The following is a 113,285-nucleotide window of genomic DNA, read 5'->3' on the forward strand; positions in this document are numbered from 1 at the left end:
GTTAAAGAGCGACGCAACAGTGTGTTGCTGCGGGAGTGGAATTCTACTCAACCGCCTTCTCGAGTCAAGCCTTATTTTCAAAGGCTTTTCGAGGTCATCGACAAGGTTGTTTGCGTTGCCGCTTGCCCTGTCGATGGAGGCGCATTATAGGGAACAGATTCTTTCTGGCAAGGCTAAACTGCATGTTTTTTTGATAAAACCGCACAACCGTTCAAACAACAAACAAAAAGAAGAAAGTTCGAGCTAAATCACACATTCTGGAGGCAGATGACAGGCAAGCCCCCTCTCAACTCATATAAGCCATTTCGGATTGTTGACGCGCCAGCCAAAGCTCCTCCATCTCCAACAAGGTTTGATAGATTTTCTCCGCCTGCTCTGGTCGGCTGAACAGATAGCCCTGCCCATACAAGTGGATATCGGTCAGAGATCGCAATACATCCAACTGGGCCTGTGTCTCAATCCCTTCACACACCAGACTCTTGCCCAGCATCGACCCCATCCGACAAATATTGGCGACCAGTTCGGATGCCTCCATTGAGGTGTCAATGCCCTGTATAAAGGAGCGGTCGATCTTCACCTTGCTGACCGGTAACTTTTGCAGATAACTCAAAGATGAATAACCGGTACCAAAATCATCTAGTGCCAGCAGTACCCCCTGCTGATTGAGATCCTGCATCAGTTGCAGCGAGTTCTTCACTTCGCGCATGGTGGTATCTTCCGTGACTTCCAAGACCAGGCTACGAGCAGGCAGGTGGTGCTCCATCAATGCCTTGGCTACCAGTTTGAGCAAATTGCGCTGGTACATGCCTGGCGAGATATTCACACACATTTGCAGATCAACCATACCAAGCTGGTGCCACTGATAGAGCTGCTCGCAAGCGGTGTTCAGCACCCAGCTGCCAACCCGTTCGGCAAGCTGGAACTCCTCGGCCACCATAATCACTTCGTTTGGCGGAATGAAACCGAGTTCCGGATGCCGCCAGCGCAACAGAGCCTCGACAGCTTCGCAGCGGCCACTCTCGAGATTGACGATGGGTTGGTAATAGAGTTCCAGCGCATTGTGTTCCAGCGCCATGATCATGTCCGACGCCAGATGTTTGCGCCGCGCCGTCTCGTTGAGCAGGGAGTTATCGTAAATTACATAGGGGACATGGGTCTTGCGACTATGGAACAGGGCCTGCTCCGCACGACTCAGCAACTCCTGAGTCTTGTCGCTGTCCATCGGATAGAAGGCAATCCCGATCCCGACTTCAAGCCGGAAGGGATAGTTGTCATAGACGATGTCTTGCTTCAGCGCATGCAGCAATCGCGCTACCAGCTCCCTGACCTGACGCAGATCGCTGCTGCCACGTTGAATAATGGCAAATTGATCTCCCCCCAGACGTCCACTCCACTCCCCCTCTTCACAGAGCACTCTGATCCGGGTGGCAAACTCACAAAGCAGATAATCACCGGTGTCATAGCCAAACTTGCTGTTGATATCCCTGAAGTCGTTGATATCGACCAGCACCAGCCCAAACGGCACTTCCTGTGTGGCGTACAGCTCCATCCGCTCCAGCAGAGCAACCCGATTGGACAACCCGGTCAGCGGATCCCGTCTGGCCGCTCTGAAATGACGACGCCCTTCATATATAAGCAACATGCTGAGCAGCAGCACTGACATGACCAGACCGGATACCATCAACAACAAGGCATTGCGCAATTGGCCAAAATGGCGATCGTTCTCGGAATAGACGTTGATGTTCTTCTGCATCACAGAAGCGAGGGAGTAGGAGAGAGGCTCTTGCAGCGGGGCAAGGCGCATCATGATCTGCTGATAGTCAGATGCCCAGCTTTGCAACTTGGTGATATCGGGCTCTATTTGGCGAATATTGGTTTCAATCAGCTGCACCAGACGCAAGGTTTTCTGTTTGTCCTGCATGCTCTTGCGCAGCTGGCCGCTCAACAGGATGGGCGTTCTGCTCCAGAGAATGTCATAACGCAACATCAAGGTGTCATGATCAATCCCGCCATAGTGATAGACCTCTACCGCATTGAGGAAACGACCGAGCTCCAGCTGCAACTGCATCAGCGCCCAGGAGACATCATAGGTGTATTTCTCCATCGCTCTGGTCGCATTCTGAATCTGCATCAGGCAATAGAGGGTGCTCCCGGTAAAGGACAGGATGGATACATACAGAATGACGAGCAGTGGCCACGCCCTGGTCTTTCCTTTCACCCCATGCTCCCGTGCTGTTTTTATCAGTGCTGAATATCTATCAAATCCAGCTGCCAGATCATCATGTCGGTATATTCGGATCGCTTCAATTCCGGATACTGATCAAGAGGCAGCATAAACCAGACCGGCCCCTTGTCACGCACCCGCATGACAGCACCATTGTCTTCCCATGCGAGGATGGGCTCGTATTTGGCAACCTTGTCCCATTCAATGCGGATCTGGAAACTGTTCAGTGCCGTCAACGTAATGGTCTTGCCATCCGCACCGACTGCAGCCAATACATCGGCCAGTTTTGGGCCTCTGTAGGTGTGCGGCTTATCCACCCACGGGTTGCCGGTCACTATCTCATGTTGCGGCAGAGCCTGTAGTTTTGCCAGATCAAACAACACCTTGCCATCAACTTCGTCTGCCGACCTGATGTTGCCACCGACTTTCAGGATCACCGGCCCAGTCAGCGCCTCAGCAGCCATCACCGGCATGATGACCAATGAACACAGTAGTGTCAGCCAACCAAACATTTTCATATCGCCCCCAGATTTGCTGTCTCAACAGACTCAGTTTAGCCAGATATAAAAAAACGGCTCGCCTTGAGCGAGCCGTTTGTCAAACAGAACAAGGGGGATGATTACATCATGCCCATGCCACCCATGCCGCCCATGTCAGGCATAGCAGGGGTATCTTTCTTCGGCAGTTCGGTGACCATGCACTCGGTGGTGATCATCAGACCGGCGATGGAAGAGGCAAACTGCAGGGCGGAACGGGTTACCTTGGTCGGATCCAGGATACCCATGGCCAGCATGTCGCCATACTGTTCGCTGTAAGCGTTGTAACCGAAGTTGCCTTCGCCGTTCTTCACTGCATTGGCAATGACGGAGGCTTCTTCACCGGCGTTGATGACGATTTGACGCAGCGGGGCTTCCATGGCGCGCAGGGCAACCTTGATACCGACGTTCTGGTCTTCGTTGTCACCGCGCAGACCCGCCAGTTTGGCTGCAACGCGAACCAGCGCGACACCACCACCGGCAACCACACCTTCTTCAACCGCGGCGCGGGTAGCGTGCAGGGCATCTTCAACGCGGGCTTTCTTCTCTTTCATCTCGACTTCGGTGGCTGCGCCAACCTTGATCACGGCAACACCACCAGCCAGCTTGGCTACGCGCTCTTGCAGCTTCTCACGATCGTAGTCGGAAGAGGTCTCTTCGATCTGCTGACGGATCTGGGCAACACGGCCTTCGATCACACCGGCATCACCCACGCCATCGATGATGGTGGTGTTCTCTTTAGTGATGACGATACGCTTGGCACGACCCAGATCTTCCAGAGTCGCTTTTTCCAGCTCCATGCCAACTTCTTCGGAGATGACAGTACCGCCAGTCAGTACGGCGATATCCTGCAGCATGGCCTTGCGACGGTCACCGAAGCCAGGCGCCTTGACGGCAGCCACTTTCACGATACCGCGCATGGTGTTGACCACCAGAGTGGCCAGCGCTTCGCCTTCTACGTCTTCAGCAACGATCAGCAGCGGCTTGCCAGCTTTAGCAACGCCTTCCAGTACCGGCAGCATTTCGCGGATGTTGGAGACTTTCTTGTCAACCAGCAGGATGAACGGGTCGTCCAGTTCAACAGAACCGGTCTCTTGCTTGTTGATGAAGTAGGGGGACAGGTAGCCGCGGTCGAACTGCATACCTTCAACAACTGCCAGCTCATCTTCCAGACCCTGACCATCTTCAACGGTGATGACGCCATCGCGACCCACTTTGTCCATGGCTTCGGCAATCAGCTTGCCCACTTTCTCGTCGGAGTTGGCGGAGATGGTGCCCACCTGAGCGATGGCATTGCTGTCGGCACACGGCTGAGACAGCGCTTGCAGCTCGGCAACAGCAGCCACAACGGCCTTGTCGATACCGCGCTTCAGATCCATCGGGTTCATACCGGCGGCAACGGCTTTCAGACCTTCGTTGACGATAGCCTGAGCCAGAACGGTTGCAGTAGTGGTACCGTCACCGGCGGCATCGTTCGCCTTGGAAGCCACTTCCTTGACCATCTGAGCGCCCATGTTCTGGAACTTGTCTTCCAGCTCGATTTCGCGCGCAACAGACACACCATCTTTAGTGATGGTCGGGGCGCCGAAGGACTTGTCCAGCACCACATTGCGGCCTTTCGGGCCCAGAGTCACCTTGACGGCATCAGCCAGGATGTTTACGCCTTCCAGCATCTTGATGCGGGCTTCGTTACCAAACTTAACGTCTTTAGCTGCCATTTTCTTCAATCCTTAAATCAATTCGGGGAAAAGGAGGATGGATTACTCTTCGACAATCGCCAGGATGTCGGTTTCGGAGAGGATCAGGACGTCCTGACCATCCAGCTTCTCGGTCTTAACACCGTAGCCTTCGTTGAAGATAACCTTGTCACCAACCTTCACGGCCAGCGCTTTGACTTCGCCATTATCCAGGATGCGACCAGTCCCCACGGCAAGCACTTCACCACGGGTGGACTTCTGGGCCGCAGTACCAGTCAAGACGATACCGCCGGCAGATTTGGCTTCAGCTTCGATGCGCTTGATGATGACGCGGTCGTGCAGTGGACGAATTTTCATCGATAACTCTCCCAAAATGAGTCTCATTGTTGCTTTGAGGAATGGCCGTTCCAGGCCAAATTAGATATGTCCCTGATGTGGGGCAGAGTTGCTAACCCTTCAAGGGCAAATACAAAAAAAATTTTTTCACGTACTATAAACATCTTCGATGGTTCAGCCATGTCCGCACTCTGGTGCAAGGTCGGTTCAAGCCGCCCGGTTTCCATGCCAGAACCTTCAAAGCCAGCTGTAGAGACGAGCCCTTGACCCGCACCAACCCCATGTTGACAGCCCCTATTCCGGTCGTACTGCGCCAGATGACGGGCCCCATGATCTTCGGCATCATCGCCATTCTGGCCTTCAATCTGGTCGATACCTTTTTTATCGGTATGCTGGGCACCGAAGCTCTGGCCGCCATCAGTTTTACCTTTCCTGTCACTTTTGTGGTTACCTCGCTGGCGATGGGATTGGGCGCCGGATTGTCTGCGGTGATCGGTCATACCCTGGGGCAGGGCAAACACGATGAGGCGGCCCATCTCGCCACCGACAGTCTGTTTCTGGCGGTGATCATGGTGGCCCTGCTTTCCGCGGGGGGGGCTCTCACCATCAAGCCTCTGTTTACTCTGCTGGGGGCCAGTGCCGAGCTTATCTCCCTCATCCATGACTACATGCTGATCTGGTATCTCACCGTCCCCATGCTGGTGCTGCCCATGGTGGGCAATGCCGCCATCCGGGCGACCGGCGATACCAAAACCCCCAGTCTGGTGATGGCAGTAGCCGGGCTGGTCAACGGGGTACTGGATCCTCTGTTGATCTTCGGTATCGGCCCCTTTCCCGAATGGGGGATCCGCGGGGCCGCCATCGCGACTTCTATCTCCTGGTTGATGGCGATGCTTGTCAGCCTCTATATCCTGCGTCATCGGGAGGGCTTGCTGCTGTGGCGCCTCTCGCCGCGGGCTCGGTTGCTATCCCACTGGCGGGCGTTACTCCATGTCGCCGTCCCCGCCTCTTTTACCAATATGCTCAACCCCCTGGCCAATGCGGTGCTGATGATGATTTTCGCCGGTCTGGGTACCGAGGTGGTGGCCGCTTACGGCGCTGCGTCGCGGGTCGAGGCACTGCTGCTGATTGTGATGATGGCCCTCGCCTCCGTACTGGCCCCTTTCATCTCGCAAAACTGCGGTGCCGGTAATCCGGCCCGGGCCAAAGCTGCACTGCAGAGCTGCATGAGGTTTGCGTTGCTGTTCCAGCTCGCCATCTATGGCCTGACCTGGCTACTGGCGCCACTCATCGCCAATCTGTTCAGCGATCATCCGCAGGTCATTCGCCTCATCATTCTCTATCTGCATCTGGTGCCGATCGGTTACGGCTTTCAGGGCATGGTGATGCTGCTGGCCTCGGCGCTAAATGGCGTGCGAGCATCCAGTATCTCGTTTTTGTTCAACGGATTGCGGCTGTTTGGTTTTCTGTTGCCAGGAGCCTGGCTGGGGGCAAAGCTGGGGGGAGAACAGGGGATATATCTGGGGATCTTGCTGGCCAATCTGGCGGCGGGCACCCTCGCATGGTGGTATGCCCGACACCGCTTCGAGGCCTTGTGCCATCAGGGCAAACCCTGATTCAGTCACTCTCCTCGGGTTTTCGTCTCGTCGATTACTCTTTGCGCTCAAATTCGCCTTCGATGGTGGTGCCGCCCTGCTTGGCGTTTCCCAGATGATCATCGGACGGTGCGTTGCCAAACGGCGATTGAGTAGGCTGGAAACCACCCATCTGCATCCGGAACTGGTTGCTGCCGATCAGCTTGTCAGCCAGTTTGTTGCGCAGCCAGGGCTGCAGCAGCAGGATCCCGAAAAAGTCGGTGACAAAACCCGGAATGATCAGCAGCAAGCCGGCCAATGCCAGCATCATGCCCCCCATCACCTCACGGCCCGGCATCTCGCCCATCTGCATCTTTTGCTGGGCGCTGAACAGGGTCTTGATCCCTTCACTGCGCACCAGCGAGGAGCCCAATACCGCGGTCAGTATGAGCAAGCCGACAGTCGGCAGCGCCCCGATTACCGAGCCGACCTCGATCATCACGGTGAGCTCCAGCACAACCAGACCCACCAACAACAAAAACAACTTGCCCATATCCACTCCAGCACCGGTAAATTGAGAAAAAGTGGCACCCATGCAACGATGGTCAGAGACGATTTTGCCCCCCATCATCACCACTTTCTGCCCTGAATAAATGGGGGCTGCCCCCCTCTTTTCAAGTTGGTCAACTGACTCCTACGTCATCAGCAATCTAAAAAACCAGCAAAAAGTCACAAAAATTTATAAAAATCATCATGATAAAAACTTCATAACATATGTGTACTTTCCTCAAAGTAATTTGAAAATGTCGCAAATTTAGTGATCCACCTCTAATAACCGATACCTCAATTGGAGTAGTATATTGATTAGTTTTTCGGGAGGTCATTCTCCCAACCGCCCCACTCGATGTGTGGTGCTTCAGGATGAGCTGTGCGCAAGGAACTCGCGACCACTCGGTGAGGATTTTTCCATTTATCTGATTTCTGAGGCATTACAATGAGCGACATCAAGAACGTCCGCATTGAAGAAGACCTGCTGGGCACCAAAGAAGTTTCCAATGATCTCTACTACGGTGTGCACACCCTGCGCGCTGTCGAGAACTTCAAGATCAGCTCTCAGAAGATTTCTGACGTTCCGGAATTCGTCCGCGGTATGGTGCTGACCAAGAAGGCCGCTGCGCTGGCAAACGGTGAACTGGGTACCATCCGTCCTGAAATTGCTGACAAGATCGTAGAAGCCTGCGACCTGATGCTGAACACCGGCAAATGCTTCGACCAGTTCCCGGTCGACGTTTACCAGGGTGGTGCCGGTACCTCCGTCAACATGAACACCAACGAAGTACTGGCCAACATCGCCCTGGAAATCATGGGTCTGGAGAAAGGCCGTTACGACGTCATCAACCCGAACGACCACGTCAACAAGTGCCAGTCCACCAACGATGCCTACCCGACCGGTTTCCGCGTTGCTGTGGTCAACAGCACTGACGTGACTCTGCACGCGCTGGAGCACCTGATCGCGGCATTCGATGTCAAAGCGAAAGAGTTCAAAAACATCCTGAAGATGGGTCGTACCCAGCTGCAAGATGCGGTTCCGATGACTCTGGGTCAGGAGTTCCACGCATTCGCCGTGACCCTGCGTGAAGAGATCAAATCCATCAAGCGTTGCCAGGAGCTGCTGCTGGAAGTGAACCTGGGCGCGACCGCCATCGGTACCGGTCTGAACACTCCGCCCGAGTACTCTGCACTGGCTATCAAGCGTCTGGCCGAGATCACCGGTCGTGCCTATGTGCCGGCAGAAGACCTGATCGAAGCGACCTCCGACTGTGGCGCCTACGTCATGCTGCACGGCGCCATCAAGCGTCTGGCCATGAAGCTGTCCAAGATCTGTAATGACCTGCGTCTGCTCTCCTCCGGCCCGCGCACTGCACTGAAAGAGATCAACCTGCCGGAAATGCAGGCGGGTTCCTCCATCATGCCGGCCAAGGTCAACCCGGTTATCCCGGAAGTGGTCAACCAATCCTGCTTCAAGGTATTCGGTAACGACATCACCATCACCTTCGCCGCCGAAGCCGGTCAGCTGCAGCTGAACGTCATGGAGCCGGTGATTGGTCAGGCGATGTTCGAATCCCTGAGCCTGATGGAAAAAGCCTGTATTTCTCTGCGCGAGAAGTGCGTGGAAGGTATCACCGCCAACCCGGAAATCTGCATGAATCACGTGCTGAACTCCATCGGTATCGTGACCTACCTGAACCCCTTCATCGGCCACCACGAAGGGGATATCGTCGGCAAGATCTGTGCCCAGACCGGCAAGAACGTCCGCGAAGTCGTTCTTGAGCGTGGCCTGCTGAGCGCCGAGCAGCTGGACGAAATTCTCTCCATCGAGAACCTGATGAACCCGCAATACAAAGCCAAGCGTTTCACCCGCGAAGCTGCCGTATAAGCGAGTGTGGGCCGGGATCTTCCCGGCCCATAAAGTCAGTTCCCGATTGGTCTTTATCCCCAGCCCGATCGGGAATTGGCTTTTTGCCAAATAAAAACCAAAAACTAAAAAATGGAGTTATCGCTATGATTGGAATCGAGTTACTTGTCGTGCTCGCCGCTATCTATCTGGGGGCCCGGATAGGCAGCATCGGCATCGGCTTTGCCGGTGGTCTGGGGGTACTGGTATTGACGTGGGGTCTGGGCATGCCCATCCCGAGCGATCAACTGGTCAGCTACATCCCTTGGGATGTGATCATGATCATCGCGTCCGTCATTTGCGCCATCGCCTGTATGCAACTGGCTGGCGGGATGGACTACCTGGTCTTCCTGGCAGAAAAAGCGCTGCGCAAGAACCCCAAATACATCACCTTCGCCGCCCCGGTGGTCACCTACCTGATGACCATGCTGGCCGGTACCGGTCATACCGCCTTCTCCACCCTGCCGGTGATCGCGGAAGTGGCCAAAGAGCAAGGGATCCGCCCATCCCGTCCGCTCTCCATCGCGGTTGTCGCCTCCCAGATCGCCATCACAGCCTCCCCGATCTCTGCCGCTGTGGTTGCCTTCTCCGGCATGCTCGAGCCATTTGGTGTTGACTACCTGACCCTGCTGGCCATCTGCATCCCCTCCACCTTCCTGGCCTGTATCCTGGGCGCCTTCATTGCCAACATGATGGGCAAGCCGCTGGAGCAGGACGAAGTCTATCTGGAGCGTAAAGCCAAGGGCCTGATCAAACTGCGTGGTACTACCAAGCTCGAGATCAAACCGTACGCCAAACTGTCTGTCTGGATCTTCATCGCCGCCATCGTTGCTGTCATGGCTTATGCCACTGCCATCTCCGGTAAAGTGGGTCTGATCACCAACCCGCCGATCCCCCGTGACGGCGCCATCATGGGCATCATGCTGGCCGCGGCCACCATCATGACTCTGGTGTGCAAACTGGACGCCACTCAAGTGACCAACATGCCGACCTTCAAGTCCGGTATGTCTGCCTGTATCTGCGTACTGGGTGTGGCCTGGCTGGGTAACGTCTTCGTAAAAGGCAACATGGACACCATCCAGCTGATCGCTGGCGACCTGCTGAACCAGTACTCCTGGCTGCTGGCCGTGGTGCTGTTCTTCGCCGCCATGCTGCTCTATTCACAAGGTGCCACCACCAAAGCGTTGATGCCGGCCGCACTGGCACTGGGTGTCAGCCCGCTGACTGCGATTGCCTCTTTCGCAGCCGTGAGCGCCCTGTTCGTACTGCCGACCTACCCAACCCTGCTTGCCGCGGTAGAGATGGACGACACCGGCTCCACCCGCATCGGCAAAGCCGTGTTCAACCACCCCTTCTTTATCCCCGGCACCGCAACCATCGCGATTGCCGTGGCACTGGGCTTCTTCTTCGGCGGTATCCTGCTGTAATTCATCGCATGCCGATCGCCAAATAAAAATCCCCGCCAGTTGGCGGGGATTTTTTTATCTCTTAACTCTGTACTTTGCAGTCTGCCAGCACGAGAGCTGACCTCTTATCCGGATGGCTCAACCACGGCGACAGCAGACACCACAACAGCCTACCAGCGGCGCTATAACCACCGCTGCCGGATTGCAGGAGCAGTAGGCCACCATGGTACTCACCACCACGCCAGAAGGCGGGATCCGTCGGATCAGACCGGATCCAGAGTATCCAGCGGCCAGCGCGGCACGGCTTTGACCGCCAGCGGCTCAAACACGCCCGCTTTCAGGCGCTGCATACCGGCATAGGCAATCATGGCGCCGTTATCGGTGCAATATTCAGTGCGCGGATAGAACACCTCGCCCTTGAGGCTCTCCATCAATTCTGCCAGCTGGGCACGCAGATGACGGTTGGCACTGACACCACCGGCGACCACCAGACGCTTAAGACCGGTCTCTTTCAAAGCACGACGGCACTTGATGGCCAGGGTATCGACCACCGCATCTTCAAACGCCCGAGCGATATCGGCACGGGTCTGCTCATCATCACCATTGGCGGCGATGGTGTTGGCGGTGAAGGTCTTGAGGCCGGAGAAGCTCATGTCGAGCCCTGGGCGATCAGTCATGGGACGGGGGAAGTGGAAACGTCCGGTGGTGCCCTTCTCGGCCAGACGGGAGAGCAGCGGACCACCCGGATAGTCCAGCCCCATCAGCTTGGCGGTCTTGTCGAACGCTTCGCCAGCGGCATCGTCGATGGATTCGCCCAACAGCTGATAACTGCCGATGCCATCAACCCGTACCAGCATGGAGTGACCACCGGAGACCAGCAGCGCCACGAAGGGGAACTCGGGAGCTTTCTCTTCCAGCATGGGGGCCAGCAGGTGCCCTTCCATATGATGGACGGCAATGGCCGGCTTGTTCCACGCCATCGCCAGCGAGCGGCCAATGGTCGCCCCCACCAGAATGGCGCCAACCAGACCCGGACCCGCGGTATACGCGATGCCGTCGATGTCATCTTTGCCCAGTCCCGCCTCTTGCAATGCGGCCTGGATCAACGGGATCGTCTTGCGAACATGATCCCGGCTGGCGAGTTCGGGGACGACGCCACCGTAGTCCGCATGCAGCTTGACCTGGCTGTATAACTGATGGGAAAGGATCCCTTTTTGATCGTCGAAGATCGCGATCCCGGTTTCGTCACAGGATGTCTCTATGCCCAATACACGCATTGCTAAAAAATTTCACTGCTAAAATGAGACGGCTATGGTAACCTTCGCGGGTTTTTTAAACCAGAGCGATCTCTGCGGGTTTACTTTCATTCCCTGTCCAGAGTATAATTTCGCACCATTTTAAGACATGCTGATCGATTGAAGGTCAGCTAACAATTTATCACTGAGGTGAAAGGCACATGCCAGTAATCAAAGTCCGTGAAAATGAGCCGTTTGACGTTGCTCTGCGTCGTTTCAAGCGTTCTTGCGAAAAAGCCGGTATCCTGTCCGAAGTTCGTAGCCGTGAGTTCTACGAGAAGCCGACTACCATTCGTAAGCGCGCCAAAGCGTCTGCTGTCAAGCGTCACGCCAAGAAGCTGTCTCGCGAAAACGCACGTCGTATCCGCCTGTACTAATCGGGAGATATTGCCGTGTCTCTGAAGGATCAACTCAAGGATCAGCAAAAACTCGCCATGCTTGCCAAAGATAAGGCACGTCTGGGAGCGATCCGCTTGTTGATGGCAGAAATCAAGCAACGTGAAGTCGATACCCGTATCGAGCTGAATGATGAGGATATCCTCGCTGTCGTGACCAAAATGGTCAAACAGCGCCGCGATTCCATCAGCCAATTTGAAGCTGCCGGTCGCCAGGATCTCGCCGACAAAGAGTCCGCCGAGATCGTTGTGTTGCAGGAATTCCTGCCACAACAGCTGACCGCAGATGAAATTGCTGCCCTGATCGAGCAAGCCATCACTGAAAGTGGTGCTGCCATCATGGCTGATATGGGCAAGGTCATGGCTGTCTTGAAGCCGAAAATTCAGGGGCGTGCCGATGTCGGCGCCGTCAGTGTTCAGGTGAAAACCCGCTTGGCGTAACAGGCAACTCTCTTGTTTGGTCGAAGAAGCCGTGCTTCCCTTGGAATGCGCGGCTTTTTTATTTTCTCCGCAATGAAACAGGACGGTTATGGCAGGCAGGATCCCCCAATCCTTTATCGACGATCTGCTCGTACGCACAGACATAGTCGAGCTGATCGACTCGCGAGTGCGGCTGAAAAAAGCCGGTAAGAATTACCAGGCTTGCTGCCCTTTTCATAACGAAAAAAGCCCCTCTTTTACGGTCAGCCAGGAGAAGCAGTTCTACCACTGTTTCGGTTGTGGCGCCCACGGCAATGCCATCGGCTTTGTCATGGAGTACGACGGTCTCGAATTTCCCGATGCCATCGAAGAGCTCGCCAGCATGCAAGGCATGCAGGTACCTCGCGAGCAGAGCATCGGCGGCTCGGCCAATAGCCAGCCCGCCGTCAGCAAGGATCTGTTCGAGCTGATGAACCAGATCGCCCGCTTCTACGAGAGCAATCTCAAGAGCGCTCCCCATGCGGTGGAGTACCTCAAAGGCCGCGGTCTGACCGGTGAAGTGGTCAAGCGATTCAACATTGGCTATGCACCCAGCGATTGGGATCAGGTGCGCCGCCGCTTTGGTGCCAGCCGGGATCACGAGCAGTTGCTTATCTCGGGCGGCATGCTGATCACCCGTGACAATGGCCCGGGCAGTTATGACCGTTTCCGCGATCGCATCATGTTCCCGATCCGTGACAAGCGTGGCCGGGTCATCGGTTTCGGTGGCCGGGTGCTGGGTGATGGCACCCCCAAGTACCTGAACTCGCCGGAGACCCCCATCTTCCATAAAGGACGGGAGCTGTTCGGTCTCTACGAGGTGAAGCAGGCACACAAGGATCCACGTCGGATCCTGGTGGTTGAGGGCTACATGGATGTGGTGGCACTCGGCCAGTACGACATCGACTATGCGGTGGCGGCGCTGGGTACTGCAACGACCAGCGACCATATCCACACCCTGTTTCGCACCACCGCCGAGGTAGTCTGCTGCTACGACGGTGACAACGCCGGTCGTGAAGCCGCCTGGCGCGCGCTGGATAATGCCCTCCCTCATCTGCAGGATGGCCGCGAGCTGAAGTTCGTGTTCCTGCCCGATGGCGAGGATCCCGACTCGCTGGTACGCAAGATTGGCAAGGAGGGCTTCGAAGCTCTGCTCGATGAAGCCCAGCCGTTCGCCGACTTCATGTTCCAGCGCCTAAGGCGGGACGCAATACTACTAGGTGAAGCAGGCAAGCATGAGATAGCTCATGAGGCTGCTGAACTCATCCGCCGCGTACCGGAAGGGTTTACCCGCGAAGGGTTGATCACCCGCCTCTCCAGCATGATGCGCTGGGGCGAGAACAAGCAGCGCATCGCCGAACTGTTTGCCCGCAACACTCAGCCCAAGGCCGAGGTCAACAAACCAAAAGCGATCAAGTTGACTCCACTGCGGCGGGCGCTGGCGCTGATGGTGCAATATCCGGCGGTAGCAGCCAAACTGCCCTCCATGCCGGAATTGGCCGGACTGCGCGTACAGGGCATCAAGTTCCTGCTGCAACTGCACCAGCAGATCCTGGCACAGCCCGGTATTACCACAGGTATCCTGCTGGAACATTGGCGCGGTACCAAGGAGGGAGAGATCCTCGCACAACTGGCAATGTATTACCCGTTTGAAGAGATCAATCCGGATCAAGCTCCGGACATTCAGAGGGAACTGGAAGACACTTTCTTTGGCTTTACCAGTCAGGTTTTGAATCAGCGTATAGAAGAGTTACAAAACAAGGAAAGACCAAGCCAAGCGGAGATGCAGGAGTTAATGATGCTACTCAGGGAGATGAAGACTGAGAAAAGAAATGAATGTGGGGCTTGATATTTGAGTGAATAGTCCCAATATGAATAACGTTGCCCGAATCGACGGGATGAAAAGCAAAAATTTTATAACCGCCTGGCCCCGACAATACTGCGGGCAGGGGTTTCTCATGACCGACGCCGCAACCAGACATAGCATGTCTGGCGGTTTTCTATTAGAATTGGCTATTTGCGCAGCAGCGCACTGTACGCGCAACCTAGCAACACCAACCGGATGAGTTCTATGGAGCAAACCCCGCAGTCTCAGCTTAAACTCCTCGTTGCCAAAGGTAAAGAACAGGGCTACCTGACCTATGCCGAGGTGAACGATCACCTCCCGCAAGACATTGTCGATTCAGACCAGATCGAAGACATCATTCAGATGATCAACGATATGGGCATTCAAGTGGTTGAAAACGCTCCGGATGCCGATGACCTTATCATGGCTGAAGGTGGTACCGCCGATGAGGACGCTGCCGAAGCAGCGGCCCAGGCTCTGGCATCTGTTGAATCTGAGATTGGTCGCACGACCGATCCCGTCCGCATGTACATGCGGGAAATGGGTACCGTCGAACTGCTGACCCGTGAAGGCGAAATCGACATCGCCAAGCGGATCGAAGACGGTATCAACCAGGTACAAAGCTCCGTAGCCGAGTACCCTGAAGCAATTACTTACCTGCTCGAACAGTACGACAAGTACGAAGCCGAGCAGCTGCGTCTCTCTGACATCATCTCTGGCTTTATTGACCCGAACGAAACTGAAGATATGGCGCCTACCGCCACGCATATCGGTTCCGAGCTCGGCGAAGACGATCTGGCCGACGAAGATGAAGAAGACGAAGAAGACGAAGACGAAGATGGCGACAGCTCTGACGACGACGGTGACGGTGGTCCGGATCCGGAAGTCGCTCGCGAGAAGTTTGGTGAACTGCGTGCCCAGTATGAAGTGACCCGCCTCTCCATTCAGAAGAATGGTCGCGCGCACGAAGATACCCAGGCCGCCATCGCCCAGCTGGCCGATGTATTCCGTCAATTCCGCCTGATGCCCAAGCAGTTCGATCGCCTGGTCAACAACATGCGTGAAATGATGGAGCGTGTCCGCGTGCAGGAACGCATCATCATGAAGCTCTGCGTTGAGCAGGCCAAGATGCCGAAGAAAACCTTCGTCGCGGCCTTCACCAACAACGAGTGTGAAACTGCCTGGTTTGAATACCAGAAGCAGGCTGGCAAAGCCTGGTCTCCCCGTCTGGTTGAAATGGACGAGGATATCCAGCGCGCCATCGGCAAGCTGCAGCAGATTGAAGAAGAGACCGGTCTGTCGATTGCCCAGATCAAGGATATCAACCGTCGTATGAGCATCGGTGAGGCCAAAGCCCGCCGTGCGAAGAAAGAGATGGTTGAGGCCAACTTGCGTCTGGTTATCTCTATCGCCAAGAAGTACACCAACCGCGGTCTGCAGTTCCTGGATCTGATCCAGGAGGGCAACATCGGTCTGATGAAGGCAGTAGACAAGTTTGAATACCGTCGTGGCTACAAGTTCTCGACCTATGCAACTTGGTGGATCCGTCAGGCCATTACCCGCTCCATCGCGGATCAGGCCCGTACCATCCGTATCCCGGTACACATGATCGAGACCATCAACAAGCTCAACCGAATCTCCCGTCAGATGCTGCAGGAGATGGGGCGTGAACCGAACCCGGAAGAGCTGGCCATGCGCATGGGCATGCCGGAAGACAAGATCCGCAAGGTACTGAAAATCGCCAAAGAGCCTATCTCCATGGAGACGCCCATCGGTGATGATGAAGATTCCCACTTGGGCGACTTTATCGAAGATACCACCCTGGCTCTGCCAGCGGATGCGGCGACCAGCGAAAGCCTGCGCAACGCCACCCGCGAAGTGCTTGCTGGCCTGACCGCCCGCGAAGCCAAGGTACTGCGGATGCGTTTCGGTATCGACATGAACACTGACCACACCCTAGAGGAAGTGGGCAAACAGTTCGACGTTACCCGTGAGCGTATTCGTCAGATCGAAGCCAAGGCACTGCGTAAACTGCGCCACCCGAGCCGCTCGGAAGTGCTGCGCAGCTTCCTGGACGAATAGTCCTGACCCTGTGTCAAACTGCTCTGCCAAAGCCCCGCCATGCGGGGCTTTGTTTTGTCTGGCATTTACCCTTGCAACCCTCTTTGCGCCCTCAATCAAGCTGGACAATTAGTCGCCAAGTGGTTGATATGCCTATAGACTGCCCTTTCCTCTTCCCCTATAATCCACGCCGCTAAACGCACAATTTGGCCCCTTAGCTCAGTTGGTCAGAGCAGTCGACTCATAATCGATTGGTCGTGGGTTCAAGTCCCCCAGGGGCCACCAATTCCAGAGGGTTAGCGAGATAGTACTCGCTAACCCTCTTTTCAATAGGATACCTATAGGATATCTCAACCTGTAGAGTAACCACTCTAAAATCGCTCCCCACCCCCTCAAAAAATTTTTTCTCCACCAGGACGAAAAATTATCAGCCTCTTAGAAATGTTCTCTTTTGAGAACCGTCGCTAAAATTTTTTCTCCTCCCCAGATTTCCCTTTTCTATCTCTATATGTTGAAAAAAACGGGGTTACACGGGTTACGAGGTTACAACTCGGCTCTAGCCCAGTATTGGCGCGGCTTTGAGCTGTAACCCCACTCAGGGCACAAAAAGCGAATAGAGGTTACACGCACAGAAAGAGGCATGAGGTTACAAGCCTGTAGCCCTTGTCTGGTACGGGCTGTAGCCATTTTTCTTGACGCTGTAACCTGTAACCCCGTGAGGTTACAAATCTCAGCGTCCCACGACTTGCCATGTAACCCCTGGAGAAACCCGCCGGTTCCTCCCCATCAAATAGCCCCCTCCGGTCAGCGCCTCTATCACTCCATGCGCCCATTCCCAGCATGAGGGCATGTCTTGCCCCCAGTGAAGGCCAGGACGCGTTTAGCGGCCGTATACGGCCTTCTGGTGGGTTAAGTGGAAAACTGCAATTTTTCAGATCTTATAAATCTGAGAAATACACATAGGTCATTGTTTTTAAATGAAAAGAGGTGATCCCAGTCGGCAAACTGAAAAATCTGGGCAATGGTGAAACGGCCACGGAAAGTACGATTTTTATATATAAATCAGATGGTTATATTTTACGTCTAGCCAGCGAATGCGGCGCATTTTTGCAAAAAACTGAAATTCCTTTCACTTCGTGCAGTTCCTCCCAAGCACCCACCCCCCAAGAGCGGCGCGGCCTAGAGCTAGGAAACTGCGGTAATCCATTTCTGCAAAAAATTTTCTTAACGCGACCCGCAGGCGGGAGCGGATGAGCGCGGATTTCGCTATAGTTACGGCACTTTGACCTTACTTTCTGTTTAAAGTGCTTTCGATCACAATGATGCAACAAGCACAGAAAAATTTTTGTCTAGTAGTGGAATCCATTTGATGATTTCATTAGAATCCCTCGCCACTTTAAGTGAAAACAGGGATCGTTATGGAACCAACAGGAGCAGCGGATTGTCCAACCTCTTACATTAAGGATGTCGGTGACTTTTTGTTGGCCATGCACGACAAGTCACCAGCCCTAACACTGGTGGTGATCGTAGGGATTATTGCGTATTTTTTTTATAATCGAACCTTGACGTACTTTGAGAAGAAAATTGTTCCACTGACACCTGAACAGTTCAGTGATCGAGTTGCCAGAGGACAGGAAATGCGGCAGGGTAGTAGTAGTGCTGATGCTGAACCAACAGGAGTGAGTGATGAGTGATCTCGAGATCCTTGTGTGGGCCGTATCGATTACCGTTTACTTACTTGTTTGTAAGTACGCCGCACGCAAGCAAAAGCTGTTTCTTAGCGTGATAATAGATGATGCCATATCAGATCCGCAGGCTACCTCTGACAGCCTTGAACGAGCATCTTTTGCATACCGATATTTCGACAAGTCATGGTTTTGGCTGGTATGTGCTGTAGCAGTTCCCTTTGTTATGTTGAGTAAAGGGACTCCAAAAATTTGCGGTTCAAAAACAATGCAAGATTTAGAGAGTGAATGCTTCAAACTTGCGATTGTAGCAAATCCATTAACAGTGATACTTTTCATTGTTTGGGTGGGGCTGTTTTTTATCTTGTCATCTTTGATGAGAATACTATTGGTTGTTCTAGCTCTTTTGTGTGCAACTTCACCAGCATATGCAGCAACTGCTGACATTACCGGAGTTGCAACACGAGCATCAAGCACCCCACAATATGTTCTTGGACGCTTGATTGCACATCATCAAAGATAGAAAAACATATATAAAATAAGGCCCGCACCATGCGGGCCTTATTTTATATAGAGGCCAATATCAGCCAACATATTACTATAAGTAGGCAACGACTGTATCTATTGCATCAAGGCATTGGACTACACTTGCCCTTGCTATTGACACTTCATCCCCATGAACAACATATCTACCTTCATGCATGGATGACAACCTAGCACCTAAATGTGCTGATACGATGCCAGCCGTATTAAAATCCCTTAGAGGAACGGAATAATTATTTTGAAAGTCATTTATATCTAGAATTTGATTTTGTCTTCTAGTGAAATATTCAGGTCTACGGATGTACCCGTTATATAACTCCAGAGATGTTGCTTGGGATAATGCCTGGAAAGCTGCGGCAGGACCTCGATGTTGTGTCAATCGGTTACCAATAATTAAATGAATTTGTGGGATAGGTAACTGATGCATCGCAGCGTGAGCAGCGAATGTCCATTGCCCATAGATAGGATGAGGAGGTTCCTGACCATGCAGAAGAATAAACATTGCTTGGGCTGCAGTTCTTGATGAATCATCCGCGTTGACTGGAGTTAACAAACGGTCTGCCGCTGAAATTGCTAGCTCTGTATATATACTAAAACTTGGATTGGTATCAATGAAAACGACCAAATCGCTTTGATCAAGTTGAGCTAAACTCTCAATTAACTGTCTGAATACGCGGTGAACCCAGAGCCAAGGACTAACACCAGGCATTAGTGATGGTGCATTTGCTGCTTGGCTTATTGCTGGAGCCATAGGTTCCAAGTTCCCATCACCACACATGAGTAATAAATTTCGTGGTATAGTATCGTTGACTGAATTAGGTAGAATTAAAAATTCATATGGATTTGGAAGTGGTGCTGCTGAGCCTCGTGATATAACGGTACTTAGATAGCCTACAACCGTACGAGGCACCGGCTGTCTAACACATTCATTAAATACAAACTGCTCTCCTCTATGCCCCCCACCAAGTAACATCATACTCGAGTTTGATTGTGGACATAAATCTATTACTAGTACTCGCTTGTGTGGATTCTGTTCCGCATAGCGAGTGGCAAGATGAAATGTAATTGTACTCTTACCAACACCGCCTTTGTTATTCCATATGGCATACGAAATTAGTGACCCCATCATTGGCTCCATCTGAGAAAAAGTGGGTCATTTTAGACCCACATAATGATATCAAGTCAAGTAGTGCTTGATTTTTCAGTGATGACACAGTGATTTATTTTGTAGACTCTACTCGGGTTTTTACCGCTACCAGGCAACCTGACAAGAGATTGATGCTTTTTTTGATGATGAATAATAAGCCAACCTTGTTCATGTATAAGTTTGATAGCTCGTTTGTAGTCCCTTCCTTTTGTAATTTCTCGCCAACCTTCAGGTAGGACATAGAAGATCACACTGTCCTCACTTCCGGTTTTGGGATTTTGGCGGTACCCAACCATCTGTGCTGGCCTGTGATTTGGATCATCCCAATCCGCAAACCGGCTGTACTGGTAAGCAGTGAAGAACTGGCGGATCTGGCGCAGGGTTGCCGCGTCTTCCTGATTGCCCAGGTGTCCTCGGTCGGCCAACCACGCATCAAGGCAAGTTCGTGCGGCTTTGGTGGCCTCTCCTGCTTGCCATCCAGTGATACCCAAGCGGGTGGCCAGCTCACCAGCTGCCGCTACCAGGGCAAAACGGTTAATAGCTCGCCCGACCTGATTACCGGCACCCTCTGGGGTCATGGCCGTGGCCAATCGGCGGATCTCCCCCTTCATCCATGCGCTATGCCCATTCAGGTCATTGGCCAATGCCTCGACATAGGCACGAAAAGCTGTGCCGTATTGGCTTTGCAGGCGCTCACGAAGAGTATCAGCGAACTGGCGGCCATCGGCCATGCCGTGCAGCTCCTCAAACGCACCGTGCTTGCCGGTATCACTCGGGATCTGGATAGTGCGGATCTCCATACCGGCAAAGGTACGCTGGCCTGCTTGCTCGGCGTGGTCTTCCAGGGAAAGCTCACCGGTTGAGAGGAACAGCAGACGCCACTGCTTACGCTCACGCAGTTCCCCATCCTGGCGGCTTCGCCCCTTGCCCTGTCCGTTGGCCAGCATATAGGCCACCAGACCAGCCTCTCGCCCATCCACCTCCTTGATTTCATCCAGGCACAGCAAGGCATCATTACGGCGACTGGCGATCCCTTCTATCGCGTTACCGGTTGCTCGCCAGGTATGGGCGAACGCCTCTGGACCGTATACGCTGGCAGCAGCCATCATCACGGTGGTCTTGCCATCGGTACTCTCGCCTTTCAGGTGGAATCCGCCCCCTTCTACTCCAATCAGCGATAGCAGGGGCGCAGCAAAGGCACACGACATGGCAAAGGCTAACCGACTATTACCGACCGCTAGGGCGGCAACCTGGGATTGCCACTCGGCCAAGGTGCCGGACGTGATGAAGTCGTTATTCACATAACCGGTGGTTTGCAGGATCACCTCGTTGGCATCCGGCCCCAAGTTGCCATTTGGCAGCACATAGGCCCGCTTGTGCCAACCAGTGCGCTCGACACAGGTGATCCTGGCTTGCGGCTGGCAGCTCATCAGGTAATCGCGCAGCAGGTTCTTTTTGCTCATGTTGATGTAACTGAGCCCGCTTTCCGCCAGCTGGCCGAATACCTCCTCGCCACCTTTGTGAACCAACATGCGCATGGGCATTGCCCAACGGCGGGTCTTGCCATTGGTATCCCGCCACTCCAGCAACCGGCCAAAGCCTTGGCCCTGCTCAGTGTGGGTGATCGCCCTGACATGTAGCGGGGAACTGATAGGCACCGGCACCCGTTCGGCCTCCTCCCCCTTGCCGCGCCACTCCATGGCAAAGAGGCGATCTTTCCCCATGCTGTAGTTGTCGGGGAGTTCTGGTGTCTCTGGTGCTTGTTCTGCTGGGGTTTTGGTATCTGCGAAAGAGGTCATGATCGCCTTCTTGGTATCGAGCAGCCCATGGGCCTGGTGGTAATCGTTCCAGTCACCAGCTTCACCAGGAAGGCAGATCAGCCCCCCTATCGCGGTTGCTGCTTCTTGGGCTTTGGCTTGGCCAGGGTTGCCATCAATATGGGCGTCATTGTCACCGGCAATCAGGATCGGCTCTGCCCCTTCTCGGCGCTTGGCTATCTCCGCCACGGCTAGCAGATTGCTTGCATCCATGGCGCAATAGACAGTTGCCCCTGTCGCCAAATGGACAGAGACACCCGTTGCGTAACCTTCACAGATTGCCACCCGTAGCCCGCCGGTTAACCGGTGAAATGCCCCTGCTTTCTGGCCGCCGGCCAAATAGCGCTTTTCGCCCTGGGGGTCGATGAGCTGGACGTTGACCAGCTGATCATGTTCATCAGTAAGCGGGATAACCAGGGAGCCCTGAGGGAAGTTGTGCCGCGCTTCTCGGATCAGGGTCTGATTGGTATCTGCCAGCCAGTCGGGCAGGTGCTTGAGGGAGAGATAGGGGCTACGGCCCTTAACGCAATCCCCCATGATTGAGGCGGCCCTGGTGCAAGCTTTGCGCTTGGCTTTCTCTTCATCCTGTCTGGCTTTGGCTGCTACCTGCTCGGCGTTCTGTCGGCGGGCGGCGACCTCGTTTGCATCGAGACCGTCTGGGGATAACCCGAGCAAGGTGGCCACCTCTTGGGCGGCCTCCTTGGTGCTCTTGTGGGTGGCCTTGGCCAGCAGGGTTAAGCCATCACCGGCGCCGCACTGGGAACAAATCCAGGTGCCCCGCCCCTCCTTGTCGTCCAGGCGAAACCGGTCTTTGCCACCGCAGGCAGGGCATGGGCCATGCTGGCCACGCTTGGGAACTGATAGGCCAAGTTCAGCCAGGATAAAGGGCCATTGCCCACGGGCTGCCAGGGAGACATCAGAGACAATTCGGATAGAGGTCATGACTCACCTCCAGGCAGCCGATCATTCAGCTCGCTGATCCGGCAAGAGTTGGTGTCTATGTCTTTCGCCAGTGCCTTGAGCAGGCCAGAAAGGCCATAGGTAAACTCTTCATGGTCGATGCGGCTCTTACGCTCCCAATCCACGCTAGCGGACAACAAATGGGAAAGGGTATGAAGGGCACACACTGACGTATCCAGTTCAGCAGTGACGCGGGTAAGCTCTTTTGAGGTGTTCTGATGGATGTTCATGCTTGCCCCCTTTTCGCATTGGGAATACGGGCAACAAACACGAGCGGCAGGCCAGGCAGATTGGCGCGCGCTTGAGCTTCGGTATCAGCGACGGCAGAAATGGTGCGTATACGGTGAAGGTCAGAGACCTTGCCATGGGTGGCGATCAGGAAGGTGAAGATCATTTGGGTTATCCCTACGTGAAGTTGACGCAGGGCGGATCGGGTAGCCGCAAAGCAGTGCTCACGTAGGCAGGCACAGTGGGGGCGTTTTCTTTGGCTCCCGACCCATGCCCCCAAAACAGGATAGATCTCCGGCAAGATGCCAGAAATGGGGGAAAGGGACGCAAATTTTCCTACGTGAGTCGCTGCTTGCGGGTGCTTAATCCGCCAGCCTTGTCGCTTGCTTAAGGCGACACGGGGAAGGCTATCCGAATTGATCTGTGGATGCAACTCTTGCTGGGGATCAGGGGCTTTGCTATGGTGCATGGGCTTGCTCCTCTGGATTTGGGGGTGGGGTAAGCAAATAGGGAGCCCTGGCAGGCTCCCTTTTGTTTTTCTGGGCGGTTACTTCCCCAACTCCCTTTTCAGCTGCTGCCGTTTGCCTGGACTGTCACACAACGCCAGCAGATCAGCGCACTCCGGACGGGTTGAGGTAATGAGCGCCTTGCGTGCTGCGGGGTTATCCCCCTCCAGCGCCACCTGCTCGCCGTTCAATGCCTCATTGAGAGCACTCCCCAACTCGGCAAGCGCCCAGCGGCGGGCCTCCTCGAGCCCCATGATGCACCCTTTGGCACGGGTCAACGCAGCCAGCTCTGCCAACTGTTGTTTGAGCGGTTTCAAGATGGCGGGCGCCAACTTGTTGTCGAGGTGGTTGTCATACCATCCGGCGACCCTCCGCTTGGCGAGGTCGGTTTCGCGCTGGGCATCATAGAGCGGCAATGCCAAGCGTTTCTCTTGGCGCTCCGACATGCTGGCCGCCGCTTGGGCATCCTCTATCAACTCGGCCAATTCGCGGTATTCCCGCGCCTCCTCCAGCGAGACCTCTCCCCCCATCATCTGGCCTATCCGTCCTTGACGCAGCTCCTCGCGGCGCGCCTGGGCTGACGGGATTTGCACCATCAGATGTTTGCGCTGCTCGCGCAAGGTCAATATCTCTTGGTCGAGTTCCATCAGCTTGCTGTGTTCGCTTTGAAACAGGGTCACGTGTTCATCCAGTCGGTTGGCTCGGGTGGCTGCGGGGGCAGTCGGCACGGCCTGCACAGAAGGATTCTCTTGCATCGTGTTACTCCTCAGTGACAAGGGTGATGGCATCAAAAGCGGCGTAGGCGGTTGGCTCGCCCAAGGCGTAGGTCTGGGCGCGGTTGTAGCGAATGCCCCAGCTGGCCAAGTCGTCAATGTCGCCCGCCGTGAGGCGGTGGGTGTGGTTGACGGTGAGCACCTGCAGGTTCTCGGCCAGCGTGATGGCCAGATAGGTGCCTGGCATATGCTGGTGCGAGACAAAGCCCAAGTCCGCAATCTTCATGCGCTGGGTTTTATCCCGCACCTGTCCGGCCTTGAGGTGGGCTTTCTGGTGAGCGCGCAGCAGGTCGCCACCGACCATCACCACCAAGCGCGGGTCTTGGCGGTACGCCTCGGGCAGCTTCTCAATCAGGGCATAGACCATGCTGTCGAGGTCGGTGAAATCGCCCTTGCCGCTTGTGGAGAAGGTGACCGCATCGCGCAGCACCCGCAGCCCCTCGGGGTCAGCTGCCTTGGCCAAGGCGGGCCAGCCCACCATCACATCCTCCCCGTTGGGGTTGGCAACGGGGTCGGTATTGACGGCAGCAGATTGGCCATGGAAGCCGACCCGTATCAAGTCATCACCAAAGGCGGCCAAGGCCAGCTCTTCGAGCAGGGCGTTAACCTGGGCTTGGTCGAGCCCTTCTAGCATTTGGGCCAGCTGTTGCCATGTCCAGATAACGCTGCTGTCCATCTCTTCGTATTGGTGGGCGCGCTTGCTCGGCTTGGCCGGAACCATGAAACGCGCTTGCGCCTTGCGGCCACTGCGCAGGGTTGGCTTGAGCGGGTCAAAGCGCGGGGCGTGCGGGTCATCCACCCCCAAGATAGAGACCATCCACAGGAACGGGACGGCCTGCAAAATGGCCGCCGTCAGAGCCAAACTGGTGGCATTGTCGAGGTTGCCGAAACTGGGTTGCGGCGCGGGGGCAAAGCTCATGCGCACATCGCGCAGCAGGTCAGATAAGGTCATCAGAAAGGCTCCTTAGTAGAGGGGGTAGGTGTTGTCAGAGTCGGGGTTATCACGGCGGCCAGCAGTGGGCGGGTCTGGTGGGCAGGGCATCATGCTGGCGAGCTTTTTGTTGATGCTGTCGATATCCGACACCAAGGTTTCCAGCTGCTTAAACATGCGATCAGGGTCTGGTGTCCGGTTCACCGGTTTGGTGGGGACTGGCGCAGGCAAAGAGGCTGGCACCAAGAGCGGGCGCGCCTCGGGCCGCTTGGCACTGAATTGCAGTTGGGTCAGCCCCGTGATGGTCGGCTGGTCGGTGACAGAGACCCCCGCCAGATACCACTGGCCAGTTCCTGCAAAGTTTTCAGCCGCCTCAATGGTGCAAAAGCCGTGGCTGCCGTTGGCGTTGAGGTCAATCAGCTCAAGGGTCGGACAAAGTACCGCCATCAGCTTGAGCTGGCCGTCTTCCTCTTGCACCTTCACCGCATCCACATAGCCAAGTGGGCGAATGCGTGCCCCCTCTGGCCAGAGGTTGGCCACATAGAAACTCGGGTTGTAGGTCTGGGCCAGCTCGCGCAGGCACTCGGGGGTAATAGTGCGGCCATCCAGTGTTGGCCCCGCCGTGGCGATGCACACCCAGCCGGTTTTGACTTGACTACTCATAGCACCCACCGATCATTTGAAACGGGCTTTTTTTGCTCTTTAGCGGCCTGCTCATCCAGCTGTTTTTGGCGTTCGTTCATGCTTTGACACAGCGGGGCGTGCGCCTCCGGCGACAGCCCTCGCGCCAGTGCGATGGCCATGGCGCTGGCTCGCTTGGCTGAAGGGCTCAGGGTGTGGCTATAGGCCAGTGTGGACACCCAAGAGTGACCGCAACTGGCATCAGTGCATTGGCAATAGAGATTGGCGATCCCTACCGTCATGCGATTGGTTTTGGTGATACGGCCTAATTGGCCGCACTCGGTGCACATTACGCGCATAGTGCATACCTCCTGGTTATTGGACGGAGTTCGCGGGTTTGCTGGAATGCAGCATCTTGCGGGAGGCGAGGAACGCATCGAGATCGGCGCGTTCGTAGAGGGTACGGTTGCCGAGCTTGTAGTAAGGGATCTCATACCGGCCATTACTGGCCCAGACCCCAAGGGTCTTCTCGGACAGCCCAAGGTAGGCGGCAGCCTCACGTCGAGTAAGGCGTTGCGGAGTGTTCTGGTTTATTACTGATTTCATCTTGGCACCCCCAGTATTGCTTTGATGGTGCTAATTTTCTCTGGGGGGCCATGATATTAGTAGGGAGAAACGAAGCTCTGTTTTTTTTACTTGAGAATTTAGAACGGTTCTGTTATTGCCTGCTCTACCGGCATATTCCATACACCTGCATGAGTAAGCGTTCTTTCCCACGTTTTGAGACACTGGTGATCAGCAAATGCCAGGGCGTTTTTCCTATGTGTTTTCCTTAGCGATTCAGGCTCAATATTCAAATTCGGATATACTAAATCCAACGTTACCTCATCATTAATGAGACCAGGATAGAGCTGATTAGCAATCATGGTATCCAATAACATGAGGTACTTATTGGTTAGAGCCTTCCGCAACGCATTATTGCTAGCCTTGACTCCATCTTGGCAATAATCGATAGCGCTTTCTTGGCGCCACTTATCAAGCAATCTGCCCATATCCTCCAGGATCTCCCTGTTCGTGTAGTGACTCAAGTTGAGCGACACAACAATATTATCACCAGGAGAATAATTAGGTTCAGATGCAAAAGCATCCACGCATGCCTTGGTTTTATAATGTGCGCTGAATGAATCGACAGGGCTTAACTCCAGCTCCTTAGCTATGTTGGCCATCTCGTAGACCTTGCCAACTGAAAGAGGGGTCACGCTATTCAGATGTGACAGCACCCTAGGCTCATCCAAGACAATATCATTAATAAATGCCTGGAACTGCTTTGTTTTGGTACGGAGTTCCCGTAGTGTGGTGAACTCTGATATGCCAGTCTGCTTTATTAACTCTGAAACCTCGTGAGGTTCCATTTTCCCCTTCATAAACTCATACACATCAATTTCTATATCGTCTGGTCTGATAATCATCAGAGAGTCAGATTTGCACATCCTCACCCAAGGCTCTATATAATATCCTGCTGCGGGATCATTTTTTATTAGAAGGTCATAAATATTCGCTCTCAAATGTAATTGTTCAATCAATTCTTTTGAGGTCAACTTTACTACGTTTTTAAATTTATCACTCTTGAAAAAAGAAAATAGTTTAACCTGCATATCTCCATTTTTTATGGAATGCTTAAACTCTTCACTCTCCATATAGCTAGCTTTAAACAAGGTCTTTTCCTCTCTCGTTGTCGGCCACGCCATGCAGACTTAGTAATAACCGGCGTTGTTCTGTTTCTGGCAGTGTGGCGAAAATGGTTAATAAATTACTATTGGCATTATTTTTACTGTCCAAGCGGCCTGCGTATTCCAAAATATCCCGTTCAATCCTGGTTGCCGGTTTGCGCAGCTCGTCTGCGGTGAAGTGGATGTAACCCTGGGTGACATCTGCACTGCGCAATGTGCGGTGATTCATCAGGCGCTTGATGGTGTACTGACCGACCTCGGCCAGTTCGGCCACGGTGCCGAAGGTACGGCGGGCATCGTGGCATTTGAACTCGAGCGGCGGCAGGCCATCAGGGTTGGGGTTAGGTACAGTAGCCGCACAGATCTTGGCTATGACACGGCGCGGCTCATGGATGGGGCGATCCGGATTACGACCAGGGAACACAAACCGGCTCTGTTTCAGGTTCCAGTGCCAACGGCGGCGGAAAATGGTGAGCAGGGTATCGGTGATCGGCAGCTCCAGCGGATCACCATTCTTGGTCTGGTCAATCCAGAAGTAGCCGCCGCTCATGCTGACCCGATCCCAGGTGAGCTGGAATACTTCAGCGCGGCGTAATCCCGTAAACAGCGCCATGTCGATGGCATCGCAGACGGTGGCGGTCGTATCGTCCCGCCAGTCGATGGCGTGCTGCCTGACCTGCTCCACAGCATCCAGCCAGCGCCTCAGTTCATGGGTGCGGATCCGGTCGTTGCGTCTGGGGGTGTTGTGCCAAAGCCGCTTGCTGCTCAGGACTTCGGTCGGTGGCTCGGGCAGCATGACCCGATCATTGGCATCCCGATAGTGATCACGGGCAAAGCGCCACACGGCCCGCAGTGTGCGTGCCCAGCGGTCAGCCTGCGCCTTGCTGCCCTTTCCGGTGCCCGCCTTGCGAAACTCTGGCGATGCGCCGTGCCAGGCACTGGGCAACCCTTCGGTGATGGCCTTGTGGCGAACCTCGATCTTTTCCCGCGTGAGTTTGACCAAGGGGATCGTCATCCAGTCGCCGGAGTAGTTGTTGAGATCGGCGCGGTAGTGCTTGGCCGTCTCTGTTCTGATCCGGTCGCCACGGCTGGCAAGGTAGGCATCTATCGCCTCGCCCAGGGTGACTTTCAGCTTGTCCTGTTCGCGGCGGATCACGTTGGGGTTCTGGCCAGTGATGGCCACCTCTCCCAGGATCTCCAGCGCCTTGGCGCGGGCCATGTCGATGGTCAATGCCGGATAGCGCCCCAAGGTCGCCCTGATAAAGCGCCCCTCTTTCCTCTTGGCCACGCTAAACGACTTGGTTCCAGTGGCCCCGACCCGAAGCCTCAACCCCTGCACCATGGCATCACAGTACTCGACCTGCTTCCCCTCAGGTGCGCGCGGCAGTGCATCGATCGTGGCCTTGGTGAATTTGAACGCTTTCATCTTCCCCCTACAAACCAGGCTAGCCAGAGGAAGGGCAGGCAAGACAGGTCTTGTAACCTCTGTAACCTCTGACTATTTATGGTGAGGTTACAAACAAACCCAGTAAAACCGTGGCCTGTAGAGACTTGTAACCTTGTAACCTCTGTAACCTCAATATTTAAACCCTATGCGACCTTTTTTGGCCCAAGGGGGGGAGTGGCGTTTGCTGCTCCTTTCCCTGGCTAGCCTGCTCTTGGCCGACCAATCGATCCAGGTATCCTAGAAATCGATTGGTCGAAAAAGGATACCTATAGGATATGACAGAGGGAGAATATAGGGGAAGATCAGGGAAGGTCATAAAATGAGCGATACGTTCTAAGACATTGATTTATATAACATCATATACTGTACATAAATACAGTAAAATGCGTTTTTCCCACGCTCATAATCGATTGGTCGTGGGTTCAAGTCCCCCAGGGGCCACCAAATTGAAAAAGGCCGCTCATGATGAGCGGCCTTTTTGCATCTGCGGATCGAGCAATGTCCAGTGATGAGCTCGATGAGGTCATAGAAAAGACCCGCCATGGGCGGGTCTGGGCAGGGTCCGGATCAGGCGCCTCACTCAGAGACAAGGAGCCTAATGCTGAGCCTCAGGTTTGCTCGTTGCTGCCCCTCTGGATGGATGAGCGACGCCCGGCGGGTAGCATCCGAGTAACCAGATTGCTGCGCTGACGCCAGGAGGTGAAGACGATGGCCAGCAGGTGCAGACCGATCAGCCCCTGTAGCGCCACCACGCACCACTCATGCCACTCGTCAGCCCCCAGTTCAAATCCCGTCTCGGTATTTTGAAACCAGCCGCTGCCAGCGGTGGCCAGCACAACCAGCCAGAGCGCCCACACGGCCAGCTTGCCGCTACCGTGATGACCCGGTGCCGGAGGCTGCCGCTCACGCATCTCGCGCGCTTGCTGGCGAAAATCCTCACCGCTGGGGATGAGGGCACCAAGGCGAGCGTAGCCACGGGCGAAAGTGAGCCCCCAGAGCAGACGCAAGGAGACCAGCCCAATGGCACCGTAACCCAGCCACTCGTGCCACTCCTCGCCCGCTTCGTTAACCCAGAGGTTGCCGATGCAGACCGCCGCCAAGCCCCAATGGGTCAGGCGAACCAGCGGATCCCAGCGAAAGGGCTCACCCTTTTTGCTTGGCATATTTGTGGTACTCCTTCTTCAGGTCGTTGACCTTGGCCAGATGTTCGCGAGCCTTGGCCTCATCACCCGCCTTGAGTGCGGCCAGGCTGGCGTCCAGCTCGGTCTGTACCTCGTTCATCCCTTCAAGGAATTTCTCTTTCTTGGCGGCCGGCATGTTCTTCTGCTTGGCCACATCCAGCTGGGCCTTCATCTCGTTGATGTGCTTCTCCATGGTGGCTGCATCATCAGCCTTGACGGCCTGCTTGTAGTTGAAGCCAATCTTCTTCATCGGCTGTTCCAGATCACCCGCCACGGCAGGCAGGGTCATCAGGCCAAACATCAGGGGCAGCAGCAGGGGGCGGACGGTTTTCAACATGGGATTTCCTTATATAACGACATGCTCGAATTGTTAGGGGTACTTATGAATCCAAACAAGAATTCATCACCAGCATGATGCCATGACTCATGGTGAAACGTTTGTGAAAAATGCTGTTTTTTGTGGCAAATAGTGACAGATATGCCGCGCTTGTTTGCGCTTGGTAACTGATTGAACGCGGGTGACACGCAGCATGAGGATGGTTGAAAGCGGTAAACAGGGACAAAAAACCCCGCCGTAGCGGGGTCTGAATCAGCTGGCCATTTGCGTGCGTCAGTTACTCCTGTTCGCGAGCAATGGCGCGCCAGCCGATATCCTTGCGGTAGAAGACGCCATCCCACTTGATGCGGCCAGCGAGCTGATAGGCACGCTGCTGGGCTTCTGCCACAGTGTGGCCGAGGGCGGTGGCGCACAACACGCGGCCGCCAGCGGTCAGGCTGGTATCACCCTCCAAGCGGGTACCGGCATGGAACACCTTCTCGCCCGCCACTTCATCCACCGGCAAGCCGCTGATGGGGTGGTTGGTGCTGTAATCGCCGGGATAGCCACCCGCCGCCAACACCACGCCGATGGCGGCGCGGGGATCATAGATAGCCTCTTTCTGATCCAGCTTGCCTGCGCAAGCGGCCAGGCAGAGCTCTACCAGATCGGACTGCATCCGCAGCATGATGGGCTGGGTCTCTGGATCGCCGAAACGGCAGTTGAACTCGATCACCTTGGGATTGCCTGCGCCGTCGATCATCAGACCGGCGTAGAGGAAACCTGTGTAGACATTGCCTTCGGCCGCCATGCCACGCACGGTCGGCATGATCACCTGCTCCATCACGCGTCGATGTACCTCGGCGGTCACTACCGGCGCCGGGGAGTAAGCCCCCATACCGCCGGTGTTGAGGCCGGTATCACCGTCGCCAACCCGCTTGTGATCCTGACTGGTGGCCATCGGCAGCACGTGCTCGCCATCGACCATGACGATGAAGCTCGCCTCTTCACCCTCCAGAAACTCCTCGATCACCACCCGGGAGCCCGCTTCGCCAAAGGCATTGCCGGAGAGCATGTCGCGCACCGCGTCTTCCGCTTCCTGCAAGGTCATGGCGACAATCACCCCCTTGCCCGCCGCCAGACCATCGGCCTTGATGACGATGGGGGCGCCTTTCTCACGCAAGTAGGCGAGCGCAGGCTCCACTTCGGTGAAGTTCTGGTACTCGGCGGTCGGAATGGCGTGACGGGCCAGGAAATCCTTGGTGAAAGCCTTGGAGCCTTCCAGCTGGGCAGCGGCAGCGGTCGGGCCAAAGATCGGCTGACCGGCAGCGCGGAAGGCATCCACCACCCCTTTCACCAGCGGCGCTTCCGGCCCGACGATGGTGAGGCCGACCTGCTTCTCTTTGGCAAAGGCCAGCAACCCTTCGATATCGGTCGCCTCGATGGCGACGTTCTCGACACCCGGCTCAAGCTGGGTGCCTGCGTTGCCCGGCGCAACAAAAACGTGACGCACCAGCGGGGAGTGTTTGGCCTTCCAGGCCAGGGCGTGTTCACGGCCACCGTTGCCAATGATCAGTACTTTCATCGTATCGCTCGCTTCTATTTGTGGTCACTGGACGGCCACCCGGGCCGTCAGTCAGTGGAAATAGTCAGTTGAAAAGAGACAACAAAAGGGCCGCCATCGGCAGCCCCTGACCCATCAATGACGGAAATGGCGCATGTTGGTGAAGACCATGCACATACCGTGCTCGTCGGCGGCATCGATCACTTCCTGATCGCGCATCGAGCCACCCGGCTGGATCACGCAGGAGATACCGGCCTGCGCGGCAGCATCGATACCGTCGCGGAACGGGAAGAAGGCATCGGAGGCCATCACGGAGCCCGCCACGGTCAGCCCTTCGTCCGCCGCCTTGATACCGGCGATTTTGGCCGAATAAACACGGCTCATCTGGCCTGCGCCGACGCCGATGGTCTGGCCATCTTTGGCGTAGACGATGGCGTTGGATTTGACGAACTTGGCCACTTTCCAGCAGAACAGCAGATCCTGCAGCTCGGCCTCGGTCGGCTGGCGCTTGCTGACCACGGTCAGGTCACCCAGCGTCACCATGCCGAGATCCCGCTCCTGTACCAGCAGGCCGCCGTTGACGCGTTTGAGGTCAACCCCTTGCGCCGGAGCAGTCCACTGACCGCATTCGAGCAGACGCACGTTCTGCTTGGCAGCGACCGCATCGCGGGCCTCCTGGCTGACGGTTGGGGCAATGATCACCTCAACAAACTGACGCTCGACGATGGCCTTGGCAGTGGCGCCATCCAGCTCGCGGTTGAAGGCGATGATGCCGCCAAAGGCGGAGGTGGGGTCGGTCTGGTAAGCGCGATCGTAGGCACTCAGCAGGTTATCACCAATGGCCACGCCGCAGGGGTTGGCATGTTTGACGATGACGCAGGCCGGCTCGTCGAACTCCTTAACACACTCCAGCGCAGCATCGGTATCAGCGATGTTGTTGTAGGAGAGCGCCTTGCCCTGCAGCTGGATAGCGCTGGAGACGGAACCCGGAGCAGCATGCTCTTCGGCGTAGAAGGCGGCAGCCTGATGGCTGTTTTCGCCGTAACGCATGTCCTGCTTCTTGATGAACTGGCTGTTGAAGGTGCGCGGGAAACGGGACTCCTCGTCACCCTCCTTGTTGTCACCGTAGGAAGGCACCATAGTGCCAAAGTAGTTGGCGATCATGCCGTCGTAGGCGGCGGTGTGCTCGAAGGCTGCGATGGCAAGATCGAAACGGGTCGCCAGTTTCAGGCTGTTGCCGTTGGCATCCATCTCGCGAATAACCCGATCATAGTCAGCAGCTTTGACGACGATAGCGACATCTTTGTGGTTTTTGGCGGCAGAACGCACCATGGTCGGGCCGCCGATGTCGATGTTCTCGACCGCATCCGCCAGGGTGCAGCCCGCTTTGGCCACGGTGGCAGCAAACGGGTAGAGGTTGACGACAACCATGTCGATGGGGGAGATAGCGTGCTGGGCCATGATGGCGTCATCCTGATCCCGACGGCCGAGGATGCCGCCATGAACCTTGGGATGCAGGGTCTTGACCCGGCCATCCATCATTTCAGGGAAACCCGTGTAGTCGGAGACCTCGGTCACCGGCAGACCCGCCTCGCCAAGCAGCTTGGCGGTACCGCCCGTGGAGAGCAGGGCAACACCACGCTCGTTGAGTGCCTTGGCAAATTCCAGAATGCCAGTTTTGTCAGACACACTCAGCAGTGCACGGCGAATGGGTCGAGCTTGTTCCATCACACTATCGTCCTCAACATAACGGGGACCGTTCCATGGGAGGCGAGGCTCAACACAGAGAGTCCCCAAATAAATGGAAGTGGGGGATTTCGCAAACCACTCTCGCCCCGACATCCGGCAAAAGCGTTTTAGGAAATGCCCGCTTGGTGCGGCGCTCTGTTATGGGCGCGTATTCTACACAAAAAATGTGACCTGTGGTGGATTTTTTGAAACAGCAAAGCCTTATTTGGCGCGGCGTTAAACGTTTTCCACTTGATTTTCTCGAAACGTTTGCACTTTCAGTGTTTTATGGGAAAAAGGGTCGCTAGGAGATGTTTATCTGCCCCTTTTATGCCCTTGGCTGGCAATCCATGGGCAAAGGGGTGATAGTGGATTCCGGTTTTTGTTGCGGCATACATTCAAGGGGAGAAAAGGGCATGTATCGGATCGGTGAACTGGCCAAGGCGTGCGGGGTCAAGGCAGATACCCTGCGTTTTTACGAGAAGAACGGGCTTATCTCACCGGGGATCCGCAACGAATCCGGCTACCGCCTCTACAGCGAGCAGGACAAGCGGCGGCTGGAGTTTATTATCCGCGCCAAGTCGGTGGGATTCTCGCTGGCCGATATCGGCGAGCTGCTCGACCTCGATACCAACAAGGCCAAAGTCACCTGTCAGGAGGTGAAAGCGGTGGCCGACACCAAGCTGGCCCAGGTGGAGCAGAAGATCATCGAACTGACCCGCTTTCGCGACAACCTGCGAGAGCTCTCCAATATCTGCTGCGGCGGGCCGCGCTCGGCGGAGCACTGCGCCATCCTCGAAACGCTGGAATCTGGTGCCCCGGCCCATCACGAGCATCACAGCCACGACCAGCATGACCAGGTTCACGGCTGATATGGTATGCCTGACTGAGCGTGCCTGGCTCAGTGTGACTGACTCGGCGCCGCCGACGCATTGCTCCGGCGGCGATTTGGTGACAAAATCGCCGCGTTTTTAACCGGAGCCAGTGCATCCGGTTGCCGGGCGCTAGCCTGAACAGGCGCCCGCAGCGAAAACCGCCATCCAGACACAAGAATCAACACACCAAGAGAAAAGAAGAGGAGCCATCATGGCCAAAATTCGGGTCGACCAACCCGCCCTCCCCCGTGAGGAAAATGCGCAAGGGGGCCACTATGCCCATCAGCGCGGCGAAATAAAGGATAACCATCTGCATGCCCTGCTCTCCGATCCCCTGTTTCGCAGCCGGGTCGAGCGCAACAAGAAGGGCAAGGGGAGTTACCAGCGCAAGGCCAAATTTGGCAAGCGGTGGGAGCCCGGCCAACAGCAGATGATCCGCGTCTGCTGCTGAGCGGGTTTCTACCGACCATAAACAATCAGGGCGCCATTGGCGCCCTGATTGTTATCTCGAAACACGGTTCGCCAAAACTGGCTCACGACCTGTCGCGAGAAGCTGTCAGCGAGGTGAAGAGCAGCGCAGGAACCTGAGCGTATAGATATACGTGAGGCTTCCGAGCAGCGCATGAACCTTGATCACGGCTTCGCAGCCAGATTGTGAGCCAGTTTTCACTCATCCATAAACAGTTCGAGCAACACGTTGAGATAGCGATGGCCGAGAGAAGTGAGCTGCCAGCTATCCCCCAGATCCTCGATAAGCTCCTTGCTCCGGGCGATGGCGAGCACCGTCTCGACCCGCTCCAGCGGCAGGCCGGTATAGGCCTCGAACTCCGCCTTGGGAGCCGGTTCAAACAGGCGGAAGCGGTTCATAAAGTATTCGAGCGGCAGATCGTCTGCCGTCACCTGCCACTGCTCGTCCAGATAGGGGCGGCTCTTGTCCAGATACCCTTTCGGATGCTTAACCTTGGCGGTACGCAGGATCTGCTGATCCGCGAGATTAGTCACTTTGCCGTGGGCGCCACAGCCGATACCCAGATAGTCGCCAAAGCGCCAGTAGTTGAGGTTGTGACGGCACTGATAGCCCTCTTTGGCGTAAGCCGAGATCTCGTACTGGCGATAACCGCTGGCGGTGAGCATGGCGTGGCCCTGCTCGTAGATATCCCACAGGGTGTCATCTTCCGGCAGTTTGGGCGGCTTGGAGGCAAACGCCGTGTTCGGCTCTATGGTGAGCTGATACCAGGAGAGGTGCGGCGGGGCGCAGTCGATAGCCTGCTGCAGATCATAGAGGGCGTCATCCAGACTCTGATCCGGCAGACCGTGCATCAGATCCAGATTGAAGGTGGGCAACTTGATGGCGTGGGCCAGTGCAGCGGCTTTGCGCGCCTCTTCCGGGCCGTGAATGCGGCCGAGGCGGGTCAGCTTCTCCTGCTGGAAGCTCTGCACCCCGATGGAGATACGGTTGATGCCGGCACGCTGGAAACCGGCGAACTTGTCCGCTTCCACCGTGCCCGGGTTGGCCTCCATGGTGATCTCGCAATCGGCGGAGAGCGGAATACGGGCCCGCACCCCGTCCAGCAGGGTTTGCATCGCCTCCACCGTCAACAGGCTGGGAGTGCCACCGCCGATAAAGATCGAGGAGAGCGGCCGTCCCTGCGCCCACTTCAGATCCTGATCCAGATCCTCCAGCAGAGCGGCGACATATTCGAGGTGAGGCAACTCCCCCTTCTGGGCATGGGAGTTGAAGTCACAGTAAGGGCACTTCTGGACGCACCAGGGCACATGAATATAGAGAGAGAGCGGCGGCAGTTGCAGCATGGGGCTTCCAATAAAACGGGGGCTCAAGGCCCCCATTGTAGATGACTATGTGTAATTGACCGTGTGTAACCAACAAGGTGGCGAATTGGCTCAGTGCGCCGCAGCCAGCGCCGCTTTTAACTTGGCTAGCGCCTGACCGCGATGGCTCAGCTGGTTTTTCAGCTCGGCGGGCATCTGGGCGGCGGTGCAGTCGTGATCCGGCACGAAGAAGACCGGGTCATAGCCAAAACCGTGCTGACCGCGCGGCTCGTCGATGATCATCCCTTCCCAGCTCGCCTGACAGATGATGGGAGTGGGATCATCGGCGTGGCGCATATAGACCAGCACACACCAGAAGCGGGCGCTCTTCAGGTACTCGGGGGCACCTTGCAGCTCGCCGAGCAGCTTCTCGATGTTGGCCTTGTCGCCGGCACCCACACCGGCAAAGCGGGCGGAGTAAACGCCGGGGCGCCCTTGCAGCAGATCGACTTCCAGTCCGGAGTCATCGGCCACGGCGGGCAGACCGGTAATGCGGGCGGCGTGGCGGGCCTTGATGATGGCATTCTCGACGAAGGTGGTGCCGGTCTCATCGGCATCGGAGACCGCAAACTCGCTCTGTGGGATCACCTGGATCTTCATATCGGCCAGCATGGCGGCCAATTCCTTCACCTTTTTCTGGTTACCTGTTGCCAGGACAAGCTTGTTCATCGAGCACCTCCGCAAAAATAATCTGCGCATTCTATGCGGCGCAAGCGTTTAGTAAAAGCGTCAATTACACCCGCTGTGATGGGGTTACGGGGGATTTGCCGCCATCGAATAACCAGCTTTTTAATACATGTTTCCATAATGGAATAACCAAAGTGATTAAATACCATTTCTATTCATTACTGTGAGTCAGTAGACTCGCGCCCCAATTCATTAACCTGGCTGACTAAAGAGGTGACAGATGCCATTGATACTTTTACTCGTACTACTGGTGCTGTTCAGTCCGCTGGCTATCGACATCTACCTGCCCGCCATTCCGCAGATGGCCGAGCAGCTGGGTGCCGAAGTAACCCTGATGCAGGGCACCATCACCTGGTTCCTGTTCAGCATGGGGCTGGGGCAACTGCTTGTTGGCCCGCTGGCCGATCGCTACGGTCGCAAGCCCATCGCGCTGGGCGGCGTGCTGCTCTATGGCCTGAGCGCGCTGGGGGCCGGTTTTGCCGCCAGCCTCGGCGAATTGATGCTGGCCCGGGTGCTGCAAGGCTTCGGCGCCTGCGCCACCTCGGTCGCCGCCTTCTCGGTGGTACGTGACAGCTACGGCCCGAAAAAGAGCGGCCAGATGATCTCCTATCTCAATGGCGCCATCTGCTTTATTCCTGCGCTGGCCCCCCTGCTCGGTGGCTGGCTCACCGCCAAGGCAGGCTGGTCTGCCAACTTCTGGTTTATGGCCGGTTATGCGCTCATCGTCGGCAGCTGGCTGATGTGGCGGATGCCGGAGACCCGTCCGGAAGAGACTCGCAGCGAAGGGGCCCTCATCAGCTGGTCGCGCTACAGCCCGGTGCTGCGCTCCCCCAGCTTCCTGTTCAACGCGGCGCTGTGCATGCTGGCGATGGCGGTGATCCTCGCTTATGTCACCGCCGCACCGGTGCAGCTGATGGTGAAACTGGGGCTGGATATGAGCGGCTTTAGCTACTGGTTTACCGCCAACGCCGCCCTCAACATTCTGGCCTGCTTCATGGCGCCGCGCTTTATCGCCAAGGTGGGGCCAAGACGCACCCTGCGCATCGGTCTGCTGGTGTTGATGCTCTCGGCCATCATCCTGACTTTGGCCATGCACATCGAACATCCGCTGGCGATGATGGGGCCGGTATTCCTCTCCAGCATCGGCTTTGCCATGATTCTGGGCTCGGCTGCCGGGATGGCGCTGGCACCGTTCGGCCACTGCGCCGGTACCGCCGCGGCTCTGCTCGGCCTGTTCCAGATGAGCGGCTCCGGCGCCCTGGTTGGTCTGACCGGCGCCCTGATGCACGACCCGCTGAGCCAGCTGGCGCTGCATATGTGGCTGCTGCTGCCGCCCTTGGTGATGCTGATGACCCGACGCGGTCGCCGCTTGTGTTTGCAATAAATCCTGTGCTCTGATGGGCACACTCAGGGGGCCATCGGCCCCCTTCTCGTTTGTATCGCCTTTACAGCACATGGCCATCCGGCAGAGAGCCCGCGATGGCAACCCCACTCACTCGATGTCAGCGGAGAACTCCCGATGAGCCACACTCTCAACGCAGCCCTGGTGGGCTATGGCTTTGCAGGCAAGACCTTCCACGCCCCCTTCCTCTCCACCACGCCGGGCTTGTCCCTGAGTTGGGTGGTAAGCCGCGATGCCGCCAAGGTGCAGGCCGATCTGCCCGGCTGCCGAGTCGGTTCACTGGAGGAGGTGCTAAGCGATGAGACCGTCGATCTGGTGGTGATCGCCACCCCCAACGACACCCACGCCCCCCTCGCCCGCCAGGCGCTGCTGGCAGGCAAACATGTGGTGATCGACAAGCCCTTTGCCTTGGATCTGGCCGAGGCGCAAGCGCTGGTCGAGCTGGCCGAAAAGCAGCAGCGACTGCTCAGCATCTTCCACAACCGCCGTTGGGACGGGGATTTTCTCACCGTGCGCCGTTTGATTGGCGAGGGGACGCTGGGACAGATCGCCCAGTTCGAATCGCACTTCGATCGCTATCGCCCCGAAGTGCGCCAGCGCTGGCGCGAAGCGGGTGGCCCGGGTTCCGGCCTCTGGTTCGATCTCGGCCCCCATGTACTGGATCAGGCGCTGCTGCTGTTCGGCCAGCCGGACTGGCTACAGGCCGATCTGGCCGAGCAGCGCCCCGGCGCACTGGCGGACGACTACTTCCATGTGGTGCTGGGTTACGGTGCTCTGCGGGTTATTCTGCATGGCAGCTGTCTGGTTTCAGCCACCATGCCGCGCTTTGTCATTCACGGCAGCCAGGGTTCGTTCGTGAAATTCGGTATGGATGTGCAGGAAGATCAGCTCAAGCTGGGCAAGCGGCCCCCGGCGGCGGATTGGGGCATGGATAGTGAACCCGGTCAGCTCAGCCGCATTGTCGATGGTCAGTTGCAGCAGCAGAGCGTGGTGGGTGAGGCGGGGGATTATGGCGCCTACTATCGCGGTGTCTGCGCCGCCATCAAGGGCGAAGGGAGCAACCCGGTGCCCGCAAGTGAAGCGCTGGCGGTGATGGCGTTGCTGGATCTGGCCCGTCAGAGCCACCTTGAGGGAAAACGGCTGCCCTGTCAGAAGCTGTCTGACTAAGGTGCGGGTCATCGGCCGCTATTGACCAACCTTGACCTTGTCAAACTGCCACAAGATGGCATCAAAGAGGTGTTTTATTGTGCAATTAGTGCCATTTAACGGCATCTTGTATTGATATCAGTCGTTGCAGTGGAGCTTTTTATCCACGGCACGAAAAAATGTCATTGTGATATCCGTTTTCATCGGTAACTAATGGGGCTATATTGCGCCCGCCTGCTGCCTCCCGGCTTCTTGTTTCAATACCGGGCAACGGTGGGCGCTGTGATGGTTGCACAGACCATCTCTCCATATTTATTTGAGGGAATGCACATGAACAAAGTACTGGTAGCCGGTATCCTGGGTCTGATGTTGACTGCTTGCGGTCAGAAAGAAGAAAAAGCTGCAGCTCCTGCTGCTGCTCCGGCCGCCGAAGTTGCTGCCACTGTAGAAAAAGCCGCTAGCGAAGCCACCTCTACCGTAGAGAAGGCCACCTCCGAAGCGACTGCAACCGTAGAAAAAGCTGCTACCGAAGCCGCTACCAAGGTTGAAGCTGCAGTGAGCGATGCCAAGGCCAACTAAGCCTGCACCTCATTTGAAGACGGGTCCGAAGGCAACTTCGGACCCGTTTTTTTATCTGTCGCTCAGGGGGCCGGATTAATCAGCGAGGTGAGGATGTGATCCTCCCAGCGGCCATTGATCATCAGATACGCCCGCGCGAATCCCTCCCGCTCGAAGCCGAGCCGCTCCAGCAAGGCGCCACTGCGCTGATTGGCTGGCATATAGCAAGCCATGATGCGATGCAGATCGTGCTCCCGAAACAGGTAGTCGATTGCGGCTGACAGCACCTCTCTCATCACCCCCTGCCCCTGATGCTGCTGGTCGATGGCATAGCCCAGATGACACGCCTTGAAGACCCCCATCAGGATGTTGCTGAAGTTGCAGGTGGCGATCACCCGCTCGCCAGCCGGATCGAGGGCCACCAGATTGACGCCGGTGCCGTTGAAGAACTGGCTGTAGCTGTCCTGCAGCCGGGCATGCCAGTAAGAGAGGGTGTAAAAGTGCTCGTCCCGAAGCGGCTCCCAGGGGGTGAGATGGGCACGGTTGCGCCGGTAGAAATCGAGCATCATGGGGGCTCGATCCGGCGACAGTATGGTCAGGTGGGTACGAGCCGTCTTGATATGTGGCAGCGCCATCAGGACTCCCTCTGCCTTAACCACTCATCGCGCAGCAAGCTGTAGTGGGCATGGTCCACAATCCGGTTGCCCAGCCGCTCTGCGCGCCGGGTCACCCCCTCCAGCTGCATCCCAAGCCGTTCACAGACGGCTCTGCTGGGCTCGTTATCGGTGGCGGCGCTGATCTCCACCTTCTCCATCCCCATCTCTTCGAAGGCGTGGTGGATCAGGGCCTGACAGGCCCGGGTGATGATGCCGTTACCCTGCCAGCGCTCCGCCAGCCAGTAACCAATGACCACCTTGCCAAGGTCGTGATCGATGCTGTTGTAACCTATGACCCCCACCACCTCCCCCTGATATTCGATGGCGGTGGTGAGCCCCTCGCCGCGGGCGAACTTCTCGATGGCACTGCAAATGAAGAGGGCGCTGTCGACGGGGCGCTGGATCAGTGGCGGCCAGGGTAGCCACTGGGAGAGGTACTCCCGGTTGTCATTGCAGAGGGCAAACAGTTCGCTCGCCATATCTGGCTGCAAGAAGAGCAGCGCAAGCTCGTCGTCCAACTGCCATGAAAACATGGGATTCTCCTTTCAAATCAGTGATCAAATAGCGAACAAGCACCCAATGTAGCCAATCGCCACTGGCCGCGCCAGCCACTTTTACGGCCCTCCTCCGGCAGGCTTCGCAGAGGGTGACAGCGCACGATCTCTCCTCCCTCAAAAGAGGAGGGTGGGTGTCTGAAACCGGATAATGCTCTCCACATGGCGCCGAAGAATGCCCACAAACGGCACTTTGGCAGATCCTGCTACCCCTTTGTGCTGCGCTGTCACTTTTGACAGGGGGCACTTTCCCCCACCGGCACTAGCTTCAAAACGCCCGACCTTCGGTCGGTTTATCAACCTCATCGATTTAAGGAAAGAAGAGATGAATAAAATTTATCTGGCCGTTGCGCTGGCCTGCTGGGGAAGCGCCGCACTGGCGGCGCAAGAGGTAGAGATCAACGTAACGGCAAACGGCATCCGGGCCATGACAGGCCTCAGTGCCGCGAGTGGTACCTTGCAGCTGGAAGATGGCGAGTTTCGTCAGGTGCGGGTGGTCAAGCTGCCCAACGGCCAGCAGCGGATCCGCTACGAGCAGGTCTGGAACGGCATCCCGGTAATGGGTCAGGTCATCGTGGCTGACAAGAGCCTGAACGGCCAGCTGCAACAGGCCAGCGGGCGCATGCTGCGCCAGATCGATCAGGATGTGGCAAGCCCGGCCGCCACCCTCTCGCCACAGGATGCAACTAGCAAGGCCAAGGCGGGCAGCAAGGGGAGTAACGAGCAGGTCAAACTCTATGTGATGCAGGATGAGAACGGGCTGGCCCGGCTGGTTTATCAGGTCTCCTTCATCGCCGAAGGTGACAAGCCAAGCCGCCCCTTCGTCATTCTTGATGCCCAGAGCGGTGAGGAGCTCAAACGCTGGGAGGGGATCAACCACAAGGATGCCAGCGGCCCGGGGGGCAACATCAAGACCGGCAAATACGTCTACGGCACCGACTTTGGCCCGCTCATCGTCGATGACAAATGCCGGATGACCAGCCCCAACGTCGATACCATCAACCTCAACCACGCCACCTCAGGCGGTGCCATCCACCAGTTCACCTGCCCGGAGAACCGGGTCAAGGAGATCAACGGCGCCTACTCGCCCCTCAACGACGCCCACTACTTCGGCAACGTAGTGTTCGACATGTACCGCAACTGGTACAACACGGCGCCCCTCACCTTCAAACTGAAGATGCGGGTTCACTACAGCAAGAATTACGAGAACGCCTTCTGGGATGGCAGCCAGATGACCTTTGGTGATGGCGCCACCACCTTCCACCCGCTGGTGAGCCTCGATGTGGCAGCCCATGAGGTAAGCCACGGCTTTACCGAACAGAACTCCGGGCTGATCTATTCAGGACAATCCGGCGGCCTCAACGAGGCCTTCTCCGATATGGCGGGTGAAGCGGCCGAGTTCTACATGAAGGGGAGCAACGACTGGCTGGTCGGGGCGCAGATATTCAAGGGCAACGGCTCCCTGCGTTACTTCGAGGATCCGACCCGGGATGGCAGATCCATCGGCCATGCCGCGGATTATCAGGAGGGGATGGATGTACACCACAGCTCCGGGGTCTACAACCGCGCCTTCTACCTGCTCGCCACCAGCAGTGGCTGGAACACCCGCAAGGCATTTGAAGTGTTCTTGCTGGCCAACCGCCTCTACTGGGGCGCCAACACCAACTACCAGCAAGGGGCCTGCGGCGTCAGCCGGGCGACTACCGATCTGGGTTACAGTCAGGCGGATGTGGCACGGGCCTTCCAGACCGTCGGGGTCGATGCCAGTTGCGGCACCACGCCGCCACCGAGCGACAACGTACTGCAAAACGGCGTGCCGGTGAGCAACCTCGCCGCCAGCAAGGGTGGCAAGCTCAACTACACCCTGAACGTACCGGCGGGCACCAGGTCGCTGCAGATCAGCAGCAGCGGCGGCACCGGAGATGCCGACCTCTACGTCCGCTTTGGCAGCGCCCCCACAAGCAGCAGTTATGACTGCCGCCCCTACAAGGGGGGGAATAACGAAAGCTGCTCGTTCACCAATCCCAAGGCAGGCACCTGGCATGTGCAACTGTCAGGGTTTACAGCGTTCAGCGGCGTGACCCTCAAGGCCAGCTACTGATCCACCCGATGCGGGCCTTGTCCCGCATCGCTCTACTCATTGCGCCACCGTTTCGCCAGCGTGCGGGCGGTGGCCAACACGGTTTCCCGGGCCGGGTTGGGCCGCTTGCCACCTCGCCACGCCATCATCACATCCCAATGCTCCTGCGGCAAATTGACCACATCGAGCCTGACCAACCGCCCCACCTCCAGATCCCGCTTGATGGCCAGCTCCGGCATCAGGGTGATAAACCCGTGTTCCAGCGCCAGATCCCGCGCCGCACTGGCGGGCTGCACCGCATGCAGGGGGCTGGCGGCCCGCCGCAGCCGCCGCAACTGCTGGATAAAAACGTCACACCCCGGCCCCCATACCTGGGGCGCCAGCCGCTGGTCGGCAATATCCTCCAGGGTGAGGCCGTGACAACCGGCCAGCGGATGCAATGGCGAGGCGATAGCGATGATGGGGGAGCAGCAGAGCAGCTCCATCTGCAGGCCCGCAACCGGCGGACGCTTGAGTACAAAGCCAATATCGGCCTCGCCGGTCAGCAGCGACTGCATGATCTCGCCGGAGTGATCCGTGGTGCAGCGGATCTCAAACGGCTCATCCACCAGCTCCATCAATAACGAGCCAAACACCACCGAAGTGAGGGATGGCAGACTGGAGAGACGGATACAAGGCAGCGCAGGCGCCCCCTGCAGTGCCAGTCGCCCTTCGCTCAGAGTGGCCAGCGCCGAACGGGCGGCAGGGAGAAACTCCTCGCAGGCACGGGTCGGCGTCACCCCGCGTCGATGACGCTGAAACAGCGGCGCCCCGAGGCTCTCCTCCAGCTGGGCAATCCGCTGGCTCACCAGCGGCTGTGACCAGCCACGAATAGCCGCCGCCTGACTGAAGCTGCCCAGCTCGGCCACATCCAGCAGCAGTTGCAGATCGTCCAGATCCATAGACATAAATAATCCTGATATGAAATATAGGTAGTTGTCGTCTACCACTATATCTAAACCCTCTCCAGAATGAAGGTATCTGTGAATGAGAGGGCGTTATGGTCGATAAGGCGAGGTTTTGGGGGCGCTGGTTTCTGGCGCTGGATACCACACTGGTGATCCTGGGTTTCTTTGTGGTGATGCCGATGATCAGCCTGCGCTTCGTCGACCAGCTCGGCTGGGCGGCCGGTCTGGTGGGGCTGGCCCTCGGCCTGCGCCAGCTGACCCAGCAGGGGCTGGGGATCTTCGGCGGCTCGCTGGCCGACCGCTTCGGCGCCCGCCCGCTCATCGTCACCGGCATGCTGCTGCGGGCGGTGGGCTTCGCCACCCTGGCCTGGGCCGACAGCGGCGCCATGCTGATCTTCTCCTGCTTCCTCTCCGGACTGGGCGGTTGCCTGTTCGACCCGCCACGGGCCGCACTGGTGATCAAATTTACCCGTCCCCATGAACGGGGCCGCTTTATCTCCCTGCTGATGATGCTGGAGAGCGCGGGAGCCGTCACCGGTGCGCTGCTCGGCAGCTGGCTGCTGCGTTTTGACTTCACCTACGTCTGCCTGCTGGGCGCCGGACTCTTCACGCTGGCGGCCCTGTGCAACTGGACCCTGCTGCCCGCCTACCGCCTCTCAGTCAAACCGACTCCGATGCGGGAAGGGTTGGGACAAGTACTGGCAGATCGCGCCTTCTGCCGACTGGTGCTGATCTTAAGCGGCTATTACATGCTGTGGGTACAGGTGATGCTGATTTTCCCCATTCTGGTCAAGCAGCTCTCCGGCACCACCACGGCGGTGGGCTGGATGTACAGCCTGGAAACGGCGCTGTCACTGGCGCTGCTCTACCCTATCGCCCGTTTCAGCGAACGGCGCTATCGGCTGGAGAGCCGACTGATGGCAGGTATCCTGCTGATGACGGTGGGGATCGGGCTGGTCGCCTTCGTCAGCACTCTCTCCGGCATCTTCGTACTGCTGGCCTGCTTCTATCTGGGGATCATCATCTGTGAACCGGCCCGGGAGACCCTGATGACCCGGCTGGCCAACCCCACAGCCCGCGGCAGCTACATGGGCTTCAGCCGCCTCGGACTGGCGCTGGGGGGCATGACCGGCTATGTGGGCGGCGGCTCCCTCTATGACTTCTCGCTGCAACAGGGACAACCGGCCCTCCCCTGGCTGGTGCTGGGCACCATAGGCGTCGCCACCATGTTGCTGCTCGCCCGCTGCTTCTCCCGCCGCCCGGAGCTGGCTATCAGAGCCGCCGCCTGACGACCGCCCCACCTGCGGCAGCCCAATCAACGGGGCTGCCGCTCACCTCATATTCTGCAAGTCATCACAGCAAAAGGTTGCGAATTACAACTTTTACGCTATTTTAGTTGTCATGCACAACTAAAAAGGAAACCACGATATGGATCCCCGTCCCCTGCGCGCCCTGTCGCGCGATCTGGTTCGCGAACTCGGCATGCTCTCCCAGCAATGCGGCAATCTGGCCCTCACCCCCATCGAGGCTCACCTGCTAATCGAGCTGGAAAACGCCCCGGCCACCAATCAGCAGCTGGCAGAAAAGCTGCACATCGACAAATCCAACGCCAGCCGTCCGCTGGCGCGCTTGGCCGAGCGGGAGCTTATCAGCTGGCACCCGCACCCCTCTGATGGCCGCAGCAAGGAGGCCCGCCTCACCGTCAACGGTCAGGGGATGCTGCTGGAGTTGCACCGTGAGATGGACGGGGCGATGGAGGAGATGCTGGCACAGTTGAGCCTGCCCGAACGGGAGCAGCTGTGGCAAGGGCTGCGGCTCTATCGCAGCGCCCTCTCCCGCGCCCGTCGCCAGCGTGGTTACCGGATCCGCCCCATCACGGCGGCGGACAATGCCCAGATCGCCTTGGTGATCCGCGCCGTATCAGCCGAATATGGCCTCACCGCTGACAAGGGGTATGGGGTCTCGGATCCCAATCTCGACACCCTCTCCCAGAGCTATCAGGGGAAGAAGAGTCGCTACTGGGTCATCGAAGGACCGGACAGTTCCATCCTCGGCGGTGGTGGTATCGCGCCATTGGCAGGAGAAGAGGGAGTCTGCGAGCTGCAGAAGATGTACTTTATGCCAGCACTGCGCGGACTGGGCCTTGGCAAGCGGCTGGTATTGCAGGCACTGGACGAGGCGCGCGCGCTTGGTTATCAGCGCTGCTATCTGGAAACGACCGAGGTCTTGCGCGAAGCCACCAACCTCTATGAATCACTGGGCTTTGAACACCTGTCCAGCCCCCTTGGCTGCACCGGCCACGGGGATTGCGAGATCTGCATGGTGCTGACACTGGTGTAGCCCCCCCTCATCCCCAACCCTTCTCCCGCAAGGGGATAAGGGGGCAAAAACACTTCCGCGACCTTTCAGGCAAACCTCTGATGGTTCCCTCTCCCTCTGGGAGAGGGCTAGGGTGAGGGCTGCTTGCGACTGGTATATGCTGAACCATTACCCCCTGCATTCCTCCTTAAAACAGGCAAAACGGCACAAAACAAGAGACCCCGCCGAAGCGGGGTCTCTTTTATCTTGTCTGCCGAGCAGGCAAGCACTTATCAGTGCTCGCGAGTCTGGCGGAACTCCACGTCCGGGTGACGCTCCTGGGCCAGGCGCAGGTTGACCATGGTCGGCGCGATGTAGGTGAGGTTGTCACCGCCATCGAGAGCCAGGTTGACCTCGTTCTTGCGCTTGAACTCTTCGAACTTCTTGACGTCAGTCCCTTCCACCCAGCGGGCGGTGGAGACGTTGACCGCCTCGTAGATGGCCTCGACGTTGTACTCGCTCTTCAGACGAGAAACCACCACGTCAAACTGCAGCACACCGACTGCACCGACGATGAGATCGTTGCTGATCAGCGGACGGAACACCTGTACCGCGCCCTCTTCGGAGAGCTGGACCAGCCCCTTGAGCAGCTGCTTCTGTTTGAGCGGGTCGCGCAGGCGGATGCGGCGGAACAGTTCCGGCGCAAAGTTCGGGATACCGGTGAACTTGAGATCTTCACCCTGGGTGAAGGTGTCGCCGATCTGGATGGTACCGTGGTTGTGCAGACCGATGATGTCACCGGCGAAGGCGTCTTCCGCCTGCTCACGGTCACCGGCCATAAAGGTCACGGCATCGGAGATGTTCACATCCTTGCCGATACGCACATGGCGCATCTTCATGCCCTTGCTGTAAGTACCTGACACGATACGCATAAAGGCGATACGGTCGCGGTGCTTCGGATCCATGTTTGCCTGGATCTTGAACACGAAACCGGAGAACTTCTCCTCGGTCGCTACCACTTCGCGGCTCTCGGCCTTGCGCGGCATGGGAGACGGCGCCCAGTCAGTCAGGCCATCCAGCATGTGGTCAACACCGAAGTTACCCAGTGCAGTACCGAAGAAGACCGGGGTCATCTCGCCAGCGATAAAGGCATCGTGATCGAACTCGGGAGAGGCGCCCTGCACCAGCTCCAGCTCGTCACGCAGTTGCTGAGCCAGATCTTCGCCGACGGCGGCATCCAGATCCGGGTTGTTCAGCCCCTTGACCACCCGCTTCTCCTGGATGGTGTGGCCCTGACCGCTCTGATAGAGATAGGTCTCATCCTTGTAGAGGTGATAGACACCCTTGAAGGATTTACCGCAGCCGATAGGCCAGGTGATGGGGGCGCACATGATCTTAAGCTCGCGCTCCACCTCGTCCATCACTTCCATCGGATCGCGCACTTCGCGGTCCAGCTTGTTCATGAAGGTGAGGATGGGGGTATCACGCAGACGGGTGACTTCCATCAGCTTGCGGGTCCGGTCTTCAACACCCTTGGCGGCATCGATGACCATCAGGCAGCAGTCGACCGCGGTCAGGGTACGGTAGGTATCTTCGGAGAAGTCCTCGTGACCCGGGGTGTCGAGCAGGTTGACCAGACAATCGGCATAGGGGAACTGCATCACCGAGGTAGTGATGGAGATACCACGCTGTTTTTCCATCTCCATCCAGTCGGATTTGGCGTGCTGGCCCGAGCCACGGCCCTTGACGGTACCGGCGCGCTGAATGGCCTGTCCGAACAGCAGGACTTTCTCGGTGATGGTGGTTTTACCCGCATCCGGGTGCGAAATGATCGCAAAAGTGCGTCTCTTGGAGACTTCACTCAGAAATTCAGCTGACATAATTCAACGTTCTTCTATTGAGCGGTGGCATCAGCCACCGTGGGAATAAATCCGGAATGCCGCTCACGGCACATGTATACGCAACGAAAGCCACGCCAGCTGGCGTCTTGCCAACCTGGTGGAGAGAGGGGGAGGGTTGCGTTACATGGGTCTTATCGCCTGAGTCAAAGCAAAATTGCGCGACATTATACCCGCGCGAGTGAAAAATACCCAGCATGACAAGAGATGATAATTTGGCCGCTCAGCCGTTTCACCGGTTCCAACTGAACAGAAAATCAAACACTCCGAATCGGATGGCAGCATCCGGACCACGTGGACTTGGCCCCCACCCCATGCCAGCAACAACCACTCTTGATAAATTTTCATACTTGGACTTTCCCTATCCAGCTACAAATATGTAAATCGTATCTACATAATGGAGAGGTCATTACATGAAACATTCCACCCTGCACAATCAACAGATCGTCATTATCGGTGGTACCTCGGGTCTTGGCCTGGCCACCGCCCAACAAGCGATCGAGCAAGGCGCCAAGGTCATTATCGGCGGTTCCAGCCGTGAGCAGCTTGCCACTGCACTGGCTGAATTGGGCCCAAATGCCAGTGGCCATCAACTGGATATTCTCGACGTCGACTCCGTCAATCACTTTTTCAACCAGCTGACATCACTGGATCATCTCGTCATCACCGCCGCCGTCATGCGACCAGGCAGCTTTCTCACCGCAGCCATCGAGGATTTGAAAATCAACATGGACAGCCGCTTCTGGGGAAGTGTTCATGCGATCCGCGCCGCAGCACCCAAACTGTCCGAACGCGGCTCCATCGTGCTCACGTCCGGGATGGTGACGCGCCGCCCACAACTGGGTAAAGCACTCCCTGCCGTTGCAGCTGGCGCGGTTGAAACGCTGGCTCACAGTCTGGTTACCGAGCTGACCCCCCGTCGGATCAACGTTATCAACCCGGGCCCCATGCGCACTCCCATGCTGCTTAAAGCACTGGGCAATGACCCACAAAAAGTGGCTGCCGTGGCGCAAAGCCTGCCGTTGAAACGCTTGGGAGAGGGAGAGGATTATGCGCAGGCCGCGCTGTTCCTGATGAGCAACAACAACATGAATGGTGAAGTGCTTCATCTCAATGGTGGCAGCGCCTGGGCATAACGCCCTTCTGACGCTCTTCTGCGCTCGCGCTTGCCAATCTGTCATCGCAGGCAAAAACGAGCGCAGGGGACGAGCGTCATCGCCGTATCAGAGTACTCCCCAATAGAAATGACCACCTGGTGAGTGACAATACCCAGCCCGTCACTCGTCTGTTTCCACCCGGTTGCGCCCCGCCTCTTTCGCACGATACAGCGCATTGTCGGCACGCTGGATCAAGGCCGCCAGATCCTGATCATCGTCTCGCAGAGAGGCACACCCGATACTGATAGTTACCGGGTACGACATGCCGGGCAGCGCCCGGTTGGCGACCGTGTGACGGATCCGCTCAGCCACCCGGCACGCCTCTTCAAGGCTGGTATCCGGCAGCAGGATCAAGAACTCCTCTCCGCCGGTACGCCCCAACTGATCCTGGTGCCGCAGCTGACGATCTGCCGCCCGAGAGACCCATTGCAGCACCCTGTCTCCTTGATGATGTCCCAGGGTATCGTTGATCCGCTTGAAGTGATCGATATCGAACACCAGCAGACAAAATGGCGTGCCCTGCCTGCGAGCCAGCGCCAGCATATCGCTGCCCTGCCGCAGCACCCGACGGCGGTTGTTGATGCCGGTCAGCTCATCGGTAAAGGCCAGACGACGCATCCGACGGTTGCGATCAAGCAGCCACCCCATCGTCAGCAGTGCCAGTACCCCGCAGAGCACCATCACCACCAGCAGCCAGAAGCGGCGCTCTTTGGCCAGAGCCAGCTCCTGTTGCTGCAATAGCTGCTCAACCCGCAGTTGTTTGTTTTCACCCTCCTGACGAGCCAGCTCAAACTGACTACGAACCCATTCGGTGCTCTGCTCCTGCATTTCCTGCTCAAAGGCGCGCTTCAGTTCTACATAACGATGCAATTGCGCCAACGCATCAGCGGTTTTTCCAAGCCCCTCAAACGCCTGACTGCGCAGCCATGTCAACTTGATAAGAAAGCGCTGGTTATCTTCACGCACCAGGGTCGGTTCAGCCATAGCAAGATGCTCAAGCGCATGACCATACTTTCCTGTCATGCTCTCTCCCTGCGCCATCAGCAAGTGCCAATAACTGTTAAACAAAGGATAAATCTCTGATTGAAACACTATGCCAGCTTGCTCAAGCTGAACCATGGCCTCCTGATAGTTGTCCAATCCCAGCAAAGCTTCGGCCCTATCCAGCTGCAATAATCCTTTTTCGACAGGAGTTAATTCATTGTGTTGCGCCGCCGCGTTATCCAGCTCGTCGATGGCCTCTTGATACTGCCCCATGCTATTGGCCACCATCGCTTTCTGCCGATAAAACTCGTAAAAAATATCAGGATCGCTGTTGGCAGGTAATTTCATCTCCAGCTCATCCAGCAAGCGATTGGCAGGCCCCATTAGCCCCATACGGCGGTAGGTCGCGGCGATTTCCAGCTGAACTTTTCCATACCAGCCCGGAAGATCAAGAGCATCATAGATATGCAAAGCGTTCATAAGGTCTCTGAGTCCCTTGGCGGGGTGGCCCTGAAAGGAAAAGAGGGAACCTCGATAGGAGAGAGCACTTGCCTGTTGCTTGAGGGAACCGATATCACGAGCCAACGTCAGTGCCAGATCATAATCCTGGCTAGCCTTATCGTTTTCTCCGAGCAGTTGGTGAAACCAGCCGCGGCACATGAAAAAATCACTGCGGGCAAATTGATCGCCTTGTGCAGTAGCACGCTGAAGCTGTTCGTCGGCATAAAACATAGCCTGACGATACTCCGCCTTCTCGTTTGCCGATTGCAATCTGCAGGCCAAGCGAGTTATCCGCGTCTGCTGTGCCGATGTGTAAGCGGACAAATCCCGCTTCAATCGCTGAACTCGCAAGCCCAATTCGCGATCAGAGAGGTAAGTCTGCTCCAGCGTATTGAGCTCACTCTCCAACTGAAGAGGTGAAACCGGCTCAGCCATGATGTTCAATGCCAACAGCAGTACACAACACGGATAAAACTTCACATTTCCCCTCCATCCTTCCGCATTGGCGCCAGAATAAACTACCAAAGCAACCATCAAGCACTATTCATAACTAAAAAATAGTTAATTGTGCTGAAAGCGCCGCAGCAGCCGGCCACGCAGGCCGCAATCGAGCAGCCAGCTGTTGTCAAAGACCCGCAACAGCGCCTGCTTGGCGTGGCGGGACATGGCGACGGCGTGAAAACGGGTCTGGCGCTGGCGATAGCGGTTCATCTGATCGAGCAGGGGATGGGGCAGGCTCTGGGCGATAAAATCGGAGATGACCAGCACATCCGCCTTGGCAAAGGCGGGATCATCGAGCTTGGCCAGCGCTTTTTCCAGACAAGGCACCAGATCGGTACCGCCGTGAAAACTCATGGAGAGGAAGCGTTCCGCCTTGTCCAGCCCGGTATCGGCGGTGATCTCGAGGGTCGCCACCTCGGTGGAGAAGAGCATCAGGTAACAGCCGCGCTTCTCATCCATCGCCACCTTGAGCAACGCCAGAAAGAGTGCCTTGGCACACTCCTCGGGATATCCCCCCATGGAGCCCGAAGTATCGACACAGACGATAAAGGGGCCTCGCTGCTGCAACTGCTGCCCCCCCTGCTCCGGAGTGCGTAACATGATGCGCTGGCGCGGCAAGGTACCTCGCGACTGGTAGCTGAGCAGACGCCGCTCCAGATAGCGGCGATAGAACTCCAGCTCCAGCTCCGGCAGCCCCAGCATCACAGCTTCGCTTGGCAGTAGCCGCATCAGATCGCTGGCCTGATGAATGCCTACCAAGTCGTCCGGCACATCATCGCTGGGAGCGGGCTCCAGCTCCAGCACCTGAACCGGCGGCACAGGTTGCTCCTGCGCCCGCCGATCCCGCTCGCTGCGCCCGAGCAGACCGGCAATCTCCGCCAGCAAGGGTTCGCGCTGCAACATGCGGGCGTATTGCTTGACCAGCACCAGACTGCGCTTGTGCCAGTGCCCCTGCGCCAGATCCCAAAGACCACCGGCTGAGATCTGGTTGGGGTCGAGGGCATCGGCCAGGGTGCGGCTCGCCAGCAGCTGATCTTCAATCTCTTGACGTTGCTTCTCTCGCTCCGCTTCGGCGATCTGCTGCTGTAACTGCAGCAGGCTCCCCACCAGACTGGCGCGCCACTTGTCGATAAAGAGCTGGCGCAGCCCCTCGGTGGGGTGGGCCGTCAGCTGACGCACCAAGGATCGGGCCTCACCGGCGAAGGGGCTGTACTGCTCCAGCGACTCCAGTAGGCCGGGCAGGCGACCAATCAGCTCGGTCATCGGCAGTTGCCGGTGCGCCTGATAGAGCAAGTACTCCTGCTCCAACGCCACCGGCACCGGCTTGTGACGGATCTCCTCACCAAGCTGCTCGCCCCAACTCTGCAGGCGCTTTTTCAGCAGCTTGCCCTGTAGCGGGGAGCGTTTGATAAATTCGGAAATCTTGGGTGAGGCCGCCAGCAGCGCCACCACCTCTCCCGCCAGCTCACCCTCTCCCATGAGAAGGCCCAGATCCAGCATGCCGATCTCAAGCATGAGCGCTCCTTACTCGTCCAGCCTTGGCAACCGCTCGCGCCACTGGGTCAGCTCGCTACGCAGCAGTTCGAGATCCCGGTTCAGCACGAAGAAGCTGTCTTCCACCTGCTGCAGCCAGCGCTGGGCGATAAAGAGGTGTTGCTGGTGACGCTCGAACAGGCTGCGCTGCTGCTTGAGTATCTGCATCACCTTGCCGACCTGAACCAGCTGCTCGTCGAGTGACTGCAACCAGGGCGCCAGCACCACCTCGGGGATGGCGTTGCGCTCCATTAGCACCAACGGGATCTGCTGGCGCTGGATATCGAGCACCTGCAGCCGCAGCTCATCGTCCAGCACCAGCTCGTAATGCCCCTCTTTCGGGTTGCCGAACTCATAACCCACCAGCGCCTCACCGGTGGGATGCCAATGGGAGAGCAAGGTGCGATCGAACACCAGGGTGCGGGTGAGCCGTTCAGGATCGCCGCCATCCAGCGGCGCCGGGGTGAGCAGATGGAAGTGCACCTGCTTGCCAAAGGGTCTGGCATTGGCGAGCGGGATCTCGATACCCCGGGCCCGCCGGCCAAACCACTGGTTGCGTTGGCGGGCCTTTGTGCAAAGGCGTTGGGCCACGCTCTGTTTGAGCTGTTTGAACTGATCCCGCAACGCCAGCAGCTGACGGGTCATCGCCAGTTGCTGATAGCCGTAAAGGCGGGAGAATTCGGTCATCATCTCCAGCAGGGCGGTGCGGGACTCCTCGTCATGCCAGAGACAATCCTTGAACAGCAGCAGATCTACCGGTGCGACCTCATCGCGGCCATTGAAGAAGGCACTCGCCTTGATGAGCCGTACCGCCTTCTTCCAGCGGCGATCCGACACATAACAGCGATGGGCCAGCTGGCTGTCGAGCTGCTGGCGCAGCTGATAGATGAGCTCGAAACAGGCATCCGGCAGGCGCACCTGTTCAATCTGGCTCTGCCACTGCTCGTACTCATCCCCCCGGATCTGCAGGGATTCCGGCAGGTTCTGGTGAGCGTGGCCATCGCTGGCCAGCATGGATTGAAAATTGGCTTTCTCCTGTACCCGATCCATCCAGATCCGCACCAGCATCCGGTCGTAGAGCGCTTCCAGCCCGCTGTCTGGCGCCGGCAGCTCGTTGGAGGCAGTCACCAGCAAGCGCATCGGGATGGGGTGCTGGCTGTCGCCGTTGCGAAACTGCCGCTCGTTGATGGCGGTGAGTAGGGTGTTGAGAATGGCAGGGCCCGCCTTCCAGATCTCATCGAGGAATACCACTTCGGCCTCTGGCAGATAACCTGTGGTGAGGCGCAGATATTTGCCATCCTCTTTCAGCGCCTGAATGGAGAGGGGGCCAAACACCTCCTCCGGCGTACTGAAACGGGTCATCAGGTATTCAAAGTGGCGGGCGTCGTGAAAGGCCAGCTTGAGGCGACGGGCAATCAGGCTCTTGGCGATACCGGGCGGCCCCAGCAAGAAGACACTCTCGCCACTGAGGGCAGCCAGCAGACCGAGGCGCAGGGCATCCTGTCGTTCGTAGAGTCCCTCACCGAGGGCGGCCAGCAGCCGGGGCAAGCGCTCCTGGATGGGAATAAGACGCGCAGGGTTCTGGGCTTGAGCTAAAGACGACATAGAGAGTGTTCCGAAGCTGGGATGATGTTAGCCCCAAGGCGCGATATCCATTTGCTCGACCTTGGGTTTTGTCTTGTTATGATGTTTATTCTGGTATCTCTTGCCGCACAATACCCGCCTCTGGCAGGAAAAAACGCAAAGGCAGTGCGATACCGTATCGGCAGCGTGCTGCGCCCATGCATGGCCAGTTTCGTGATGAGTACCATGCCCGCATGCGCCAGATGATGCGTTGCAAAGGGTGCAGCAAAAGCGGTTCGAGTGTACCCTGCGCAACACAATTTTCCCCAATGCAGATCAAGAGTGAGTCGCCTCAAATGCAAGATCCCGTTCGTCAGAGCATGTTGGCCCGCATGGGCATTCAAAGCTGGCAACTGCGTCGTCCGGCATTGCTGGGCGCAGCACCCGCTCCCGAGCTTGAGCAAAACGCCACACAGCCGGGCCAGACGGCACCGGCCACCCGCGCTCCGCTGCCCAGCGGCAAACTCTGGTTGCTGGCGCCTCAGCTGCCTGCCACCACGCTGCTGGCGGATATCTGCCAGTTGCTCGGCATGACCCCCGACGAGGTCTCACTGCTCAGCGAGCTGCCGCCTGCCGACCTACAAGCGGCGGATACCTCCCCCCTGCTCTGGCTGACGGAGGCCAACCCCGCGCGGCCTGATGCGCTGATCTGCCCGCTCACCCCCAGCGCCGCGCAAAAGCGCGCCCTGTGGCAACAGCTGCGCCAGCACCTTGCGGCCAGCGCGGCGTGATCCTGCATCATGCCGCCAAGACCCACTGCAATGCCGCTCTTTTTACCTGATTTTACAAATGCCACCTCTGACAACCCCAGTGCCCAACATCTTGCCATCCGGAGCCCCCATGCCTGAGTTTCGTCCCCTGCTCGAGAGCGATTTCGACCTTGTCTACCCCATCGAGCAAGCCGCTCACAAGGAGCCGTGGAGTGAGGCCAACCTGCTCTCCTGCTTCGGCCCTCGCTATCTCAACGGTTTGATGCTGGTCGATGGTCGCCCGGCGGGCTTCTATATCTCGGATCTGGTGGCCGGTGACAGCTCGCTGATGAATATCTGCGTGCATCCGGCGTTTCAGGGCAAGGGGTTGGGACGGGCGCTGTTGCAGGCCTATCTGGCTCGCAGCAAGCAAGCCGGGGCAGAGGCCTGGTTTCTCGAGGTTCGGGCCGGTAACCAGACCGCCATCAACCTCTACGAGAGTGCCGGTTTTGCCGAATATTGCCGCCGCTCCGACTACTACGGCACCGGCAACGACAGGGAAGATGCGGTGCTGATGTCGCGACTGTTCGATTTCGGCTGATCCAGCCTGTTCGTCGCGCCCAAGCCTTTTGTCCCCCCTCAATCGAGGGGGGCGTTGTCCAGTGCGGGATCCTGCAAGGCCAGGGTGGTATGCACCACCGCCTCGAATCCGGCCCCGGAGAGCGGCATATAGAAGCCCCGCAGCCAGGTTTTTCCCGGCATCCAGATCTGGTCGATATCCACCACTATCTTGATGGGCCTGAGAGGCTGCCCCGGCTGCTGGATATAGATACCGGGCGGTGTGGCGACTTTGGGAAAGCGGCGCAGGATCTGCTCGCTGCCATCCCCCTTGCCCGGGTTGAGCCGCACCTTCACCAGCCGGGCAAGCGGACCAGCCATCTCCTTGCTCTGCCAGAATTTCTTCTCCAGATCGCCACAGCGGCGGCACTTGGGGGTCTCCAGCACATAGAGCAGCGGATAGCCCAACGCCAGCGCCTGTTGCTGCGCCTGCTGATACCCCTCGGCCCCCTGATACCAGGGATTGGCGGGCCCCTGTGATGACGTTCCGGCAAAGAACCAAAACGCAGCGCCCCCCACCACCATCAGCCCGACCGCGGCCAACGCCCCTTTCACCCACAGATTCATATCGTTAACCCTCTCTCTGCCTCCTAGCAGTATCGGCCAGTCTGCACAAAGGGAGAGCTATTTGCGCTCTTTGTGATCCAAGACAAACAGCGAACACTTGTAAGCCGTAATGTTGGAGTTTAAACTCTAGCCCGATTTTTAGTGCCCTCGCGGGCGTACAACTGTAATTAAAGGATGTTTAACTGATGCCGAAGCTTCATCTGGTTCGACTGATGCGTGAACGTATTGCCCAGCTTGGCAACAAGGCTGCCCTGCGGGTTCAGCAAGATGGCCAGTGGCGCGCCATCGGCTGGCGTACTCTGGGCCAGGCCATGGACTACTGCGCACAGGCGCTGATCCGGGCCGGCCACCAGCCAACCGAAATGGTCGGCATCTATGCCCGCAACATGCCGGAGTGGACCCAGGCCGATCTCGGCATCCTTGCCGCCCGCGGTGTCAGCGTCCCTATCTACCCCACCAGTACGCTCGATCAGCTGCGCTACATCGTCAAAGATGCCGGCATCAAGGTACTGTTCGTTGGCGAACAACCCCAGTTCGATCAGGCGCTGACCCTGCTGCAAAACGGCGAAATTCGTCAGATCGTCGCTCTCGATGGCAACGTCAACCTGCGCGGCTGCGAGCAGGCGAGCCACTTCCAGACATTTCTGGTCTCCGGCAACCATCAGCCCAGCGAGCAAGAGCTGCGCGAGCGGGAAACCCAGTACCGGATGGATGATCTGCTGACCCTGATCTACACCTCCGGCACCACAGGCGAGCCCAAGGGGGTCATGCTCGACTTCAGCAACATCGCCGCCTGTTTCGAGATGCACAACAGCCGCCTCGATCTGAACGAGCAGGATGTGTCGCTCTGCATGCTGCCGCTCAGCCACGTGTTCGAGCGGGCCTGGAGCTACTACGTGCTCTATTGCGGTGCCGAGAACGTCTATATCCGCGATCCGCAGAAGGTGATGGATGTGATTGGCGAGGTGCAGCCGACCGTGATGTGCGCCGTGCCGCGCCTCTACGAGAAGGCCTATGCCATGATCCAGGCCAAAGTCGCTCAGGCTCCGGCTCTGCGCCGCGCCCTGTTTGGCTGGGCGACCAAGGTCGGCAAGCAGATGGTTGCCACCCGTCAGGCGGGCAAGTCCGCTTCCCCGCTGCTCTACGGCCAGCTCTGGCTCGCCGAGCGACTGGTGTTTCGCAAGCTGCGCGCCCGCTTCGGCGGCCGTACCCGCTTCCTGCCGGTGGCAGGTGCACGTCTTGCCGACGATGTGAACCTCTTCTTCCAGGCGATGGGACTCAACCTCAAGTACGGCTACGGCATGACCGAGACCACCGCCACCGTCTGCTGCTACGAAGACAGCCAGTTCAAGTTGGGCTCCATCGGCACGGCACTGAACGGCATCGAGGTGAAGCTGGGTGAGAACAACGAACTGCTGGTGCGCTCCCCCACCGTAATGCGCGGCTACTACAACAAGCCGGACGCGACCGCCGAGGTGATGACCGAGGATGGCTTCCTGCGTACCGGCGATGCCGGTGAGCTCGACAGCCAGGGCAATATCTACTTCACCGAACGTCTCAAGGAGCTGATGAAGACCTCCAACGGCAAGTACGTAGCACCGCAACTGGTGGAAGGGACCATCGGCAAGGATCGCTTTATCGAGCAGATCGCCATCGTCGCCGATGCCCGCCACTTCGTCTCTGCGCTGATCGTCCCCTGCTTCGAGTCGCTGGAGGAGTACGCCCGCTCCATCAACCTGCAGTACCAGTGCAAGACCGAGCTGCTGCGCCACTCCCGGGTGATGGAGTTCTTCGAAGCCCGCATCGCCGACTTGCAAAAAGAGCTGGCCAAGTTCGAGCAGGTGAAGAAGTTCACCCTGCTGCCGAGCGCCTTCTCAATGGAGCTGGGTGAGCTCACCCCCACCATGAAGCTGCGCCGCAAGATCATCGAGGCCAAGTACCAGAGCGAAATCGAGGCCATGTATAACCACGTCTGATATCGCTCAGGTTCAGAGAAATAAAAAAGCCGCTCACTCGAGCGGCTTTTTGTTGGCACTTTGGTCGGTACGAACCCGCCTTCAGGCCGTGGTGGTACTGGTTCCGAAGTAGTCGGCCAGGAAGTCATCGAACGACAGACTGTCGCTGCGCTCGCGTTCGCGCTGCTTGGCCAGCGAATCCTTCGCCTCACCGGCAAAGTAGGCCTCATCCCAGTACTGCAGCTCCCCTGCCAGCAGCTCCTCGCGATAACGGGTCGCCAGCTTGTCGCCGTAGCAGCCGTTGTCCTTGCCACTCTCCAGCAGCTCCTTGAGCATGCGAGCTGAGTAGGTGAGCTCTGGGTTGAGCAGCTTCTCGCGGTGCATCGCCAGCGTCTCGCGATAGCGGTTGCGGCCACAGCAGCGATCCAGCAGATCGGCCACCTGAGCCAGCTCGTCAAACAGTTTGAGGCCGTACTCTTTGAGGCCAATGACATTGCCCTGCTCATCTTCCAGCGTCAGGCCGGGACGACGCCCTTCCAGCACCACCTTGTTCTGGTTGCGGCGGTTGCGGGCAATCTCCTCGTCACTCAGCACCGGAGAGGGGCGCAGCAGGCACCAGACCAGGAACAGATCGAAGAAGCGGATCTGATCCGCATCGATGCCGAGCGGGGTGAAGGGGTTGACGTCCACGGTACGCAGCTCGATGTATTCGATGCCGCGCTGATCCAGCGCATCCGAGGGCTTCTCGCCGCTGCGCGGGGTGCGCTTGGGGCGGATCGGGGCGTAGAGCTCATTCTCCAGCTGCAACACGTTGTCGTTGAGCTGACGATACTCCCCATCCACCTTGACCCCGATCTTGGCAAAGTCGGGATTGTGGGTGTTGATGGCGCGGCGCAGGCTGCTGACATAGGCCGGCAGATTGTCATGGCTGATCTTGAGCCCAGCCTGGGCGCTGTTGGTATAACCCAGATCAGAGAGACGCAGCGCGGTGGCGTAAGGCAGATAGAGGGTGCCCTTGCCGGTCTTCTCGAACGGCAGGTTGCTCTTTCGCCCTTTGAGGAAGGATTCGCAGATGGCCGGAGAGGCACCAAACAGATAGGGTACCAGCCAGCCGAAGCGGTAGACGTTGCGAATAAGCCCCATGTACTTGTCGGAGATAAAGCGCTGGCTGCAGCACCCTTCGCACACCAGATCCTGCCACTCGCTCCAGAAGCTGTCTGGCATGGAGAAGTTGAAGTGCACTCCGGCGATCACCTGCATCAGGCTGCCGTAGCGGTTCTTCAAGCCCTGACGGTAGAGGGTCTTCATCTTGCCGATATTGGAGCTGCCGTACTGGGCCAGCCGGATACTCTCTTCCCCGCCGACGAAGCAGGGCATGGAGAGCGGCCAAATCCGCTCGTCACCCAGATGCTGAATCACATGGTGATGGATGTCGCCGAGCTGCTCCATCAGGCTGTCGATGGAGTCGGTGGCCGGGGTAATGAACTCCAGCAGGCTCTCCGAGTAGTCGGTGGTGATATTGGGATGGGTCAGGGCCGAGCCCAGCGCCCGGGGATGGTCACTCTGTGCGAGTCGGCCATCCGGCGTGATGCGCAGGCATTCACGTTCGATCCCGCGCCGGATCCCCTTGAGCGCGGTGAGGCGCTCCGGTGATCCCAACGCATTCAGCAACTCGGTGAGCGACAAGCTTGTTGTAGTCATATTCACGGCTCATGTGAGGCCGCCCCATCCGGGGCGGCTCTTGATTTTTATAAAGCGTCAGTTACGGCAACTGCAGCGGATAGATGGGAAGATGAAGCTCCTTCAAGGGTTTTTCAAGCTTTTGCTTGTCTCCCACCACCACGATCACCATGTCGGCCGGATTGAGCCAACGGGCCGCACTGGCCTTCAGCGCCTCGGGCGACACCGTCTTGATCAGGTTGTTCTGGGCCTGCACATAGTCCGGCTTCAGGTCATACATCACCATCTGCAGCAGGAAGCCCGCCTTCTGGCCCAAGGTCTCGTAAGAGAGGGCATCCTGCTGGGAGACCGCGCTGCGCATATAGGCCAGCTCCACCGGGGTCGGGCCGCTCTTGCGGTAGTTGTCCATCTCCTTGAGGAACTGGCGGATGGCATCGACGGTCGCATCGGCCCGCACATTGGCGCCGGTGGCGAAGGTGCCCACCTCGCGGTTGGCGGAGAAACCGGAGCTGGCGCCGTAGGTGTAGCCCTTGTCTTCCCGCAGGTTGAGATTGATGCGGCTGTTGAAGTTACCACCCAGGTTGAAGTTCATCAGCCCGGCGGTGAAGTAATCCCCCGTGGTATCGAACGGCATGGCGCGACGACCGATGCGGATCACCGACTGGGGCGCCCCCGGCTTGTCGACCAGATAGATACCCGGCTTGGCCTGCTCACCCTTGAGCTTGAGATCCCCCAGAGTTGGCGTGGCCCCCTTCCACTCGGTCAGGAAGCCAAGTTGCTCCTCGATCTGCTTCTGGTCCACATCACCGACCACCACCACTTTGGCGTTGGTGGGGTTGTAGTAGGCCTGATAGAAGTGCTTCACGTCCGCCAGGGTCAGCTTGGTCACATCGGCCGCTACCCCGTCGGTAGGTTGACCGAGGCGGTTCTGCTTGCCGTAGACCAGCTCGCGGAACGCCTGCCCGGCCAGCCACTCGGGCTGCTGCTGGGCCTGTTGCATCCCTTGCAGCAGCTGCGCCTTGACCCGTTCGAAGTCCGCCTCCCGCATGCCCGGACGCTCCAGCACCTCGCGCACCAACGCCAGGGTCTGGGGCAACTTGTCCGCCAGCGAGCTGACGGTGATGAGGTTGTTGTACTGGGCGCTGGAGACATCGATGGAAGATCCCAGCTTTTGCAGCTCATCGCTCAGCTGAGCCTCGGTCAGGCGCACCGTGCCCTGCCCCATCATGGCGGCGGTCAGATTGGCCAGTCCAAGCTGCCCCTTATCTTCGGCACGAATACCGCCCGGCAGGGCGATCATGATGGAGACCGCGGGGATCTCGTCACTCTTGGTGCCGATAATCTCGATGTTCTTGTCGAGCTTGCCGTGCCAGATGGCGGGCACCTTGACGCTCACCGCCTCGCTCGCTTTGGGCTGCACGCTGCGATCGAAATTGTCTTTTACCGGTCGTTCGGCCAGCGCCTCGTCATGCTTGCTGTAATCCGGCAGCTCGCGCTTGGCGGGGGTAAAGTTCGGGGTGGCAACCTGCCACTCGGTCTTGCCCTTGGGCACCACGCTCAGCACCACCGCAGGCTTGCCGGCGATGAACTTGTCGTAGGCGGCCTTCACCTGCTCAGGTGTCACCTTACCGATGGCATCCAGCGTCTTGAACACATAGTTGGGGTCCTGGGCAAACACCTGACCCATGGCGAGCTGGCTCACCTTGCCGGAGACGCTATCCAGACCCCAGATGGCGGAGGCGCGGTACTTGGCGATCGCCTTCTCCAGATCTTCCGGCTTGAGGCCGCGCTGGGCGAACTCGCCGATCACCTTGTCCACCTCCCCCTTGAGGGTCTTGAGGCTGCCATCCTGCGACGGATTGGGATAGGCGTAGACGGTCAGGGTACAGGCCAGCTCTTCGCAGTAGTGGGACGCCCCCACATCGATCGCCTTGCCGGTTTTCACCAGCGACTGGTAGAGCATGGAGCTGGCGGAACTGCCCAGCACGTCGGCAAACATGTCGAGCGCAGGCTCCTGCGGATCGCCAAGAGAGACGGTGGGGTAGCTGATATAGAGCAGCGGCAGGTGTACCTTGTCCTGCAGCGTCACATAGCGGGTCTCGGGCAGGGTCACCGGCTTTGGCGTCGGCTCGGCCACGTCCGGGCCGCGCGGGATGGAGCCGAAGTACTTCTCGATCCATTCGAGGGCCTGCTTGCTGTCAAAGTCGCCGCCCAGAGTCAGGGTGGCGTTGTTGGGGCCATACCAGCGCAGGAAGAACTGCTTGAGGTCGTTCACATCGACCCGGTCGAGATCTTCCACGTAACCGATAGGCTGCCAGGAGTAGGGGTGAGTACGCGGATAGAGCGCCTCCCCAACCTTCTCGCTCACCAGCCCGTACGGCTGGTTATCGACCCGCTGGGCCCGTTCGTTCTTGACGGTGGCGCGCTGGATCTCGAACTTCTTCTGGCTCACCGCATCGAGCAGGAAGCCCATCCGATCCGCCTCCAGCCAGAGCACTTTTTCCAGCTGGTTGGCAGGCACAGTTTCGTAGTAGTTGGTGCGGTCCTTGTTGGTGGTGCCGTTCATGTCACCACCGGCCTCGTTGATGATCCGCATATGCTCCTGATCACCGACGTGCTTGGAGCCCTGGAACATCATGTGCTCGAAGAAGTGGGCGAAACCGGACTTGCCGACCGTCTCGCGGGATGAACCGACGTGATAGGTCACATCGAGGTGCACCAGCGGATCGGAGCGGTCGGGAGCCAGGATCACGGTCAGGCCGTTGTCCAGCTTGTACATCTGGTAGGGGATGGCGAGCTTGCCCTCCTCCTTGCCCTGTTCGGCAATCAGGGTCGGTGCCGCCAGCACCGGCAGGGTGAAGCCCAGCAGAATCGTTAAAGGTATGACTTTGTTCACGGTAACCTCGTGAGTGACAAAAACAGGCTAGAAAATATGACTGGCCAGCAGAAAAACCAGGGCATAACGGAACAATTTGCCGAGCCCGATCAGAATGAGAGAGCGCCAGAAGGAGAGGCGCAGCCAACCGGCCAACAGACAGAGACCATCACCGACCACCGGCGTCCAGGCAAGCAGCAGGCACCAGTGACCATGTTGTTTGAGCCAGCCTAAGGCTTTTTGTTCCCCACGGCCTTGAAAATCTTCCGGTTTTTTCTTGAAGGTGGCGAGCCAGCCGAGCCACCAGGTGGTCATGGAGCCGAGGGTATTGCCCAGCGTCGCCCACAGCAGCAGGCTCGCCATGCTCCACTCCCCCTTGGCCGCCATGGCCCCCAGCAGCACTTCCGAGCTGCCGGGCAGCAGGGTGGCTGAGGTGAATGCGCTTAAAAAGAGCCACCCCAGCCCCATCTCCATCATCTCGCTCATCCGGGATAGCCATCGGCCGCAGGCATCCGCAGCAACAGCTTGCCACGCACATGGCCCCCTTCGATGGCCTGGTGGGCCAGCGCCCCCTCGGCCAAGGGGAATTCACCGGCGAGGGTGACCTTCACCTCACCCTGACGCAGCAGCATCAACATCTGCCCCAGCTGCTTCTGGTCGGGGTGAACCAACATGCCGACCACCTCGATACCCGCCGCAGCCCCAGCATCCTTGATCAACTGGGCAGTGATGGTGGGTACCGTCACCAGGCGGCCACCCGACTTGACGCAGGCCAGCGCCGCCTTGCCGCTCTCGCAGCCCACCAGATCCAGCACCAGATCGACCTGACCGGCCTCTGCCACCACCTGTGCTGGCCAGTTCGCATCGTGGTAATCCACCATCCAGCGCGCCCCCAGTGCGTGCAGGAAGCCATGGCTGTCGGGGCTGGCTGTAGCCACCACCTCGGCGCCATAGGCGCTGGCAAACTGCACCGCAAGATGGCCGACACCACCGGCACCGGCGAGGATCAATACCCGCTGACCGCTCTGGAGGCCACCGTGCTCAAACAGCCCCTGCCAGGCGGTGAGACCGGCCAGCGGCAGCGCCGCCCCCTGCTGCAGGTTCACCCCGTCGAGCTTGACCAGCTCGCTCTCGCTTGCCACCACAGACTCCCCGTAGCCACCGGCGGTAAGGGGAAAACCGACCATGCCGCACACCCGATCCCCCTCGATCAGCGAGGTTACGCCGGGGCCTACCTTCTCCACCACGCCGGAGATGTCATAACCCGGTGTCCAGGGCAGCTTGTCCTTGTTCTGGGCCGCCGCCCAGCCAAGACCTGCGCGAGTTTTGGCATCGATGGGATTGACCCCCGCAAAGCAGATGCGTACCCGCACTTCGCCATCGGCTGGCACCTTATCGAGGGAAGGGTTGAGCTTGAGTACCGAGGGGTCACCGAATGCGGTAATCTGTAGTTGCGTCATTGCACAATCCATCCTGTTGATTGATCAAGGGTCAACAGAATAACAGCGAGGACACCATGGCTCGAATGTTTCTTATTCCTCTGTTGCTGGCACTGGGGTGGTGGGCATTTCTGCTCTACTTCCGCATCCCGCTCAAACAGGGGGCCAAGGGGTTTTACTGGATCATCGGCATCGGTGGCGGACTGGCCGCCTTCCTCAGCCTGATGATGGTGCTGACTCACTGAGTGCCACAGCCACTCGATAACGAAAAAGGCCACCGCGTTCCGGTGGCCTTCTCACTATCCGGGTTGCTGCTCCAGCGCCGGATTGAGGTAGTAGTGGCGATTGCTCCCCTGCCCCAGCACCCCTTGCGACAGTAGATGGTGGAACACCCGATCCACCTCCTCCAGCGAGAGTGACAAAGCCTGTGCCACCGAGCGCTTGCTGCACTTGAGCTCACCGCTCACCAGCGCACCGCGCACCTGCGCCAGCACTTCGGGGGCCGGTTCTGGGTGCATGATTGGCTCGGACTGGGCTGCTATCGCCAACGCCTCCTGCGCCTCTCTGCGAGCTTGATCCTGCTGCCAGCGCCACATCCGGCGAAAGCGGTTCTCCTCGCCGATCAGACTAACGAAGAAGGCACCGAACACATCGAGCAGCACCGAGAGGAAGCAGACCAGCAGGAACTGCACCTGACTGATGCTCATCCCCACCCCGTCCGCCAGACTGCTCATCAGCCCCAGCATGGAGGATTGTTCGTTGACCGGCTTGGCATCGCGCTGCTGACGCAGCTCATCCTGCTGCAAGCGCAGCTTGGTGTTGGCGTGCTGCAACGAGGAGACGCCGCTGGAGATGCGCTCCAGCTCGATATATTTGCGGGCCGCCTCCTCGTTGAGCTGGATCTGCCGCTCGATGCTGGCGATCTGCTCGTCGAAACGGGCAAGCTCCCGCTCGTGGCGCGCCTGCTGGCTCAGTACCGTGTTGGTGGCGCTGTTGATGCCACCAATACTGCCGCCGATGGAGATGGCCGCCAACACGCTGTAGAACAACAGCGACCAGAAGGCACCACTCAAATCCCGCCGCGCCTTGCGCTCGCCGTACTCGTACCAGACGTAAAACTTGCCCAGCTCGAAGATGATGGCCAAGCCGCCGAACAGCCACTTCATCAGCGGGTTGTCATCGATGGAGAGGAACAGCAGCAGGGAGAAGATAATGGAGGCCAGAATGGCCAACCCGGTGAAACTGTATACCGTCGTCAGAGCAAACCACCCCTTGGGGTAGCGCAATGTAGAGGAGTCCTGTGTGGTCATGATGAAGGGGTGTGCTGTGCAGGAAAAGTTGGCTGCCGATTATAGTCGCCAGACTCGCTCAGAGAAGGGCAAATGACTGAATTCCTTCAGATTGGCAACCAGCTGCCCAGAGTGCGACCAAAACGGACAAATCGGCAGCAGAAAAGCGATACAATCCCTCCCTGACTTGATCATGTAGTGAGATGGGGAACAGTTCCGCCCGGGTTCAGCTCCGGTCTGTACACTCATCCACCGTTGCAATTATCCGAGGCCATCATGAACAGTAAGACCACTTTGCTACTCTCCCTTCTCCTGGTTACCGGCAGCGCCGCAGCGACCCAGCAATATCAAGAGAGCAGTGGCTCCGAATTCTCCGTCGATGAGCTTAAATTCAATCTGGACTGGGATGACAAGCAGTTCGGCTGGACCCAGAACGACTGCCTCGACTTGGGGGTCGGCGAAACCGCCCCGGCCGACTGCAGGGCGGTCAAATTCAATCTGGAAGATGAAGAGAACCGTAACCAGCCACCGCAAACCAACCAGCTCCCTGCCAACTCGCAAAGTGGCCAATAACGACAGGAGTACCCTTGCGATGACCCAAGCCAAACACAACCCCGTTATCCAGCGTGGCGCCCTGCTGCTCTCCCTGCTGATGGCGCATGGCATCGCGGTTGCAGCACCGCCAAGCAAAAATGGCGATAACATCAAGATCTCCGGTGATGACATCAAGATCAATCTCGACTGGGATGACAAAGAGTACGACTGGTGGCAGGACAACTGCCTGGATCTTGGCATTGGCGACAGCCGGATCAAACTCAACTGCGACAAGATGGATGGCAAGTACCGGGATCACTACAACCGCAGCATCCACAGCGGCAATAACCCCGGCCAAGGTCACGACAAACAGAAGGATAAAAACAAGGGCAACGGCAAGAAGAACTGAACGCCCTCTCCTGATGCAGCAGGGGCCTGGCGCCCCTGTGCTGATTGTTTTACCAATAATTCTCCGCACTGATATTGCCCGGCGCCCGCCGCAGATTCTTGGCCAACCCCAGCGCCAGCAAGGTCTGCTGGGTCTCTTTCACCATCTCCGGATTGCCGCAGATCAGCACCTGACTCAGCTCGGGTGAGAACTCCAACCCCACTCGATCCTGCAACTGACCATTGGCAATCGCCGCCGGGATTCTGCCAGCCATTGCATCGAGCCATTCCTCTCGGCTGACAAAGGGGACATAGCTAAAGCTATCGCCATATTGCTCGGCAAAGCTGGCGATCAAATCCTGATAGCTCAGCTCTTCGCCTTTGCGCACCCCGTGCACCAGCACCAGATTCTCGAAACGGTTGAAGGCCTCGCCCTCGGCCAGCATGGAGAGGAAGGGGCCGATGGCAGTGCCGGTCGAGAGCAACCAGAGATCACGCCCGGCGGGCACCTCATCCAGCGTCAGAAAGCCGGTGGCCTGGGATTGCACCAGCAGGGTATCGCCCGCTTGCAGCGAGCCGAGCGAGGGGGTCAGCTCACCGCTCGGGATCTCGACCATATAGAACTCGTGATATGGCGCAGAGGGGGGATTGACGAAGGAGTAGGCGCGCTGAATGCGGCGATCGCCCTGCTCGAGGGCCAGCTTGGTGAATTGGCCTGCCTTGTAGGGAGCCAGCTCGGCCGCTACCCGCAGGGAGAAAAGGGTGGGTGTCCATTCGATGCGTTCGATGACGCGGCCTTCTACCCAAGCCATAGGGATCTCCTCCAGTGGAACAGACCTTCACTCTACCCTCGGGCCGGAAAATAAAAAACCCGCGCAAGAGCGCGGGTTTTCTCTGCAAAAGCGAATCGCTATTACAGGGCAACAACCTGGATCTGTACGGTTGCTTTAACGTCAGCGTGCAGCTGAACAGCAACTTCGTAGTCACCGGTGTTACGCAGAACGTTGCCCATGCGGACTTCGCTCTTGGCAACGGCTACGCCGGCAGCAGTGATGGCTTCAGCCACGTCACGGGTACCGATGGAACCGAACAGCTTGCCTTCGTCGCCAGACTTGGAAGCGATAACCACGGTAGCCAGTTCGGCCAGCTTGGCAGCACGCTCTTCAGCAGCAGCTTTGTTGGCAGCCAGTTTGGCTTCCAGCTCAGCGCGACGAGCACCGAAAGCTTCGATGTTGGCCTTGGTGGCCATAACAGCTTTGCCTTGCGGGATCAGGTAGTTACGGGCATAACCAGATTTCACGGAAACTTGGTCACCCAGACCGCCCAGTTTGGCGATTTTGTCGAGCAGGATAACTTGCATTACCTTTCCTCTATAAATTTCGTTGAGTTAGGCTTAAGTGCCGGGCCGATTCTTACTTGTTGTGCAGATCGGTGTACGGCAGCAGAGCCAGGTAACGAGCACGCTTGATGGCGCGTGCCAGCTGACGCTGATACTTGGCGCGGGTACCGGTGATACGGCTCGGTACGATCTTGCCAGATTCAGTGATGTAGTTTTTCAGAGTAACGATATCTTTGTAGTCGATCTCGGTAACGTTCTCGGCGGTGAAGCGGCAGAACTTACGACGACGGAAATAACGTGCCATGGCCTTTATCCTCTAGTCAGTGATCCAGAATTACTCTTCGGAAGCAGCTTCAGTAGCTTCTTCGCGGCGCTCGTCGTCACGACGGGTGAAGCGCTCTTCTTTGGCCTTGGCCATCGGAGAAACTTCAGTCACGGCGTGCTTGGTGCGCATGATCATGTTGCGGATAACGGCATCGTTGAAGCGGAAGTTGGTTTCCAGCTCATCGATAACGGCTTGCTCTGCTTCTACGTTCATCAGAACGTAGTGGGCTTTGTGCAGTTTGTCGATCGGGTAAGCCAGCTGACGACGGCCCCAATCTTCCAGGCGATGAATGGTACCACCGGAGGTGGTGATGGCGCCGGTGTAACGCTCGATCATGCCGGGAACTTGCTCGCTCTGGTCCGGATGAACCATGAAGACGATTTCGTAATGACGCATTTTAGCTCCTTACGGATTAATTCAGCCTCCGCCCAGGTGCAGCCAGACCTCGGAGGCAAGGAACATAAAGGTGTTTAGTCGCTGCTTTTCTAGGGCGGCGTATTGTACGAAATCACATCCCTCACTGCAACTGACTGCCTTAAATGTTTTTCCCGATGGAAATCATCAGAAACAACAATTGATAACAATTATCATTTAGATCTATTCTCTCTCCATATCCTTATGGAGGGTGATGCCATGCAACCCGCACTGACGACTACGATTCCAGCCCGCAAATTCAAACTGACCCTGCTCGGGCCTGCCTTTATCGCCGCCATCGGCTATATCGACCCGGGCAACTTCGCCACCAATATTCAGGCGGGCTCTACCTTTGGCTACCAGTTGCTCTGGGTGGTGGTATGGGCCAACCTGATGGCCATGGTGGTGCAAACCCTCTCGGCCAAACTTGGTATCGTCACCGGCAAGAATCTGGCGGAGCACATCCGAGACCGACTGCCAAAACCGGCGGTCTGGGCCTACTGGGTGCAGGCAGAGATCATCGCCATGGCCACCGATCTCGCCGAATTTATCGGCGCCGCAGTCGGCTTCAAGCTGCTGCTTGGCGTGACCTTGCTTGAAGGAGCCTGTATCACCGCCGTAGTGACCTGGGGGATCCTGATGCTGCAATCCCGTGGTCAGAAACCGCTGGAGTTCGTGGTCGGCGGCCTGCTGTTGTTTGTCGCGGCGGCCTACATCGTCGAGCTGATCTTCTCCCGCCCCCATCTGCCCAGCCTGCTGGAGGGCGCCCTCTTCCCCGGTTTGCCCAACAGCGATGCCGTCTATCTGGCCGCCGGTGTGCTCGGTGCTACCGTGATGCCCCACGTTATCTACCTGCACTCGGCACTGACCCAGCACACGCAGGATCAAGGTTCAGTCAGCCAGCGGCTGCACACCACCCGGGTCGATGTGGCGATTGCCATGACCATCGCCGGCTTCGTCAATCTGGCGATGATGGCGATGGCGGCCGCCGCGTTCCACAGCTCGGGCCACCAGCAGGTGGCGGAGCTGGAATCCGCCTATCAGACCCTCACTCCGCTGCTGGGTCAGGCTGCCGCCACCCTGTTTGGCCTCTCGCTGGTCGCCTCCGGTATCAGCTCTACCGTGGTGGGCACCCTGGCCGGGCAAGTGGTGATGCAGGGCTTTGTCCGCTTTACCATCCCGCTCTGGCTGCGTCGCGCCATCACCATGGCTCCCGCCTTCGTGGTAATCGCCATGGGACTCAACACCACCGAAATTCTGGTGTTGAGTCAGGTGATCCTGAGCTTTGGCATCGCGCTGGCCCTGATCCCGCTGTTGATGCTGACCGGCGATCGGGCGCTGATGGGGCAACATCGCAACCATCCGGTCACACAAGCCATCGGCCGCCTTATCGTTGCGCTGGTGATCGGCCTCAATGCCTATCTGTTGGTCGCCATGATCTAGCGAACCGTCAAACCGAGAAGAGGGGCTCATTAACTCTGGTTAATGAGCCTCTTCGCACTTTGGCGTATGCTGCCGCTTTCTCTTCTCATTTATCGTTGCGGGAGCCTTGCCATGGAACACACCCGAGCCAGCTTCGTACTGGGCCATCATCAAGAGCAGGCCAGCGTGGTCTGCTGCCTGCGCGGTGACACCACGCTGCTGGTCACCGACCTCACCCCCTTTCATCCCCAGAGCCACCTCTGGCCCGATCAGCCGGGGGATGTGGGCAATGCTCGCTGGGAAGGGGGCGAAGCAACCATTGGCCCTTGCCGGATGGGGGCCATCAGCCCGGATGGCGAGCTGTTCGTCGATACCGCCATTCCGGTCAAGCGGGGCGCAGAGGGGTGGCGTTTCGTGGTGGTCCACCCGCTGACCGGAGACCACGCGCTAGCCGTTGGCAGCCAGGTCGAATTGCAAGTAGATAGCGCCGCCCGCCATGCCCTGAGTCTGGGCCATAGCGGCTGCCATCTGGCGGCACTAGCCCTCAACAGGGTACTCATCCCCTACTGGCGCAAGGAGGTAAGCGAGCGTGATGCACTGGGCCAGCCCGACTTCGACCGCCTGGCTATTCAAAGCTCGCGGGTCGAACCTTGCGGTTCGCGGGAGCAGTACCGAATCGGCAAGAGCCTGCGCAAGAAAGGGGCCAACAGCGAGGCGCTGCTGGCAGATTTGGCGGTGATTGAAGAGAAGGTCAACCAGCAACTGGCCGACTGGATCACAGCCGGAGGCGAGATCCGCCGTAGCCGCGCTGGCGAGGCGATCATCGATTCCCGTTACTGGCACTGCATGCTGGAAGGCCAGGAGGTGACCATTCCCTGTGGTGGCACTCATGTTGCCTCGCTCGCCGAGTTGGGGGCGGTCAAGGTAGAGCTCACACAAGTGGAAGAGGGCTTTGCCATGCTGACACGGGTCACGCCAACCGACGCCTGAGTCGCAGACTTGATCACTCAGGGCTAACGCCCAAATTGGCAATAGAGACGTATCGCAAAGAGGGGGCATCATCATGCCCCTCAACGCCAGTCACGACGGGCCGATGCTTCTCTTTTAACCGCTCCCTGATTAGAATGCGCCTCCCACAGGAGGCATATCCCCATGAGTAGTACTCAACTTCGCACCACCCCGGATCGACTTCGCTATCTGGTTCTCTACGAAGGCATCGGGCTGGCACTGGTCGCACCGCTGATCAGCCAGCTGTTCGGTCAAGGCGTCGCCGAGGTCGGTTCGCTGGCCATCTTCTTCTCCATCGTCGCCACCGCCTGGACCTATGGCTGGAACCTGTTGTTCGACAAGGGGTTGCTCAAACTGTGCGGGCGCACCAACAAGCGACCACTGGACCGCTTCCTGCACGCGTTTGGCTATGAAGCGAGCTTTATGATGCTCTCCCTCCCCTGCGTCATGTTCTGGCTCGATCTGGGGGTCTGGGACGCCCTGATGCTGGATCTCGGCTTCGTCGCCTTCTACCTCGTCTACATCATGGTCTTTACCTGGGCCTATGAGCGGATCTGGCCGCTGCCATCCACTCCGCAAACGGCATAAGGCCTCAGCCGCAACGAGGCCGACAGAAGGAAAAGTCTGGAAGGACGAATAGGAAGGATGGGAGAATCCCATAAAAACAATGCCAGTCAGCGAGCTGACTGGCATTGGACAAAACAGACTTTCGGACTTACTTGACGGCGTCTTTCAGAGCCTTGCCAGCCACGAATGAAGGCACGTTGGCAGCAGCAATCTGGATCTCTTTACCAGTTTGCGGGTTACGACCGGTGCGGCCTGCGCGGTGGGTGACCTTGAAGGTGCCAAAACCGACCAGTTGCACAGCATCGCCTTCTTTCAAGCTCTGGGTAATACCATTGATGATCTCTTCCAGAGCCACTTTGGCCTGAGCTTTGCTCAGATCTGCTTTGGCGGCAATCGCATCGACAAGTTGAGCTTTGTTCATAACATTTCCTTTATGATCGGGCATTTAGCGCTGGGTCACTCTATGCAAAAAAAAACGCACAGGCAAAGCCTTTATCGAGCCGAACGCGTCAAACGCTGGGGTTTTCATCAAGATCTGCGGAAATAGTCACATTCCACACGCGAAAAACCGTGAGCAGGCCTGAAACCTGCTAGCACGCAGACACAATCCACTGACTATTTCTTCGCCACTTAACATTATCCCCCCATGGCTATTGACGCTTGCCCAGATTTTCCCTAGTTATAGGTTGTGTCACTGCTCAAACGGCTCGGAATACCGAACAATCGGCCAGCCTTTGCCCCACGGAGGGATAGGGATTATGTTGACGAAACTGGAACAGACCAAGCAGGCGCTGGCAGGCAAGCATAAGGCTATCGACGACTGGCTGGATGCAAGGCAAGCGTTGCTGGTCGGATACATGCAGCTGGCAGGCCTCACTCCGGCGCGGACCAAGCAACGCAGCCTGCCCAAAACAGAAGAGCTGCATCAGTTTTGCGACCGCCTGGTCGACTATGTCAGTGCGGGCCATTTCGAAATCTACCACCACGTCGTCACCGCCTTCGAGCAAGCCAGCGGCGAAACACTGGAGCTGGCCAAACGCATCTATCCCCATATTCGTACCAGCACCGAATTCGCCCTCGAGTTCAACGACAAATACAGTGATGCCGACGAGGCCCAATTGCTGCTACTGGATGATGATCTCAATGAGTTGGGTCCGGTTCTGGAAGAGCGGTTCAAACAGGAAGATCGCCTGGTCAAGGCGCTTCATGTAGTGGAATCCTTGAGTACCCAGCAAGCCTGAATACCATTTTCGGAGCAAGTTCAAGATACTGGCAACCAAGGTGGATTACACTCAGAGCAATGACCCTAGCGTCCACACTTATTGCATACAGGAGATGAGCATGTCTGAGCGCCGCCGTTTTGCACGGATCCTCTACTTGACCATGGCAGAACTCACCCAGGGGGAACAGAAGTGGCAGACCCAGCTTGTCGATGTCTCCTTGCAAGGGGCCCTGCTGATCCGCCCCGACGACTGGGAGAGCCGTGACAACAAGGAGTACCAGCTCAGCTTTATCCTGAGCGGTAGCGATATCGAGATCAAAATGCAGGTCGAGCTGACCCACGAAGCCAGCAAGAAGCTGGGTTTCTACTGCCACCACATCGATATCGACAGTGCCACCCATCTCAAGCGGATGATCGAGCTTAACGTTGGCGACGAAGAGCTGCTCCACCGCGAGCTGGAACAACTGCTGAGCGAGCATCTGGAACACAGCCAGCCCTGATGGCAGGTTCCAGCCCATAAAAAAGAGCGCCGAGGCGCTCTTTTTCCGTTGTGCTGTTGTATCGATTGCAATGCTGAGGGATTACAGCGCCTCGAGTGCCTCAGACAGCTTCTTGACCGGCACCACTTCCATCCCTTCGATGGGATGCTTGGGGGCATTGGCGTGCGGCACGATGGCACGACGAAAACCGTGCTTGGCCGCCTCCTGCAACCGCTCCTGACCGGATGGCACAGGGCGAATTTCACCGGAAAGACCCACTTCGCCGAACACCACCAGATCCTTGGGCAGCGCCTGATCCCGGAAGCTGGAGACCATCGCCAGCAGCAGCGCCAGGTCCGCACTGGTCTCCTCGACCTTGACACCGCCAACCACGTTGATGAAGACATCCTGATCCGCCATCTGCAACCCGCCGTGACGGTGCAGCACCGCCAGCAACATGGCGAGCCTGTTGTGATCCATCCCCACCGCCACCCTGCGCGGGTTGGAGAGCTGGGAGTAGTCCACCAGCGCCTGCAGCTCCACCAGCAGCGGTCGGGTGCCCTCCCAGATCACCATGACGATGGAACCGGGCGCCTGCTCCTGCCCTCGGCTGAGGAAGATAGCGGAGGGATTGCTCACCTCGCGCATCCCCTGCTCGGTCATGGCAAAAACCCCCAGCTCGTTGACCGCACCGAAGCGGTTCTTGTGGGAACGCAGAGTCCGAAAACGGGAGTCATGGCCACCATCAAGCAGCACAGAGCAGTCGATGCAGTGTTCCAGCACCTTGGGGCCCGCCAGACTGCCATCCTTGGTCACATGGCCCACCATAAAGATGGCCACATGGTTCTGTTTGGCATAGCGGGTCAGCAGCGCTGCTGCTTCGCGCACCTGCGAGACAGAACCGGGGGACGATTGCACATCCGCCACATGCATCACCTGAATGGAGTCAATCACCATGATCTGCGGCTGCTCCTGCTGGGCAATCAGGCAGATCTGCTCGACGCTGGTCTCGGAGAGCATCCGCAGTTTGTCGGTGGGTAGCCCAAGGCGGTTGGCCCGCATCGCCACCTGCTGGAGCGACTCCTCACCGGTGACATAGAGGGTTTTCATCCGTTCAGCGAGACCACACATGGTCTGCAGCAACAAGGTCGACTTGCCCGCCCCCGGGTTGCCGCCGATCAGAATGGCTGAGCCTGGCACCACACCGCCACCAAGCACCCGATCCAGCTCCTTGAAACCTGAGGTAAAACGGGGAATTTCGGTGGTGGCGATCTCTGCCAGTGTCTGTACCTGACTGCCGACCGCGCCGGCATAACCGGAGTAACGGGCACTCTTGCCAGCGGGGCTCACCGAACCGAGGCGCACCTCGGTAATGGTATTCCACTCTTTGCACTCGCTGCATTGACCTTGCCAGCGTGTGAAGTCGGCACCACATTCGGAACAAACATAAGCAGTTTTATTTTTGGCCATTGATAACTCGGGGACAGGATGAATTCCTGCTTGATATACTTGTTTGCGACCGACAGATCAAACCCAGAATCGGAAAAGTGACTTTCCGTGGCAGGAACAAATGGATTCAGAACACCAGCAACATCTGATTGAACAACTCGTCCCCTTGCTGCGGGAGAAAGATTTCGAGGAGATCTTCAACCGCATGACTCAGGAGGAAAACAGCAACAGCCGTTTTCTGATCAAGATGGAGCTCAAGCGCAAGTGCTCTCCCTGCCGCAGGGTCATCGACATGCGCGATGAGCTGGAGGATGAGTGCCTGGTGCATGAGTTCGACGGCATCACCCACTTCATGCCCGCCGAGGCGATCGGCCTGTTTCAGTCCCAGTGCTATCTCTACCGCGATATCTATACCCTCGGTGTCTACGAGGCGCTGCAACAGTGGCAAAAACAGCACCACAACGCCCGCGTGGATGGTCAGCTGTCGCCCCCGGCCAGCCCCTTCCGGCAATATGATGTCAACACCATTGCCTTTGCCAGCTACTACGGCCGCCGTCAGGAGCGGATGCACTTCAGCTCGCCGGTGCTGATCAAGTTTCAGGACGGGGAAAAGTTGTTCGCTAAGAGTTCCGATCTCTCGCTGGGTGGCATGCGGGTCTCGGTTCCCTATCTGCCGAACTATCACACTGGCGCCCAGGTTGAGGTCTTCTTTACCGGACTGGAGCGGGACACCCCCAATCCGGTGCTGCATCAGCCGGTCGGCTATCAGATCCTTGGCGAAGAGAGCAAAGAGGGGAAATACTGGCTGCGGCTGGTGCGATCCGGCGAACAGCCCGCCTTCGATGCCTTCCTCAGCGACTTTATCGATGCCAACAAGATCCGCTATCGGGTCAGCGTCGACTATCTGCTCTCCGCCGCCATCATCAAAGGGTATGAGCAGTTCTATCTGCCACGGATGACCGGCATGCCGCTCTTCTTCGGCACCGGCGACAGCCCCAATCTCGAGATAGCCCTGCGTACGGAAAACAACCAGCACCTGCTGGAGTATTGGCGCGATGAAAAAAACCGCGATGCCCTCGCGGGCCTTTTCAGCGCAGAGCGGATGAAACGGCTCTGCCCGGCCCCCGGCACCACCACCGAGACCATCATCTACTGCTTTACCCACACGGTGCGCAGCCACATCTACTTCTTCTCCGCCACCGCCGAGGAGCTGCGCCAGAGTGGCCTCACCGCCCTCTTCTTCCAGGTGGGCTCACGCCGCCCCAGCTGGCGAGTCTACAAGTTCACGCTGGAGGCATGCGATCTGGTCGAGGCGGATGTGGGACAACTGCAGGGGCAGGACAACCCGCAGTTACAAGACATCCTGCTGCTCGAGCGGCTCAAACAGATCGGCTATTGCGGTCTGCTGCAGGAGATCGGACTGGAGTCCCAGCGAGAAGAGTTCCATCAGGAAGGGGTCAGCAACAACGCCAACGAGCTGCAACGCTTTGGTCACGAGCAGGGGGTTGCCCCATTCGAGATCGAGACCCTGCACTATGTTCAGCTGCGCAAGGAGTCGCGCTACATCCACAAGACCGCGGTCGCCATCCACCACAACGGCAAATCCTGGATCGGCTGGACCCGCGACATCTCGACTCACGGCCTGCAAATCGAGCTGGAAGATGCCTTTATCGGCGAGAAAAACGATGTGGTAACCATCGCCCTGCCCCGCTTGCAGGAGCTCTCCAAGAGCATGGATCTGCAGCGCCTCTCCTACCGGCTGGTCAGCCTCAACATGACCCGCACCGTGCTGCATCTCTGCATCGAAGGGGATTCGGATCGCCATACCGGCCGCCAGTTCTTCAGCCTGCTGATCGAGAGCAACCAGAACAAGCTCAAGGCGGCGCAGGAGCAGCGCCGCTATCGCGGGCTGGCGCGGGCACTGCGCAACATCTATACCCACCACCTGTTCAACTCACCGGTCTACGTCAACAAGCTGAAAGGCGCGCCCAAACCGGCCTCCATTGGCAAGTCGCTGCAACCGCGCAGTCTGCAGCGGCTGCTGCAAGCCTGTGCCGAGCTGCCGGAGCAGGAGAACCTCTATCCGCTGTTTCAGGGGGAGCTGCTCAAGGAGCTGCTGATGAACCCGCTGCGCGCCATCGAGCGGGAGGACAAACCGAGAGAGGACGAGGTCTATATCGCCAGCATCCAGACCAAGGCTGGCCTGCCCATCTTCAGCAGCCGGCTGGCCAGCAGCTTTGCCAACCTAAAAGAGAAGCGTCAGTTCATCGAGCTGGCGCAGCAACAGGGGGAGTTCTACTCGGTGCTGGTCGGCATCTCCCGTACCGGACGGCCCGACACCAACTTCATCGCCAACGAGCTGGACTACATCGCCAAGTTCGCCATCCACAAGGCGCGCAAGCTGGAAGAGGAGCTATGGAGCGTGGTGGGGGTGGGCGAACTGACCGATACCACCCAGGCCACCCTGTTCCGCTTTGGCATCACGCCGCCGCTGAACTGAAGATCCGGAAACAGACAAAAATGAAACAGGGCGCTTGAGGCGCCCTGTTTTTTGTCATGCCGCCTGCGGGTTGAGCAGCCAATCGAGGATCTGTGGGAAGTGATCCTCCTGGGCCTGCGGGGCGGTCAGCATATTGATGTGGTCATAATCGAGGCGGTTGCCATTATCCCGCCCCAATCGGGTGTGACGTGTGGCCGAACCCATCTCGTCGCTGAAGCGGCGCACATCGGTCGGGTGACCCAGCACCTTGTCCGCTTTGGCCGAAATCATCCAGAGCGGTGGCCAGTTGACCCGTGCCGCCGCCTCGCCATAGGCAAAACCGTCGTGAGGATCCTGCCAGGGGCCGCACTTGACCCAGGGGATGGTCTCCTGCAGATAGCGCAACGGCTCGTCGTCAGCACCGATCTTTAGAGTGCGAGCAGCCAGAAAACCACGGCGGCGAGCCAACCAAGGGGCCAGCCGATTCCAGATAAGATCCACCTTCAGCCAACGCTCGGGATTGTGCACCGACACGCCGCGCTTGGTGCCAAAAAACAGCAGACTGACCACCTGCTCCGCCAGCTCGGGGAAGCGCACCAGGGTCGAGGCCATGATGACACCGCCCCAGGAGTGGGCCACCCAGTGCACCTTGAAGCCATGATGGCGCTCGGCAATCCAGCGCTGCAGGGCGGGCAGATCCTCGGTAATCAGCTCATGCTGACCGTGCTCCGCCTGCTCGGCGATGGCAGGAGTGCTGAGCCCCCGCCCCCGCAAATCAGCCACATAGACCTGATAGCCGTGACGGGCCAGAAAGCAGGCCAGCCCCTTGCCCGATTCGGTATAGAAGATCCGCCCGTTCTCGATGGCGCCATGCACCATCAGGATCGGATCTCCATGCACGGCGACCCGGGGTTTGATGTGGCGCACATGCAATTGATGGCCACCACAGGGGATAAACAGAGACTGCTGCAACAATTCCATTTTTATTGGTTTCCTCCTTGAAACACTGTCAGCGCTTGTCCCAACGTTGCTCGCTGCAGGCCCGCGCCGCCAGCAGGCAGATCACCCCCTCCAGATCGTGATGATTGAGGGTGGCCGCCGCCTGCGCCCGCACCAGCGGCTTGGCGTGAATGGCGATGCCAAGGCCCGCGATCCCCATCATTTTGAGATCGTTGGCACCATCGCCGATGGCCACGGTCTGGTCGGCAGCAATGCCGTACTCCTGAGCAAGCTGCTGCAACACCTCGGCCTTGACGCTGGCGTCGACGATGCGCCCGCTCACCTTACCGGTCAGCTGACCCCCTTCCACCGCCAGCTCGTTGGCGAAGATGGCATCGAGCCCCAGCTCACGCTGCAACTGGCCAGCAAAACGGGTAAAACCGCCGGAGGCGATGGCAACACGCCACCCCGCCTGTTTGAGGGTATCGACCATCAGCTGCAAGCCCGGCATCCAAGGCATCCATGCCGCCACCTCGTCGAGAATGGTGACCGGCGCCCCTGCCAGCAGGGCCACCCTATTGCGCAGGCTGTCGGAAAACTCCAGCTTGCCCTGCATGGCTGCGGCCGTCACTGCCGCCACCTGCTCGCCAACCCCGGCAAGCCGAGCAATCTCGTCGATGCACTCGATGCGGATCGCGGTGGAGTCCATGTCCATCACCAGCAGGCCGGGCTCCTTCAGGGTCGGTAGCGCGGGCAGATGGCAGAGATCGATCTCCCACTCACCGCTCTTGAGCTCGGCCACCAGCTCGGAAGAGAAGCGATCGCAGCCAAGCAGCAGCAACGGCACGCCCGCCACCTCGGTGGGAGGATAGAGGGTGGCCGCCAACTTCTGTGCAGCCAACAGTGGCGACAGACGCGCCAGATGGGAGGCGCCCAGCCCCTTGCCAAACAGCACCAACCAGCCGCCAGCCTGCGGAGTCTCTGTCGGTTGCAACGCATCTGCGTGGAGCTGCCAACAGGGTGAGCCGGACAACAACGCGGGCCAATCGGATAACAGAGGGGGGAGCCGGGACAACAACATAAGGGATACGCCTTCCTTGGTGATCAGGGGGTTAACAGTGCTGGCCCAGAGTAGCGTATTGCTTTTTGTACAGGCAAGCGCCAAGATCCCGCCACTCCTTGTTACCAGAGGTCTCACGCTTGCAGCGTCATCTTCCCATCAAACGTGTTCTCAGCCTGGGTGCCGGTATCCTGCTCGGATGCTGGGTGCTCGGTGTGCTCATTCATATGCAGGGTGAAAGCCAGGCCTCGCTGCACAGCGAAGCGCGCAACCGGGCGCAGGCGCTGGTCGCCTATGCCTCCCGCGACATGAAGCGCTGGATCAAGGAGGAGAAGAGCAGCGAGCTGGAGCGGCTGGCGCGGGATCTGGCGGCGGAGCCGGAGATCCTCGATGCCACCCTCTACGACGGACGCGGCATTCCCCTCGCCCAGTCTGAGCAGGCGGTGCCGCTGGAGAGCCTGCTGCCCATCGGCAGCGATAACAAGTCACTACCGGAGCAGGGAAAGGGGCGGATCCAGTTCGTGCAGGAGATCCGGGATGGCGAGCAGACCATCGGCTTCCTGCGCATCACCCTGGAAGAGCAGCAGATGCTGGCAGAAAAGGACACCCGGCTCAAGGTGGTGCAGGAGAAACAGCGCCTGATGCTGCTGGTCGCCCTGCTGGCCGGGGTGCTCATCTCCTACGGCGTGCGCCGCAACTACATGCGGGTGCGCAAGCACAAGAAAAAGAGTACGCCCCCCTCGCCACCTCCGGAAAATTGATGGCGCAACCAGTGAGCAGATACAAAAACGGCGGCCAGAAGGCCGCCGTTTGTTATTCGCAAGGGAATTACTTGTCGCCCAGCAGGACGGAATCCAGCGCAATTTCGATCATGTCGTTGAAGGTCAGCTGACGCTCTTCAGAGGTGGTCTGCTCACCGGTACGGATATGGTCGGAGACGGTGCAGATGGTCAGCGCCTTGGCACCGTACTCTGCGGCCACGCCGTAGATACCGGCGGCTTCCATCTCGACACCCAGGATGCCGTACTTTTCCATGACGTCGAACATGGAAGGGTCCGGGGTGTAGAACAGGTCGGCGGAGAAGATGTTACCGACGCGCACGGCAACGCCCTTGTTCTTGGCGGCCTGCACGGCATTGGCAACCAGGTCGAAGTCGGCGATGGCAGCGAAGTCGTGATCTTTGAAGCGCAGACGGTTTACTTTGGAGTCGGTGCAAGCCCCCATACCGATCACCACGTCACGCAGTTTCACGTCTTCACGCACGGCGCCACAGGAGCCCACACGGATCAGGGTCTTCACACCGTAATCAGTGATCAGCTCTTTGGCGTAGATGGAGCAGGAGGGGATACCCATGCCGTGACCCATGACGGAGATACGACGCCCCTTGTAGGTACCGGTGAAACCGAACATGTTGCGCACGTCGCAGATCTGCTCGACGTTCTCCAGGAAAGTTTCAGCGATGTACTTGGCGCGCAGGGGGTCGCCCGGCATCAGCACGGTATCAGCAAAGGCGCCATCTTTCGCATTGATATGAGGAGTTGCCATTCTCTTGATTCCTTCACACTAGGTTGAGTTTTATTGTTTTATAAATTGCCCGCCGCCGAAGTGGCGGGCGGGTAAATTACAGGAAGCTGGTACCGTACGCCAGTTTAGGCAGGCCGTGATAAGCCGCGATGCTCTGGCCGATATCGGCAAAGGTCTCGCGACGCCCAACGGAGCCAGCCTTGACCGGCTTGCCGAAGAACAGCACCGGAATGTATTCGCGGGTGTGGTCGGTACCACCCCAGGTCGGGTCGCAGCCGTGGTCGGCAGTCAGCACCACCACGTCGCCATCTTGCAGCAGTTCAAACAGCTCCGGCAGGCGGGAATCGAAATACTCCAGCGCACCGGCATAACCGGCAACGTCACGGCGGTGGCCGTAGGAGGAGTCGAAGTCGACGAAGTTGGTGAAGACGATGGTGTTGTCACTAGCCGCTTTCACCTCTTCCAGCGTGCGATCCCACAGCTCGGTCAGACCGGTCCCTTTCACCTGCTTGGTGATGCCCTGCTGGGCATAGATGTCGGCAATCTTGCCGATGGAGACCACCTGACCACCCGCTTCCTTCATGTAATCCAGCACGGTCGGCGCCGGCGGCAGCACTGAGTAGTCGTGACGGTTACCAGTACGCTTGAAGTTGCCCTTGCCAGTGCCCACGAACGGACGCGCAATCACGCGGCCGATGTTGTAAGGCTCCAGCAGCTCGCGCACGATGTGGCAGAGCTCATAGAGCTTCTCGAGGCCGTAGGTCTCTTCGTGGCAGGCAATCTGGAACACGGAGTCGGCAGAGGTGTAGAGGATCGGCTTGCCGGTGCGCATATGCTCTTCGCCCAGATCATCCAGCACTTGAGTACCGGAGGCGTGGCAGTTGCCCAGATAACCCGGCAGACCGGCCTTCTCGACGATGGCGTCCAGCAGCTCCTGCGGGAAGCTGTTGTGGTGATCCTTGAAGTAGCCCCACTCGAACAGCACAGGCACACCGGCGATCTCCCAGTGACCGGACGGGGTGTCCTTGCCGGAGGAGAGCTCCTGAGCAAAGCCGTAGGCACCGACCACCTCGATATCTTTCTTCAGCCCTTCCGGGAAGTAGCCGGAAGCCTGCTCGCAGGCGTGGCCCAGACCCAGCTTGTTGAGGTTGGGCAGATTGAGGGCGCCACGGCCTTCAATTTCACCTGCCGCACACGCCTTGGCGATATGGCCAAGGGTATTGGCGCCCACATCTCCGAACTTGTCGGCGTCGGCAGCTGCGCCAATACCGAAAGAGTCCATCATCAGAATAAAAGTACGTTTCATGGGTCTTCCCCTTGTTACAAATCGGCCAGGGTGATACGGCGGTACACTTCAGGCAGTGCTTCCGGCCGCTCGCCACCAATCCGGACAGCCGCCTGCACCATGCTGGCAGCCTGAGCAAATTGCTCTTCAGTCTGAGCGTGGATCATCGCGATCGGCTTGTCAGCATCGACGCTTTGACCCAGGCGGATAAAGTCGGTCAGACCGACCGCATAATCAAGTTTGTCACCGGCAGCGCGGCGACCACCGCCCATGGCGACCACGGCCAGACCCAGCTCGCGGGTATCCATGGCGGTCACGAAACCGCTGTTGGCCGCGAAGACCGGGCGCACGATGGCGGCTTTGGGCAGGTAAGCGTCGTAACGCTCCATAAAATCAGCCGGGCCACCCAGGCCAGTCACCATGCGACCGAAGATCTCGGCCGCCTTGCCGTTATCCAGCACCGCCTGCAGCTTGGTGCGGGCATCGCGCTCGTCGCTGGCCAGACCGGCGGAGATCAGCATCTCGGCGCACAGCGCCATGGTCACTTCGTGGATCCGCGGGTTGCGGTATTCACCGGTCAGGTAGCGCACCGCTTCACGCACTTCCACCGCGTTACCGGCGCTGGAGGCCAGCACCTGGTTCATATCGGTCAAGAGCGCAGAGGTGCGGCAACCGGCACCGTTGGCCACGGCCACAATGCTCTTGGCTAGCTCTTCAGACGCTTCGAAGGTCGGCATAAAGGCGCCGGAGCCCACTTTCACATCCATCACCAGCGCATCGAGCCCGGAGGCGAGCTTCTTGGAGAGGATGGAGCCGGTGATCATGGCGATCGATTCGACGGTGGCGGTGATGTCCCGTACTGCATAGATACGCTTGTCAGCGGGGGCAAGATCGCCGGTCTGGCCGATGATGGCGACACCCGCCTCTTTCACCACTTTCAGGAAACGGTCGTTGTCGACCGAGGTCTGGTAGCCGGGAATGGCATCCAGCTTGTCGAGGGTGCCGCCAGTGTGGCCCAGGCCACGACCGGAGATCATCGGCACGAAACCGCCACACGCAGCGACCATCGGGCCAAGCATCAGGGATACAACGTCACCCACACCGCCGGTGGAGTGCTTGTCGACAATCGGGCCACCCAGATTGAGGTGATCCCAGGTCAGCACCATGCCGGAGTCGCGCATGGCGCAGGTCAGGGCGACCCGCTCATCCATGGTCATGTCTTTGAAGTAGACCGCCATCGCCAGCGCGGCGATCTGCCCTTCGCCGATGGTGTTGTTGGTAATGCCCTGAACGAAGAATTGAATTTCTTGGGTACTGAGCGCTTCACCGTTGCGCTTCTTGCGAATAATTTCTTGAGGCAAAAACATCTTTCATTCCCTCCGCCATTGCTGGCGTTACACAAGCCTGAATCCTTGCCCGCACACCGCATGGTGGGGGCTAACAGGGCGGACTGCTGTCCGCCCTCTCATCAACCTATTAGTAACCGCTGGTGTTGGCCGGCTTGTCGCCATGCCCCAGAGTGGCCAGCAGACTGGCCAGCAGGCTGGATGCACCAAAGCGGAAGGTACGGGCGGATACCCAGTCGTTGCCGAGGATCTCTTCGGCCATGGCCAGGTACTGACCGGCAACGGCTGCGTCTTTCACGCCACCCGCTGGCTTGAAGCCGACTTTCGGATTCTTGGCCTTGATTACTTCCATCATGATCCGCGCCGCTTCTGGGGTCGCATTGACCGGCACCTTGCCGGTGGAGGTCTTGATGAAGTCGGCACCGGCATCGATACAGATCTCGGAAGCGCGACGGATCAGCGCCTCTTCTTTAAGTTCACCAGTTTCGATGATCACTTTCAGCAGCACGTTGGCACCACAGGCCTCTTTACAGGCTTTGACCAGATCAAAACCGATCTGTTCATTACCGACCATGAAGGCGCGGTACGGGAACACCACGTCCACTTCGTCGGCACCGTAGGCGACTGCGGCACGGGTTTCGGCCACGGCGATCTCGATGTCGTCGCTGCCGTGCGGGAAGTTGGTCACGGTCGCAATGCGTACGTCGGCAGCGCCGATCTCACGCAGGGTCTTGCGAGCGATAGGGATAAAACGGGGGTAGATGCAGACGGCGGCGGTCAGGCCAGCCGGTGACTTGGCCTTATGGCACAGGTCGATCACCTTCTGATCGGTGTCGTCGTCGTTCAGGGTGGTCAGGTCCATCAGGTTCAGGGCGCGCTGAGCGGCCACTTTCAGATCAGTCATTCTGTTCTCCAAAGTCTCGATTTAATCCAGATAACCGGGCACCACCATACCATCCAGCCATGGATGCACAGGCAGTAATCCCCAGCTATACGGGAATGGAATTACAGTGCAAAGGCACCGGCACTATCGGGATGCTATTCAAAACACCCTGCAGGCACTGCGACTGTAAATAAGGCAAGAGCCCTGTCACTTTCTTACAAAAGTGCGGACTTGGTTCCATGAAGACTTGAGAAAGGCCGACAACATCTGACCCGACTTCCCAATCAATTCCATTTGACCGCCAACACCCGATTTCATCGAGTATTAGTCATTGCCAGCACCCTGCTGGCAACGCCTATTTCAGCCGAGATACCCCCTGTTTGCAAGCCGGATTTGCCAATTTCAGAGGTACCTCACATCTGGCAAATCCAGGTCTAAAAAAGCCTTACGAAAAGAAACGAGTCAGGATCCAGGAGTAGGCCAATCCCCCCAGATAGACCCCGACGATCCCCATTACCCCGGACAAAACGGGAGGTGCCGGGATCGGCAATTTGAGGAAAGAAAACAACAAACCAACTATAAAGCCGGCCACCATCGCCAGTAGCACTTCATTCATATAACCTCCGATTTGACTCATTTTATTATTAGTTTAGATAGGAAAACGGTTGTCACCGCTCCATACGCGAACGCCACGGCAGATGCCGTGGCGTTCGTGTTTATACCCTGTCAGTCAGGCGGCGATTACATGCCGGACAGTGCCAGGAAGAAGCCTGCGATAGTGGCAGACATCAGGTTGGACAGAGAGCCAGCCAGTACGGCTTTCAGACCAAAGCGTGCAATGGTGCCGCGGCGGTTCGGCGCCATGGACCCCAGACCACCCAGCAGGATGGCAACAGAGGAGAGGTTGGCAAAACCACACAGCGCGAAGGAGATGATCGCCTTGGTGTGATCGGACATGGCCACACCGTTGATCAGCACTTCGTCTTTCAGGTACGGAGCGAAGTTCAGGTAAGCCACGAACTCGTTCACTACCAGCTTCTGACCGATGAAGGAACCGGCAACCACTGCTTCATTCCAGGGCACACCGATCAGGAAGGCCAGCGGAGAGAAGATCCAGCCCAGCAGCAGTTCCAGAGAGAGTTGCGGATAACCGAACCAGCCACCCACACCGGAGAAGATGCCGTTGATCATGGCGATCAGACCGATGAAGGCCAGCAGCATGGCGCCGACGTTCAGGGCCAGTTGCATACCGGCAGAGGCGCCAGCAGCTGCAGCGTCAATGACGTTGGCAGGCTTGTCATCCAGCTCGGCATCGGCAGAGCTTTCGTCGTAGTTCGGGGTCTCGGTCTCGGGAACCAGCAGCTTGGCGAACAGCAGACCACCCGGTGCAGCCATGAAGGAGGCAGCAATCAGGTACTCCATCTTCACGCCCATGGAGGCGTAACCGGCCAGTACTGAACCGGCAACGGAAGCCAGACCACCACACATGACGGCGAACAGCTCGGAGTCAGTCATCTTGGCGATGTAAGGACGAACCACCAGCGGCGCTTCGGTCTGACCGACGAAGATGTTGGCAGTTGCAGACAGGGATTCGGTGCGGGAAGTACCCAGTACTTTCTGCAGACCGCCGCCCAGCAACTTGATGACCATCTGCATGATGCCCAGGTAATAGAGCACTGCAATCAGGGAAGAGAAGAAGATGATGACCGGCAGAACACGGAAGGCAAAGACAAAGCCGCCGCCACCGAACACTTCAAACATCTTGTTGCTGACCAGACCGCCAAACAGGAAGTCGATCCCGTTCTGGCCGTAGCTGATCACGCTGGATACCGCGTCGGACACGCCGACCAGGATATCGCGACCAACCGGAACATAGAGAACAAACGCCCCCAGACCGGCTTGAATTGCGAACGCACCGACAACGGTACGGACGTTGATTGCCTTGCGATTGCTGGAGAACAGCACCGCGATAAGGACGAGCGTCGCCATCCCTACCAGACCCATGAACAAATTCATTATTATCTTCCTCTAGTAGCACCTGGCTTGTTAGCGAGTTGTTATTAAACCCAACTAATCAAGGGGAGCGCATTATACTAATTAAAGTCCGATAAAATAGAATGCTGGTCACATTTTATCGTTATCAAAATGTCCAAGTGTCACAAAATTAGACAGCAAACGATTTTTACGCTCATTTTTTTTCCTGACAACTAAATCAGGTGTTGCGAATTTGTTTCATGGCTATTGGTCGTGATGGAAAATATGCCGGGCAGTTTCAAATAACACCTTGGTAACATCCACCGATGATTCCTCCCGCAAGGTCATCAATATTTCCGCTATTTTCGGCAGCGCTTCCGGGGTATTCCGGGTGCCTTGCTCACCTTGTAAGGGCATATCGGGCGAATCGGTTTCCAGCACCAGGGCCTCGAGCGGCATGGCCCGAAATACCTCTCGCGTCTTGTTCGCCCGTTCAAAACTGATTACCCCGCCCACCCCGAGTCGAAAGCCCAGTTGCCAGAAGGCCTCCGCCTGCTGCAACGAACCGCTGAAAGCATGGATCACCCCGCCACGAGGCGGCTTGAAGCGGCGCAACAGCTTGGCCACAGTGTCATTGGCACGCACCGAGTGGATCATCAGGGGAAGCCCGGCATCTGCAGCCAGCCGGATCTGAGCCTCAAACAGCGCAAGCTGCCCCTCCTGCGGCACGTGAGAACGGAGGTCCAGCCCACACTCGCCTATGGCCACCAGCCCGGCAGGCTGGCTCATCACCAGCATTCGCAACCGCTCCATCACCCCCTCACGCTGCTCACCGGCATACCAGGGATGAATGCCCAGACCATAAAAGAGGCCATCATGTTGCTCTGCCAGTGCCATCACACGAGTCCAGTTATCTTCTGCGATGGCAGGAATGATATACTCCGTCACCCCTAATGCTCGGCAACGGGCCAGCAATGCCTCCCTGTCCTGGTCGAACACCGGAAAGTCGAGATGGCAATGGGTATCTATCAGCTGCATATCACTCACACCTGTTTGCGGTATTTAATGGGTCATTGAACATGATGAACAACAGAAACAACGGCTTTACCCTGATTGAACTGGTGCTGGTGATCATAGTGCTGGGGATCCTGGCCGTCACCGCCCTGCCCCGCTTTATCAATATCAAGGATGATGCCCTGAAAAGCACGGTCTCGGCGACCGCAGGCAGCTTTGCCAGTGCTGTTCAGTTGGCTCATGCTGGTTGGGCGGTGAAAGTACAGGGGCAAGACCTCGCGCTGTATAACTTCAGCGGGATGGGTAACAAAGATCTGGATATCAACCATTATGGTTGGCCGGTGGGGACGGAAGAAGGGGGCCAGGGGGTTGATACCATCTTCCACGGCGGCAATAGTGAGGAAATTTCTGTCAACAGCGAAGAGGATTGCGATCTGCTATTCGCAGGGCTACTCGATACAGACCAAACGTCCTCAAGACAAAAAGATGGCAAGGGACATTATTATTCAAAAATAATCAGAGTCCCGGGCCAAGTTGAAAATGGACTACGCCACGATAACTGCCGCTATATCCTGCGCGACTCAATGGGTCGCTTCCAGACAGGTTCAGAGTATGAAAACGGCCTCGGCTTCGAGTACAACAGTGTTACCGGTGCCGTGACCCGCAATTTTGATTGAGCTCAGCCTCTTCTGCGCAAGCTCGCTCTTTGCTTGAATCATCATCATAACGAACCGGCGTGCAGCAGCGCCGGTTCTCCTGAGTGAGCCCCCACTCCTCGCACCAAGCGTCGTAACGGGCCAGCCAACGCAGCAATACCCCTTTCATCGTCACACCTCCGCCAACGGATTCGGTTCAAAAACCATCCTAATCAGAGTCGGCAAGGTGAGCAAGCCATCCCCACTATTGCGGTCTGGCGAGATAAAAAAGAGCCGGTCAGCATGGCTGACCGGCTCTTTTAACATTCCCTGAAGAGGTTATCCGATGAGCGACAGCTCATCAGCCTCACAGACTCTTCAGCTTCTCTTCCGGCAGGGCCAGCTCGTCGTTGTGGTTGACGCCGATACCGCGCTCCAGCACATGACGGGCGATGGCGTGCGCCTCTTCCAGCGAGTGCATGCTGTAGGTGCCGCACTGATACTCGTTCAGCTCGGGGATCTTGGCCTGATCCTGCACGGTCAGCACGTCGCTCATGGCCGCCTGCCAGGCTGCGCCAACACGGGCTTCGTCCGGCGCGCCGATCAGGCTCATGTAGAAACCTGTACGGCAACCCATGGGGGAGATATCGATGATCTCCACGCCATTGCCGTTCAGGTGATCACGCATAAAACCGGCGAACAGGTGCTCCAGCGTATGGATACCGCGCTCGGAGAGGATCTCCTGATTCGGTACGCAGAAACGCAGGTCGAACACGGTAATAGTGTCCTTGTTCGGGGTCTGCATGGTCTTGGCCACACGCACCGCTGGCGCTTCCATACGGGTGTGGTCAACGGTAAAACTGTCCAATAACGGCATTTCTGACTCCTGATTTGGTTACCAGAACCAGCCCCCGCGGGAGAGCTGATCCTTGCATTGACGGTACTGGGCGCCGTAGCGTTGGGCGCGAGCCTCTACCTTGCGAGAGGTCTTCATCAACCACCCCTTGCTGCGATAGCTGCCACGCCGGTAGCCACCCCACCCTTCGTGATAGTTGAGGTACTGGCCATAGGCATCCCACTTGGAGGTGCCATTGAGCCGCTGGGCCTTGTTAGTGTACCAACCCATAAAATCGATGGCGTCGGCAAAATCATCGCGGTCACTCCAGCTGTTGCCGGTTTCTCGCTGGTAATCCGCCCAGGTTTCATCTTTGACCTGAGCATAACCATAAGCCGAACTGGCCCGCCCGGTCGGAATGAAGAGGAAATACTGCATCGGCGGCTGGGCATCATGTACGTAAGAGGACTCCTGATACATCATGGCCATCACCACATGGATCGGCGTCCCCCACTTCTCGTTCATCTTGAGCGCGGCCTTGTGCCAGTCAGGCTTCTCGCGAAAGATCTGGCACAGATTCTCCGGCTGAGCCGGTGGACGGGTACTACAGGCGGTCAGGCCCGCCAACAGGCTAGCGACCACAGCAAAACGCATCCACCCCATCAAATGAGGTCGCGCTTCACGCCTCTGGTCAGGTAAAGAGATAGCCAAGGTCAGATCGCGTCTTCGTTCTCTTCGCCGGTACGGATACGAATGACACGCTCCACCTCGCAGACGAAGATCTTGCCATCACCAATCTTGCCAGTACGGGCGGTGTTCTGGATCGCTTCCAGACAGGCATCGAGATCCTCGTCCTGCACCACCAGCTCCACCTTCACTTTCGGCAGGAAGTCGACCATATATTCGGCGCCGCGATAGAGTTCGGTATGGCCCTTCTGGCGGCCGAAGCCTTTGACTTCGGATACGGTCATGCCGTTGATGCCGATCTCGGCCAGGGCCTCGCGCACATCGTCCAGCTTGAACGGTTTGATGATGGCTTCAATCTTCTTCATGGTGACTCCTTACCAGTTCTGTTTGCCGAACCCGGATGTAATGGGGTAACGGCGATCCTTACCAAAGTTGCGAGCCGTAATGCGGGGCCCGACCGCCGCCTGACGGCGCTTGTATTCGTTGAGATCCACTAGGCGGATCACCTTGCGCACCACCGCCTCCTCGAACCCTTCGGCCACCATGTCGGCGACCGAGGCATCCTCTTCCACGTAACGCTTGAGGATGGCATCGAGGATGTCGTATGGCGGCAGGCTGTCCTGATCCACCTGATCCGGCGCCAGCTCCGCTGAAGGAGGACGGTCGATAACCCGCTGCGGGATCACGTAGTCAACCGAGTTGCGATATTCGCACAGCTTGAAGACCAGCGTCTTGGGCACATCTTTCAGCACGTCGAAGCCACCGGCCATGTCACCGTAAAGAGTCGCATAGCCGACCGCCATCTCGCTCTTGTTGCCAGTGGTCAGCACGATACGACGACGTTTGTTGGAAAGCGCCATCAGCAGCACGCCGCGGCAGCGGGCCTGCAGGTTCTCTTCTGTGGTATCGCGAGCGGTACCTTCAAACAACGGCGCCAGCTGGGTCATAAATCCTTCGAACATCGGCTCGATGGAGATGATGTTGAACTCAACTCCCATCCGCTCGGCCTGCTCCTTGGCATCTTCCACACTCATCTGGGCGGTGTAGCGGAACGGCATCATCACCGCCTGCACCTTGTCGGCACCGATGGCATCGGCCGCAATGGCCAGCGTCAGCGCAGAGTCGATCCCACCGGATAGACCCAGCACAGCGCCGTGGAAACCGTTCTTGGTAACGTAGTCGCGCACTGCCAGCACCAGCGCCTGATAGGTCTCGGCCAACGGCTCCAGCGGCGCAGCGGGTTCCCACTCCTTCACCGGCTGGCCATCAGCAAAACGTACCAGCGCCAGCTCTTCGGCAAACGGGGCCAGCTTGTGAGTCAACTCGCCCTGGCTGCTGAACACCTTGGAGCAGCCGTCGAAAATCAGCTCGTCCTGACCGCAGACCTGATTGAGGTAGACCAGCGGCAGACCGGTCTGATCGCAGCGCTCGGCCATCAGCTCGCGGCGGATCCAGGGTTTCTCCTGATCATAGGGCGACGCATTGATGGTGAGCAGCAGCTCGGCCCCCGCCGCCTTGGCGGCCAGCGCCGGGCTAGGTTGCCACAGATCTTCACAGATGAGCAGCCCTAGCTGATAACCACGGAACGGCACCACGCAGGTCTCGCTTGCAGCGGTAAAGTAGCGCTTCTCATCAAACACGCCGTAGTTGGGCAAATCCTGCTTGAAGTAACGGGCAATCAGCTGGCCCTGCTCATAGAGGGAAGCCGCGTTGTAGAGCGCCTCTCCTTCACGCCAGGGATGACCCACCAAAATGGCACAGTTGCCCTGCCATTCGGCAACACGAGCCAACGCGGCTTCGACCCGTATCATCAGATCGGCGCGCAGCAGCAGATCTTCAGGTGGATAGCCGGTCAGGGCCAGCTCGGAGCAGACCAGCAGATCGGCACCTTGCTGTTCGGCCTGAGCCGCTGCAGCGAGCACTTTGTCAGTGTTATCTTCGATGGCGCCTACCGTCAGATTCAACTGGGCAAGCATCAGAGAGAGGGCTTTTGCCATGGCGATGCATCTTGAATTCGAAAATGATGGGGAATGATAAAGAAAAGGCGCTGGCTGTGCCAGCGCCCAAGGCTTAACGGGTGCAAGTCAGACTGGTTGCATTGGTCACCCCGTTGTCCACCAGCAGCGAGCAAGGGCCACTCAGCACTTGGTTGTTGGACTGAGGGGTCATCTGTACGCTGAAAGAAGATGGCTGCAACATAAAGGTGGTGCTGCCCTGGTTGGTGTATGAGAGATTGATAACCAACGTTGAATTCTCAGGCGCTTCACACAGATATGCTGCCGGTTGATTATTCGCCTGTGGGTAATCAATACGGCAAGTCGCACCAGAGTTTGGTGTGCTGATGCTCAAATTGCTGAAAGAATTTTTGCCACATGCCTCGGGGGGAGGATTATTGTTCCCCTTGCCACGTTCCAAACATTGAATTCGCCCACTCACCTTGATGGTTGGCACGGTCTGCTGCGCCGCATCGACCTTGACCAGCATATCTGCCGTCAATGCCAGTGACTGGTCTCTGGCGGAGATCAAGGATGCGGTGATCCCCGAATTCCCCTGATATGCAGTGACTCGCACGGTCACGTCGCGCAGAACCTGATTGCTATCTTTGGTCGACTTCTTCGCCGTCATATAGCCTCGGCTATAACTACCGAAGTAGTAGTTATTGAGATCAACCACGGTTTTGACCGCTTCATTGGTCACAGCAACATAATCCGTGGCATTACCTGTGAGTTGAGTCAACGGTCCCATTGACCACTCCGCCAGCATGGTCAGGTTGATATCCTGAAAGGGTACTTTGGTTAGGTAATCGACTGAACTGGTATCAATATTGGCTAAATAGACGGGGTCAAGCACATCCACATAGATGCCTCGAGCAATAAGCTGCGCCGTCCCGGTACTCACTGTGATCCCGGTCGTAGTATTCCCTCCAGCTTCTGCATTGGTAGCCAGCCAGGTTGAAAAATCGGTGATGGTCGGCAAGGTGGCAGAGGCCCCTTTCACCCACCTCAGCGTCGATTTTTGCCAATCAATATAGGTCTTGACCACATATTTGATGTATTTCTGATAACTGGCCTGATTTGCTGGCTTGGCCAAAAAATCAGCGGTAGTTACGACTACTTTGACCAGATTCCAGTCCGGCAATGGACGGTAATAACCATCCAACCGGACAAAGCGGCACGCATCCACATATTTACCATTGGTCACCGCATTCAGAGAGCTGTTGTAACGAACTCTTGATGTATTCAATGGTGCATAGAAATTACTAAAACTCGACCCGCTGCCATCAAAATGGTCCTTACAGCAGCTAGAGCATAGGGCCGGCTGGCCATTGATACTGTTATCCAGAGACCCCGTGGGTTTACTCTGCATCGCACCTGCTTTCCAATAGAGTTGGTTGCTCGCCGAGTTGTAGATCTGGCCAGGCAGATAAGAGCTCAGGTTGTCATCGAAGCTACAGGAACAAGAGACGGATGCCATATCTTGCAAGACTTGCTGGGTACTGCCACCGGCTTCAGGTTTGTATGTAACGGTTTCAAATTGCACCAATTTTCCAACCTGACCATCTTTGGAGGTGACGGTAGGTAAGGGCTTGCTGGTCTCCTGCTTGTTGCCATCTCCCAATTCGACAGAGATAACATCTGGCGCCACGCCAGGGGTGTAATTAACTTTTGGCCCCTGTCGGGTTGTATCCAATCCACCATCAAGCTGCGCCGAGCTTAGAGACTCTATTGGTGAAACATTGCCTGCCAGTTGTAATGTTTGGGCCTGTCCTTCGCTATCGATCCAGCCAACGCTGACGATAATTGCCTTGCGTCCCGGATAGCTGAGACGATAACCAACTGGCGCTGTATTTTGCCAGTTAGAGCCATTCAAATACTGGTTGGTCACCGTCCAGGTCAGGGAGTAAGGATCCCCCGACATGGTCACTGCAGCACTTGCCGATGAGATTTGGTTGTAAGCCGTCAGTGGTGCTGTTGCGGTAACCACACTATTAAAATTGCGAAACTCATCAAGCTTGGACTCTGCCAGACGCATAGCAGTCTCATAACGGCGACCATCTTGCGACATGATCAACCCTGACTTAGACATTGCAACCAGTCCAACTATCCCCACCCCCAGCACAACCAGAGTAATGAGGATCTCAAGCAGGCCAAATCCTTTTTGCCTATTCATCGCCATCTCCCTCTACCAATCCCGCCAGCTACCAGGCACCTGATTAACGACCTGAAAAGAGGCGCCATTCGATATATTGCTCAAAACACCGGCATCGTACTTGGCATCATAGGTACCATTGGCATTACCCAGTTGATAGTTGGCAACCATAGCGCCGTTTACGATGGCGCCACCCGTCAACTTCACATCCGTTGCTGCAGAAGCTGGATTTGATGAGTAAGCGAACACGAGGCCATACAGAACGGTATTACCGTTCACTGCCAGATTGCCATTACGCACGATCAGAATGACTGGTGCGGTCACAGAGCCAACATTCGCAGAAGGCTTGCAATCACCATCCACTATGACAAGACCCGTTGAAGTCGGGCCAAGGCTGCTGCAATCGGTCAACTTTTGGGTCGCTCTAGCCTCCAGATTTGACCAACCTGTCGCATCATCCTTTTCATTAAATAGATACCAGACCAAATCGGTCGGGAAAGCCGTATCGTTGTCCTTGATATCTGACTGTTTATCCCCTTTCTGGCTGATATTGGCAGAGCACCCCCCGTTATAATCCCCCTGATGACAGGTTTGCCCCGTACCAGTTATGAGGTCGACATTACCATTGGTCCAGACCGACAGAGGAACGCCAAGACCGCCACCATTTGGGTTGGCCACAATGGTAAAATTACCCCCCACTGCCATACCACCAGCAACAGTCAAGGGAGCCGCAGGAGTGCCGGCCAACACACTGAACCGAACGACTTTGGTTTCTACTACCGCCTGGGCCTGATCATTGCTTAACGTCGCCTGGGAACGCACTATGACGGGGGTCACCGCCACAGATCCCACCGTAATAGCGGCATCGTCAACAGATGACAATGTGTAGCTCCCAGTCGTTAAAGTGGTTGTTGCTCCGCTGGTACGCCAAGTGGGATCAAGAGCCAGCCGCCCAAGTCCATCAGCCAGGCCCACCTCAGCCATCGCCATCGCTTGTCGATAGAGCACCTCATTGAGCGTTACCCGCCGATCTGCAACCAGCATCTTGCCAACCAGCAGCGAGATACCGAGCAGGATCAACACCAGCAATAGAGTGATGGTAAAGGTTGTAAAACCGGACTGTCGCTTCATCTCAGTACCCGTCGTTACGCAATTTGATATCGCGCTGCAGAGTCAAGGTCAGCGCAGGCGACGCTTTGAAACGACCGCTAACCATCAGTTGCAGCGCTCGTGCCCCGCTGCCCTGACTGCTCGGCAACAGTTTCAGCGTCATCCCGGTGATCTCAATGGTGTCATCGGTCGAAATAAAAGTGCCATTACCGCATGTTGTGGAACCAGTTCCCTGTTTGATTCCTTTATCAGCGCTCAGATAGCTGTATACCAAGGTGTCATCTGTGCCCAACACACCGTTCCCATCGTTGTCATAACGTACTCTGACACAGGTATACAAACCGGAACCGGTAGCTGTTTCATTCATCAAGTCTGTAACGGTATCAAAGTAGAAACTGGATCGGCTGCCAGAGGGGGCTGCAAGAAACTGGGTTGCGTTGGCGTCATAACCGGCCCGTTGAATGTCCCGAGCGATCATGTCGGTCAGAGCCTGTACTTCCTGATTCAAACGGCTGGTCTGCATGGCGGTATAGTTAGCCTTGAGGATGGTGGCAAACAATGATGTCACTGCGGCAACCAGCAGCAAACCAGCCACCATAGCCACCATCAGCTCGACCAGACTAAAGCCCCGCATCTTCAATTGCATGCAACCTCCCCGATCACACTGCTGACTGCACAGGTTCTCACTCGACCCAGATTGCTGGTGATCACTTTCATGCTTGCATTAGACGAGGTGACCGTAATATTGCCGCTTGGCAAAGTACCGCGACGGGGTGAGAAGGTGATGGGCCGGGTGTTGCTGGCACTCTCGGCATATGAGCCCGTCAGGATAATCCCGGGGAATTCACTAGCGTCAGCTCCTTTGCGCCCTTCCAAGCTGGAGCAAGTATCGCTGCAGCTTGCACAGCTGCTGTCACCATCAATACTGATGCGATAGCACCAGTTACTGGTACCGCTGTTGAAGATAATAAACTGCAAGGTGCGATTACGTTTGATCGCCTCTGACTTGAGCAGCATGATATCCGTGTATACGGCCTGAGTAGCCGCCTTGACCATCTGCTCTTGGCGCAATGACTGATAACTGGGGATCGCCACGGTCAACAGCAACGCGACCAACGCGACAGCGATCATCAATTCAATCACGGTAAAACCGGCTGAGCGGCCTTCTGCGCATCCCATTGGCTAAAGACTCCTTTCTTTTCGCACATGCCAGTAGAGTATGAGGTCAGTGCTATCCTATAGTATCTACCTGTTTAACGAACCCTGCCGCGCCCATGAGAATCAAACAATCTGGAATCACCCTGCTGGAATTGATGGTGGTCGTTGCCATTGTTGCCATTATTGCTGCTGTCGCCTACCCGAGCTTTACCGACGGTCTGCGTAAATCTCGTCGAGCCGATGCCATCGAGGGCTTGTTGACCATGCAGCTCAAACAGGAAGAATTTCGCATCTCCAATGCCAGTTACAGCAGTGCGATAGCCAGTGTGGGCAACCCAACCAGCGACTACTACACCTTTAGCATTTCTGGCGCCAGCGCCACCGCCTACACACTGGTGGCCACCAGCAAGGGGGCCCAGGTCGGCGACAAGGCCGGCAATACGGCCTGTGATACCCTGACTATCAACAAGGCCGACACCAAGACTCCTGCCGCCTGCTGGTAACTGACTACCAGCACTCGGCAGCCGTCATAGTGGCCATCGACACTCCCTGCAGCCCCCCCTGATCCAGAGTTAGCAGGCCGCAGGGGTCGCCATTCATCACACCGGTCGGAATAGCCGTCAGGGTATAACGGGCCCCGCTGGCATTGAGCGCCATATTGTAATAAGCAGCACCACCATCCCTCGGCAGGGTCGCCAAACCGGCAGAAGCCAGGTTACCGGCGTCGTAATTGCCATTGGCAGTAAACTCCCGCTCCAGATATTGCGCCGCTTCCAGCAACACAGCCTTGGCTTCGGCCCGCTTGGCTGCCGCCATGTAGTTGTTGTAACTGGGATACGCGATCGCGGCCAGAATGGCGACCACTGCGACCACTATCATCAACTCAATCAGGTTAAAACCACGTTCCATGCCAACCTCTACTCCAGTTGCAACCAGGACTGGCGGCCACCCAGATCGCCTGCCCCCTCTTCCAGCGTGACCGAGATATTTCCGCTGGAACCGCTGATATATTTGCGCTCCATCTCGGCATCTTCCACTACGCTTGGCGTCGTGGTGAGCTCATCAAATTGCTTGCCGCTGACCGGCACCTTGATGTCATTGCCGGCTTCATCCTCGATCGCAACGTAATCATCATCGTTGACGGCCCCGTCGCCGTTAACGTCAAACACCGAGTAGGTGAGTCTGGCCCCCGAGATGGGATCCAGCTCCATCAGCCAGGAGCGGCCACCAAAGTCACAGGCATCCGCCGACGGGATCAAGGTATTGAAGATCAGTCGCTTATGCCGATAGAGCATCTCGGAGACGGCACGCTCACCGACCCCCTTGCTCAAGCCTGGCGATTTCAATAGCAGATACCAACCCTTTTGGCTGGTGTAATTGACATTCCGGTTGGAGACCACCCTCACATTGAACTTGATAGTGGTGCCGTTGGCCACAAACTCATGGGTGATGCTCTGCTGCAACAGCTGGCTACTGAGCACGGTAGCCCCCGTATCCCAGATACCGTACACCGCTTCCAGCCTCGGCGTGGCGGGAACCAGTTTGTCATCATTGGTAAAATAACTGCCAGTCCCCATCATCACCATAACCCCCCCTTTAGGGTGCCGAATAGCTAAAGGACGCATGGTGATCGGCTGACGCGTACCGGCACTGCAGCTGCCATTACAGGCCTGGAACAGCGGCTTGGGCTTGTTGCCCGTTTTCAAAGCACTTCCCCACTGAGCACTGTTTTTGTCAGTCAGATCGAATTTCCACAGATTGCCGTGCAGGTCACCGGCATAGACATAGTCGACAACCCTGTCCCCGTCTTGATCTACCGGCAAGGGGGAAGATAGACCATTGGGCTCGCTGGAAGACCCTACCTCGGTATCAATCTCTTTGATGATGGCGCCAGTCGCCAGATCCAGTACAAACAGCCTCGCAGTCTGACTGGTGCTGTTGTAACCATTCGCAACCAGAGCAACCCACTTGTTGTCGGCTTTGACCCGCACCAGAGTGGGTGCCGCCAGTGCAACCCCCATTTCGCTATCGGTGAACTCCCACAGCATCTTGTCGGCGGTGAAGTTATCCGGGGCCGTCACATCGATGGCAAATACCGCCTTGCCACCGGCACCGGTGGATCCCAGCAAGATGCTCTTCCAGCGACTGCCCAGATAGGCATCGCCCACCTTGGGTGTCCCATCCACATAGTAGCGATGGCTGTAATTCGGTCTGGTCAACTGACTCAGCTCGCCCAGCAGGCTGGACGGGATATAGGCCAGTCGCTCGATACCGTCGGCCACTCGAAATCCGTGCAGCATACCGTCATTGGCACCGACATAGAGCATGGGTGGGCGGCGGGTAATCGCCGTCGAGCCTAGAAAAGCCTGGTAACCCTCCCGCTCGGTCTGGGTCAGACCGGCTGCACTGCTGTAACCGTAATCACGCTTGCCCACGTAGACGGGATCAGAATTGATAATGTCGCCGAGCAGATCACTGCGATTGCGAAACGCACCACCATTGCGCTGCTCACCACTACGATCACCGCGCAGATAGGCGACACGGCTTTCTCCCTGGTTGTCACCAGCGACATTGAATAGAGCCCGGTTGGTCACATTCAGCGTATCCCAACGGAAGGGGATGCCGACACCATCTTGCCGGGTGAAGATATTGCGTGCCGAAGGCTCGGGGATCAAGGTAGCGGCATCCCAGGCGATCTCCCCAAGGGTGCCATCGCTGTTAAGCGGGATCGAGACCAGTTGCCCCGACCAGTCGCCGCTGTTGTAGCGGGCCTGGTAGATGTGAGTATTGCTGTCCAGCCGGGTTGCGTTGGCAGTCACCGAGCTGGCGGAGCTGTTGCGGGCCGCTATCTGGGCCAGGGTGCTGCTCAGAGCTGCGGCAAAGATGTCGGGGTCGGCCGCGCTGAAGAAACTGCCCTTGCTATTGACGGCGGCATGCCACAGGTCATCTATCTTATAATCCGGAATATAAGTTGGATTCTTATACTCCTTGTCATCCGGGTCATGGGGATTGGGCCAACGGCTCGGAATACCGTTCGCCGGATTGAGGGAACCGTTGACGCCGAGTCCGACGGTAAAGTTGACCAAATGCTGCCAATTGGCCGGATCCGCCGTGCTGGTTGGCACCTTGTTGGCGAGATCGGGGCGCAGATCTCTCTTCCAGTACTGGTAGGCCACATCGGCCAGCGTATTCTCGATGCTATCTTTGTCCTGATCGCCGACCGAGGGGGAGTCACCGTTCCAGTAACCATCCGTCATCAGGATGTTATAGCTCTGGCGACAGGTAAGATGAGGCAAGGTGCTACCGGCACTGGCGGCCCAGGGGCCATCGTTGCCTTTTTGGGAAAAGTAGTCCCCCACATCCTGAAGGCTGGTCCGCAGCGGCGTCCCCTTCTTCGGAATGTCGCGGCCATACAGCGCACTGAAAAAAGCCTCTCGCTCTGTTCCTGCAAACCGAGCAACCCTCTGGAGCACGCTACCATCAACGTTGATAGTGGCAAAGCCTACCCGAATGGCTTGCCCCTGGCTGGCAAAGGCGCGGCCCACCCCGGCCCGGGCTGCCAAAATCCGCGAGCGGTAATAGGTATACCAGTTAGCAAAATTCTGGATCTCTTCCTCATAGCTACAAACTGGCGCACTCTTGCAATCGCTGCGGTTGGGCCGCCCAAGGTAACTTGAGGTGCTTTTTTTTATCTCTACCCTGTTATAACTGCTCGCCTTTTTCACATCACCGCGACCTTTGTAGTCGAAATAGACGGCAGGCCAGAACTTTTCCGTTTTATTTACTACATCATTATTAAATTCTTTATAAAAAGTAGCGTTATCGGCATTTGCGTACTCCGTACCGTCATTGGTCAAATCACGGCACAGCTTGTCTGGACTCTTCAATGGATTATGCGGGGCGCAAGTAATTTTGGCCTTATCCATCAAGGTGCCATCCGCCTTGACCCAGGGGCGATAGGTCAACTGCGGATTGTAATAGAGCTTGTTGTTATGACTGGAGCGAGTATAGGCATTGCGATCATTATTACTATCAAAGGTTACCGTGTAGTTATTATAATCTTCACTCCCATATATTTTATTAGCCCTTGGATAAACATAACGCGCTTCATTCTCTATGAGTGATTCTGGCATGATCTCGAAATGCATCGAGCCAGAATCATCCAGGGTAAACATGATATTGGGTTCGGCCCGGGTCCCCAGATAGAGGGGGACTTGGGCAATATCCAGTGCAGCCTGTGCCGACAGGCTGAACAACAGCATCGAAACGCCATAGCCAAGTGGTCGCATCATCCCTTCTCCTAGCGGCTATACGTTGATTGCAACAGGACCCGGCTCTCATCGGAGAGGCCAAATCCGCGCGCAGTAATGCGATAGAGGCGGCGCTCGCTGATGGGTTCATCGACTGCCATATCCTCGCTCCCCCCCAGGGTATAGGGCAGCCGTTCGATAAAGTATTCGGGTGCGCGCCCCGCCAGACCGCTGTTGGCATAGGTGCGCCAGGATGTGGAGGGTGATGCGGGATCCACCGCAGTATCGACAAATTCATACAGGCCCGAGCTGTTGTCATAAGGACCCGAGTTGCCAGCCTCGATATAGCGTTCGGCAGCGCGCAGGCCCGCTTCTGCCGCCTGCAATGCCTGCAGCGCCTCTTTCTGGTTACCCGCCATCTTCTCTTGCAACTGCGCCCCACGCATACTGGCCATACCCAGCAGGCTCACCATGACCAGAAAAATCAGGCTGATCACCAGCGCCATCCCCTGCTGTCGATCCATCATGACTGGGCTCCTCAAGGTAGCCGGTTGCGCAGCGCAACTGTGGTTTCGGCGACCCAGTACCAGTTGCGATCGGTCGCCCGGAAGGTGGCTCCGGCAAAGCTAAGGGCCTGCGGAGACGACGCCACATTGCCTTGGTTACTGCGCATAAGAAGCTGTACTCCAATCCCCAGTACATTGTTCCAATTTGGATTGCTGGCGGCGTTCACATAGCGATCTGCCGCCCGATCCCGGTTCTGATCCTCGCCGAATGTAAGTTGCATATTGGCCACCCCTTCGATAAGGGGCATACCTGCAGCCACCCCGTTCTTGCGATAAAGCGCGTAGGGGCTGCTGGCAGAGGGGCGGGCGATATAGTAGAGACGGGTTTCCACCCTGTTCACGACCGAGCCAAGACCGAATCGCTCCTCGGGTGGGCTGCTGGTCCCCCCCCAGGAACTGCTGGCATTGCCTGGCGTATATTTGTTGTCATTGGAGTGCACGATATTGACCTCACGTCCCCCTGCCACGCCCTGTACTTTGGTGACCTGAAATATTCTGGCCTTCTGACAGTCGGAGACCATGACGATATCTCCCTCGCACAGATCGCTATAACCCTGTGCGCCGGAACCACAATAGTCGGCCTTGCTGGATAGCTGCTGCACAAACAGCTGGGCGGCATTGTTATGATTATCACGACTGAGCGGAACCCCAACCCCAACCGGCCCCTGAACCAACAGGATATCGCTACCCGGCATGGGTCTAGGCTCGGAACCGCTGAACAGAGCAGACAGCTCGACTGGCAAAGTGGACGTCACATTGTCGTAACCACGCAAAAAGGTGGTGAAGTTGTAGGGCAGTGCCGTACTGTTATTGAGGGTATTAGTAATATTGACCCCCTGCTTGCTGAGACACCCCTGATAGCCCACCATACGCAGCTCTTTTTGCAGCAGATTGATGGCAAAGCCGCTGTCTTCCCGCACCCTGGCAATCGCCTCGCCAGTGAGATAGGTTTTGTGATTGCCAAGAAATACCTGAATGATGACCCCCAGCGTCACCAGGGAGAGCACCAGGGCGATCATCACCTCGACCAGGCCGATCCCGCGCTGGCGTAGGGACAAACCGGCCCTGCTCATAGATCCGTCCTAAGGGTCATGCTGCGCGATGCAGGATCGGTGGCCAACCGACTGCTATCCCACTGAATGGTGATGGCCGCCCTTCCGGCGCTGACCGCCACGGCACCATCGCCACCCGGCAGCTCGCTCAATACCCGCTTCCAGTGCAATAAGTCCTGTACCGCCATGGAGCTACCCGAGACCGTCTCGCCCAGATCGATGTTGTATTGTCCGTTCAGGGCCGCACTGCGATTGGCTCGCATCATGTCGTTGATCATGTAGGCGTACTGGGTCGCTTCGGTGCGCGTCAGGGCAGACTGATTGCTCTTGAGTGCCTGCAACTGCAGGGTCGCCATGCCCAGAATGCCGATGGAGAGCACCAGCACCGAGATCATGATTTCAAGCAGTGACAAGCCCTGTTGTCGTGTCATGGGCAACGTACCTCGGCGATGGAAGGGCGACCTGCCGCAGTGATGGTGATATCGCGGGCCGCCTCGTTGCGACATCCTTCCGGGCGCAGGGCAAACACCTGCGATGCCTGTGAGCGGCCATCGAGAAAACCGTCGCCGCTGAAGCGCAACAGAGAGGTATTGCTGCTCAGGGTAGCTGTCTCCATATCGGGGAAACCCCGCAGCAACTCGCCGTTATCGAGCCTGCCGTTGCCATTGCCATCGACCCAGATCTGCCAACCGGCCTCCCAGTGATGCCGGGTCAGGTTATCGGCAGAGGCGGAGAGGATCACTACCGTGTTGCGACGAATAGCTTCTGAGCGGGCAAGGTTGATGGTCGCAACAAAGTTGTTAGCCTGAGTATTTAGAGAAATAGTGCGCAGCAAAGCGTTGAAGGAAGGAACCCCCAACGTGAGCAACAATGAGACGAGCGCTATGGTCACCATAAGCTCGATAAGGCTAAAACCTGAACGCAAAAACATCCTGTTTCGCTCTGATTTGTTCTTGGAAGACAGACACACTCCATGTGTGCTAGCCAGAATAAGGGCTTGCTGGCAGTCTATGCTGGGCACTTGGGGTTTCAATCCTGTCTATTCAAAAGTTCGAGCTACATCATCAATTTTCGCGGCGATCAGGTCGTGAACGCGCACAAAGGATTCGTTGGAGTCAAAAACAAAAAGCCACCTCGAAAAGGTGGCTTTGGCAATACATGGTCATCCGGCGAGGATGAGACGCGTCAGATGATGCGCAGCTCGGGCGGTACCTCGAACACCACATTCTCTTCGCGACCCGGGTGCTCGGCCACCATCTTGCCACCCAGCTCCCGCAGGCGGGCAATCACGTTTTGCACCAGCACCTCGGGGGCGGATGCGCCGGCAGTGACGCCGATCGCCTTCACGCCTTCCAGCCAGCTCGCCTCAATCATCGACGCATCATCGATAAGATAGGCTCTGGCGCCCACCTTCTCGGCCAGCTCGCGCAGACGGTTGGAGTTGGAGGAGTTGCGAGACCCCACCACCAGCATGGCGTCCACCAGCCCCGCCATCTCCCGCACCGCATCTTGACGGTTCTGGGTGGCGTAGCAGATGTCATCCTTGCGCGGCCCCTGAATGTTGGGGAAGTGCTTGCGCAGCGCATCGATAACATCAGAGGTCTCGTCCACGCTCAGGGTGGTCTGGGTGACAAAACAGAGGTCATCCGGATTCTTCACCTTGAGCTTGGCCACATCTTCCGGTGTCTCCACCAGATACATGCCACCTTCGCGATTCTCGTATTGCCCCATGGTCCCGATCACCTCGGGGTGGCCAGCATGACCGATAAGCACGGCTTCGGAGCCCTTGCGACTGGCGCGATGGACTTCCATGTGAACCTTGGTCACCAGCGGACAGGTGGCATCAAATACCTTGAGGGCGCGGGACTTGGCCATCTCGCGCACTGTTTTGGCCACGCCGTGAGCAGAGAAGATGACGATGCTGTCATCCGGCACCTCGTCCAGCTCCTCGACGAAGACAGCGCCCGCCTCTTTCAACTTGTTCACCACATAGCGGTTATGCACCACTTCGTGGCGGACATAGATGGGGGCACCGAACTTCTCCAGCGCGCTCTCGACAATGCTGATGGCGCGATCGACACCGGCGCAAAAACCGCGAGGGTTAGCGAGCAGAATATCCATTAATGCACCTTCTCCTCATCATCAACACCCAGGATCTCCACCTCGAAGGTGACGGTATGACCGGCCAGTGGGTGGTTGAAATCGACCGTCACCGACATCCCGGCTACTGCCCGGATGATGCCCGGCAGCTCGCTGCCATTGGGCTGATCGAACAGGATGATAGTGCCGACTTTTGGCTCCACATCGGCGCCAAACTTGGCGCGATCCAGATGGTAGATATTGTCGGGATTGGAGAGACCAAAGGCCTCTTCCGGCGCCAGAGTAAAACTCTTGCTCTCCCCTTCGCACAGGCCCAGCAGACACTGCTCGAAGGTGGGGGTCAGGCTGCCATCGCCCATCCGCAGGCGGGCAGGTTTGCCGTGCAGCGCCGTGCTGTCGGCAACCGAGCCATCTTCCAGCTTGATGGAGAAGTGGAACAGCACGCTGCTGTTAGCGGTGATCTGCTGGCTCATGCCTGCTCCTTTTTCTCACCACGGAAACCGTCCAGCACGATCATGGCGGCCCCGATAAAGATAAAGCTGTCGGCCAGATTGAATGCCGGCCAGTGCGCACGCTGCCAGTAGAAGTCGAGGAAATCGACCACATGGCCCAACACCAGTCGATCAAAGACGTTGCCGAGGGCGCCGCCGATGATGAGTGAATAGGCGATACCGCTCCAACGCTGGGTCACCGACTGCTTGCGCAGCCAGTGGATCAGCAATCCACAGATGGCAAAAGCCAGCACCGCGAAGAACCAGCGCTGCCAGCCCCCCTGATCAGCCAGGAAGCTGAATGCGGCGCCCTTGTTGTAGACGTGAACCAGATTGAAGAAGGGGGTGATCTCCACCCCCGGGTAACCAAATGGCAGCAACTTGACCACGGCGAGCTTGCTCGCCTGGTCCAGTACAAAGGCCAGCACTGCCAGCCACAGCCAACGCAGGCCGCTTTTATGTTGAGTCATGTTCATCAGGCAAATTGACGAGTTTCGCCGTCACCCTCAACGTTGGTCACACAGCGACCACAGATCTCTTCGTGACCCGCGATGGTGCCCACATCTTCTACATGGTGCCAGCAGCGGTCGCACTTGGCGGCAGCAGACTGGGCCACGCTCAACCACAGGTCATCACGCTCGGTCGCCACAGAGCCTTCCGGCGCAGTGTCAGCCTCCACAACCTTGGCTTTGGAGGTGAGCAGCACGAAGCGCAGCTCATCAGCCAGGGCGTTCAGGCGTGCAGCCAGCTCCGGCTTGGCGAACAGGGTTAGTTCGGCCTGCAGGGAACCGCCGATACGCTTCTCGCCACGGGCCACTTCCAGCGCCTTGTTCACTTCACCACGCACGGTGAGGATCTCGGCCCAGAAGTCGTCGTTGAGGGTTTCGCCCGCTTCCAGCCCGAATAGGCCGTCGTACCACTCTTCGGTGAAGACAAACTCGCCGCGCTCACCCGGCAGCAGCGCCCAGATTTCATCAGCGGTGAAGCTCATGATCGGCGCCATCCAGCGCACCATGGCCTCGGCAATGTGATAGAGGGCGGTCTGGCAGGAGCGACGGGCCAGGCTGTCAGCCTTGGCGGTGTACTGGCGATCCTTGATGACGTCCAGATAGAAGGAGCCCATCTCGATGGAGCAGAACTGCATCAGCTTCTGGGTTACACCGTGGAAGTTGTACTCGTCGAATGCCGCCATGATCTCGGCCTGTACCGCTTTGGCACGACCCACAGCCCAGCGATCCACCACCACCATGTCGGCAGGTGCCACCATGTCGGTCGACGGATTGAAGCCGTTCAGGTTGGCCAGCAGGAAGCGGGCAGTGTTGCGAATACGACGATAAGCATCGGCAGAGCGCTTGAGGATCTCGTCGGAGACGGTCATCTCGCCGGTGTAGTCAGTGCTCGCGACCCACAGACGCAGGATGTCGGCACCCAGCTTGTTCATCACGTCCTGCGGGCTGACCACGTTGCCGATGGACTTGGACATCTTGCGACCCTGACCATCCACAGTGAAGCCGTGAGTCAGCACCTGGTTGTACGGAGCCTTGTCTTTCATGGCCACACCGATCATCAGGGAGGACATGAACCAGCCACGGTGCTGGTCAGAACCTTCCAGATACATGTCGGCCGGCTTGCCGTTGAACTCGGGACGGGCATCAACAACGGAAGCGTGGGTAGAACCGGAGTCAAACCAGACGTCGAGGGTGTCAGGCACCTTGTCGTACATGTCAGCATCGGCACCCAGCAGCTCCGCCTTGTCCAGATCCCACCATGCCTGAATGCCGGACTGCTCGACCCGCTTGGCGACTTCGTGCATCAGGCGCACGGATTCCGGGTGCAGTTCCTGGGTCTCTTTATGGACGAACAGGGAGATGGGCACACCCCAAGTACGCTGACGGGAGATACACCAGTCAGGACGGTTCTCGACCATCGCCTGAATGCGGTTTTTACCCCAGGCCGGTACCCAGCCGCTCTGGCCTTGCTGGGCAATACCGTCCTTCTCGATGCGCTCGATCTCTTCCAGTGCGCGCTTGCGCAGACCCTTCTGCTCCATGCTGATGAACCACTGTGGAGTAGCACGGAAGATGATCGGGGTCTTGTGACGCCAGCAGTGCGGATAGGAGTGGTTGAACACCTTGTGATGCAGCAGGGCGCCGCGCTCGGTCAGCACTTCGATCACGGAGGCATTGGCCTTGAACACATGCTGACCGGCAAACAGTTCGGTATCCGGCAGGTAAACACCGTTGCTGCCAACCGGGTTGGCCACTTCCAGACCGTACTTCTGACCGACCACGAAGTCTTCCTGACCGTGGCCAGGGGCGGTGTGAACGGCACCGGTACCGGCATCCAGGGTGACGTGGTCACCCAGTACCACAGGTACATCGAAGCTGTAGAAGGGGTGGTTGAAGCGCAGCAGCTCTAGCGCGGCACCCTTGACATAGCCCAGATTGTGGAACTTCTCGATACCGGCGCGATCCATCACATCCTTGACCAGCTCGGCGGCCAAGATCAGACGCTCGGGATGCTCACCTTCAACCTGCACCAGTGCGTAATCCAGATCGGCGTGCATGGCGATGGCGCGGTTGGCTGGCAGGGTCCACGGAGTAGTGGTCCAGATCACCGCAGAGACCGGGCCCTTGCCGGTGTGGCCTTCGGCGCAGTCAAACTTGGCGGCAACGGTCGCCTCGTCAACGGCCTTGAAGCGCACATCGATAGAGGGAGAGTTCTTGTCGTAGTACTCAACTTCGGCTTCAGCCAGCGCGGAGCCGCAATCGGTACACCAGTGCACCGGCTTGGAGCCTTTGTGCAGGTGGCCGTTTTCAACGATCTTGGCCATGGAGCGGATGATGTTGGCTTCAGTGCCAAAATCCATGGTCAGGTAGGGGTGTTCCCAGTCGCCCAGCACACCCAGACGGATGAAGTCGGTCTTCTGCGCTTCGATCTGGGTCTTGGCGTATTTGCGGCACTCGGCGCGGAATTCGGCAGCGGAAACCTTCTCGCCCGGCTTGCCGACCATGCCTTCTACTTTCAGTTCGATAGGCAGACCGTGGCAATCCCAACCCGGCACATAGGGTGAATCGAAGCCGGAGAGGCCCTTGGACTTGATGATGATGTCTTTGAGGATCTTGTTGACCGAGTGACCGATGTGAATGTTGCCGTTCGCATAGGGGGGGCCATCGTGCAGAATGAAAGAAGGCTTGCCCGCTTTGGCGCGGCGAATAGCGCCGTAGAGATCCTGATCGTACCAACGTTTCAGCATGTTGGGTTCGCGCTTGGCCAGATCGCCACGCATCGGAAACTCGGTTTCCGGAAGATTCAGGGTGTGTTTATAGTCGCTCATCAGTCCTGGGTTCCCTTCTTTTCTAAAAGAGTGCTGGGTAAATTGAATTGTGGCAGCCCGAACCAGGCTCGGGCCGCCAGGGCATCTCGTTCGATCTGCTCTTTCAAGGCAGTGAAAGAGGCAAACTTCTGCTCTTCGCGCAGCTTGTGGCGAAGCAGCACCTTGACCTGCTGACCATATAGATCACCAGAAAAATCAAATAGATGTACTTCCAATCTGGCTTGTGTACCGCTCAAGGTCGGCCGTACACCCACATTGGCTACACCGGGGAAGGTCTTGCCGGAACATATCACTTCCACCGCAAACACGCCACCGACCGGGATCACCTGACGCTTGAGGGCCAGATTGGCGGTGGGAAAACCTATGGTGCGCCCCAGCTTGTCGCCGTGGGCCACCCGGCCGCTGATGGTATAGGGGCGGCCAAGCATCAGCTCCACCTCCGCCATCCTGCCCGCTTTCAAGGCCTCGCGTACGAGTGTGCTGCTGACCCGCTGCCGTTCGAGCTGGAAGCTCTGGGTACTGATCACCTCGAAGCCGAAGCGATGACCCGCCTCCTCCAACAGGTGGAAGTCCCCTTCCCGCCCCTTGCCGAAGCGAAAATCATCGCCGACCACCAGATAGCGCACCCCGAGCTTCTCCACCAGCAACTGCTCGATGAAGGTCGAGGCACCCTGCTCGGCAAAGCGGTGGCTGAAGCGTACGCAGAGCATACGGTCGATATGCAGCCCCTGCAGCGCTTCGTACTTTTCCCGCAACCGGCTCAGCCGGGCGGGCGCAGCTGTGCCGGCAAACAGCTCCAGCGGCTGCGGCTCAAACAGCATGACGCAAGCGGGCAATCCCAGCTGGGCCGCTTTCTCCTTGAGACGTGCCAATACCGCATGGTGACCCTGATGAACCCCATCAAAGTTGCCAATGGTTAATACACATCCCCGGTGACGGGGCTTGAGATTGTGAATGCCGCGAATAAGCTCCATCAGTGCCTTGTGCGTTGCTGCCATGGAAATCGGCGGATTATATATCAGGCAGCAGGCAGGGTCAGCCCTCATAGCCTGATTTCAACTATCCGGGCCCAATCACGCCCCCTGCTGCGCCATGAGGCACTATCCCATGGCGCCGCAGGATCACGGCTACTGCTGCCCAGATTTAAGGTGACGCGGCCGAATGCCCAGCAGCAGCAGTACCACTGCATAGACCGCAGCCCCCAGCGACAGCAGCATGGTCAGCTGCAAACTGGCCTTACCCATGCTCCACGCCCCCCACTGGGCCAGATCCGGCGACAGATAGGCGAGCACGCCCCCCATCAGCACGCTGGCGACCAGCAGCTTGAGGCAGAACACGCCGGTATGGCGGGAGGGACGATAGACGCTCTGCTGGTACAACCCCTTGAACAGCAAGGCCGCATTCAGAGTGCCCGAGCAGGCGGTCGAGAGCGCCAGCCCCACGTAACCGAGCGGGTAGATGAAGATGAGGTTGCAAGCCATGTTGGCAATCATCGACATCACCCCGATCCGCACCGGCGTTTTGGTGTCCTGACGGGCGTAGTAACCGGGCGCCAGCACCTTGATCAGCATCAGGGAGAGCAGACCGGTAGTGGAAGCCAGCAGGCTCGCGCTCGACATGCTCACTTCATGCAGGCCGAACTCGCCGCGCATGAACAGCACTCGCAAAATGGGCTCGCGCATCACCGCAATGCCTATCATGGCGGGCAGGCCGAGCAGCATCACCATCCGCACCCCCCAATCCATGGTGCGGGAAAAGTCGGCAGGGTCTGCATCCACATGCTTTTTCGCCAGCGCAGGCAGGATCACGGTACTGATGGCCACCGCAAACAGCCCGAGGGGGAACTCCAGCAGGCGATCCGAGTAGTAGAGATAACTGATGGCACCGGTCGCCAGGAAAGAAGCCAGCATGGTATTGACCAGCAGGTTGATCTGGCTGACCGAGACCCCGAACAGGGCCGGGATCATCAGTGTGCGGATCTTCACCACCCCAGGGTGATTCCATCCCCATTTGGGCCATACCAGCATGTTGATTTGGCGCAAAAAGGGATACTGGAACAAAAACTGCACCAAACCGCCCAAAAAGACACCAATCGCCAGCGAGATCTCAGGTTTGTCCATCAGCGGTGCAATCCACCAAGCCGCAGCAATCATGGTGATGTTGAGAAACACCGGCGTAAACGACGAGACTGCAAAGCGGCCGAAGGTGTTGAGGATGGCCCCCGCCATGGCGGTAAAGGTGATGAACCAGAGGTAAGGGAAGGTGATCTTGAGCATCAGACTGGCGAGCTCGAACTTCTCGGCCGCAGGGCCGCCATGCAGCCAGTCCCAGAACCAGCCCCAGCCAAACAGCGCGGTAAGTACTCCCGACCCCAGCACACCAAGCAGGGTGACCACAGTCACTATCCCCCCCAGCGTGCCCGCCACCGCCGCCAGCAATTCACGCACTTCCCCCTCGTCGCCATTTTTCTTGTACTCCGTCATCACGGGAACAAAGGCCTGGTTGAAGGCACCTTCGGCGAACAGACGACGCAGAAAGTTGGGAATGCGATTGGCAAAAAAGAAGACGTCGGCGGCCACCCCGGCACCGAGCAGATTTGCGATGACTACATCGCGAACCAAGCCCATTACGCGGGATGCCAGCGTCATTCCGGACACTATCATGCCGGATTTGATCAATTTCTTACTCAAGACGAGGCCTCTGGAACTGTCAGAATGAAAAGAATGCTGCTAGAATCGGCCGACAGTTTAACCGTCTCCCTACTGACACACCACCGGGAGGCGGTGTTTATTTGCACAAATCATTTGACAATATGTGGTTGGAAGGGCATATTTCCGGGCCTTTTCAATACACTCGCTAAGACAGTTTTAGGAGTTTTACCTTGGCTAACATCAAATCTGCTAAGAAGCGCGCTCTTCAGTCAGAAAAACGCCGTCAGCACAACGCCAGCCGTCGTTCCATGACCCGTACCTACCTGAAGAAAGTCATTGCTGCTATCGCCTCTGGCGACAAAGCTGCTGCGACTGCCGCTTTCGCTGTTGCTCAGCCGATCATGGATCGTATGGCGACCAAAGGCCTGATCCACAAGAACAAAGCTGCTCGTCACAAGAGCCGCCTGTCTGCCCAGATCAAAGCTATGGCTTAATCAGCTTCTGCTGATCAAAGCTGAAAAAACCGGCCTTAGTGCCGGTTTTTTATTTATCTGCGCTGCAATAAAGTCGATGCAGCAAGCTGATCATTTCACGCACCTCATGGCTGCGCAGCGAATAGTAGACCGTCTGGGCCTCTTTGCGCGTCGTCACCAGCTCATCCCGCCGCAACAGCGCCAGATGCTGTGACAAGGCCGACTGACTCAATCCCAATCGCTCGTTGAGCTCCCCCACCGACAGTTCGCGCTCCAGCAACTGGCACAGAATAAACAGCCGCCGTTCGTTGGCCAGCGCCTTGAGCAAGGCCACCGCTTTACTCGCATTGGCTTCCATCTCTTCAAGTTGCATCATATCTCTCCTCTACCACTGATCGCCGATGATACGTGGTGACGGGTCGTTTTAAAACGACAGGGTGGCCGGCTGGATGGCGGAGAAGTTCTCCTGGCCGGAAAAGAGAAAGGTAAAATCGCTCTCGCAGACCCGCTTCACCGCCGGATGCTGGATCATTCGCTCGGCGAAGATGACGTAATACTCCTCCATCAGATCCTGAGTTTCCCCGATCAGCATCACCCCCTCCCCCTCAAGGATCTCCTCCCGATAGATGGTGGGAGCCATGAAGATGCCCTGATTGAAGAAGCCAAACGCCTTCATCAAGGCGGCATCATCAAACTCGCCAAGAATGCTGGGAGAAACCCCCTGCTGCTCGAACCACTGGGTCAGCTGACGCCCCATGGCAGTACGGCGACCGGGGATCAGTAGCTTGCGCTCTTCCAGACAGGCGGGAAAGGGCTTTTCGGGCAATGGCGCCTTGCAGAAGAAGCTGACGCCACAGCCGCCCAACCGCTTGGAGAGCAGCCCCGCATGCTGGCTGGAGTCCACTGGACAGTCGGAGAGGATCATATCGAGCTTGTGTTCGCTCAGCTGCTCCAGCAGCAGTTCGTGGGTCGATTCGAAACAGCGCAGATGGATGGAACCATCATTGGGGATGACAGAGAGCAGCACGCGGCTGGCAAGGCGCTTGGAGAGGGCATCGGCGATGCCGACGTCAAACAGGATCTGGCTCTCCTTGCGGTAGTTGACGATATCGAGCATCTCGTAGGAGAGGCTGAACATCTTGTCGGCATAACGAAACACCAGTTGACCCAGCTCGGTCGCCTCAAGGGAGCGCCCCTTGCGTTTGAGCAGCTTGCCACCGAGGCGCTGCTCCAGCAGCTTGATCTGGCCGGTGACGGTTTGCGGGGTCAAAAAAAGGGCTTCCGCAGCTTGGGTAACGGAGCCCTTCTTCTGAGTCATCCAGAAATAGTAGAGATGGTTGTAGTTAAGGTGTGACATCCGATGGGGTTCCCGCTTGACGCGGACTCCGGTAGCAGCTGAGTTCAACCGCCAGAATGTCATACATGTCGCTGACCGAGTCAACCTTGTTCGCGCCAAACTGCTCCATCAGACTGGCCTTGAGGCGTGCCTTGTCAGGCATCCGGTCAGCGCAATAACGCTTGTTGGAACGCTTTACCATCTCGCCAGCCCGGCTGCTCAGTGCCCGCTCGGAGAAGGTTTCGCCAAAGCGCGCCTTGGCCTGCTTGTCCCCCAGCAGCAGGGCGCTGTCTACCACCCCGTTGAGATAGGCAGAGCAGTTCGCCGAGGCGGCGTCCTGCTTGCAATCCTCCAGCCCGCCAGCCCAGGCCGCGGGGCTCAACAACAGCATCAACAACCCTGTATGCAGCTTCATAGTCCCTCCGTACTCTGTTCCCCTTCACCCTTGGGAAGGGCCATGCGCAAGGCCAGATAGCCGACTACCGCCGCCATGGTGGAGCCCACCAGGATCCCGAGGCGAGAGTAGCTGCCGTAATCCAGCCCACCGTGCTCGAAGGCGAGCGACGCGATAAACATCGACATGGTGAACCCGATGCCACAGAGGATGCTGACCGCAAAAATCTGCTTGAAGTTGACCCCGGGCGGCAACTGGGCGATGCCCAGCTTGACCGACAGCCAGCTGATGGTGAACACCCCAAGCGGCTTGCCGATAAACAGCCCCAGCATGATCCCCATAGGTACCGGACTCAGCAGGGAGGAGAGACCAATCCCTTCCAGCGATACCCCGGCGTTGGCAAAGGCAAACAGCGGCAGGATCAGATAGGCACTCCAGGGGTGCAACTTGTGCTCCAAATACTTGAGCGGCGAGGCGTAACGCTTGCCGTTAAGCGGGACCATAAAACCGACTACCACACCGGCCAGGGTCGCATGAACGCCAGACTTGAGCACCGCAACCCAGAGCACCAGGCCAACCAGCATGTAGAGGCCGATCCTGTCCTCACC

Annotated in this window: 110 protein-coding genes, 1 tRNA gene and 1 pseudogene (1 of these 112 running past the window's edge); 36 read left to right on the plus strand and 76 right to left on the minus strand. The window is 57.6% G+C overall.

Annotated features, from left to right (window positions below; translation table 11 throughout):
• Positions 1-247 (plus strand): hypothetical protein (locus AB5Y71_RS19810; RefSeq protein ID WP_368172269.1); only part of this gene is annotated, 247 nt, incomplete at its 5' end.
• A gap of 39 nt (positions 248-286) precedes the next feature.
• Here AB5Y71_RS19810 and AB5Y71_RS19815 read toward each other — a convergent pair.
• From AB5Y71_RS19815 to AB5Y71_RS19830, 4 genes are all read right to left on the minus strand, one after another.
• A complete protein-coding gene (locus tag AB5Y71_RS19815; RefSeq protein WP_368172270.1) occupies positions 287-2,218 on the minus strand; it encodes a putative bifunctional diguanylate cyclase/phosphodiesterase in 1,932 nt (643 codons plus the stop codon).
• A gap of 23 nt (positions 2,219-2,241) precedes the next feature.
• Positions 2,242-2,742: a molybdopterin-binding oxidoreductase gene (locus tag AB5Y71_RS19820; protein WP_005349099.1), complete on the minus strand. Its 501-nt coding sequence runs from the start codon at positions 2,740-2,742 to the stop codon at positions 2,242-2,244.
• A gap of 101 nt (positions 2,743-2,843) precedes the next feature.
• A complete protein-coding gene (gene groL, locus AB5Y71_RS19825; RefSeq protein ID WP_005340575.1) occupies positions 2,844-4,478 on the minus strand; it encodes a chaperonin GroEL in 1,635 nt (544 codons plus the stop codon).
• Between the two features lie 42 nt (positions 4,479-4,520).
• The gene (locus AB5Y71_RS19830; RefSeq protein ID WP_005340573.1) at positions 4,521-4,814 is read right to left on the minus strand and encodes a co-chaperone GroES; all 294 of its coding nucleotides are present in this window, start codon (positions 4,812-4,814) and stop codon (positions 4,521-4,523) included.
• A gap of 260 nt (positions 4,815-5,074) precedes the next feature.
• Here AB5Y71_RS19830 and AB5Y71_RS19835 point away from each other — a divergent pair, with 260 nt between their 5' ends.
• Positions 5,075-6,409 carry an MATE family efflux transporter gene (locus AB5Y71_RS19835; protein WP_234879876.1) on the plus strand — a complete coding sequence of 445 codons (1,335 nt, stop codon included), beginning with the start codon at positions 5,075-5,077 and terminating at the stop codon, positions 6,407-6,409.
• Positions 6,410-6,443: 34 nt separating this feature from the next.
• On the opposite strand, the gene AB5Y71_RS19840 is transcribed toward AB5Y71_RS19835, so the two are convergent.
• On the minus strand, positions 6,444-6,920 hold the full coding sequence (locus tag AB5Y71_RS19840) for an FxsA family protein (protein WP_368172271.1): 477 nt from the start codon (positions 6,918-6,920) through the stop codon (positions 6,444-6,446).
• A 441-nt stretch (positions 6,921-7,361) separates the two neighbouring features.
• On the opposite strand from AB5Y71_RS19840, the gene aspA reads away from it, so the two are divergent.
• Together aspA and AB5Y71_RS19850 are read left to right on the plus strand one after the other, a co-directional pair.
• Complete coding sequence (gene aspA / locus AB5Y71_RS19845) at positions 7,362-8,804, plus strand: aspartate ammonia-lyase (RefSeq protein ID WP_368172272.1); 1,443 nt, start codon at positions 7,362-7,364, stop codon at positions 8,802-8,804.
• Between the two features lie 125 nt (positions 8,805-8,929).
• Positions 8,930-10,249, plus strand: a complete 1,320-nt coding sequence (locus AB5Y71_RS19850) for an anaerobic C4-dicarboxylate transporter (RefSeq protein WP_139462260.1) — start codon at positions 8,930-8,932, stop codon at positions 10,247-10,249.
• Between the two features lie 242 nt (positions 10,250-10,491).
• On the opposite strand, the gene tsaD is transcribed toward AB5Y71_RS19850, so the two are convergent.
• Positions 10,492-11,505: a tRNA (adenosine(37)-N6)-threonylcarbamoyltransferase complex transferase subunit TsaD gene (tsaD, locus tag AB5Y71_RS19855; protein ID WP_005349085.1), complete on the minus strand. Its 1,014-nt coding sequence runs from the start codon at positions 11,503-11,505 to the stop codon at positions 10,492-10,494.
• Positions 11,506-11,684: 179 nt separating this feature from the next.
• Here tsaD and rpsU point away from each other — a divergent pair, with 179 nt between their 5' ends.
• The 7 genes from rpsU to AB5Y71_RS19890 all read left to right on the plus strand — a co-directional run bounded on the left by rpsU (position 11,685) and on the right by AB5Y71_RS19890 (position 18,492).
• Positions 11,685-11,900, plus strand: a complete 216-nt coding sequence (rpsU, locus tag AB5Y71_RS19860; RefSeq protein WP_005309452.1) for a 30S ribosomal protein S21 — start codon at positions 11,685-11,687, stop codon at positions 11,898-11,900.
• A gap of 15 nt (positions 11,901-11,915) precedes the next feature.
• A complete protein-coding gene (locus tag AB5Y71_RS19865) occupies positions 11,916-12,359 on the plus strand; it encodes a GatB/YqeY domain-containing protein (RefSeq protein ID WP_368172273.1) in 444 nt (147 codons plus the stop codon).
• 88 nt (positions 12,360-12,447) lie between these two features.
• Positions 12,448-14,226, plus strand: coding sequence for a DNA primase (dnaG, locus tag AB5Y71_RS19870; RefSeq protein ID WP_167573631.1), 1,779 nt, complete (start codon positions 12,448-12,450; stop codon positions 14,224-14,226).
• A gap of 183 nt (positions 14,227-14,409) precedes the next feature.
• Positions 14,410-16,305: an RNA polymerase sigma factor RpoD gene (gene rpoD, locus AB5Y71_RS19875; RefSeq protein WP_263718854.1), complete on the plus strand. Its 1,896-nt coding sequence runs from the start codon at positions 14,410-14,412 to the stop codon at positions 16,303-16,305.
• Positions 16,306-16,492: 187 nt separating this feature from the next.
• Positions 16,493-16,569 (plus strand) — tRNA-Ile (locus AB5Y71_RS19880).
• Positions 16,570-17,702: 1,133 nt separating this feature from the next.
• Entirely contained in the window at positions 17,703-17,978 is a 276-nt protein-coding gene (locus tag AB5Y71_RS19885) for a hypothetical protein (protein ID WP_368172274.1), read from the plus strand.
• Positions 17,971-18,492, plus strand: a complete 522-nt coding sequence (locus tag AB5Y71_RS19890; RefSeq protein WP_368172275.1) for a hypothetical protein — start codon at positions 17,971-17,973, stop codon at positions 18,490-18,492. Before AB5Y71_RS19885 ends, AB5Y71_RS19890 begins: the two co-directional genes overlap by 8 nt.
• Before the next feature lie 75 nt (positions 18,493-18,567).
• On the opposite strand, the gene AB5Y71_RS19895 is transcribed toward AB5Y71_RS19890, so the two are convergent.
• The 15 genes and pseudogenes from AB5Y71_RS19895 to purH all read right to left on the minus strand — a co-directional run bounded on the left by AB5Y71_RS19895 (position 18,568) and on the right by purH (position 33,461).
• Positions 18,568-19,641, minus strand: a complete 1,074-nt coding sequence (locus AB5Y71_RS19895) for a ParA family protein (protein ID WP_368172276.1) — start codon at positions 19,639-19,641, stop codon at positions 18,568-18,570.
• Positions 19,642-19,694: 53 nt separating this feature from the next.
• Positions 19,695-22,418: a DUF927 domain-containing protein gene (locus AB5Y71_RS19900; RefSeq protein ID WP_368172277.1), complete on the minus strand. Its 2,724-nt coding sequence runs from the start codon at positions 22,416-22,418 to the stop codon at positions 19,695-19,697.
• Positions 22,415-22,666: a hypothetical protein gene (locus AB5Y71_RS19905; RefSeq protein WP_368172278.1), complete on the minus strand. Its 252-nt coding sequence runs from the start codon at positions 22,664-22,666 to the stop codon at positions 22,415-22,417. Before AB5Y71_RS19905 ends, AB5Y71_RS19900 begins: the two co-directional genes overlap by 4 nt.
• The gene (locus AB5Y71_RS19910) at positions 22,663-22,830 is read right to left on the minus strand and encodes a host cell division inhibitor Icd-like protein (RefSeq protein ID WP_236663931.1); all 168 of its coding nucleotides are present in this window, start codon (positions 22,828-22,830) and stop codon (positions 22,663-22,665) included. Before AB5Y71_RS19910 ends, AB5Y71_RS19905 begins: the two co-directional genes overlap by 4 nt.
• A 381-nt stretch (positions 22,831-23,211) precedes the next feature.
• Positions 23,212-23,925, minus strand: a complete 714-nt coding sequence (locus AB5Y71_RS19915; protein WP_368172279.1) for a hypothetical protein — start codon at positions 23,923-23,925, stop codon at positions 23,212-23,214.
• A 4-nt stretch (positions 23,926-23,929) separates the two neighbouring features.
• Complete coding sequence (locus AB5Y71_RS19920) at positions 23,930-24,895, minus strand: P2 family phage major capsid protein (RefSeq protein ID WP_368172280.1); 966 nt, start codon at positions 24,893-24,895, stop codon at positions 23,930-23,932.
• A 12-nt stretch (positions 24,896-24,907) separates the two neighbouring features.
• On the minus strand, positions 24,908-25,537 hold the full coding sequence (locus AB5Y71_RS19925) for a GPO family capsid scaffolding protein (protein WP_368172281.1): 630 nt from the start codon (positions 25,535-25,537) through the stop codon (positions 24,908-24,910).
• 152 nt (positions 25,538-25,689) lie between these two features.
• A pseudogene (locus AB5Y71_RS19930) lies at positions 25,690-25,854 on the minus strand (ogr/Delta-like zinc finger family protein); the annotation flags it as partial.
• 16 nt (positions 25,855-25,870) lie between these two features.
• Positions 25,871-26,101, minus strand: a complete 231-nt coding sequence (locus AB5Y71_RS19935) for a helix-turn-helix domain-containing protein (protein ID WP_075116276.1) — start codon at positions 26,099-26,101, stop codon at positions 25,871-25,873.
• Between the two features lie 98 nt (positions 26,102-26,199).
• Positions 26,200-27,210, minus strand: coding sequence for a DUF6387 family protein (locus tag AB5Y71_RS19940; RefSeq protein WP_368172282.1), 1,011 nt, complete (start codon positions 27,208-27,210; stop codon positions 26,200-26,202).
• On the minus strand, positions 27,203-28,651 hold the full coding sequence (locus AB5Y71_RS19945) for a site-specific integrase (protein WP_043852300.1): 1,449 nt from the start codon (positions 28,649-28,651) through the stop codon (positions 27,203-27,205). The genes AB5Y71_RS19940 and AB5Y71_RS19945 overlap by 8 nt, the downstream gene beginning before the upstream one ends.
• 629 nt (positions 28,652-29,280) lie before the next feature.
• Complete coding sequence (locus AB5Y71_RS19950; RefSeq protein WP_279497459.1) at positions 29,281-29,835, minus strand: cytochrome b/b6 domain-containing protein; 555 nt, start codon at positions 29,833-29,835, stop codon at positions 29,281-29,283.
• Complete coding sequence (locus tag AB5Y71_RS19955) at positions 29,816-30,190, minus strand: cytochrome b562 (protein WP_005349056.1); 375 nt, start codon at positions 30,188-30,190, stop codon at positions 29,816-29,818. Before AB5Y71_RS19955 ends, AB5Y71_RS19950 begins: the two co-directional genes overlap by 20 nt.
• A gap of 277 nt (positions 30,191-30,467) precedes the next feature.
• The gene (purD, locus tag AB5Y71_RS19960) at positions 30,468-31,754 is read right to left on the minus strand and encodes a phosphoribosylamine--glycine ligase (protein ID WP_005341242.1); all 1,287 of its coding nucleotides are present in this window, start codon (positions 31,752-31,754) and stop codon (positions 30,468-30,470) included.
• A gap of 114 nt (positions 31,755-31,868) precedes the next feature.
• The gene (gene purH, locus AB5Y71_RS19965) at positions 31,869-33,461 is read right to left on the minus strand and encodes a bifunctional phosphoribosylaminoimidazolecarboxamide formyltransferase/IMP cyclohydrolase (protein WP_368172283.1); all 1,593 of its coding nucleotides are present in this window, start codon (positions 33,459-33,461) and stop codon (positions 31,869-31,871) included.
• A 416-nt stretch (positions 33,462-33,877) separates the two neighbouring features.
• Between purH and zntR the strand changes: the two genes are divergently transcribed.
• Entirely contained in the window at positions 33,878-34,333 is a 456-nt protein-coding gene (zntR, locus tag AB5Y71_RS19970; RefSeq protein WP_368172284.1) for a Zn(2+)-responsive transcriptional regulator, read from the plus strand.
• A 214-nt stretch (positions 34,334-34,547) separates the two neighbouring features.
• Positions 34,548-34,787, plus strand: coding sequence for an alternative ribosome-rescue factor A (locus AB5Y71_RS19975; RefSeq protein WP_100654533.1), 240 nt, complete (start codon positions 34,548-34,550; stop codon positions 34,785-34,787).
• A 215-nt stretch (positions 34,788-35,002) separates the two neighbouring features.
• Here the strand turns inward: AB5Y71_RS19975 and hemW are convergent, their stop codons facing one another.
• The gene (hemW, locus tag AB5Y71_RS19980; RefSeq protein ID WP_368172285.1) at positions 35,003-36,148 is read right to left on the minus strand and encodes a radical SAM family heme chaperone HemW; all 1,146 of its coding nucleotides are present in this window, start codon (positions 36,146-36,148) and stop codon (positions 35,003-35,005) included.
• A 90-nt stretch (positions 36,149-36,238) separates the two neighbouring features.
• Positions 36,239-36,835 (minus strand): RdgB/HAM1 family non-canonical purine NTP pyrophosphatase, encoded by a 597-nt coding sequence (rdgB, locus tag AB5Y71_RS19985; RefSeq protein WP_005340539.1) that lies wholly within the window; start codon positions 36,833-36,835, stop codon positions 36,239-36,241.
• 238 nt (positions 36,836-37,073) lie between these two features.
• Between rdgB and AB5Y71_RS19990 the strand changes: the two genes are divergently transcribed.
• From AB5Y71_RS19990 to AB5Y71_RS20000, 3 genes are all read left to right on the plus strand, one after another.
• Complete coding sequence (locus tag AB5Y71_RS19990) at positions 37,074-38,237, plus strand: multidrug effflux MFS transporter (protein WP_162506388.1); 1,164 nt, start codon at positions 37,074-37,076, stop codon at positions 38,235-38,237.
• A gap of 135 nt (positions 38,238-38,372) precedes the next feature.
• Positions 38,373-39,422: an oxidoreductase gene (locus AB5Y71_RS19995; protein ID WP_368172286.1), complete on the plus strand. Its 1,050-nt coding sequence runs from the start codon at positions 38,373-38,375 to the stop codon at positions 39,420-39,422.
• A 309-nt stretch (positions 39,423-39,731) separates the two neighbouring features.
• Positions 39,732-39,980 carry a hypothetical protein gene (locus AB5Y71_RS20000; protein WP_005340533.1) on the plus strand — a complete coding sequence of 83 codons (249 nt, stop codon included), beginning with the start codon at positions 39,732-39,734 and terminating at the stop codon, positions 39,978-39,980.
• Between the two features lie 62 nt (positions 39,981-40,042).
• On the opposite strand, the gene rimJ is transcribed toward AB5Y71_RS20000, so the two are convergent.
• Positions 40,043-40,594, minus strand: coding sequence for a ribosomal protein S5-alanine N-acetyltransferase (gene rimJ, locus AB5Y71_RS20005; RefSeq protein ID WP_368172287.1), 552 nt, complete (start codon positions 40,592-40,594; stop codon positions 40,043-40,045).
• The gene (locus AB5Y71_RS20010; RefSeq protein WP_368172288.1) at positions 40,594-41,148 is read right to left on the minus strand and encodes a GNAT family N-acetyltransferase; all 555 of its coding nucleotides are present in this window, start codon (positions 41,146-41,148) and stop codon (positions 40,594-40,596) included. Before AB5Y71_RS20010 ends, rimJ begins: the two co-directional genes overlap by 1 nt.
• Before the next feature lie 346 nt (positions 41,149-41,494).
• On the opposite strand from AB5Y71_RS20010, the gene AB5Y71_RS20015 reads away from it, so the two are divergent.
• Complete coding sequence (locus AB5Y71_RS20015) at positions 41,495-43,270, plus strand: M4 family metallopeptidase (protein WP_368172289.1); 1,776 nt, start codon at positions 41,495-41,497, stop codon at positions 43,268-43,270.
• A 32-nt stretch (positions 43,271-43,302) separates the two neighbouring features.
• On the opposite strand, the gene AB5Y71_RS20020 is transcribed toward AB5Y71_RS20015, so the two are convergent.
• Complete coding sequence (locus AB5Y71_RS20020; RefSeq protein WP_368172290.1) at positions 43,303-44,196, minus strand: LysR family transcriptional regulator; 894 nt, start codon at positions 44,194-44,196, stop codon at positions 43,303-43,305.
• Positions 44,197-44,288: 92 nt separating this feature from the next.
• On the opposite strand from AB5Y71_RS20020, the gene mdtH reads away from it, so the two are divergent.
• Together mdtH and AB5Y71_RS20030 are read left to right on the plus strand one after the other, a co-directional pair.
• Positions 44,289-45,485, plus strand: a complete 1,197-nt coding sequence (gene mdtH / locus AB5Y71_RS20025; RefSeq protein ID WP_368172291.1) for a multidrug efflux MFS transporter MdtH — start codon at positions 44,289-44,291, stop codon at positions 45,483-45,485.
• 139 nt (positions 45,486-45,624) lie between these two features.
• Entirely contained in the window at positions 45,625-46,536 is a 912-nt protein-coding gene (locus AB5Y71_RS20030) for a GNAT family N-acetyltransferase (RefSeq protein WP_368172292.1), read from the plus strand.
• Positions 46,537-46,787: 251 nt separating this feature from the next.
• Here the strand turns inward: AB5Y71_RS20030 and prfC are convergent, their stop codons facing one another.
• The gene (prfC, locus tag AB5Y71_RS20035; RefSeq protein WP_085942998.1) at positions 46,788-48,377 is read right to left on the minus strand and encodes a peptide chain release factor 3; all 1,590 of its coding nucleotides are present in this window, start codon (positions 48,375-48,377) and stop codon (positions 46,788-46,790) included.
• A gap of 428 nt (positions 48,378-48,805) precedes the next feature.
• Here prfC and AB5Y71_RS20040 point away from each other — a divergent pair, with 428 nt between their 5' ends.
• Positions 48,806-49,528 carry an SDR family oxidoreductase gene (locus AB5Y71_RS20040; protein WP_323889771.1) on the plus strand — a complete coding sequence of 241 codons (723 nt, stop codon included), beginning with the start codon at positions 48,806-48,808 and terminating at the stop codon, positions 49,526-49,528.
• 141 nt (positions 49,529-49,669) lie between these two features.
• Here the strand turns inward: AB5Y71_RS20040 and AB5Y71_RS20045 are convergent, their stop codons facing one another.
• The 3 genes from AB5Y71_RS20045 to AB5Y71_RS20055 form a co-directional block, all read right to left on the minus strand.
• On the minus strand, positions 49,670-51,514 hold the full coding sequence (locus AB5Y71_RS20045; RefSeq protein WP_368172293.1) for a diguanylate cyclase: 1,845 nt from the start codon (positions 51,512-51,514) through the stop codon (positions 49,670-49,672).
• 81 nt (positions 51,515-51,595) lie between these two features.
• On the minus strand, positions 51,596-53,050 hold the full coding sequence (gene viaA / locus AB5Y71_RS20050) for an ATPase RavA stimulator ViaA (RefSeq protein WP_368172294.1): 1,455 nt from the start codon (positions 53,048-53,050) through the stop codon (positions 51,596-51,598).
• A 9-nt stretch (positions 53,051-53,059) separates the two neighbouring features.
• Entirely contained in the window at positions 53,060-54,673 is a 1,614-nt protein-coding gene (locus AB5Y71_RS20055) for an ATPase RavA domain-containing protein (protein ID WP_368172295.1), read from the minus strand.
• Positions 54,674-54,987: 314 nt separating this feature from the next.
• Between AB5Y71_RS20055 and AB5Y71_RS20060 the strand changes: the two genes are divergently transcribed.
• Together AB5Y71_RS20060 and rimI are read left to right on the plus strand one after the other, a co-directional pair.
• Entirely contained in the window at positions 54,988-55,422 is a 435-nt protein-coding gene (locus AB5Y71_RS20060) for a DNA polymerase III subunit psi (RefSeq protein WP_368172296.1), read from the plus strand.
• Positions 55,423-55,531: 109 nt separating this feature from the next.
• Positions 55,532-55,981, plus strand: a complete 450-nt coding sequence (gene rimI / locus AB5Y71_RS20065) for a ribosomal protein S18-alanine N-acetyltransferase (RefSeq protein WP_368172297.1) — start codon at positions 55,532-55,534, stop codon at positions 55,979-55,981.
• A 38-nt stretch (positions 55,982-56,019) separates the two neighbouring features.
• Here rimI and AB5Y71_RS20070 read toward each other — a convergent pair whose 3' ends face one another.
• Positions 56,020-56,565, minus strand: a complete 546-nt coding sequence (locus AB5Y71_RS20070) for a hypothetical protein (protein ID WP_064338784.1) — start codon at positions 56,563-56,565, stop codon at positions 56,020-56,022.
• A 185-nt stretch (positions 56,566-56,750) separates the two neighbouring features.
• Here AB5Y71_RS20070 and AB5Y71_RS20075 point away from each other — a divergent pair, with 185 nt between their 5' ends.
• Positions 56,751-58,541, plus strand: a complete 1,791-nt coding sequence (locus tag AB5Y71_RS20075) for a long-chain fatty acid--CoA ligase (RefSeq protein ID WP_043825824.1) — start codon at positions 56,751-56,753, stop codon at positions 58,539-58,541.
• An 81-nt stretch (positions 58,542-58,622) separates the two neighbouring features.
• Here the strand turns inward: AB5Y71_RS20075 and gshA are convergent, their stop codons facing one another.
• From gshA to AB5Y71_RS20095, 4 genes are all read right to left on the minus strand, one after another.
• Entirely contained in the window at positions 58,623-60,221 is a 1,599-nt protein-coding gene (gshA, locus tag AB5Y71_RS20080) for a glutamate--cysteine ligase (RefSeq protein WP_368172298.1), read from the minus strand.
• 61 nt (positions 60,222-60,282) lie between these two features.
• Complete coding sequence (locus AB5Y71_RS20085; protein ID WP_368172299.1) at positions 60,283-63,096, minus strand: M16 family metallopeptidase; 2,814 nt, start codon at positions 63,094-63,096, stop codon at positions 60,283-60,285.
• A gap of 27 nt (positions 63,097-63,123) precedes the next feature.
• Positions 63,124-63,561, minus strand: coding sequence for a YqaA family protein (locus AB5Y71_RS20090; RefSeq protein ID WP_005348990.1), 438 nt, complete (start codon positions 63,559-63,561; stop codon positions 63,124-63,126).
• A complete protein-coding gene (locus AB5Y71_RS20095) occupies positions 63,558-64,535 on the minus strand; it encodes an NADP-dependent oxidoreductase (RefSeq protein ID WP_368172300.1) in 978 nt (325 codons plus the stop codon). Before AB5Y71_RS20095 ends, AB5Y71_RS20090 begins: the two co-directional genes overlap by 4 nt.
• A 56-nt stretch (positions 64,536-64,591) precedes the next feature.
• On the opposite strand from AB5Y71_RS20095, the gene AB5Y71_RS20100 reads away from it, so the two are divergent.
• On the plus strand, positions 64,592-64,759 hold the full coding sequence (locus tag AB5Y71_RS20100; protein WP_005308905.1) for a hypothetical protein: 168 nt from the start codon (positions 64,592-64,594) through the stop codon (positions 64,757-64,759).
• A 54-nt stretch (positions 64,760-64,813) separates the two neighbouring features.
• Here AB5Y71_RS20100 and AB5Y71_RS20105 read toward each other — a convergent pair whose 3' ends face one another.
• Positions 64,814-65,824 carry a Preprotein translocase subunit SecY gene (locus AB5Y71_RS20105; protein WP_368172301.1) on the minus strand — a complete coding sequence of 337 codons (1,011 nt, stop codon included), beginning with the start codon at positions 65,822-65,824 and terminating at the stop codon, positions 64,814-64,816.
• Between the two features lie 255 nt (positions 65,825-66,079).
• Between AB5Y71_RS20105 and AB5Y71_RS20110 the strand changes: the two genes are divergently transcribed.
• Entirely contained in the window at positions 66,080-66,376 is a 297-nt protein-coding gene (locus AB5Y71_RS20110) for a hypothetical protein (RefSeq protein WP_005348982.1), read from the plus strand.
• A gap of 19 nt (positions 66,377-66,395) precedes the next feature.
• Complete coding sequence (locus tag AB5Y71_RS20115) at positions 66,396-66,746, plus strand: hypothetical protein (protein ID WP_368172302.1); 351 nt, start codon at positions 66,396-66,398, stop codon at positions 66,744-66,746.
• 49 nt (positions 66,747-66,795) lie between these two features.
• On the opposite strand, the gene AB5Y71_RS20120 is transcribed toward AB5Y71_RS20115, so the two are convergent.
• The 4 genes from AB5Y71_RS20120 to rpsF all read right to left on the minus strand — a co-directional run bounded on the left by AB5Y71_RS20120 (position 66,796) and on the right by rpsF (position 68,784).
• A complete protein-coding gene (locus AB5Y71_RS20120) occupies positions 66,796-67,536 on the minus strand; it encodes a ferredoxin--NADP reductase (protein ID WP_368172303.1) in 741 nt (246 codons plus the stop codon).
• A gap of 101 nt (positions 67,537-67,637) precedes the next feature.
• A complete protein-coding gene (rplI, locus tag AB5Y71_RS20125; RefSeq protein WP_005340490.1) occupies positions 67,638-68,084 on the minus strand; it encodes a 50S ribosomal protein L9 in 447 nt (148 codons plus the stop codon).
• A 52-nt stretch (positions 68,085-68,136) separates the two neighbouring features.
• A complete protein-coding gene (gene rpsR / locus AB5Y71_RS20130; protein ID WP_005308890.1) occupies positions 68,137-68,367 on the minus strand; it encodes a 30S ribosomal protein S18 in 231 nt (76 codons plus the stop codon).
• Positions 68,368-68,397: 30 nt separating this feature from the next.
• A complete protein-coding gene (rpsF, locus tag AB5Y71_RS20135; RefSeq protein ID WP_005308887.1) occupies positions 68,398-68,784 on the minus strand; it encodes a 30S ribosomal protein S6 in 387 nt (128 codons plus the stop codon).
• Between the two features lie 237 nt (positions 68,785-69,021).
• Here rpsF and AB5Y71_RS20140 point away from each other — a divergent pair, with 237 nt between their 5' ends.
• The 3 genes from AB5Y71_RS20140 (at position 69,022) to AB5Y71_RS20150 (ending at position 71,820) form a co-directional block, all read left to right on the plus strand.
• Positions 69,022-70,245, plus strand: coding sequence for an Nramp family divalent metal transporter (locus AB5Y71_RS20140; RefSeq protein WP_162511762.1), 1,224 nt, complete (start codon positions 69,022-69,024; stop codon positions 70,243-70,245).
• 111 nt (positions 70,246-70,356) lie between these two features.
• A complete protein-coding gene (locus AB5Y71_RS20145) occupies positions 70,357-71,214 on the plus strand; it encodes a hypothetical protein (RefSeq protein WP_368172304.1) in 858 nt (285 codons plus the stop codon).
• A 162-nt stretch (positions 71,215-71,376) separates the two neighbouring features.
• Positions 71,377-71,820, plus strand: a complete 444-nt coding sequence (locus AB5Y71_RS20150) for a PACE efflux transporter (RefSeq protein WP_064337327.1) — start codon at positions 71,377-71,379, stop codon at positions 71,818-71,820.
• A 127-nt stretch (positions 71,821-71,947) separates the two neighbouring features.
• Here the strand turns inward: AB5Y71_RS20150 and hupA are convergent, their stop codons facing one another.
• Positions 71,948-72,220 carry a nucleoid-associated protein HU-alpha gene (gene hupA, locus AB5Y71_RS20155; RefSeq protein ID WP_005340484.1) on the minus strand — a complete coding sequence of 91 codons (273 nt, stop codon included), beginning with the start codon at positions 72,218-72,220 and terminating at the stop codon, positions 71,948-71,950.
• A 337-nt stretch (positions 72,221-72,557) separates the two neighbouring features.
• Between hupA and AB5Y71_RS20160 the strand changes: the two genes are divergently transcribed.
• Positions 72,558-73,040 carry an Rsd/AlgQ family anti-sigma factor gene (locus AB5Y71_RS20160; protein WP_005340483.1) on the plus strand — a complete coding sequence of 161 codons (483 nt, stop codon included), beginning with the start codon at positions 72,558-72,560 and terminating at the stop codon, positions 73,038-73,040.
• Positions 73,041-73,140: 100 nt separating this feature from the next.
• On the plus strand, positions 73,141-73,521 hold the full coding sequence (locus AB5Y71_RS20165; RefSeq protein ID WP_005340482.1) for a PilZ domain-containing protein: 381 nt from the start codon (positions 73,141-73,143) through the stop codon (positions 73,519-73,521).
• A gap of 81 nt (positions 73,522-73,602) precedes the next feature.
• Here the strand turns inward: AB5Y71_RS20165 and radA are convergent, their stop codons facing one another.
• On the minus strand, positions 73,603-74,970 hold the full coding sequence (gene radA, locus AB5Y71_RS20170) for a DNA repair protein RadA (protein ID WP_005348973.1): 1,368 nt from the start codon (positions 74,968-74,970) through the stop codon (positions 73,603-73,605).
• A 100-nt stretch (positions 74,971-75,070) separates the two neighbouring features.
• On the opposite strand from radA, the gene AB5Y71_RS20175 reads away from it, so the two are divergent.
• On the plus strand, positions 75,071-77,449 hold the full coding sequence (locus AB5Y71_RS20175; protein WP_368172305.1) for a PilZ domain-containing protein: 2,379 nt from the start codon (positions 75,071-75,073) through the stop codon (positions 77,447-77,449).
• Positions 77,450-77,503: 54 nt separating this feature from the next.
• On the opposite strand, the gene AB5Y71_RS20180 is transcribed toward AB5Y71_RS20175, so the two are convergent.
• Both AB5Y71_RS20180 and serB read right to left on the minus strand, forming a co-directional pair.
• Positions 77,504-78,409 (minus strand): alpha/beta fold hydrolase, encoded by a 906-nt coding sequence (locus AB5Y71_RS20180; protein ID WP_368172306.1) that lies wholly within the window; start codon positions 78,407-78,409, stop codon positions 77,504-77,506.
• Positions 78,410-78,437: 28 nt separating this feature from the next.
• Positions 78,438-79,448: a phosphoserine phosphatase SerB gene (serB, locus tag AB5Y71_RS20185; RefSeq protein ID WP_270905227.1), complete on the minus strand. Its 1,011-nt coding sequence runs from the start codon at positions 79,446-79,448 to the stop codon at positions 78,438-78,440.
• Positions 79,449-79,567: 119 nt separating this feature from the next.
• On the opposite strand from serB, the gene AB5Y71_RS20190 reads away from it, so the two are divergent.
• Positions 79,568-80,188 (plus strand): AhpA/YtjB family protein, encoded by a 621-nt coding sequence (locus AB5Y71_RS20190; protein WP_270905226.1) that lies wholly within the window; start codon positions 79,568-79,570, stop codon positions 80,186-80,188.
• A 67-nt stretch (positions 80,189-80,255) separates the two neighbouring features.
• On the opposite strand, the gene deoD is transcribed toward AB5Y71_RS20190, so the two are convergent.
• The 7 genes from deoD to AB5Y71_RS20225 all read right to left on the minus strand — a co-directional run bounded on the left by deoD (position 80,256) and on the right by AB5Y71_RS20225 (position 87,477).
• Positions 80,256-80,972, minus strand: a complete 717-nt coding sequence (gene deoD / locus AB5Y71_RS20195; RefSeq protein WP_005340471.1) for a purine-nucleoside phosphorylase — start codon at positions 80,970-80,972, stop codon at positions 80,256-80,258.
• A gap of 76 nt (positions 80,973-81,048) precedes the next feature.
• Positions 81,049-82,257 carry a phosphopentomutase gene (locus AB5Y71_RS20200; RefSeq protein WP_270905225.1) on the minus strand — a complete coding sequence of 403 codons (1,209 nt, stop codon included), beginning with the start codon at positions 82,255-82,257 and terminating at the stop codon, positions 81,049-81,051.
• Positions 82,258-82,271: 14 nt separating this feature from the next.
• Positions 82,272-83,603: a thymidine phosphorylase gene (gene deoA / locus AB5Y71_RS20205; protein ID WP_270905224.1), complete on the minus strand. Its 1,332-nt coding sequence runs from the start codon at positions 83,601-83,603 to the stop codon at positions 82,272-82,274.
• A 109-nt stretch (positions 83,604-83,712) separates the two neighbouring features.
• Positions 83,713-84,486, minus strand: coding sequence for a deoxyribose-phosphate aldolase (gene deoC, locus AB5Y71_RS20210; RefSeq protein WP_368172307.1), 774 nt, complete (start codon positions 84,484-84,486; stop codon positions 83,713-83,715).
• Positions 84,487-84,910: 424 nt separating this feature from the next.
• Complete coding sequence (locus AB5Y71_RS20215) at positions 84,911-85,081, minus strand: XapX domain-containing protein (RefSeq protein ID WP_005340467.1); 171 nt, start codon at positions 85,079-85,081, stop codon at positions 84,911-84,913.
• A gap of 125 nt (positions 85,082-85,206) precedes the next feature.
• Positions 85,207-86,481, minus strand: a complete 1,275-nt coding sequence (locus AB5Y71_RS20220) for a NupC/NupG family nucleoside CNT transporter (RefSeq protein ID WP_005340466.1) — start codon at positions 86,479-86,481, stop codon at positions 85,207-85,209.
• A gap of 222 nt (positions 86,482-86,703) precedes the next feature.
• Positions 86,704-87,477 (minus strand): TatD family hydrolase, encoded by a 774-nt coding sequence (locus AB5Y71_RS20225; RefSeq protein WP_368172308.1) that lies wholly within the window; start codon positions 87,475-87,477, stop codon positions 86,704-86,706.
• A gap of 41 nt (positions 87,478-87,518) precedes the next feature.
• On the opposite strand from AB5Y71_RS20225, the gene AB5Y71_RS20230 reads away from it, so the two are divergent.
• Positions 87,519-88,130, plus strand: coding sequence for a type II secretion system protein (locus tag AB5Y71_RS20230; RefSeq protein WP_042084377.1), 612 nt, complete (start codon positions 87,519-87,521; stop codon positions 88,128-88,130).
• On the opposite strand, the gene AB5Y71_RS20235 is transcribed toward AB5Y71_RS20230, so the two are convergent.
• The 9 genes from AB5Y71_RS20235 to AB5Y71_RS20275 all read right to left on the minus strand — a co-directional run bounded on the left by AB5Y71_RS20235 (position 88,099) and on the right by AB5Y71_RS20275 (position 96,048).
• A complete protein-coding gene (locus AB5Y71_RS20235; protein ID WP_075113932.1) occupies positions 88,099-88,278 on the minus strand; it encodes a DUF5363 family protein in 180 nt (59 codons plus the stop codon). The genes AB5Y71_RS20230 and AB5Y71_RS20235 overlap by 32 nt on opposite strands.
• A gap of 177 nt (positions 88,279-88,455) precedes the next feature.
• Positions 88,456-88,965, minus strand: coding sequence for an S-ribosylhomocysteine lyase (luxS, locus tag AB5Y71_RS20240; protein ID WP_005340462.1), 510 nt, complete (start codon positions 88,963-88,965; stop codon positions 88,456-88,458).
• 18 nt (positions 88,966-88,983) lie between these two features.
• Positions 88,984-89,577, minus strand: coding sequence for a hypothetical protein (locus AB5Y71_RS20245; RefSeq protein ID WP_272951253.1), 594 nt, complete (start codon positions 89,575-89,577; stop codon positions 88,984-88,986).
• Positions 89,578-89,636: 59 nt separating this feature from the next.
• Positions 89,637-89,975 carry a nitrogen regulatory protein P-II gene (glnB, locus tag AB5Y71_RS20250; protein ID WP_005308848.1) on the minus strand — a complete coding sequence of 113 codons (339 nt, stop codon included), beginning with the start codon at positions 89,973-89,975 and terminating at the stop codon, positions 89,637-89,639.
• A 9-nt stretch (positions 89,976-89,984) separates the two neighbouring features.
• Positions 89,985-91,607 (minus strand): NAD+ synthase, encoded by a 1,623-nt coding sequence (locus tag AB5Y71_RS20255; RefSeq protein WP_368172309.1) that lies wholly within the window; start codon positions 91,605-91,607, stop codon positions 89,985-89,987.
• Between the two features lie 73 nt (positions 91,608-91,680).
• On the minus strand, positions 91,681-93,780 hold the full coding sequence (locus AB5Y71_RS20260) for a prepilin-type N-terminal cleavage/methylation domain-containing protein (RefSeq protein ID WP_368172310.1): 2,100 nt from the start codon (positions 93,778-93,780) through the stop codon (positions 91,681-91,683).
• A 12-nt stretch (positions 93,781-93,792) separates the two neighbouring features.
• The gene (locus AB5Y71_RS20265) at positions 93,793-94,890 is read right to left on the minus strand and encodes a PilX N-terminal domain-containing pilus assembly protein (protein WP_100654563.1); all 1,098 of its coding nucleotides are present in this window, start codon (positions 94,888-94,890) and stop codon (positions 93,793-93,795) included.
• A gap of 1 nt (position 94,891) precedes the next feature.
• Positions 94,892-95,515: a PilW family protein gene (locus tag AB5Y71_RS20270; protein WP_123173786.1), complete on the minus strand. Its 624-nt coding sequence runs from the start codon at positions 95,513-95,515 to the stop codon at positions 94,892-94,894.
• Positions 95,506-96,048 (minus strand): GspH/FimT family pseudopilin, encoded by a 543-nt coding sequence (locus AB5Y71_RS20275; RefSeq protein ID WP_368172311.1) that lies wholly within the window; start codon positions 96,046-96,048, stop codon positions 95,506-95,508. Before AB5Y71_RS20275 ends, AB5Y71_RS20270 begins: the two co-directional genes overlap by 10 nt.
• A 95-nt stretch (positions 96,049-96,143) precedes the next feature.
• Here AB5Y71_RS20275 and AB5Y71_RS20280 point away from each other — a divergent pair, with 95 nt between their 5' ends.
• The gene (locus AB5Y71_RS20280; RefSeq protein WP_368172312.1) at positions 96,144-96,530 is read left to right on the plus strand and encodes a type IV pilin protein; all 387 of its coding nucleotides are present in this window, start codon (positions 96,144-96,146) and stop codon (positions 96,528-96,530) included.
• A gap of 4 nt (positions 96,531-96,534) precedes the next feature.
• Here AB5Y71_RS20280 and tppA read toward each other — a convergent pair whose 3' ends face one another.
• From tppA to murJ, 12 genes are all read right to left on the minus strand, one after another.
• Entirely contained in the window at positions 96,535-96,936 is a 402-nt protein-coding gene (gene tppA, locus AB5Y71_RS20285; RefSeq protein ID WP_201938130.1) for a type IVa pilus pseudopilin TppA, read from the minus strand.
• A gap of 8 nt (positions 96,937-96,944) precedes the next feature.
• On the minus strand, positions 96,945-99,590 hold the full coding sequence (locus tag AB5Y71_RS20290) for a pilus assembly protein (protein WP_368172313.1): 2,646 nt from the start codon (positions 99,588-99,590) through the stop codon (positions 96,945-96,947).
• 737 nt (positions 99,591-100,327) lie between these two features.
• Positions 100,328-100,804: a PilX N-terminal domain-containing pilus assembly protein gene (locus AB5Y71_RS20295; protein ID WP_234898295.1), complete on the minus strand. Its 477-nt coding sequence runs from the start codon at positions 100,802-100,804 to the stop codon at positions 100,328-100,330.
• Between the two features lie 11 nt (positions 100,805-100,815).
• Positions 100,816-101,916: a PilW family protein gene (locus tag AB5Y71_RS20300; RefSeq protein WP_368172314.1), complete on the minus strand. Its 1,101-nt coding sequence runs from the start codon at positions 101,914-101,916 to the stop codon at positions 100,816-100,818.
• The gene (pilV, locus tag AB5Y71_RS20305; RefSeq protein ID WP_368172315.1) at positions 101,913-102,326 is read right to left on the minus strand and encodes a type IV pilus modification protein PilV; all 414 of its coding nucleotides are present in this window, start codon (positions 102,324-102,326) and stop codon (positions 101,913-101,915) included. Before pilV ends, AB5Y71_RS20300 begins: the two co-directional genes overlap by 4 nt.
• Positions 102,323-102,826, minus strand: a complete 504-nt coding sequence (locus AB5Y71_RS20310; RefSeq protein WP_202003055.1) for a GspH/FimT family pseudopilin — start codon at positions 102,824-102,826, stop codon at positions 102,323-102,325. Before AB5Y71_RS20310 ends, pilV begins: the two co-directional genes overlap by 4 nt.
• A gap of 254 nt (positions 102,827-103,080) precedes the next feature.
• Complete coding sequence (gene ispH, locus AB5Y71_RS20315; protein ID WP_368172316.1) at positions 103,081-104,016, minus strand: 4-hydroxy-3-methylbut-2-enyl diphosphate reductase; 936 nt, start codon at positions 104,014-104,016, stop codon at positions 103,081-103,083.
• Positions 104,016-104,468 (minus strand): FKBP-type peptidyl-prolyl cis-trans isomerase, encoded by a 453-nt coding sequence (fkpB, locus tag AB5Y71_RS20320; RefSeq protein ID WP_042059691.1) that lies wholly within the window; start codon positions 104,466-104,468, stop codon positions 104,016-104,018. Before fkpB ends, ispH begins: the two co-directional genes overlap by 1 nt.
• Complete coding sequence (lspA, locus tag AB5Y71_RS20325) at positions 104,465-104,962, minus strand: signal peptidase II (protein ID WP_005340447.1); 498 nt, start codon at positions 104,960-104,962, stop codon at positions 104,465-104,467. The genes fkpB and lspA overlap by 4 nt, the downstream gene beginning before the upstream one ends.
• Positions 104,962-107,823, minus strand: a complete 2,862-nt coding sequence (gene ileS, locus AB5Y71_RS20330; protein ID WP_368172317.1) for an isoleucine--tRNA ligase — start codon at positions 107,821-107,823, stop codon at positions 104,962-104,964. Before ileS ends, lspA begins: the two co-directional genes overlap by 1 nt.
• Complete coding sequence (ribF, locus tag AB5Y71_RS20335) at positions 107,823-108,797, minus strand: bifunctional riboflavin kinase/FAD synthetase (RefSeq protein WP_201953855.1); 975 nt, start codon at positions 108,795-108,797, stop codon at positions 107,823-107,825. Before ribF ends, ileS begins: the two co-directional genes overlap by 1 nt.
• Before the next feature lie 153 nt (positions 108,798-108,950).
• The gene (gene murJ / locus AB5Y71_RS20340; RefSeq protein ID WP_144715008.1) at positions 108,951-110,513 is read right to left on the minus strand and encodes a murein biosynthesis integral membrane protein MurJ; all 1,563 of its coding nucleotides are present in this window, start codon (positions 110,511-110,513) and stop codon (positions 108,951-108,953) included.
• A gap of 191 nt (positions 110,514-110,704) precedes the next feature.
• Between murJ and rpsT the strand changes: the two genes are divergently transcribed.
• Positions 110,705-110,968 carry a 30S ribosomal protein S20 gene (rpsT, locus tag AB5Y71_RS20345; RefSeq protein WP_005308808.1) on the plus strand — a complete coding sequence of 88 codons (264 nt, stop codon included), beginning with the start codon at positions 110,705-110,707 and terminating at the stop codon, positions 110,966-110,968.
• 49 nt (positions 110,969-111,017) lie between these two features.
• Here rpsT and AB5Y71_RS20350 read toward each other — a convergent pair whose 3' ends face one another.
• The 4 genes in view from AB5Y71_RS20350 to nhaA are tightly spaced (at most 51 nt apart) and all read right to left on the minus strand, a layout consistent with a single transcriptional unit that may run on beyond the window.
• Positions 111,018-111,320, minus strand: coding sequence for a metalloregulator ArsR/SmtB family transcription factor (locus AB5Y71_RS20350; RefSeq protein ID WP_013724128.1), 303 nt, complete (start codon positions 111,318-111,320; stop codon positions 111,018-111,020).
• A gap of 51 nt (positions 111,321-111,371) precedes the next feature.
• Positions 111,372-112,304: a transcriptional activator NhaR gene (nhaR, locus tag AB5Y71_RS20355; RefSeq protein WP_005340434.1), complete on the minus strand. Its 933-nt coding sequence runs from the start codon at positions 112,302-112,304 to the stop codon at positions 111,372-111,374.
• On the minus strand, positions 112,291-112,698 hold the full coding sequence (locus AB5Y71_RS20360) for a hypothetical protein (RefSeq protein ID WP_019445581.1): 408 nt from the start codon (positions 112,696-112,698) through the stop codon (positions 112,291-112,293). Before AB5Y71_RS20360 ends, nhaR begins: the two co-directional genes overlap by 14 nt.
• Positions 112,695-113,285, minus strand: the final stretch of a protein-coding gene (gene nhaA, locus AB5Y71_RS20365; RefSeq protein WP_129504763.1) for a Na+/H+ antiporter NhaA. It continues 600 nt past the right edge of the window; the window shows 591 of its 1,191 coding nt (coding positions 601-1,191); its start codon lies beyond the right edge, outside the window; the stop codon is at positions 112,695-112,697. The genes AB5Y71_RS20360 and nhaA overlap by 4 nt, the downstream gene beginning before the upstream one ends.

It is taken from the genome of Aeromonas sp. R9-2 (genome assembly GCF_040908025.1).
Taxonomy (GTDB): Bacteria; Pseudomonadota; Gammaproteobacteria; order Enterobacterales; family Aeromonadaceae; genus Aeromonas; species Aeromonas veronii.

What these genes read in the sequence shown, in the direction of transcription:
- AB5Y71_RS19820 (WP_005349099.1), bottom strand. Translation starts at nt 2,742, where the DNA reads ATGAAAATGTTTGGTTGGCTGACACTACTGTGTTCATTGGTCATCATG.
- groL (WP_005340575.1), bottom strand. Translation starts at nt 4,478, where the DNA reads ATGGCAGCTAAAGACGTTAAGTTTGGTAACGAAGCCCGCATCAAGATG.
- AB5Y71_RS19830 (WP_005340573.1), bottom strand. Translation starts at nt 4,814, where the DNA reads ATGAAAATTCGTCCACTGCACGACCGCGTCATCATCAAGCGCATCGAA.
- AB5Y71_RS19835 (WP_234879876.1), top strand. Translation starts at nt 5,075, where the DNA reads ATGTTGACAGCCCCTATTCCGGTCGTACTGCGCCAGATGACGGGCCCC.
- AB5Y71_RS19840 (WP_368172271.1), bottom strand. Translation starts at nt 6,920, where the DNA reads ATGGGCAAGTTGTTTTTGTTGTTGGTGGGTCTGGTTGTGCTGGAGCTC.
- aspA (WP_368172272.1), top strand. Translation starts at nt 7,362, where the DNA reads ATGAGCGACATCAAGAACGTCCGCATTGAAGAAGACCTGCTGGGCACC.
- AB5Y71_RS19850 (WP_139462260.1), top strand. Translation starts at nt 8,930, where the DNA reads ATGATTGGAATCGAGTTACTTGTCGTGCTCGCCGCTATCTATCTGGGG.
- tsaD (WP_005349085.1), bottom strand. Translation starts at nt 11,505, where the DNA reads ATGCGTGTATTGGGCATAGAGACATCCTGTGACGAAACCGGGATCGCG.
- rpsU (WP_005309452.1), top strand. Translation starts at nt 11,685, where the DNA reads ATGCCAGTAATCAAAGTCCGTGAAAATGAGCCGTTTGACGTTGCTCTG.
- dnaG (WP_167573631.1), top strand. Translation starts at nt 12,448, where the DNA reads ATGGCAGGCAGGATCCCCCAATCCTTTATCGACGATCTGCTCGTACGC.
- AB5Y71_RS19885 (WP_368172274.1), top strand. Translation starts at nt 17,703, where the DNA reads ATGGAACCAACAGGAGCAGCGGATTGTCCAACCTCTTACATTAAGGAT.
- AB5Y71_RS19890 (WP_368172275.1), top strand. Translation starts at nt 17,971, where the DNA reads ATGAGTGATCTCGAGATCCTTGTGTGGGCCGTATCGATTACCGTTTAC.
- AB5Y71_RS19895 (WP_368172276.1), bottom strand. Translation starts at nt 19,641, where the DNA reads ATGATGGGGTCACTAATTTCGTATGCCATATGGAATAACAAAGGCGGT.
- AB5Y71_RS19900 (WP_368172277.1), bottom strand. Translation starts at nt 22,418, where the DNA reads ATGACCTCTATCCGAATTGTCTCTGATGTCTCCCTGGCAGCCCGTGGG.
- AB5Y71_RS19905 (WP_368172278.1), bottom strand. Translation starts at nt 22,666, where the DNA reads ATGAACATCCATCAGAACACCTCAAAAGAGCTTACCCGCGTCACTGCT.
- AB5Y71_RS19910 (WP_236663931.1), bottom strand. Translation starts at nt 22,830, where the DNA reads ATGATCTTCACCTTCCTGATCGCCACCCATGGCAAGGTCTCTGACCTT.
- AB5Y71_RS19915 (WP_368172279.1), bottom strand. Translation starts at nt 23,925, where the DNA reads ATGCAAGAGAATCCTTCTGTGCAGGCCGTGCCGACTGCCCCCGCAGCC.
- AB5Y71_RS19920 (WP_368172280.1), bottom strand. Translation starts at nt 24,895, where the DNA reads ATGACCTTATCTGACCTGCTGCGCGATGTGCGCATGAGCTTTGCCCCC.
- AB5Y71_RS19925 (WP_368172281.1), bottom strand. Translation starts at nt 25,537, where the DNA reads ATGAGTAGTCAAGTCAAAACCGGCTGGGTGTGCATCGCCACGGCGGGG.
- AB5Y71_RS19935 (WP_075116276.1), bottom strand. Translation starts at nt 26,101, where the DNA reads ATGAAATCAGTAATAAACCAGAACACTCCGCAACGCCTTACTCGACGT.
- AB5Y71_RS19945 (WP_043852300.1), bottom strand. Translation starts at nt 28,651, where the DNA reads ATGAAAGCGTTCAAATTCACCAAGGCCACGATCGATGCACTGCCGCGC.
- AB5Y71_RS19950 (WP_279497459.1), bottom strand. Translation starts at nt 29,835, where the DNA reads ATGCCAAGCAAAAAGGGTGAGCCCTTTCGCTGGGATCCGCTGGTTCGC.
- AB5Y71_RS19955 (WP_005349056.1), bottom strand. Translation starts at nt 30,190, where the DNA reads ATGTTGAAAACCGTCCGCCCCCTGCTGCTGCCCCTGATGTTTGGCCTG.
- purD (WP_005341242.1), bottom strand. Translation starts at nt 31,754, where the DNA reads ATGAAAGTACTGATCATTGGCAACGGTGGCCGTGAACACGCCCTGGCC.
- purH (WP_368172283.1), bottom strand. Translation starts at nt 33,461, where the DNA reads ATGGAACAAGCTCGACCCATTCGCCGTGCACTGCTGAGTGTGTCTGAC.
- zntR (WP_368172284.1), top strand. Translation starts at nt 33,878, where the DNA reads ATGTATCGGATCGGTGAACTGGCCAAGGCGTGCGGGGTCAAGGCAGAT.
- AB5Y71_RS19975 (WP_100654533.1), top strand. Translation starts at nt 34,548, where the DNA reads ATGGCCAAAATTCGGGTCGACCAACCCGCCCTCCCCCGTGAGGAAAAT.
- hemW (WP_368172285.1), bottom strand. Translation starts at nt 36,148, where the DNA reads ATGCTGCAACTGCCGCCGCTCTCTCTCTATATTCATGTGCCCTGGTGC.
- rdgB (WP_005340539.1), bottom strand. Translation starts at nt 36,835, where the DNA reads ATGAACAAGCTTGTCCTGGCAACAGGTAACCAGAAAAAGGTGAAGGAA.
- AB5Y71_RS19990 (WP_162506388.1), top strand. Translation starts at nt 37,074, where the DNA reads ATGCCATTGATACTTTTACTCGTACTACTGGTGCTGTTCAGTCCGCTG.
- AB5Y71_RS19995 (WP_368172286.1), top strand. Translation starts at nt 38,373, where the DNA reads ATGAGCCACACTCTCAACGCAGCCCTGGTGGGCTATGGCTTTGCAGGC.
- AB5Y71_RS20000 (WP_005340533.1), top strand. Translation starts at nt 39,732, where the DNA reads ATGAACAAAGTACTGGTAGCCGGTATCCTGGGTCTGATGTTGACTGCT.
- rimJ (WP_368172287.1), bottom strand. Translation starts at nt 40,594, where the DNA reads ATGGCGCTGCCACATATCAAGACGGCTCGTACCCACCTGACCATACTG.
- AB5Y71_RS20010 (WP_368172288.1), bottom strand. Translation starts at nt 41,148, where the DNA reads ATGTTTTCATGGCAGTTGGACGACGAGCTTGCGCTGCTCTTCTTGCAG.
- AB5Y71_RS20015 (WP_368172289.1), top strand. Translation starts at nt 41,495, where the DNA reads ATGAATAAAATTTATCTGGCCGTTGCGCTGGCCTGCTGGGGAAGCGCC.
- AB5Y71_RS20020 (WP_368172290.1), bottom strand. Translation starts at nt 44,196, where the DNA reads ATGTCTATGGATCTGGACGATCTGCAACTGCTGCTGGATGTGGCCGAG.
- mdtH (WP_368172291.1), top strand. Translation starts at nt 44,289, where the DNA reads ATGGTCGATAAGGCGAGGTTTTGGGGGCGCTGGTTTCTGGCGCTGGAT.
- AB5Y71_RS20030 (WP_368172292.1), top strand. Translation starts at nt 45,625, where the DNA reads ATGGATCCCCGTCCCCTGCGCGCCCTGTCGCGCGATCTGGTTCGCGAA.
- AB5Y71_RS20040 (WP_323889771.1), top strand. Translation starts at nt 48,806, where the DNA reads ATGAAACATTCCACCCTGCACAATCAACAGATCGTCATTATCGGTGGT.
- viaA (WP_368172294.1), bottom strand. Translation starts at nt 53,050, where the DNA reads ATGCTTGAGATCGGCATGCTGGATCTGGGCCTTCTCATGGGAGAGGGT.
- AB5Y71_RS20055 (WP_368172295.1), bottom strand. Translation starts at nt 54,673, where the DNA reads ATGTCGTCTTTAGCTCAAGCCCAGAACCCTGCGCGTCTTATTCCCATC.
- AB5Y71_RS20060 (WP_368172296.1), top strand. Translation starts at nt 54,988, where the DNA reads ATGCAAGATCCCGTTCGTCAGAGCATGTTGGCCCGCATGGGCATTCAA.
- rimI (WP_368172297.1), top strand. Translation starts at nt 55,532, where the DNA reads ATGCCTGAGTTTCGTCCCCTGCTCGAGAGCGATTTCGACCTTGTCTAC.
- AB5Y71_RS20070 (WP_064338784.1), bottom strand. Translation starts at nt 56,565, where the DNA reads ATGAATCTGTGGGTGAAAGGGGCGTTGGCCGCGGTCGGGCTGATGGTG.
- AB5Y71_RS20075 (WP_043825824.1), top strand. Translation starts at nt 56,751, where the DNA reads ATGCCGAAGCTTCATCTGGTTCGACTGATGCGTGAACGTATTGCCCAG.
- gshA (WP_368172298.1), bottom strand. Translation starts at nt 60,221, where the DNA reads ATGACTACAACAAGCTTGTCGCTCACCGAGTTGCTGAATGCGTTGGGA.
- AB5Y71_RS20090 (WP_005348990.1), bottom strand. Translation starts at nt 63,561, where the DNA reads ATGAGCGAGATGATGGAGATGGGGCTGGGGTGGCTCTTTTTAAGCGCA.
- AB5Y71_RS20095 (WP_368172300.1), bottom strand. Translation starts at nt 64,535, where the DNA reads ATGACGCAACTACAGATTACCGCATTCGGTGACCCCTCGGTACTCAAG.
- AB5Y71_RS20100 (WP_005308905.1), top strand. Translation starts at nt 64,592, where the DNA reads ATGGCTCGAATGTTTCTTATTCCTCTGTTGCTGGCACTGGGGTGGTGG.
- AB5Y71_RS20105 (WP_368172301.1), bottom strand. Translation starts at nt 65,824, where the DNA reads ATGACCACACAGGACTCCTCTACATTGCGCTACCCCAAGGGGTGGTTT.
- AB5Y71_RS20110 (WP_005348982.1), top strand. Translation starts at nt 66,080, where the DNA reads ATGAACAGTAAGACCACTTTGCTACTCTCCCTTCTCCTGGTTACCGGC.
- AB5Y71_RS20115 (WP_368172302.1), top strand. Translation starts at nt 66,396, where the DNA reads ATGACCCAAGCCAAACACAACCCCGTTATCCAGCGTGGCGCCCTGCTG.
- AB5Y71_RS20120 (WP_368172303.1), bottom strand. Translation starts at nt 67,536, where the DNA reads ATGGCTTGGGTAGAAGGCCGCGTCATCGAACGCATCGAATGGACACCC.
- rplI (WP_005340490.1), bottom strand. Translation starts at nt 68,084, where the DNA reads ATGCAAGTTATCCTGCTCGACAAAATCGCCAAACTGGGCGGTCTGGGT.
- rpsR (WP_005308890.1), bottom strand. Translation starts at nt 68,367, where the DNA reads ATGGCACGTTATTTCCGTCGTCGTAAGTTCTGCCGCTTCACCGCCGAG.
- rpsF (WP_005308887.1), bottom strand. Translation starts at nt 68,784, where the DNA reads ATGCGTCATTACGAAATCGTCTTCATGGTTCATCCGGACCAGAGCGAG.
- AB5Y71_RS20140 (WP_162511762.1), top strand. Translation starts at nt 69,022, where the DNA reads ATGCAACCCGCACTGACGACTACGATTCCAGCCCGCAAATTCAAACTG.
- AB5Y71_RS20145 (WP_368172304.1), top strand. Translation starts at nt 70,357, where the DNA reads ATGGAACACACCCGAGCCAGCTTCGTACTGGGCCATCATCAAGAGCAG.
- AB5Y71_RS20150 (WP_064337327.1), top strand. Translation starts at nt 71,377, where the DNA reads ATGAGTAGTACTCAACTTCGCACCACCCCGGATCGACTTCGCTATCTG.
- hupA (WP_005340484.1), bottom strand. Translation starts at nt 72,220, where the DNA reads ATGAACAAAGCTCAACTTGTCGATGCGATTGCCGCCAAAGCAGATCTG.
- AB5Y71_RS20160 (WP_005340483.1), top strand. Translation starts at nt 72,558, where the DNA reads ATGTTGACGAAACTGGAACAGACCAAGCAGGCGCTGGCAGGCAAGCAT.
- AB5Y71_RS20165 (WP_005340482.1), top strand. Translation starts at nt 73,141, where the DNA reads ATGTCTGAGCGCCGCCGTTTTGCACGGATCCTCTACTTGACCATGGCA.
- radA (WP_005348973.1), bottom strand. Translation starts at nt 74,970, where the DNA reads ATGGCCAAAAATAAAACTGCTTATGTTTGTTCCGAATGTGGTGCCGAC.
- AB5Y71_RS20175 (WP_368172305.1), top strand. Translation starts at nt 75,071, where the DNA reads ATGGATTCAGAACACCAGCAACATCTGATTGAACAACTCGTCCCCTTG.
- AB5Y71_RS20180 (WP_368172306.1), bottom strand. Translation starts at nt 78,409, where the DNA reads ATGGAATTGTTGCAGCAGTCTCTGTTTATCCCCTGTGGTGGCCATCAA.
- serB (WP_270905227.1), bottom strand. Translation starts at nt 79,448, where the DNA reads ATGTTGTTGTCCCGGCTCCCCCCTCTGTTATCCGATTGGCCCGCGTTG.
- deoD (WP_005340471.1), bottom strand. Translation starts at nt 80,972, where the DNA reads ATGGCAACTCCTCATATCAATGCGAAAGATGGCGCCTTTGCTGATACC.
- AB5Y71_RS20200 (WP_270905225.1), bottom strand. Translation starts at nt 82,257, where the DNA reads ATGAAACGTACTTTTATTCTGATGATGGACTCTTTCGGTATTGGCGCA.
- deoA (WP_270905224.1), bottom strand. Translation starts at nt 83,603, where the DNA reads ATGTTTTTGCCTCAAGAAATTATTCGCAAGAAGCGCAACGGTGAAGCG.
- deoC (WP_368172307.1), bottom strand. Translation starts at nt 84,486, where the DNA reads ATGACTGATCTGAAAGTGGCCGCTCAGCGCGCCCTGAACCTGATGGAC.
- AB5Y71_RS20215 (WP_005340467.1), bottom strand. Translation starts at nt 85,081, where the DNA reads ATGAATGAAGTGCTACTGGCGATGGTGGCCGGCTTTATAGTTGGTTTG.
- AB5Y71_RS20220 (WP_005340466.1), bottom strand. Translation starts at nt 86,481, where the DNA reads ATGAATTTGTTCATGGGTCTGGTAGGGATGGCGACGCTCGTCCTTATC.
- AB5Y71_RS20225 (WP_368172308.1), bottom strand. Translation starts at nt 87,477, where the DNA reads ATGCAGCTGATAGATACCCATTGCCATCTCGACTTTCCGGTGTTCGAC.
- AB5Y71_RS20230 (WP_042084377.1), top strand. Translation starts at nt 87,519, where the DNA reads ATGATGAACAACAGAAACAACGGCTTTACCCTGATTGAACTGGTGCTG.
- AB5Y71_RS20235 (WP_075113932.1), bottom strand. Translation starts at nt 88,278, where the DNA reads ATGAAAGGGGTATTGCTGCGTTGGCTGGCCCGTTACGACGCTTGGTGC.
- luxS (WP_005340462.1), bottom strand. Translation starts at nt 88,965, where the DNA reads ATGCCGTTATTGGACAGTTTTACCGTTGACCACACCCGTATGGAAGCG.
- AB5Y71_RS20245 (WP_272951253.1), bottom strand. Translation starts at nt 89,577, where the DNA reads ATGCGTTTTGCTGTGGTCGCTAGCCTGTTGGCGGGCCTGACCGCCTGT.
- glnB (WP_005308848.1), bottom strand. Translation starts at nt 89,975, where the DNA reads ATGAAGAAGATTGAAGCCATCATCAAACCGTTCAAGCTGGACGATGTG.
- AB5Y71_RS20255 (WP_368172309.1), bottom strand. Translation starts at nt 91,607, where the DNA reads ATGGCAAAAGCCCTCTCTCTGATGCTTGCCCAGTTGAATCTGACGGTA.
- AB5Y71_RS20260 (WP_368172310.1), bottom strand. Translation starts at nt 93,780, where the DNA reads ATGAATAGGCAAAAAGGATTTGGCCTGCTTGAGATCCTCATTACTCTG.
- AB5Y71_RS20265 (WP_100654563.1), bottom strand. Translation starts at nt 94,890, where the DNA reads ATGAAGCGACAGTCCGGTTTTACAACCTTTACCATCACTCTATTGCTG.
- AB5Y71_RS20270 (WP_123173786.1), bottom strand. Translation starts at nt 95,515, where the DNA reads ATGCAATTGAAGATGCGGGGCTTTAGTCTGGTCGAGCTGATGGTGGCT.
- AB5Y71_RS20275 (WP_368172311.1), bottom strand. Translation starts at nt 96,048, where the DNA reads ATGGGATGCGCAGAAGGCCGCTCAGCCGGTTTTACCGTGATTGAATTG.
- AB5Y71_RS20280 (WP_368172312.1), top strand. Translation starts at nt 96,144, where the DNA reads ATGAGAATCAAACAATCTGGAATCACCCTGCTGGAATTGATGGTGGTC.
- tppA (WP_201938130.1), bottom strand. Translation starts at nt 96,936, where the DNA reads ATGGAACGTGGTTTTAACCTGATTGAGTTGATGATAGTGGTCGCAGTG.
- AB5Y71_RS20295 (WP_234898295.1), bottom strand. Translation starts at nt 100,804, where the DNA reads ATGATGGATCGACAGCAGGGGATGGCGCTGGTGATCAGCCTGATTTTT.
- AB5Y71_RS20300 (WP_368172314.1), bottom strand. Translation starts at nt 101,916, where the DNA reads ATGAGCAGGGCCGGTTTGTCCCTACGCCAGCGCGGGATCGGCCTGGTC.
- pilV (WP_368172315.1), bottom strand. Translation starts at nt 102,326, where the DNA reads ATGACACGACAACAGGGCTTGTCACTGCTTGAAATCATGATCTCGGTG.
- AB5Y71_RS20310 (WP_202003055.1), bottom strand. Translation starts at nt 102,826, where the DNA reads ATGTTTTTGCGTTCAGGTTTTAGCCTTATCGAGCTTATGGTGACCATA.
- ispH (WP_368172316.1), bottom strand. Translation starts at nt 104,016, where the DNA reads ATGGATATTCTGCTCGCTAACCCTCGCGGTTTTTGCGCCGGTGTCGAT.
- fkpB (WP_042059691.1), bottom strand. Translation starts at nt 104,468, where the DNA reads ATGAGCCAGCAGATCACCGCTAACAGCAGCGTGCTGTTCCACTTCTCC.
- lspA (WP_005340447.1), bottom strand. Translation starts at nt 104,962, where the DNA reads ATGAACATGACTCAACATAAAAGCGGCCTGCGTTGGCTGTGGCTGGCA.
- ileS (WP_368172317.1), bottom strand. Translation starts at nt 107,823, where the DNA reads ATGAGCGACTATAAACACACCCTGAATCTTCCGGAAACCGAGTTTCCG.
- ribF (WP_201953855.1), bottom strand. Translation starts at nt 108,797, where the DNA reads ATGGAGCTTATTCGCGGCATTCACAATCTCAAGCCCCGTCACCGGGGA.
- AB5Y71_RS20350 (WP_013724128.1), bottom strand. Translation starts at nt 111,320, where the DNA reads ATGCAACTTGAAGAGATGGAAGCCAATGCGAGTAAAGCGGTGGCCTTG.
- nhaR (WP_005340434.1), bottom strand. Translation starts at nt 112,304, where the DNA reads ATGTCACACCTTAACTACAACCATCTCTACTATTTCTGGATGACTCAG.
- AB5Y71_RS20360 (WP_019445581.1), bottom strand. Translation starts at nt 112,698, where the DNA reads ATGAAGCTGCATACAGGGTTGTTGATGCTGTTGTTGAGCCCCGCGGCC.